Origin of the sequence: Streptomyces sp. NPDC046805 (genome assembly GCF_040645355.1) — a bacterium.
In the GTDB taxonomy this organism is placed as follows: Bacteria; Actinomycetota; Actinomycetes; order Streptomycetales; family Streptomycetaceae; genus Streptomyces.
The window spans coordinates 56,548-170,555 of record NZ_JBEYYC010000013.1; the positions used below are offsets into that span (position 1 = coordinate 56,548).

The window sequence follows — 114,008 nt, forward strand, 5'->3', positions numbered from 1 at the left end:
CCGGGCGGCACCCCCGGCGCGGCCCTGCTCCACCAGGCCTGCACGGTCGTCCGCAGGGCCGAGCGCTCCACCTGGGCGGCCCTGGAGGTCCACGGCGAGGCGATGAACCCTCTCACGGCGACCTACCTCAACCGGCTGTCGGACCTGCTCTTCATCCTGGCGCGCACGGCCAACAAGGACGTGGGCGACGTGCTGTGGGTGCCGGGCGGGGAGCGCTGAGCGCCGGCGCTCCCGCGCCGGTCCCTCAGCGGCCGGTGTCCTCGGCGGCGTCCTTGTCCGCCTGCCCGACGGCCGATTCGGCGGCCGCGACCTTCTTCTCCATCTCCGCGTAGCCGGAGGGGGTCGCCGGGGAGGCCGCGGAAGGTGTGGCCGCCGGGGAGGTCACGGAGGGCGCGGCCGCCGGACCGCGGTCCTCGGCGCAGCCCGCCGTGAACCCCGCGGCACCCAGGACGAGCGCCGCGGCCACCGCCGCGCACACGCGCTGACGCATCAACTCGCCCCTGCGCCGCGGCCGTTGTCCTCGCACCACGTCCTGACGTCGGCCAGGTCCTTCTTGCGCTGCTGCAGCGTGGGCACGAGCGACTTGCGGAACTCCAGGCGGTGCTGGAGGAACGTGGCGATCTCGTCGTGGCCGGCCTTCTTCGCGTTGTCCACGCGCCGCTCCAGCCGGGCGATCGAGCCGCGCCTGCCCGCGCCGGCGTCGAGCCGCTTCAGGGCGCGGTCGATCCGGCGGTCGATCTTCGGCGCCCGCTTGCACAGCCGCGCGGCCCCGTCCCTGGCCGGCGTCGGCGCGGAGGTGCCGTCGGCCACGGCCGCTCCGGTGGCGCCCGCCAGCAGCGCGGCGGCGGCCAGCCCGACGAGCAGGGTGCGCCGGCGTCGTCGTATGGACATCTGCGTCTCCAATTCCCGGACGGGCCCGATGTCCGTCCGACACGACGCAGGCTAGAGACGGTCCTTGGGGAAACTCTGTGACCGGTTCGCCCCGGCCGTCCCGATCAGCCAGTCCCGCCGGACGGGCAGTTCCCCGCCCGCCGACGGCAGCCGCACCTCGAAGCGGGCGCCGGTGCCGTCCGCTCCCTGCGTCACGGTGACGCTCCCCCGGTGCAGCGCCGCCTGCTGGGCCACCAGCGTCAGGCCGAGCCCGGAGCCCGTGCTGCCCGGGCCCCGGTGGAAGCGCTCGAAGACCTTCTCGCGCACCTCGGGCGGCACGCCCGGTCCGCGGTCGTCCACCGTGATCACCGCATGGCCGCCCGCGTCCCGCACCGCGACGGCCACCTCCGCCCCGCCGTGCGCGTCACGGCCGTGGGTCAGCGCGTTGCCGACGAGGTTGTCGCAGAGCAGCCGGAGGCCCGGCTCCCAGCCGTGGACGGCGAGGGCCGGGGGCGCCGCCAGGGTGATCCGGGCGTCCGGGGCGCGGCGGCGGGCCTCGGCGACGGCGGCGTCGGCGACCTCCGAGAGGTTCACGGTCCCGAGCGCCTCCGCCTCCACGAGGTCCCCGCGCCCGAGCTCGCGCAGCATCACCAGCAGACCGAGCAGCCGGGCGTGCTCGTGGCGCAGGTCGGCCATGACCTCCGCCCGGTCCTCGCCGGGCAGGTCGGGGTGTTCGGCGAGGATGTCGAGGTTGGTGCCCATGCTCATCAGCGGGGTGCGCAGTTCGTGCGCGGCCGCCGCCGAGAAGGACCGGGCGGTGTTCAGGGCCTCGGCGGCGCGGGCGGCCTGCTCGTCGTAGCGCGCGAGGACCGTGCGCACCGTGGCGGCGAGCTCGTCGACCTCTCTCACGCCGGTCGGCTCGTGGTGCGGTCGTACGGCGCTGGTGCGCGGGTCGAGGCCGGCGGTACGGCGGGTGAGGCGGCGCAGCGGCCGGGCGGCGCCGGTGGACACGCCCCAGGCGAGCAGCCCGGACAGAGGCGCGGCGAGCAGCGCGGTCAGCACCACGCGGCGCCGGACGAGCCGGAGTTGGGTGCGGTCGGCGGTGTCGGGTGCGAAGACCCACAGGGTGCCCGAGACGCGGGGTGTGCGGACCGTACGGGACAGCGCCCGCCAACTGCGGCCGCCCTCCCGGAGGGTGACCGGTCCGGTCGCGTGCGCGGGCAGGGCCACCGCGTCGCCCGGCTGCGGACCGCCGCCGAAGGTGGCACCTGGTCCGACGACGCGTACGCCGACGTCGAGCGTCGCGCTGTAGAGCAGCCGTTCCCTGGTGTCGGCCGCCCGGGGCCGGCCTGCCGCCGAGGCCCGCAGCAGGGCGCGTGCGTCGGGGACGGCGGCGGCGACCCGCTCGCGCAGATGCTCGTCCTCCGCGCGGTGCAGATCGCGGGCGACCAGGGTGAGCAGCAGCCAGCCCGAGGCCAGCACCAGGACCGGTACGGCGCAGCCCACGGCGAGGCCGATGCGGGTGGAGAGTTTCACGGCTGCTCCCTGAGGACGAATCCCACCCCGCGCACGGTGTGCACGAGCCGCCGCTCGCCGCCCGCCTCCAGCTTGCGCCGCAGATAGCTGACGAACGTGTCGACGGCGTCGGTGCGCACGTCTACGTCGTACCCCCACACCCGCTCAAGGAGCTGGTCGCGGGTGAGCACGAGCCCGGCGTTGCGGGCGAGCACCTCCAGGAGTTCGAACTCCCGTCGGGTCAACTCCAGTTCTCTGCCCTCTCGATGGGCTGTGCGGGCAGCCGGGTCGATGACCATCCCGGCCACCCGCAGCACCTCGTGGCTGGCCGGCGGACGGCGGCGCAGCAGGGCCCGCAGCCGCAGCACGAGCTCCTGGAGCGCGAACGGCTTGACCACATAGTCGTCGCCGCCCGCCTGGAGCCCGGCGATCCGGTCGGCGGTCTCGTCGAGCGCGGAGAGCATGAGCACGGGCAGGTCCCACCCCTCGCCGCGCAGCCTGCCGCACACCTCGATGCCGGTCATGCCCGGCATCGACACGTCCAGCACGAGCACGTCCGGCGCCGCCTCCCGCACGGCCGCCAGCGCCTCGGGGCCGCTACCGGCGGTGCGCACCGCGAACCCGCTGAGCCTGAGGCCGCGTTCGAGGGAGCGGCGGATGGCCGCGTCGTCGTCCACGACGAGCACCGCTCCGCCCGGACCCGTCTGCGTCATGTGCCCCTCCTCGTCGACCGGCCGGCGTACGTGGTCCAGACCCATTGACCGATGGTCCAGACCTTTCTATTCTCACGGCACGGTGGGCGTGAAGGCTCGGTCATGCCCCCTCCCCCACACTCACACTCCCCGAGGAGGCGCAGTATGCGCTTCAGACACCGCGTCGCGGCAGGGTTAGCGACCCTCATACTCCCCCTGGCCGGACTGGTCGGCCTGGCCTCCCCCGCCCAGGCCGCAACCACCGCCACCGCCACCTACACCAAGACCCAGGACTGGGGCACCGGCTTCGAGGGCAAGTGGACCGTCAAGAACACCGGTTCCACCGCGATCGGTTCATGGACCGTCGCATGGGACTTCCCCTCCGGTACATCGGTCACCTCCGCCTGGGACGCGGACGTGACGTCCTCCGGCACCCGCTGGACCGCCAGGAACAAGTCGTACAACGGCTCCCTCGCCCCCGGCGCCTCCGTCTCCTTCGGCTTCAACGGCACCGGTTCCGGCTCCCCCTCCCACTGCACGCTGAACAACGACAGTTGCGACGGGACCACGGTCCCCGGCGACGCCTCCCCGTCCGCGCCGGGCACCCCCACCGCCTCCCACATCACGGACACGTCGGTGCAGTTGTCCTGGGGCGCCGCCACCGACGACAAGGGCGTGAAGAACTACGACGTCCTGCGCGACGGCACCAAGGTCGCCACCGTGACGACGACCTCGTACACCGACACCGGCCTGACCGCCGGCACCGACTACTCCTACACCGTCCAGGCCCGCGACACCGCCGACCAGACGGGCCCGGTCAGCGGGGCGGTCGCCGTGCGCACCACCGGCGGCGGCACTCCCCCGGCGACCGGCGACAAGGTCAAGCTCGGCTACTTCACCGAGTGGGGCATCTACGGCCGTAACTACAACGTCAAGAACCTGGTGACATCCGGCTCGGCCGCGAAGATCACGCACATCAACTACGCCTTCGGCAACGTCACGAACGGCCAGTGCGCGATCGGCGACTCCTACGCCGACTACGACAAGGCGTTCACCGCCGACCAGTCGGTCAGCGGCGTCGCCGACACCTGGGACCAGCCGCTGCGCGGCAACTTCAACCAGCTGCGCGAGCTGAAGGCCAAATACCCGAACATCAAGGTGCTGTGGTCGTTCGGCGGCTGGACCTGGTCCGGCGGCTTCGGGCAGGCCGCCCAGAACCCGGCCGCCTTCGCGCAGTCCTGCTACAACCTGGTCAAGGACCCGCGCTGGGCCGACGTGTTCGACGGCATCGACATCGACTGGGAGTACCCCAACGCCTGCGGTCTGTCCTGCGACTCCAGCGGGGCGGCGGCCTTCAAGAACGTGATGGCGGCCCTGCGCGCCAAGTTCGGCTCCGGCAGCCTGGTCACCGCGGCCACGACCGCCGACGGCTCGGCGAACGGCAAGATCGACGCCACCGACTACGCGGGCGCGGCGAGTTACGTCGACTGGTACAACGTGATGACGTACGACTTCTTCGGCGCCTTCAACCCCCAGGGCCCGACGGCCCCGCACTCCCCGCTCACCTCGTACAGCGGCATCCCGACGCAGGGCTTCACCACGGCCGACGCGATCGCCAAGTACAAGGCGAAGGGCGTGCCTTCGAGCAAGCTGCTGATCGGCATCGGCTTCTACGGCCGCGGCTGGACCGGTGTCACCCAGGACGCCCCGGGCGGCACGGCCACGGGCCCGGCGGCGGGGACGTACGAACAGGGCATCGAGGACTACAAGGTGCTCAAGACGTCCTGCCCGCCCACCGGCACCATCGCCGGCACGTCGTACGCGCACTGCGGCAGCAACTGGTGGTCGTACGACACTCCGGCCACCATCGGCACGAAGATGACGTGGGCCCAGGACCAGGGCCTCGGCGGCGCGTTCTTCTGGGAGTTCAGCGGGGACACCGCGGGGGGTGAGCTGGTGAGCGCCCTCAGCGGCGGGCTGTCGTAACGGAATTACCTAAGCGACATTCACGCGCTGACCGGGCGGGGCTGCCTCCAGCCACGCGAGGAAACCGGTCAGCGCGTCTTCGCTCATGGCGAGTTCGAGGCGGGTGCCGCGGTGGGTGCAGACGAGGATCACGGCGTCGGAGAGCAGGGCCAGCTCCTCCTCGCCCTCGGGGACGCGGCGGCCGGCCACCTCGATCGCCGAACGCTCCAGGACGCGGCGCGGGCGGGGGGCGTAGGAGAAGACGCGGTACCACTCGATGCGGTCGCCGTTGTAGCGGGCGACACCGTAGCTCCAGCCCTTGCCACTGAGGTCCGGCTTCTCGGGCACGTCCCAGCGCAGGCTGCAGTCGAAGGTGCCGCCGGAGCGCTGGATGAGTCTGCGGCGCAGGCCGAACAGGAACAGTCCCACCACCACGAGCGCGATCACGATCCCGCACACAGTCAGAGCGAGGACCATCGGCACCGACCTCCCCGTCTCCTAGGTAGTAGAACCAGGTAATGGAACGTAAAAAACACCCACATCCGCCTCAGCCGCGGCTGGGACCGGAAGGTATCCGGTCCCAGCCGCGGCTGAGAGACGTCATCGCGTCGAGCGAGCTGGGTCAGCTGGCCGCCGCAGCCCGCAGTCGGACGTCGGCGCGGCGTTCGGCGGCCTCGTCGCCCTCCGCCTTCGCGCGCTCGAGCTCCCGCTCCACGCGCTGGACGTCGATCTCGTCCGACAGCTCGGCGATCTCGGCCAGCAGCGCCAGCTTGTTGTCCGCGAACGAGATGAAACCGCCGTGCACCGCGGCGACGACCGTTCCACCATCACTCGTACGGATGGTCACCGGGCCCGACTCCAGCACACCGAGCAGCGGCTGGTGACCGGGCATGACGCCGATGTCGCCGGACGTGGTGCGCGCGACGACCAGGGTGGCCTCACCGGACCAGACCTGGCGGTCGGCGGCGACCAGCTCGACGTGCAGCTCAGCAGCCAAGGGTGGCTCCTCGGGTCACCACCCGGCGGTTGTGCCGGGTGTGGGTCAATTCTAAAGGGCGTGGAGAGAGGGGCGGACACACCCCCCGCGGGGTGCTACCCGCGGGAGGCGTCCGGCCCCTCTCGACCGAGCACGGGGCTCAGTCGACGGAGACGCCCAGCTCCTTGGCGTTGCGCTTCAGGTCCTCGAGACCACCGCACATGAAGAACGCCTGCTCCGGGAAGTGGTCGAAGTCGCCGTCGCAGATCATGTTGAACGCGCGGATCGTCTCGTCCAGCGGCACGTCCGAACCGTCCACGCCGGTGAACTGCTTGGCGACGTGGGTGTTCTGGGACAGGAAGCGCTCCACACGACGGGCACGGTGGACGACGAGCTTGTCCTCCTCGCTGAGCTCGTCGATACCGAGGATCGCGATGATGTCCTGGAGGTCCTTGTACTTCTGCAGGATGTTCTTGACCCGCATCGCGCAGTCGTAGTGCTCCTGCGAGATGTAACGCGGGTCCAGGATCCGGGAGTTGGAGTCCAGGGGGTCCACCGCCGGGTAGATGCCCTTCTCGGAGATCGGACGGGAGAGCACCGTCGTCGCGTCGAGGTGGGCGAAGGTGGTGGCCGGGGCCGGGTCGGTCAGGTCGTCCGCGGGGACGTAGATCGCCTGCATCGAGGTGATCGAGTGACCACGGGTCGAGGTGATGCGCTCCTGGAGGAGACCCATCTCGTCGGCCAGGTTCGGCTGGTAGCCCACCGCGGAGGGCATACGGCCGAGCAGGGTCGACACCTCGGAACCGGCCTGCGTGAAGCGGAAGATGTTGTCCACGAAGAACAGCACGTCCTGCTTCTGGACGTCACGGAAGTACTCGGCCATGGTGAGGCCGGCCAGCGCGACGCGCAGACGGGTGCCCGGGGGCTCGTCCATCTGACCGAAGACCAGCGCGGTCTTGTCGATGACGCCCGAGTCGGTCATCTCCTCGATGAGGTCGTTGCCCTCACGGGTGCGCTCACCGACACCGGCGAACACGGAGACACCGTCGTGGTTGTTGGCGACACGGTAGATCATCTCCTGGATGAGCACCGTCTTGCCGACGCCGGCACCGCCGAACAGGCCGATCTTGCCGCCCTTGACGTACGGGGTGAGCAGGTCGATGACCTTGATGCCGGTCTCGAACATCTCGGTCTTCGACTCGAGCTCGTCGAAGTTCGGGGCCTTGCGGTGGATGGACCAGCGCTCGCCCTCGTGCTTCTCCTCGGAGTTCAGCACCTCACCGAGGGTGTTGAACACCTTGCCCTTGGTGAAGTCGCCGACCGGAACGGTGATCGCGTCGCCGGTGTCGACGACCGGGGTCTGGCGGACCAGACCGTCGGTCGGCTGCATGGCGATGGTGCGGACCATGCCGTCGCCCAGGTGCTGGGCGACCTCGAGGGTCAGCGTCTTCTTCGCGCCCTCGCGCGCCGGGTCGGCGACCTCGACGTGCAGGGCGTTGTACATGTCCGGAATCGCGTCGACGGGGAACTCCACGTCGACGACCGGGCCGATGACCCGGGCGACGCGGCCCGGGGCCGTCGTGGTCTCAACAGTGGTGGTCATTATCGGTCACTCCCCGCGGTCGCGTCGGCAAGGGCGCTCGCGCCACCGACGATCTCGCTGATTTCCTGGGTGATTTCGGCCTGGCGGGCCGCGTTGGCAAGACGGGTGAGGTTCTCGATGAGCTCACCCGCGTTGTCGGTGGCCGACTTCATCGCGCGCCGCGTGGCGGCGTGCTTCGAAGCGGACGACTGGAGGAGCGCGTTGTAGATACGGCTCTCCACGTAGCGCGGCAGCAGAGCGTCGAGGACGTCCTCCGCCGAGGGCTCGAATTCGTACAGCGGAAGGATCTCGCCCTCCTGCTTCTCGCCGACCTCGTCGAGGTTCAGCGGGAGCAGCTGCTCGACCTTCGCGGTCTGCGTCATCATCGAGACGAACTCGGTGAAGACGATGAACAGTTCGTCCACGCCGCCGTCCGCGTCGTCCTTCTCGATGGCCTCGATCAGGGGTGCCGCGACCTTCTTGGCGTCCGCGTACGTGGGCTGGTCGGTGAAGCCGGTCCACGACTCCGTGATCTTGCGCTCACGGAAGTTGTAGTGCGCCACACCGCGGCGGCCGACGATGAAGACCTCGACCTCTTTGCCCTCGCGCTCTAGGCGCGCGGTCAGCTGCTCCGCCGCCTTGATGGCGTTGGAGTTGAAGGCGCCGGCCAGACCGCGGTCGCTCGTGAGGAGCAGGACCGCGGCACGGGTCGGGTGTTCGGCCTCCGTGGTCAGCGGGTGGTCGACGTTCGAACCGGTGGCGACCGCCCTGACCGCGCGAGTGAGCTCGGCCTCGTACGGCTTGGAGGCCGCCACCTTGCGCTGCGCCTTGACGACGCGCGAGGCGGCGATCATCTCCATCGCCTTGGTGATCTTCTTGGTCGCGGTGACGGATCGGATGCGACGCTTGTAGACCCGGAGCTGGGCTCCCATGAGTCAGGTCCCTTCCTTACGTCACTTGGCGGCAGCGGCAGCCGGAACGTCCTCGCCGAGCAGCTTGCCGTCGGAGGTCTCGAACTGCTTCTTGAAGTCGCCGATCGCGTCGCCCAGAGCCGTCAGCGTGTCGTCCGACATCTTGCCGCCCTCCTTGATGGAGGTCATGAGGCCCTGGTGCTTGCGGTGCAGGAACTCCAGCATCTCCTTGTCGAAGCGCCGGACGTCCTTCACCGGGACGTCGTCCATCTTGCCGGTACCACCGGCCCAGATGGTGACGACCTGGTTCTCGGTGGCCATCGGGTCGTACTGCTTCTGCTTGAGCAGCTCGGTCATGCGGCTACCGCGGTCCAGCTGGGCCTTCGACGCGGCGTCCAGGTCGGAACCGAAGGCGGCGAAGGCCTCCAGCTCGCGGTACTGGGCCAGGTCGACACGCAGACGGCCGGAGACCTGCTTCATCGCCTTGTGCTGGGCGGCACCACCGACACGGGAGACGGAGATACCGACGTTCAGCGCGGGACGCTGACCGGCGTTGAACAGGTCCGACTCCAGGAAGCACTGGCCGTCGGTGATGGAGATGACGTTGGTCGGGATGAACGCCGAGACGTCGTTGGCCTTGGTCTCGACGATCGGCAGACCGGTCATCGAGCCGGCGCCCATGTCGTCGGAGAGCTTGGCGCAGCGCTCCAGCAGACGGGAGTGCAGGTAGAAGACGTCACCCGGGTAGGCCTCGCGGCCCGGCGGACGGCGCAGCAGCAGGGAGACGGCACGGTAGGCGTCGGCCTGCTTCGTCAGGTCGTCGAAGACGATGAGGACGTGCTTGCCCTCGTACATCCACTGCTGACCGATGGCGGAACCGGTGTACGGCGCCAGGTACTTGAAGCCGGCCGGGTCGGACGCCGGGGCGGCGACGATGGTCGTGTACTCCAGCGCGCCGTTCTCCTCCAGCGCACGGCGGACCTCAGCGATGCTGGAGCCCTTCTGGCCGACGGCGACGTAGATGCAGCGGACCTGCTTCTTCGGGTCGCCCGAGCGCCAGTTGTCGCGCTGGTTGATGATCGTGTCGACGGCCAGGGCGGTCTTGCCGGTCTGACGGTCACCGATGATCAGCTGACGCTGGCCGCGGCCGATCGGGGTCATCGCGTCGACGGCCATGTAGCCCGTCTCCATCGGCTCGTGCACCGACTTGCGCTCCATGACCGTGGGGGCCTGCAGCTCAAGGGCACGGCGACCGTGGGTGTCGATCTCGCCGAGACCGTCGATCGGGTTGCCGAGCGGGTCGACGACGCGGCCGAGGTAGCCCTCGCCGACCGGCACGGAGAGCACCTCACCGGTGCGCTGCACCGGCTGACCCTCCTCGATGCCACTGAACTCACCGAGGACGATGGCGCCGATCTCGCGCTCTTCCAGGTTGAGCGCGAGGCCGAGGGTGCCGTCCTCGAACTTCAGCAGTTCGTTGGCCATGGCCGAGGGCAGGCCCTCGACCTTCGCGATGCCGTCGCCGGCAAGGGTGACCGTACCGACCTCCTCGCGCGAGGCCGCGTCCGGCTTGTACGACTGGACGAAGTTATCCAGTGCGTCCCGGATCTCCTCCGGCCGGATCGTGAGCTCCGCCATCTGGGTTCCCTGCTCTCCTTGTTGGGCCCGAAGTTTCACTTGGGGGGATGGGGACTCCCCCCTTGAAGAGGTGAATCCTCTGCTACGGCCCAACCAGGGCCGTGTAAGTACGTACTGCTTGTTGAGTTGCTGCTATTCCGCCATGCGGCGGGCGGCGTCCTCGATACGGTCCGCGATGGAGCCGTTGATGACCTCGTCGCCGACCTGCACCCGCATCCCGCCGACGACCTCGGGGTCGACGTCGAGGTTGAGGTGCATCTTGTGGCCGTAGAGCTTCTCGAGGGCCGCGCCCAGGCGCCGCTTCTGCGCGTCGCTCAGCGGCACCGCCGAGGTGACGACCGCGACCATGCGGTCCCGGCGCTCCGCGGCGAGCTTGGACAGGGACTCCAGTCCCGCTTCCAGGCTACGTCCCCGCGGCGCGGTCACAAGGCGCGTCACCAGACGCTCGGTGGTCTTGTCCGCCTTGCCGCCGAGCAGCCGGCGCAGCAGCTCGACCTTGGCCGAGGTGTCGGCCTTGCGGTCGGTCAGCGCGGCGCGCAGCTCGGGGTTCGAGGCGATGATCCGGCCGAACCGGAACAGCTCGTCCTCGACGCTGTCGAGCCGGCCCGCCTTCTGCGCCGCGGTGAGGTCGGCGATGTCCGCCAGTTCCTCCAGCGCGTCCACCAGGTCACGCGGCTGCGACCAGCGGGATCGCACCATGCCGGCCACCAGGTCGGCGGCGGGGCCGCTGACCTGGCCGCCGAGCAGGCGCTGAACCAGCTCGGCCTTCGCGTCGGCGGGCTGCGCCGGGTCGGTGAGGACCCGACGCAGCGACCCCTCGCGGTCGAGCAGCGCGGTGACGGCCGCCAGCTCGTCGGCGAGCGCGCCCGCGTCCACGGACGTCGAGTCCGTCAGCGCGTCGAGACGCTCACGTGCGGCTGCCAGTGCCTCGCGGCTCGCTCCGTTCATCGCGCGGCCTCGGCCTTCTCCTCGAGCTCGTCGAGGAAGCGGTCGATCACACGGCTCTGGCGGGCGGTGTCCTCGAGGGACTCGCCGACCAGCTTGCCGGCCAGCTCGGTGGCCAGCTTGCCGACGTCCTGACGGAGCGTGGCAGCGGCGACCTTGCGGTCGGCGGCGATCTGAGCGTGACCGGTGGCGACGATCTCCTCGCGCTGACGCTGGCCCTCGGCCCGCATCTCCGCGATGAGCGCGGCACCCTGCTCCTGCGCCTCCTGGCGCATGCGCGCGGCCTCGTGCCGGGCCTCGGCGAGCTGGGCCCGGTACTGCTCAAGAACGCTCTGGGCCTCGGTCTGCGCGGCCTCGGCCTTCTCGATACCGCCCTCGATCGCCTCGCGGCGCTCGTCCAGAACCTTGTTGATGTTCGGGAGGAGCTTCTTGGCGAGGAAGCCGAAGACGATGACGAAGGCGATCAGGCCGATGATGAGCTCGGGGAGCGGCGGGAAGAGGGGGTTCTCCGCCTCAGCCGCCAGCTGAACCAGGGGGCTCATGTCAGTGCCTTTCGTCTAGTGGGCTGTCGTGGATCCGACGATCACGTGCCGTAGACGAACGGCATGACCAGGCCGATGAGGGCGAGCGCCTCACAGAAGGCGAAGCCGAGGATCTGGTTGGCGCGGATCAGACCGGCGGCCTCGGGCTGACGGGCCAGCGCCTGGGTGCCGTTACCGAAGATGATGCCGACGCCGACGCCGGGGCCGATGGCGGCGAGGCCGTAACCGAGCGAGCCGAGCGAACCGTGAACGCCGGCGGCGGCAGCAAGGGTCTGGAGCATGCCAGTTCTTCCTTTTCTTTACGGACCGGTGGGGGTTGGCCACCGGACGACTACGGGGTGGGTGAGGCGGGTGCTCAGTGGTGCTCGGCGAGCGCGCCCTGGATGTAGGCGCACGTCAGAAGGACGAAGACGTACGCCTGCAGGGCCTGGATGAAGAGCTCGAAGGCGGTCATCACGATGGTCATCACGAAGGACACGCCCGCGTAGGCGATGCCGATGCCGTTCAGCAGGTACCAGCTGGCGATCGTGAAGAGCAGCAGCAGCGTGTGACCGGCGAACATGTTCGCGAAGAGTCGCACCGCGTGAGTGAAGGGCCGCACGATGAGGTTCGAGAAGAACTCGATGACCATGGCCAGCGGCAGCACCGGGCCGAGCGACTTGTCGTAGCCGGTGACGTTCTTGAAGAAGCCGACGAAGCCGTGTCGCTTGAAGGTCAGCGAGACCCACAGGACGTAGACGATCAGTGCGAGCCCGATCGGGTACGCGATGATCGACGTCACCGGGAACTGGGCGACCGGGATGATCGCCCAGAGGTTCATCATCCAGACGAAGAAGAAGATGGAGACGACGAGAGGAACGTACTTCTCGCCTTCCTTCTTTCCGAGCGTCTCGTAGACGACACCGCGGCGGACGAAGTCGTACCCCGCCTCGGCGACCATCTGCAGCTTGCCCGGGACGACCTTCGGCTTACGGAAGGCGGTCCAGAAGAAACCGACGATGATGATCGAGCCGAGCAGCGCCAGCAGCATCGGCTTGTCGAAGTACACGTTGCTGTTCGCGTTGCCCCAGATCGGCTTGAACAGGAACGAGTGCAAGCCCGGAGCCGGGAAGCCGCACCCGGTGAACAGGTGGCAGCTCGCATCGGAAGCGAGCGTCTGCATCGAATCAGCACTCACCGCGGGCTCCTTCATCGTGGCGCATGGATACGGCAACCTCGTTGTGTCGGCGCGGCGTTCGGCCGCGGTTCGGCACGGGACTGGTGTTACGGATGGGGGGGCGGCTGTGGGGCATCTCGCCTCGCGATTGAGTGGGCGTCAGCTCAGATGCCCGCGCCCGCGATGCCGCAGTTGGCACCGGACGATAGCAGCATCTCTCGTGCGCCTTTATCCCGGCCCTACCTCTCACGACCCATGCCCCGTCTTTTCGGGCTTGTCGTCGTTCGAGGAGGTCGTCGAATCGGGTTCGACGTAAAGCGTCTTGGCTTTCATGTGGGCACGCGTCTGCGCGACGATCCACGTCAGGGTGGAGACGACGAGCACGATGGCGAAGACCCGGGGATTGAACAGCGTGGTGTTCTTGAAGGCGGCGACGAAGATGAACAACAGCAACAGCTGCGCCGCGTAGAGCATCAGACCCATGGCCTGGAAGAGATGCGGAAGCGACTTGGCGGTGCGCTGCAGGACGTAGAGACCGATCCCCATGAAGAGGATCACGATCAGCGTCGCGGCGACCGCCCCGATCGCGCCCTTGCCGCCGGCGACGATCCCACTGACAACGGCGGCGAGTGCGCCGACGGCGGCCGTGGGTACGGCGGCCTGGGCCAGGATCCGGGCGTCATTTGACGGCATGGCGGCAACTCCGCTTTCGCAGGGGGCAGGGGTGTCGTCATGGACGAGCGTAGTCCCGGCTTGAGGGGGTGAAGACCTCACGCCAAGGGACCGTCTCACTACGGTCCTTCGGTTCTGTCCGGGGTTCTCGTGAACCGTATCACAAACTATTTGATGAGGTCTTTACCCGTTCGTGTGCTCGGCGTCACACATGAGGGTGACGCTGCGCGTCTGGGCGAAAACGCGACCAGCTTGTCTGGTATTAGGGCGCTTCGTTCCCCCATGAAAGGGCAATGCTCTAGTCAGATTCTTACCTTACCGGAGGGCGCCGGGCCGGCGGCGTCAGCGCGACGTTCCCGCCTTGCGCCGATCCAGGAAGCGCGAACGAGCGCCGATTGCGGTGGCCCCGTTGACGCCGGGCACCCCGACGGCGACGGCAGCCTGCTGCTCGCCCTCGGCGGACAGCTCGGACTCGTCGGCCGCCGCCACGGGGCCCATGGGCGCCACGGCCGCACTGTGGCGGTAGCGCGGCGGCACGAGGATCTCCGCCCAGCGGGGCGCATGCGGGGTGAACCGGGGCAGCAGAAGCAGCGCCAGGCCGATCGCGCTGAGGAAGACGACGCCGAGCACGATCCACATGGACGCGGAGTTCACGGAGTAGGCCAGCGCCCCGAAGCCGATCAGCGCCGACCAGAAGTACATGATCAGCACCGCCCTGCTGTGCGAGTGGCCGATCTCCAGCAGCCGGTGGTGCAGATGCCCGCGGTCGGCGGCGAACGGCGACTGACCGCGCCAGGTGCGGCGCACGATGGCCAGCACCAGGTCGGCGGCCGGCACGGCGATGATCGTCAGCGGCAGCAGCAGCGGGATGTAGACCGGCACCGTCTGGTGCACCGCCGCCTTCTCGGAGCCGGCGTACAGGTTGAGCGCGTCCGGGTCCACCTGACCCGTGATCGAGATCGCGCCCGCGGCCAGCACCAGGCCGATCAGCATCGAGCCGGAGTCGCCCATGAAGATCCGCGCCGGGTGCATGTTGTGCGGCAGGAAGCCCAGGCACATGCCCATCAGGATCGCCGCGAACAGCGTCGCCGGGGCGGCGGCCTCGATGCCGTACGACGTCCAGATCCGGTACGCGTACAGGAAGAACGCGGTCGCCGCGATGCACACCATGCCCGCCGCGAGACCGTCCAGGCCGTCCACGAAGTTCACGGCGTTGATCGTGACGAGGACGAGCGCGACCGTCAGGAGCGTGCCCTGCCACTGGGTCAGCGCCACGTTGCCGACGCCGGGGACGGGCAGCCACAGGATCGTCAGACCCTGCATGACCATGACGCCGGCGGCGATCATCTGGCCGCCCAGCTTGATCAGGGCGTCGATCTCGAACTTGTCGTCCAGGACACCGATCAGCCAGATCAGCGCCGCCCCGGAGAGCAGCGCTCGCGGCTCGTTGGACCGGACGAAGAGCTCGTGGAGGTTGGTGAGGTGATCGGCGACCAGCAGGCCCGCGCACAGGCCGAAGAACATCGCGATCCCGCCGAGGCGCGGAGTGGGCTCCCGGTGCACGTCACGTGCCCGGATCTCCGGCATGGCTCCCGCCACGATCGCGAATTTCCGTACCGGCCCTGTCAGCAGATACGTCACCGCGGCCGTGATGCAGAGCGTCAGCAGGTATTCACGCACAGGCTTCCCCACAGGTCTCGCTGGTCATCACAGCCCCACACCCTAGCGACGGTCGCATATGTATGGGGACTTCCGGGCAGCGGGCGACGGTTGCACTGTGGCCGGGCACCAGGTGCATGACCGTGCGCCTACCCCCGCTCAGCCGGGATACGGCGGAAATCTACCGGTCAGCCCGCGGACCTCGTCACGCGCCCCCGTGACGTCGATCTCACCGCGCAATACCCCGGCCAGCAACACGGCGATCCGCGCCATCTCCGCCTCCCCCATTCCCTGCGTGGTCACCGCGGCCGTGCCCAGCCGCAGACCGCGTGCGTCGCCGTGCGGCAGCGCGCAGCAGTCCAGCACCAGGCCCGCGGCGGCGAGCCGGCCGCGCGCGGTGCGCCCGTCGATGCCGAGGGGCGCCGGGTCGGCGGTGATCAGGTGCGTGTCCGTGCCCCCGGTGGTGACGGCGAGCCCCTCGTCGGCCAGCTCCGCCGCCAGCACCTTCGCGTGGGCGACGACCCGCCGGGCGTACGCGGCGAAGGCCTCGGTCGCCGCCTCGCCGAAGGCGACGGCCTTGGCGGCGACGGAGTTCATCTGCGCGCCGCCCTGGGTGAAGGGGAACACGGCCCGGTCGACGCGCTCGGCGAGCTCCGCCCCGCACAGGATCATCCCGCCGCGCGGCCCGCGCAGCACCTTGTGCGTGGTCGCGCAGACGATGTCGGCGTACGGCACCGGACTCGGCGCCACTCCCCCGGCGACGAGCCCGATGGGATGCCCGGCGCCGGCGATGAGATAGGCGCCGACCTCGTCGGCCACGTCCCGGAAGAAGGCGTAGTCGATGTGCCGGGGATAGGCGATGGACCCGCACACGATCGCCTTGGGCCGGTGCGCCCGGGCCAGCGCGCGCACCTGGTCGTAGTCGATGAGCCCGCTCTCCGCGTCCACCCCGTACGCCACGAACTCGAACCAGCGGCCGGAGAAGTTGGCCGGCGAGCCGTGCGTGAGATGGCCGCCGTGGGGCAGTCCGAGGGCGAGCACGGTGTCGCCGGGCCGCAGCAGGGCGGCGTACGCGGCGAGCATGGCGGAGGAGCCGGAGTGCGGCTGGACGTTGGCGTGGGCGGCGCCGAACAGTGCCCTGGCCCGGTCGACCGCGACGCGCTCGGCGACGTCGACGATCTCGCAGCCGCCGTGGTGCCGGGCGCCGGGGTATCCCTCGGCGTACTTGTTGGCCACGGGCGAGCCCAGCGCGGCCAGCACGGCCGGGGACGTGAAGTTCTCGGCGGCGATCAGCTGCAGCGTCGTCGACTGGCGGGCCAGCTCCGCCAGCAGGATCTCGGCCAGCTCGGGGTCCTGTCGCCGCAGGACATCGGCCTCGAGGGTAGGGCTGGCCGACATGGCGGGCTCCCGGGCGGTCGTGTTGTGGGCGGTTCGCCTCCGGGGCGCCTCAGCCGGTGCTCCTCGGCTCACACGCCTCGGTGGCGTACGTCCAATGTAGGCCCGGGGCGGTCGGGGTGCCCGGCCGTCACATCCGCGCGGGTACGCCGGTGAGAGCGGTGACGGCCGGGTCCAGGGCCTCGTGTATCTCGTCGCCGATGGAGCGGAAGAACGTCAGCGGGGCGCCGTAGGGGTCGTGGACCTCGTCGGCCTCGGCGTTCGGCGCCAGGAGCCACCCGCGCAGCGCGGCGGCCGCACGGACCAGGGCACGGGCGCGCGTGACCACGCCGTCGTCCAGCGGCGGCAGGGTGGCCGGGTCGATCGCGCGGACCAGGCGGGTGAACTCCTTGAGCGTGAAGGTGCGCAGGCCCGCCGAGTGCCCCATGGAGATCACCTGGGCCCGGTGGTCGCGGGTCGCGGTCAGCACCAGGTCGGCCATGATCACGTGCTCGTCGAGCAGTTCACGGCCCATGAAGCCGGTGGCGTCCGCGCCGAACTCGGCCAGCACGGTCTCCGCGTTGGCCTCCATGGGCGCGCCCTCGTGGCCCCAGGTGCCCGCGCTCTCCACGACCAGCGGGCCGCCCAGGACGCCGAGCCGCTCCCGCACGAGGTGGCGGGTCAGCCGCTCGGTGATCGGCGAGCGGCACACGTTGCCGGTACTGACGTGGAGGATGCGGAAGGTGTCGCGCGGAAACCCGAAGGTCGTGGTCTGTTCCGCGGTGCTTTCCCCGTTGCCTATGCCACGCCCCGCGTTAGGGGCCGTCAATTCGCCACCTCGAGGTCTGGTACGACCTTGCGCAGCTCGTCCTGGGAGATCGCGCCCTCGCGCAGCAGCACGGGCACCTCACGCGTGACGTCGACGATGGACGACGCGATGTTGCCGGGGGTCGGACCGGCGTCGAGGTAGACGGACACGGCGTCGCCGAGCATCCGCTGGGCGGCGTCGCAGTCCTCGGGCGCGGGGTGGCCGGAGAGGTTCGCCGAGGACACGGCCATCGGGCCGACCTCGGTCAGCAGCTCGATGGCGACCGGGTGCAGCGGCATGCGCACGGCGACGGTGCCACGGGTGTCCCCCAGGTCCCACTGAAGCGACGGCTGGTGCCGTGCGACGAGCGTGAGACCGCCCGGCCAGAACGCGTCGACCAGCTCCCAGGCCAGCTCGGAGAAGTCCGTGACGAGACCGTGCAGCGTGTTCGGGGAGCCGATGAGGACGGGGCTCGGCATATTGCGGCCCCGGCCCTTGGCCTCCAGCAGGTCGCCTACGGCCTCCGGGGAGAACGCGTCGGCGCCGATGCCGTACAGCGTGTCGGTCGGCAGCACCACGAGCTCGCCACGACGGACGGCGGAGGCGGCCTCGCGCAGACCCGTCACGCGGTCGGTCGCGTCATTGGTGTCGTATCGCCGTGCCATCTCTAACGAGCCTCCTCGTACACGAAGTACACGTACTGCTGGGTCGAAGTCTGCGGGCCGCTCACGGCATCGCCTTGCGGGCGGTGGCGAACCGGGGGCGGTTGTTGAGGTCCGGGTGATCGGCCGCGTCGGCCCAGCCCCGCTCCTCGGTGAAGATCCACGGCACCTGGCCGCCCTGGGTGTCGGCGTGCTCGATCACGACGACGCCGCCGGGGCGCAGCAGCCGGTGTGCGGTGCGTTCCAGGCCGCGGATGAGGTCGAGGCCGTCCTCGCCGGAGAACAGGGCGAGTTCGGGGTCGTAGTCCCGCGCCTCGGGGGCGACGTACTCCCACTCGGTGAGCGGGATGTACGGCGGGTTGGAGATGACGAGGTCGACCTGGCCGTCGAGGTCCGGGAAGGCCTCCAGCGCGTTGCCCTGGCGCAGGTCGACCCGGGACCCCTCCACGTTCTTGCGGGTCCAGCGGATCGCCTCGTCGGACAGCTCCACGGCGTGCACGCGCGAGCGCGGCACCTCCTGCGCGAGCGCGAGCGCGATGGCACCCGAGCCGGTGCACAGGTCGACGATGAGCGGCTCGACCACGTCCATGGCGCGCACGGCGTCTATGGCCCAGCCGACCACCGACTCGGTCTCCGGCCGCGGCACGAACACGCCCGGCCCGACCTGGAGTTCCAGGTACCGGAAGTAGGCGCGCCCGGTGATGTGCTGCAGCGGCTCGCGCTGCTCGCGGCGGGCGACGACCTCCCAGTAGCGGGCGTCGAAGTCGGAGTCCTTCACGGAGTGGAGCTGGCCGCGCTTCACACCGTGCACGAAGGCGGCGAGCTCCTCCGCGTCGTTGCGCGGCGAGGGCACGCCGGCGTCGGCCAGCCGCTGGGTGGCCTGCGCCACCTCCGCGAGCAGCAGGTTCACGCTCGTCCTCCGTGTGTACTCGTACGTGCCTTACGCGGCCGCGAGCTTCGCCGCCGAGTCGGCGTCGACGCAGGCCTGGATCACCGCGTCGAGCTCGCCGTCCAGGACCTGGTCCAGGTTGTACGCCTTGAAGCCGACGCGGTGGTCCGAGATGCGGTTCTCCGGGAAGTTGTACGTACGGATCTTCTCGGAGCGGTCGACGGTGCGGACCTGGCTGCGGCGGGCGTCGGCGGCCTCCCGCTCCGCCTCCTCCTGCGCCGCGGCGAGCAGCCTGGAGCGCAGGATACGCAGAGCCTGCTCCTTGTTCTGCAGCTGGCTCTTCTCGTTCTGGCAGGAAGCGACGACTCCGGTGGGGATGTGCGTGATGCGCACGGCGGAGTCGGTGGTGTTGACGGACTGGCCGCCGGGACCGGAGGAGCGGTAGACGTCGATGCGGAGGTCGTTGGGGTTGATCTCCACGTCCACCTCCTCGGCCTCGGGGGTGACGAGGACACCGGCGGCGGAGGTGTGGATACGGCCCTGCGACTCGGTGGCCGGCACGCGCTGCACGCGGTGCACACCGCCCTCGTACTTCAGCCGCGCCCACACGCCCTGGCCGGGCTCCATCTGACCGCGGGTCTTCACCGCGACCTGGACGTCCTTGTAGCCGCCGAGCTCGGACTCCGTGGAGTCGATGATCTCGGTCTTCCAGCCCACGCGCTCCGCGTACCGCAGGTACATGCGCAGCAGGTCGCCGGCGAACAGGGCGGACTCGTCGCCGCCCGCGCCCGCCTTGATCTCGAGGATGACGTCCTTGTCGTCGCTGGGGTCGCGCGGGACCAGCAGCAGGCGCAGCTTCTCGGTGAGCTCCTCGCGCTGCCGCTCCAGCTCCTTGACCTCGGCGGCGAAGTCCGGGTCGTCGGCGGCGAGTTCACGCGCGGTCTCGATGTCGTCACCGGTCTGCTTCCAGGAGCGGTACGTGGCGACGATCGGGGTGAGCTCGGCGTAACGCTTGTTCAGCTTGCGCGCGTTGGCCTGGTCGGCGTGGACCGACGGATCGGCGAGCTTCGTCTCCAGGTCGGCGTGCTCACCGACCAGCTCATCGACTGCCTCGAACATGGTGGGCTCCTGAATGCGAACGGGACGGAAGGGCGGGCGACCAAAAACGCCGGTCCCGGCACGCCCTGGAGCGGGCGCGACCGTGGACCGGCGGATGGGGGCTCGCTACTTCTTGGAGCCGGCGGCCTTGCCGAAGCGGGCCTCGAAGCGGGCCACACGGCCACCGGTGTCGAGGATCTTCTGCTTGCCCGTGTAGAACGGGTGGCACTCGGAGCAGACTTCGGCACGGACGGTGCCGGAGCCGATGGTGCTACGCGTGGTGAACGACGCGCCACAGGTGCAGCTGACCTGCGTCTCGACGTACTCGGGGTGGATGTCGCGCTTCAAGGTGTCTCCTAGATTCGGGAGGGCGCCGGGTCGCCGCCGCGGAATGCGACCGCGTGAACCGGAGCCGACGTACCAGTCTGCCAGGACTGGGCGCATCCCCCAAAACCGGGTGGTGGGACGATGTATTCCCGCGGGCCGAAAGGGGGCGTACGACCGCCTGTCACACGGTGTCTACGACGAGGTCACGACGCCGGTGGCCTTGCCGGTGGCGGTGCCCTTCGCCGCGCTCTTCGGGATCGGCCGGTCGTGCTCCAGCGCGCGCCAGACCTGCTTCGCCTGGGTCTTGGCGACCAGGACCCGGTTCGGATCCGTGGGGTCGTAGCGCACCGGCATCGTGACCATCTTCATGTGCGCCGGGCTGATGCCCTTCAGGCCGTTCGCGAAGTCCACCAGGGAGTTCACCGAGCCCAGCTCGGAGTCGGTGGTGACGGTCTTGGTGGCGGCATCGGCGACGCTGTACAGCTTCTCGGGGTTGCTGAAGACGCCGATCTGCTTGGCCTGGTTGACCAGGGCCTTGATGAACGCCTGCTGGAGCTGGATACGGCCGAGGTCGGAGCCGTCGCCGACGCCGTGCCGGGTGCGGACCAGCCCGAGAGCCTGCCGGCCGGTGAGCGTGTGCCGGCCGGCCTTGAGGTCGAGGTGGCTGTTGGGGTCGTCGATGTCCTTGGTCGTGGTGACCGTGACCCCGCCGAGGTCGTCGATGAGCTTCTTGAAGCCCGTGAAGTCGACCTCGAGGTAGTGGTCCATGCGGATGCCGGTGACGGACTCGACGGTCTTCACCGCGCAGGTCGCACCACCGGTGGAGTAGGCCGAGTTGAACATCACGTCGGACGCGGCGGGGTGCAGGGTGCCACTGGTGTCCGTGCACGACGGGCGGTTGATGAGGGTGTCGCGCGGGATGGACACCACGCTCGCCTTCTTGTGCCCCTTGTAGACGTGGATGATCATCGCCGTGTCGGAGCGCGAGGAGCCGTCGTCGTCGCCGCCGCCGAGCTTGCCGTTGGCGCCGGAGCGGGTGTCCGAGCCGAGGAGCAGGATGTTCTCGGAACCGTTGTCGACCTTCGTCGGCCGGTGGGCGCCCAGGGCCTGGTTGATGTCGACGCTTCTGATGTTGCCGTTGAGCTTGAAGTACACATAGCCGGCGCCCGCGCCGCCCAGCAGGACGACGCCCGCGGCGGTCCATGCCATGACCCGCAGGGCCTTGCGCTTGCCGCGGGGCCGGGGACTGCCGTAGCCCGCGCCGTCGCGCGGTCCGTTCGTGCCGGGCTCGGGTATGCCGCTGCCCGGCATGCTCTCGGCGGACAATGTGCTCCTCGGTTCTCGTCCGGTCGGGTACCCCCGTTTCCAGGGTGAGGTCCGGTCGCCCGCACCATCGTCGCTCCACCTGGTCAGACGGCGAAGCTTCGGAAAGCGTCGCACAACGCACGGTGCCCACCGCGTGCGGCGGTGGGCACCGTGCGTAGCGCGGTGAGCGGGGGGAACCCGCTCACCTGCGGTTTCAGCCGAAGATGTCGTACTGCTGGTAACCCGTGCCGAGGGAGGCCCTTGTGGCGAAGATCTCGCTGGTCGCCTTGCCGGTGCCCTTGTACAGGTAGAGCGTGCCGCCCGGGGTGCGGGCCAGGAAGTCCGCCTTGCCGTCGCCGCTGATGTCACCGACCGCGTCGAAGGCGTTGTAGCCGGTCCACGCCGAGCGGACCTTGACCCGGCCCGAGAAGGCGCCGGTGCCGGACTTGCCGGTGCCCTTGTACAGGTAGACGTCCCCGGTGCTCTTGTTGCGGGCGATCAGGTCGGCCTTGCCGTCGCCGTTGAAGTCGCCGTGGCCGCGCACGGAGTTGTACTGGTTCCAGCCCGTGCCGACCTCCACGCGGGAGCCGAAGGTGCCGTTGCCCTTGCCCGGGTAGATCCACAGGGCGCCGGCGGAGTCGACGGACAGCAGGTCGGGCAGGTAGTCGCCGGTCACGTCACCGGGGGTGATGATGCGGGTGCGGGTCTTCCAGCCGGTGAAGATCCTCGTCTTGGCCCAGGAGCCGGAGGCCACGACGTAGTGCATCCAGTAGACGTCACCGGTGGCGCTGTCGCGGACGACGAGGTCCTGGATGCCGTCCCGGTCGAGGTCCGCCTGCAGGACGACGTTGACGCCGTTCCAGGAGCCCCAGGAGGAGCGGGTGGCCAGCGACGTGCCCTTGGAGTCCTTCTCGTAGCCGGTCTTGGTGGAGGCGTTGCGCAGCCACACGTCGGCCTTGCCGTCGGTGTAGCTGAGGTTCGCGTCGTCGACCTGCGCGTAGGCGGCGCCGGCATAGGTGCCGACCTTCGAGAAGACGCTGTACGCGCCCTTCTCGACGCAGTCCTCCACGCCCCAGGAGACGACGCCGACGATCCGGCCGCCCACCACGAGCGGGCCACCGGAGTCGCCGTTGCAGGCGGAGGTGGTGCCGGCGTCGCTGCCGGTGGCGGGGTCGCCGGCGCAGACCATGTGGCCCGCGGTGAAGTCCGTGCCGTAGTAGCCGGAGCAGGTGGCGTCCGACTGGATGGGCAGCGTGGCCGTCTTCAGCGTCTCGGAGATGTCCTGGCTGGTGGAGCTGGTGCGGCCCCAGCCGTAGAGCGTGGCGCTGGTGCCCGCCGCGTACGAGGCGGTGTCGCCGGCGGTCGTCATCCGGATCGGCGTCGCCTTGACCGGGGCGCCCAGGGTGAGCACGGCGATGTCGTTGTTGATCGTCGTCGCGCTGTACGACGGGTGGTTCCACTGCCGCAGGACACCGGTGACGGTGCCGCCGTGCAGGTCCGTGTTGCCGGAGCTGTCGGTGGTCGGCAGCTGGGACGTCCCGGTGACGATCGCGCCGTTCGCGTTCCAGTCGTAGCCCTTGACGCAGTGCGCGGCGGTGAGGATCTTCGTCGGCGAGACGACCGAGCCGCCGCAGAAGAAGCCGAGGTCGTCGCTCTCGTCGGCGGTGCCGCGGTCGTCGTAGTACCAGAGCTGTGCCATCCACGGCGCGCTCGTGATGGTGGTCTCGGTGCCGCCGATGACCTTCGGGTCGACGGTACCGGTGCCGGTGGTGCTCGCGCTCATGGACGACTTCGTGGTCGTGCGCCCCGGGGTGTCGTCACCGGCGAGGGCGCCCGCGACCCGCTTCTGCAGCGTGGCGAGCGACGGCGAGCTGATGGCGGGCTTCTCGGTCGGCGTCGGCACCGCGGTGGCCGCTCCCGCGGACGACACCATCAGCGCGGCGGTGACGGCCGCGGCGACCGAGGCCGCGGCGACGGGCAGTGCGATGCGTATCCGGCGTCTGTGCCGACCGCCTTCGGGCGTGGGTGTGCCCACAAGTCCCCCCTCGGGATCAGGAATTCGACGGCAGGAAAGCCGATCGAAGAGCGCGATCGTACCCCGGGGGAAAGCCGAAGGGCCGCCCCCGTTTACAGGGGCGGCCCTTCGTCGACGAGCGACCGTCGGCTCAACGGCGATCAGTCACCGTTGCCGGGAGCGGGCGTCGTCTTCTGGATCTGCGTGAGGAACTCGACGTTCGACTTCGTCTGCTTCATCTTGTCGAGGAGCAGCTCGATCGCCTGCTGCTGGTCGAGCGCGTGCAGCACCCGGCGCAGCTTCCAGACGATGTTGAGCTCCTCGGCGCCGAGCAGGATCTCTTCCTTACGGGTGCCGGACGCGTCGACGTCCACCGCCGGGAAGATGCGCTTGTCGGCGAGCTTCCGGTCGAGCTTGAGCTCCATGTTGCCGGTGCCCTTGAACTCCTCGAAGATCACCTCGTCCATGCGGGACCCGGTGTCCACCAGGGCGGTGGCGAGGATGGTGAGCGAGCCGCCGTCCTCGATGTTGCGGGCCGCACCGAAGAAGCGCTTCGGCGGGTACAGCGCGGTCGAGTCGACACCACCGGAGAGGATGCGGCCGGAGGCGGGGGCGGCGAGGTTGTACGCACGGCCCAGACGCGTGATCGAGTCGAGCAGCACGACGACGTCGTGACCCAGCTCCACCAGACGCTTGGCGCGCTCGATGGCGAGCTCGGCGACCGTGGTGTGGTCCTCGGCCGGACGGTCGAAGGTCGAGGAGATGACCTCGCCCTTGACCGACCGCTGCATGTCGGTGACCTCTTCCGGACGCTCGTCGACCAGGACGACCATCAGGTGGCACTCGGGGTTGTTGTGCGTGATCGCGTTGGCGATCGCCTGCATGATCATGGTCTTGCCGGTCTTCGGCGGGGCCACGATCAGACCGCGCTGGCCCTTACCGATCGGCGACACGAGGTCGATGATGCGGGTGGTCAGCACGCCCGACTCGGACTCCAGGCGCAGCCGGTCCTGCGGGTACAGCGGCGTCAGCTTGTTGAACTCCGGGCGGCCGCGGCCGTGTTCGGGCGCCATGCCGTTGACGGAGTCGAGCCGGACCAGCGCGTTGAACTTCTCGCGGCGCTCGCCCTCCTTGGGCTGACGGACCGCACCGGTGATGTGGTCACCCTTGCGCAGGCCGTTCTTGCGGACCTGGGCGAGGGAGACGTACACGTCGTTCGGGCCCGGCAGGTAGCCGGAGGTCCGGATGAACGCGTAGTTGTCGAGGATGTCGAGGATGCCCGCGACGGGGATCAGGACGTCGTCCTCGGCCAGCTGCGGCTCGGCGACGTCGTCGCGGCCACGACGGCCACGGCGGTCGCGGTAGCGGCCGCGACGGCCACGACGGCCGCCCTCGAAGTCGTCGTCGTCCTGCTGCTGCTGCTGGCCACCACGGTCCTGACGGCCGCCGCCCTGACCCTGCTGCTGACGGTCCTGACGGCCCTGGCCCTGCTGGTCGTCGCCCTTGCCGCGGCGGTCGCGGTCACGGCCGCGCTCGCCGCGGTCACGGCGGTCGCGGCGGCCACGGCCCTCGCCGGCCTCGCCCTTGGCCTCGTCCTGCGCGGGCGCCTCGGCCTTGGCCTCGCCCTTCGCCTCGGCGGCGACAGTCTCGGGGGCACCGGCCTCGGCGGTGGCACGGCGACGGCGGCGCTCGGGGGCGGCGTCATCACTGGCCGGCTGGCCGGGAATGTCGATCTGCTGCTGGGACACGGCCTTGTCGGCGGCGGCCTCGGCGGGCTTCTCCGCCTTCTTCTCCGCTGCCTCATCGCCCGTACGGGTACGGGACGTGGCCCGGCGCTTCGGCTTGGTCTCGGTGGCGTCGCCGGACTTCGCGGCCGGGGCGGCGCCTCCCCCAGAGCCCGAAAGGGCCTGGGAGGTACCCCCACCCGCCTGCGCCTCCTTGATGACCTCGATCAGCTGGCTCTTGCGCATGCGCGCGGTGCCCCTGATGCCGAGGCCGGATGCGACCTGCTGCAGCTCTGCCAGCACCATGCCCTCGAGGCCGGTACCGCGGCGCCGCCGGGAGCCCGCACCGGTGGCAGGCGCGGAGGCGTCCGTGGCGGGCGCGGCAGCGGTCTCCTCGACACGTGCGCCCATCAGATCGGTGGTGTCGCTCACGAAGGGTCCTTCCCTGGAGCGGACGTCGGCCTGTCTGGCTCGGCGACCGGTTGTGCTGTCCGGCAGTGGTCCTGTCTCTGTGAACCAAGCCGGGGCGGTGGTCCGCCAAAGCGGCGGAAGAGATATCTGGTGATGGCGCTACCTCGAGCCGTGACATCCAGTGTCACGTGGCGCGGTTGCACCGATTCCGGAGCGTGCCCTGCGCCCTGCTCAATGATCACGTACGGCGTGCTGCCCAGGTACGACGTACGGAACATGGAGTGGGTTGGGAGGCTCCCGGAAGAATGTCTGTCCCTGACGGGGACACGAAGCACCTCGCCATGGTGGAGGTCGGGTGCAGACTTGAGGTTAACACTACCGGATCCAACAAACATTCCCCCTCTCCAAATCCGGCAACCGTGTGTCAGGTCGCAAGCGGCAGCACACTCGCTCCCTGTACATCGAGGCTCAGCCGGTTGGCCGCCCAGTCCGCTCCCGCCAGGGCCTCCACCTTGTCGGCGGTGCCGGCGTCGGCCAGCGCCATGACGGTGGGTCCGGCACCCGAGATGACGGCCGGGATGCCGTCGGCACGCAACCGCTCGACCAGCGCCGCGCTGTCCGGCATGGCGGGCGCGCGGTAGTCCTGGTGGAGGCGGTCCTCGGTGGCGGGCAGCAGCAGCTCGGGGCGCCGGGTGAGCGCCTCGACGAGCAGCGCGGCACGGCCCGCGTTGGTCGCGGCGTCGACGTGCGGCACGGTGCGCGGGAGCAGGCCGCGCGCGGTCTCGGTGAGCACCGGCTTTCCGGGCACGAAAACCACCGGAACGATGGAATCGGCGGGCTCCATCCTGATCGCGCGGGCGGCGCCGCCCTCCATCCAGGACAGGGTGAACCCGCCGAGCAGGCAGGCGGCCACGTTGTCGGGGTGCCCCTCGATCTCGGTGGCGAGTTCGAGCAGCGCCGTGTCGTCGAGCCGGGTCTCGCCGCCTATCGTGACCGCCCGCGCGGCGACGATTCCGGCGCAGATGGCGGCGGAGGAGGACCCCAGGCCGCGGCCGTGCGGAATGCGGTTGGCGCAGACGATCTCCAGGCCGCGGGGCTGCCCGCCGAGCAGGTCGAACGCGGTGCGCAGGGAGCGTACGAGCAGGTGCCGCTCGTCGCGCGGGAGCGTGTCGCCGCCCTCACCCGCGATGTCGATGAGCAGCCCGGAATCGGCCACCCGGACGACCACGTCGTCGTAGAGCCCCAGCGCGAGGCCGAGGGCGTCGAAGCCCGGGCCGAGGTTGGCGCTGGTGGCGGGGACGCGCACCCGGACGGCGGCGGCGCGGAAAGCTGGACCGGCCATCGCTCGATGACTCTCCTTGAGCTGCGTGATGGTCGAATGACACTCGATAGGCGGGTGAAGACCCTCGGGCCGCGGCGACGCACGGCCCCGCGCCGTATGCGAAGGCATATGCAGCGGGCGGGTTCAGTACAGCCTATCGAAGGAAGGTTCTGTGGCGACATAGGGCGCACAGGAGGCGCACGATGCGTGTCGCAAGCCCCCTGTGCACCCCTTGTAGGGGAGTCCCCTGGCGGGGACCTCACCTCGGGCGAGCCCAGGTCACCCGGCTCAGGCGAGGCCGAGCCACTCCGCCGCGGCCGGCGCGTCGACCGGGACGGTGACCGGCTGCGGGGCGCCGGCGACGGCCCAGTCGGGATCCTTCAGGCCGTTACCGGTGACCGTACACACGATGCGCTGCCCCGGATCGACCTTGCCCTGCTCGGCCGCCTTGAGCAGACCGGCCACCGACGCGGCGGACGCGGGCTCCACGAAGACGCCCTCCTGCGCGGCCAACAGGCGGTAGGCGCGCAGGATTTCACGGTCCGTCACCTCGTCGATGAGACCGCCGGACTCGTCCCGGGCCTGAAGGGCGTAACTCCAGGAGGCGGGGTTGCCGATCCGGATCGCGGTGGCGATGGTCGACGGGTCCTTGACGACCTCGCCGCGCACGATCGGGGCGCTGCCGGACGCCTGGAAGCCCCACATGCGGGGGGTGCGCCCGGCGATGCCGTCGGCCGCGTACTCCCGATACCCCTTCCAGTACGCGGTGATGTTGCCCGCGTTGCCCACCGGCAGCACATGGATGTCGGGGGCGTCGCCCAGCATGTCGACGATCTCGAAGGCGGCCGTCTTCTGCCCCTCGATCCGTACCGGGTTGACCGAATTGACCAGCGCCACAGGGTAGTTGTCGCTGAGATTGCGGGCGAGCGTGAGGCAGTCGTCGAAGTTGCCGTCGACCTGGAGGATCTTCGCGCCGTGCACGAGGGCCTGGCCCATCTTGCCGAGCGCGATCTTGCCCTGCGGCACGAGGACGGCGGAGACCATCCCGGCACGTACGGCGTACGCCGCGGCGGAGGCGGACGTGTTGCCGGTGGAGGCGCAGATGACGGCCTTGGCCCCCTCCTCCTTGGCCTTGGAGATGGCCATGGTCATGCCCCGGTCCTTGAAGGAGCCGGTGGGGTTGGCCCCCTCCACCTTCAGGTGGACCTCGCAGCCCGTGCGCTCGGAGAGCACCTGCGCGGGCACGAGCGGCGTGCCGCCCTCGCGGAGCGTCACGACCGGCGTGGTGTCGGATACCGGCAGCCGGTCCCGGTACTCCTCGATGATTCCGCGCCACTGGTGGGTCATTGCTCGTTACTCCCCTTCAACCCGCATGATGCTGGCGACACCCCGCACGGTGTCGAGCTTGCGCAGCGCCTCGACGGTCCCGGACAGGAAGGCGTCGGAGGCTCGGTGGGTGACGACGACGAGGGACGCCTCGCCGTCCTTGCCCTGCTGCCGAACCGTATCGATCGACACCCCGTGCTCGGCGAACACGGTCGCCACCTGGGCGAGAACGCCCGGTTTGTCGGCGACGTCGAGGCTGATGTGATAGCGCGTGACGACGTCCCCCATGGGCGAGACGGGCAGCGCGGCGTACGCCGACTCACCGGGCCCGGTGGCGCCGTTGAGCCGGTTGCGGCAGACGGCGACGAGATCGCCGAGCACGGCGGAGGCGGTGGGCGCGCCGCCCGCACCGGGTCCGTAGAACATCAACTGCCCTGCGGCGTCCGACTCCACGAACACGGCGTTGTACGCACCGCGCACGGAGGCAAGCGGGTGGGTCAGCGGAATCATGGCGGGGTGCACGCGCGCGGTGACGGACCCCCCGTCCGCCGCCCGTTCGCAGATGGCGAGCAGCTTGATGGTGCAGCCCATGTTCTTCGCCGAGACGAAGTCGGCGGCGGTGACCTCGCTCATGCCCTCGCGGTAGACGTCGTCGAGACGCACGCGCGTGTGGAAGGCGATCCCGGCGAGGATGGCCGCCTTGGCGGCGGCGTCGAAGCCCTCGACGTCGGCGGTCGGATCGGCCTCCGCATACCCGAGCGCGCTGGCCTCGTCGAGGGCCTCCTGATACCCCGCCCCCGTCGAATCCATCTTGTCGAGGATGAAGTTGGTGGTGCCGTTGACGATGCCGAGCACCCGGTTGACCTTGTCACCGGCGAGGGACTCGCGCAGCGGCCGGATCAGCGGGATGGCACCGGCGACGGCGGCCTCGTAGTAGAGGTCCCCGCCGTTCTCCTCGGCCGCGGCGTGCAGGGCTGCACCGTCCTGGGCGAGGAGCGCCTTGTTCGCCGAGACGACCGAGGCGCCGTGTTCGAGGGCGGTGGTGATGAGCGTACGGGCGGGCTCGATCCCCCCGATGACCTCGACGACGACGTCGATGTCGCCACGCTTGACGAGGGCGGTGGCGTCGGTGGTGACGAGCTCGGCGGGAACGCCTTCCCGGACCTTGGAGGGCCGCCGTACGGCCACCCCCGCGAGCTCCACGGGGGCGCCGATCCTCGCGGCGAGGTCGTCGGCGTGCGTCGTCATGATGCGCGTCACCTCTGAGCCGACAACACCACAGCCCAGCAGCGCCACCTTCAGCGGACGCGTACGCATCATGCGACCTCGTTTCCTCATACCGTCACGGTTGGACCAGTCTCACTCACCGGATGGGGATTTCTGCCCTTGGTCCGGATCGTGAGACATCTATTTCATAGAACGGGGACCGAAAGACAGGAAATCCTCCGGCCCCCCGGTACTGCTGTCGCAGACGTCGTCCGACGTGGTCGTGCAACGTCGGACGACATCGTCCTTGCGACGTCATCCGGCGACCTCGTCCGACGTCATCCGACATCGAGCCGGAGCAGGTCCTCCTCGGTCTCCCGTCGGACGATGACCCGGGCCTCACCGTCGTTCACGGCGACGACGGGCGGCCGGAGCACATGGTTGTAGTTGCTGGCCATGGACCGGCAGTACGCGCCGGTGGCCGGCACCGCGATGAGGTCACCCGGTGCCAGATCGGCGGGCAGGAAGGCGTCCCGGACGACGATGTCGCCGCTCTCGCAGTGCTTGCCGACGACACGGGCGAGCATCGGCTCGGCGTCGGAGGCGCGGGAGACGAGGGCGACGCTGTACTCGGCGTCGTACAGCGCGGTGCGGATGTTGTCGGACATGCCGCCGTCGACGGAGACGTACGTCCGCAGCCCGTCGAGGGGCTTGATGGTGCCGACCTCGTAGAGCGTGAAGGCGGTGGGCCCGACGATGGCCCGGCCGGGCTCGACCGAGATACGAGGAGTCCGCAGCCTCGCCGCCTCGCACTCACGGCCGACGATCTCCGTCAGAGCCTTCGCGATCTCATGGGGCTCACGCGGATCGTCGTCACTGGTGTAGGCGATCCCGAGCCCACCCCCGAGGTCGATCTCGGGCAACTCGACCCCGTGCTCGTCACGGATGTCCTTCAGCAGCCCGACCACCCGGTGGGCGGCGACTTCGAAGCCGGACATGTCGAAGATCTGCGACCCGATGTGGGAGTGGATCCCGATCAGCTCCAGCCCGTCGAGCTGAAGGGCACGCCGCACGGCCTCGGCGGCCTGCCCCCCGGCGAGCGGAATCCCGAACTTCTGGTCCTCGTGGGCGGTGGCGATGAACTCGTGCGTGTGCGCCTCCACACCGACGGTGATACGGATCTGCACCCGCTGCCGCTTGCCGAGGGCCTGGGCGATGTGCGCGACCCGCACGATCTCCTGGAAGGAGTCGAGCACGATCCGCCCGACGCCGGCCTCGACGGCCCGGCGGATCTCCTCCTCCGACTTGTTGTTGCCGTGGAAGGCGATGCGCTCGGCGGGCATCCCGGCGGAGAGGGCGGTGACGAGCTCGCCGCCGGAGCAGACGTCGAGGTTGAGCCCCTCCTCATGCAGCCACCGCACGACCGCACGCGACAGGAAGGCCTTGCCGGCGTAGAAGACGTCGGCGTCGCTGCCGAAGGCGGTACGCCAGGCCCGCGCCCGGGCCCGGAAGTCGGCCTCGTCGAGGACATAGGCCGGCGTACCGAACTCCTCGGCGATCTGCGTGACGTCGATCCCCCCGACGGTGACGACCCCGTCGGCGTTACGACGGACGGTCTGGGCCCACACCTTGGGCTCGAGGGCGTTGAGGTCGGCGGGCGGGGCGTGGTAGTGGCCCTCGGGGAGGACGTCGGCGTAGCGGGGCCCGGCGGGATGTGCGGAACGGCTCATGACGGTGGCTCTCTGGATCTCTCAGTCTGTCTCTGGAGCTCTCGGGGGCTCTCGTTGCTCCCCACTGCTCCCCTGCTCTCGGGCCGGGGAGTCGAGATGTGAGGTGATCGAGCGGTCGGGAACTCTCTCGGGGCTCTCAGAGGTGATCGGGTGCGTCGATGCCGAGCAGGGACAGGCCGCCGGCCAGCACCGTCCCGGCGGCTTCGGCGAGGGCGAGCCGGGCACGGTGGGCGGCCGAGGGTTTCTCCTCGCCCTGCGGAAGCACGGTGAGCAGGAAGGGCAGCGCGGCATCGGCGACGGTGACGAGGTGCCGGGCGAGCCGGTCGGGGGCACGGCGGTGGGCGGCGGCGGTGAGGACACGGGGGTGATCGGTAAGTACGCCGACAAGCACCCCGTACTCCACGTCACCCACCTCACCGGGGGTGGCGGTGAAGCCGAGGCGGTCGGCGTTGCGGGTGACGGCCCGGGTACGGGCGTGGGCGTACCGGACGCGGAAGAGGGGGTTGCCCTCGCGCTGGACGAGATGATCGGCGGTGATCCGGGGCCGGTCGTGCAGGGCGGGGTGAAGCAGCGCCCAGCGCTCGGCATCGGCGCCGAGCGGAGCGGGGTCCTCCGGGGCAGGCACGGGCCGCAGATTGACGGGCTCCTCGTGCCCGACCTCGACCCTCCCGCCCTGGCTGGCGATGATCCGCCCCAGCGCATCAGCGACAACCTCGGCCCGGACGTCGTACGGCACACGCAGCACGACGACCTCGCCGGCCAACGCGTCCCCATGCCCGTACGACGCCCCCCGCTCCCGGATCTCCCGCACAAGGGCGGCAACGGGTGCGGCATCGCCGCGCAGGCTGATGTTGAGAAACCCTGGCCCGGTGACGACGACGTCACCGACTCCGTCCGCGCCGACGAGGTAGGTCCGCAGCACCTCGGCCACCCGGAGGGGCGGCTGCCCGGCCGGCCGGGCGAGCTGCAGCGCGACGTTGGTGGCGTAGTCCCCACACCCTCCGGGCCCCGGCACGGTCACCAGAACCCGCTCGGGCACGCTCACGTCCAGCTCCCCCGCATCGACAGCACGACGCACCGCGCGGAGCACGGTACGCGAGAGCTCGACGGGGGTCACGGGACAAGCGTATGGGAGGGAGGGGGAGGTAACGCGAGCAGGTTTCACAAGAGGCCCATTGATCTACTGGCGCCTACTGGTGACTTGCCGATGGTGTGCGGGCGGTCGAGTTGGCGGTGTTGCGGGCGGTCGACTTGGCAGTGTTGCGATCGGCCGACTTGGCGGTGTGCTGACGGTCCGCTGGTCGGCGCAGCTCGCTAGGCCGAGAGCTCGGCCCCACCAAGGTCACAACTGTCACCACCGAGACGCCGATCAAGGTCGTCACGCCCGTGCTCGACACGTCCGCGGTCGAGCAGGTGCCGTACGACCCGCACCAGCTCGCCCGGCTCGAACGGCTTGGCAAGAAAGGCGTCGACACCGACGTCGAGTCCGCTCTCGATCTCGTACGGCGTGCAGGCACTGACAATGGCGAGGGGAAGATCGCGAGTACGCGGGTCGCCCCGCAACGTGGCCGCGGTCCGCAACCCGTCCAACCGAGGCATGACGACATCCAGCGTCACGGCATCGGGCCGCACCTGGTGAACAACCTCAAGGCACTCGGCACCATCGGCCGCGGTCACGACCTCGAGACCCTCCAGCTCGAGGTTGACCCTGATCAGCTGCCGGATGACCTTGCTGTCGTCCACAACAAGCACCCGACCCGACGCGCCTGACACAACTCGAGAGTAGGTCCGCACCGGCCACCGCGTCCGGCTTTTCCCCACTTCCACCCGCCCGAGCGACCCACCCCCTTCCCACCCACCAAAACCCGTTCATGAACACACCGACAGAGCTGGTAGTGTTCTACCCGTCGCCGCGAGCAAGCAGCTCAGCGTCCGACCCGCCCCCGTAGCTCAGGGGATAGAGCAACGGCCTCCGGAGCCGTGTGCGCAGGTTCGAATCCTGCCGGGGGCACCCACTATGAGGTGCCCAAAGACCCCGTCACCAGCGGAAACGCTGAGGCCGGGGTCTTCGCGTATGTGCAGGCGTGTGCCGCCCGAAGCGGGCGTGTGTCGGGGCCTGTGGACTATTCGTGGACAGGATCTTGGGGCGTCTGCCCAGGTCAAAGCAGCCGCCTCGGACGCGGGCACAGCCCGGCGTGCCAGTCCCGCTCCAGATCCGCTGCGTCGAATACGCTGCGAAGACGGCCAACCTGACGTCCGTGATTGCGTAGACACAACGGACTGCCGCGCGGCGACGGCGCTTCACGTCGGCCCGGATGGTGCAGCTGTCGGATGCAGGAAGGGGTGTGGCATGAGGTCCCCAGGCGTGCACCTGCGGGAGATCACCGACGACAACCGGGATGCCGTTCGTGCCCTCCGCGTCCGACGTGACCAGAAGCAGTTCGTCGCCTCTGTGTCCAAGTCGCTCAAGGAGGCGGCAAAGAAACCGGAGGCCAATCCCTGGTACCGCGCCGTGTACCGCGGGGACGAGCCAGTCGGCTTCGTGATGCTGTCATGGAAGCCGCCGGCTGGTCCTTACAAAGGGCGGCACTTCATCTGGCGCCTCCTCGTCGACAAGCGGCACCAAAGGCGAGGGATCGGCCGAGAGACGCTCACGCAGATCACCGCCCTGGTTCGCGCGGACGGCGCTACCGAGCTGCTGACCAGCTACGATCCCGGCGACGGCGAACCGTGGCCCTTCTACCAGAAGTTCGGGTTCGAGCCCACCGGGGAGATCGACGACGGCGAGATCGTTCTGCGGCTCACCTTCCCCACCCAGTGAGCTCATACGGAAAGCGATCGTCCCTCGGTGAAACGGAACGCGACGCGGCAGGTGCGACGAGCAACCAACGGCCGATGACACGCGGCTGAGGCACGACGAAGCCCCGGCCCATTCAGGCTGGGGGCTGACGCCAGACGCGCGTGATCACTCGTATTCGCGCAGCAACTCTTCGATCTTGCGGTTGGCGATCTCTTGCCGTCCATCGAGGCACTTGGCATAGCGGCCCAGCAGCACCTCAACACTGTTGCCTGCGCGTTCGGCCACCTCGGTCGGGTCCACTCCCGAGTTGAGCCACGTCGACAGCGCCGAGTGCCGGAGGTCGTACGGACGGGCAGCGACCACAGAGGCGACCGCAGCCGGAGGAAGCGCCAGCGCACGGGCTTCCTGCCACACGCGGTAGTACGTCGAGGAGCCGACCACTCCCCCGCGCTCGTTGGTGAACAGCCGCCCGTCCTCAGCGGTGCCGAACGTATCGAGGTGCTGCCGAAGGATGGTGACGAGCTGGGGCGGGATAGGTACGAGCCGGACCTCTTCGGCCGGCCGGTTCTTGAGACCTCGGTCGTCGTGGGTCTCGCCGGAATCTGTCCACTGCTTGCCGACTGGGACGAGTCCGATTCAGTAGCGCTGTTCCCCAGCCGACCTCAGGAAGCTTCAGGTCTGCTCTGGTCAGCCCGACAACCTCAGCGGGACGAAAGGCCCCGTAGTACATGCAGGCGAACAGGCCGACGAGTCGACGGCCACGCGCCCGACCATAGCCACCGACGTACGAGACAGCAGTCAGCAGAGAGCGAGCCTGCTCAGGGTTGGCTACAACTCGGGGATCGACTTCCCCAGCCACCTTCGGTTTCTTCCAGCGGATAGCGGCGATCGGGTTCTCTTTGAACTCTCCGAGGTCGACGGCGTAGTGCATGGCGTTGACCAGCGTGCGCCGCTTGCGACGTACGGTTTCCGCGGCACAGCACCCCAGGCTGACCGATGGGTCGTGGTCGCACTCCGGACGATCAGCCCGGCGCTGGACCCGGACGCGTCCGACGAGGCGTGGGAGTGGCTCCATGAGGGGCGCGTCAGGACGCGACAAGCCCTACTGCGCGCCGAGCACTGCACGGTGACCGTAACCCAGGCCAGCACCCGCATCACATGGACGATCCGCCCGGTGCTCTTCCTCCCACTCGCACACCGTCAGGGCATCGAACTCCCAGCCTGCGCATACGACTTCAAGCCCCACGCGACCGTGTCGAGTCTCAGTTGATGGTTGACGGGTCGGCGTCGGGTGATGCTTGACGCCTGCCCCAGACGATCCTCTGCCAGGCGATCATCAAGATCGACTAGTGAGTTCCCACCCGACCTCACGCCTGGGCGCGCGATGAGTGGGAACGCGGTCAGTTCCAGAGCGGGCGGTGGTGCGGACGCCACGGACCGTGACCCGGCCCCACGGGCCGTACCGGCCATGCAGCGCTCGGGCCGCCGGCGGACGGGTTCCCCGTGCCCGGAGCCACGGACGGTGCCGACGGTGCAGCACTCGAGCCGCCAGCAGACTGGTTCCCCGTGCCCGGGGCCTGCCCGCCTCCGCTGGCCCACAGCTCGTCGACACGCGCGCGCTCGGTGGCATTCGGGTAACGGAGGGTGCAGGACGGGCCGGGGCCACCGCCCGACATCAGCTCACTGCACGGCCCGCTGTAGTCGTCCGGCAGGCCCAAGACGTGCCCGGTCTCGTGGGTGACGACGCGGATCGAGTCATTCTGCTGGATCTGGGTGTAGTCGAGGAAGATCTGGCCGCTTCCGAGGCGGTCGGTGGAGGCGTGGGACCCGCGGGGGTCGTTGCCCTCGGAGTAGGAGAAGTCGGCGCTGCTCGAACCGCTCGAAGCCTCCTTGATCTTGACGTTGGACTCGGAGCTGTTCCAGATCTCGGCCGCGCTCGATATCTGCGAACGGAAGCTCGGGGCCTTGGAGGCGTCGTAGTGGAGGGTCACCGCCTGCCCGCTGGGTTGGGCGGCGCTCTTCTCGGCGACCGACTTGAGCACAGCCTCGAAGAACGCCTTGTTGTTCGCGGCCTCCTCAGCCGACCCGTCGTACGCCGCCACGGAGGTATCGGCGGAATCGGAGGGGGTGGCGGCCGGCTGGGCGCTCGCCGGCACCGCCACGGCCAGCGCGCTGGAGGCCAGACTCAGGCCGAGAGCGAGGGCGAGGAATCTCGGGGACATTCGGGACGACTTCATGTGGTGGGGGGCTCCTGCTCACTCGGTGGCGCCGAGCGCCGCAGCGCGCGGTCGACTCGGCGTGAACACCGGTTCCGAACTGCAGCGACGTCCTGTGGGTCGACATTCTTAGAACGGCTCGACAGGGCACGCAATGGGTCCCACCACTACGTCGCTTCGTAGATCTCAGAACCTCGCCAGGGCCGTGCGCGGGCCTCCAGTCCCCACACAGCGACACGAGGAATAACTGTCGCAGCGTCAGAAGCCTTACAACGGGGGGCAATGGGTATGCCGGTCGGCCGGGCGGAATTCCGACACACACCGCAGGATTCACATTCAGGTCAATACGGACAAATGCCTAGATATACACAATGACCCGTCTACTAAGTGCACCGGTTGATTCGCGGAGCGCTGTGACTGACGTCACGAACTAATTGCCTTTTGCGCCCCACTGACCCCGAGTCGCCCTCCCCAGGGAGTCACCCTCGGCGCAGGGCAGAGCCCCTCACCACTGGGTCACCACCGCCCAGTCCTGATCAGAACGGAAGCCGGGCCCGCCGTGCGGCACGGCGACAGGCACAGGAAGAGGCGGTCGGTTCCTCGCTCGCCTCCAGCAGCGGGTCCGCCGCACCCAGTGGCGTCGGGACTATAGGGCCAGGCTGTCGCCAGCCACACGAACGAGGCGCGTGCCCGGGAGTGGGCAGGACGACCGAAGGCCGCTAACCGCCGAGCTTGATGGCGGACGCCGAAAGTTCTCCGGACGTGGGCTTAACTGCAAGGTCCGCCGACATCACGTTCAGTGGCGCCACAGAAGGAGCGAACCTCGGTTGATCAGACCCGGTTCTGGCGTACGGCAATGGTTGCGCGTTCAGCCAGTGAACGTTCAGTAACGGACTGCAGTAGGAGGTGGACTGGCCCAGGGTGCGCGAGGTGTCCACCTGGCGCAAGACGGAGAGACCGGCGCAGTCCCGATGGTGACGGCGTGGTGGCGGAGGTTCAGTCGAGGCTGTGCGCGACGGGGTGCAACGGCTGGTACAGGGGCAGTTCACTGCCGCTGGGGAGGCGTACGGCGGTGAGGCGTCCCCACCGCTCCTCGGTCACCTCGCCGGTGAGCTCCGCGCCGCGCTCTGCGAGCTGGGCGCATACGGCGTCCAGGTCGTCGCACATCAGGTAGAACTCGTGCTTCGGCGCGCCATCGGTGGGGTGCACGGCGACCTCGGCGGGCGGCAGCTTGAAGATCAGCCAGCCATGACCCGCATCAACGTGGGCGAAGCCGAGGACGTCCTTGATAAAGGCCCGGTCGGCCTCAGCATCCTGGGAGTAGAGGATCACGTGTGCGCCTGAGAGCATGCCCCGATGCTCGCATGCGCACCGTCGATGTTGATGGCACCGCGCACGGGCCTGCCAGACGCGCACAGCCAAGCCTAGGCAAGGCGCCAACCATCAGTTGCCTCTGCCCGTCGGCAGCCGTCAGGCTGGTCAGCTGAGCCGGAAGCCGCAGCTCAAGCCCATCGGCCGCAGCAGGACGGAACCGGCTCGCGGGCGCTGCCATGTCCAGCGACTGGTGCGGACGTATGGTGTTGTAGTCCTCGCGCCAGCCGTCGACGACCGCCTGCGCCGCCTCCCGGTCGGCGAACGGACCGTGGTCGCCGAGGAGTTCACGCCGCAACGACTGATGGAACCGCTCGATCTTGCCCATGGTCGTCGGCGATCTGGGCTTGGTCAGCCGGTGCTTGATGCCGTTCAGCCGGCAGATCCGGTCGAATAACACCTCAGTCGACGGACCCGGCGTCCCGAACCGGCCGGTGAACTGCTTCCCGTTGTCGGTCAGCACCTCCTCCGGGTAGCCGAAGGCCATCAACGCGGCAGCGGAGGCCGCGCATACCGCCCGACCGGTCGCCCGCTCCACCACCGAGGCGATCACACAGAACCGGGAGTGGTCGTCCACCCCGGTCACCAGCTTCAGCTCACGCCCGGCGGCCAGCCAGAACCCGCCCATCACATCCAGCTGCCACAACTGCATCGGCCCCGGCCGCTCCCACCGTAGGTAATCCTCCCGGCGTCTGCGCCGCTTGACCGGCACGATCAGCTGATGGCGCACCAGGATCCGATACACCGACGCCTCCGACGGCACCGGCTCCACCCCACGCCGCCCAAGCCCATGACGCAACCGGCGCTGACCCCACCGGGGATGCAACCTGCGCAGCTCCAGCACCACCGCCTCCCCCCGGCCGGCATCTGCCACGGATGCGATCTGGGCCGGTGCGACCGGTCCGACAGCCCCGCCAGACCGCCCTCCTCATAGCGGCGCACCCAGGAGTGCACCGACTGACGCGAGACCCCATACCGGGCCGCGACCTCCGTCTTCGATGCTCCAGCAGCCACTTCCATGACCGCGTGATACCGCTGCTCGACCACGCTCAGCTCCACTAACACCGGCCTCGCCCCGCCTCCACGACAGCAGTCGCAGACAGCAAACCGAGGACGGAACCGTCAAGCATCAAGTGACGTCAACGCGTCATGCATCAAGCGAAGTAGGACACGAGAGGTAAACAGCAGAGGGCGTAACTTTCCCTACCTGATTAAGGCAGCGTACGACCGGTTGTTCGCTGAGGGATCTACGAGCCGATTAGTATAGGCGACTTGCGACTTCGCCTGCGGATCCCCAGATCCATTCTGGCTACCTGGGGATCCTTCCGTACACGCCTTCCCGTTCCTCAGCCTAGCCAGCGCACAGCTATGGCTCGCGGCCCCTTCTGTCCTTCGTCAGGATAAAAGGCGATGGAGGCACCGGGTTCAAGGTAGGGCCACTCCACTTCATCCAACAATTCATTGACATGAAAGAAGTAGTCCCTCCCCCAGGATCGCGTAAATTCGTACAACTTCTCTTGAAGGACTCGCGTAACCATCCCCGCTCTTCACTCCATGAGCTTTGGATCAATTGATCGCAACCGGTCTTTAAGCCGAGCCGAGAAGTTTTCGAGATTTCCAGTTAGAAAGTCGTCGCCCACACGCCGGAGCAGGCGCTCGCTCACATCAATCAACTGCACCGCTCGATCTGCCGGCTCGCCGACCAACATCTCGTTCCGGCCAGAATCTGCGAGATTCGCCGCCGTCTCAATTATCTCCACGGAGGATTCGAATGGGCATTCGCAATCCTGTTCTCTGCTTCGTAGACACCCGCCCGCATGCCCATGGCCATCACCACTGCCCCCTCGTGCGAGTCTGGTTTCAGCGTAACAGCGTGTGATGCACTGGTGAGCGCTGCCTCGAAATCACCCAGCTGAATATGAGCCCATGCGATCTCATTTACCACTGCCGGTGGAACTTGAGCGAGCTTGGCTGCCTTCTGTAGGAGCTTTAGCCCCAAGTTAAGGTCCACTCCTTCGTTCACAAGGAAAGACCGTACAGATAGCACAATGTGGCCGATTCCGGGGCGAGTTTATTTGCTCGCTCGTACGCGGCACGGGCTGAACTTACATCACGTAGACCAGTCTGGATGTAGGCCTCAACGCGCCATGACTCGTGATACCCCGGCGAAAGCATCTGGGCGTCATCGTCCCTCCTCTGCGACACACCTCCGACACACCCTGCAGCACCGAGCGTTCCCGTGAGGCTCTACAGCAGGTCCGGGGTTGAGCGACGTTCAGCGCCTCGCCGAGACCAGCAGCCGGCCCTTTCGGCATCAACCGTTGACGAGAGAAGCCGCCACCTGCAGGCCGCTCGGCCAAGAAGGCCGTCGCGCCGCCCCGCTCACGCCGCGCTCAGATGCTTCAGTACCGCCTGTGCCACTCCCCTGGCGCTACCGGGGTTCTGGCCCGTGATCAGTCGGCCGTCCTCGACCACGTACGACTCGAAGGGCTCGTCGGCCGTGCTGTAGTCAGCTCCGAGTTCCTTCAGCCTCTCCTGCAGGTTGTAGGGGACGGCGTCTGCACGGTTCGCCAGTTCCTCTTCGGGCCAGGAGAAGCCCGTGACCTTCTTTCCCTTCACCAGGGGATCGCCGTTGCTCAGGACGACGTTGAGCAGACCAGTGCCTCCGTGGCAGACCGTCGACACGACGCGTCCCGATTCATAGAACCGGGCCATCAGTTCTTCCAGTTCGGGGGTCTGCGGGAAGTCGAACATCACTCCGTGGCCACCTGTGAGGTAGATCGCGTCGTAGTCGTCGAGATGCACGTTGGAAATTTTCCGGGTGTCTTCCAAGAGGTCCATGAACGCTCGGTCGCGGTACCGCTTGTCGGTGCCGAGTTCCGCCAGGACCTCATGGGAAAGACTCTCGGGATCCAGTGGGATCTTGCCGCCCTGAGGGCTGGCGATGTCCATCGTGTAGCCACCCTCCGCAGCCACATCCCAGAAGTGAGTCAGCTCCCCCAGCCACAGCCCCGTACGCATGCCGACTTTGTCGTACTCGCCGGTGTTGGTGACGATGACCAGGATCTTCTTCGTCGCTGCCATGATCTCTTCTCTCGCTCCAGTCGTTTGTTCACCTACCGAACGATGCCTTGACCTGTAGAGAGCCTTGGCATTTGAACTTCGTTCCGCGGTCAGAGCGAGGTCGCTCGCTGAACCCCGCTCCCATTTTGACCGGGGGTTGGCGTCAGGGAGATCCCGAAATCAACCGTAGACCGATCGTTTTGGCACGGCAAAGGCGAGTCCCGGCAATAGCGGAAGCCCCCAGCCTGACGGCACCGGGATCGCACGGTCAGGCAGCAAGGGCAATCTCCCGGGGCGCCGGCTGTCAGCCGGTGATCAGGCCGAAGATCACGATGAACGCCAGCCAGCAGATCGCCACCACGGCGGCACCTGCCACGTCGATGCGGAGGGATCGCGCGTGGCTGGGCACCAGCCAGAAGGCGAGGGCTCTGTTCACCAACGGCATCAGCAGCCATGTCAGGATGCTCACGCTCAGCACATTCGAGATGAACAAGGCGAGATATCCGGGCAGGCCGAGCGCATCGAGTTGGGGACCCACCACAAGGTTGAGGATCTCGACGGTGGGATAGAGGGCCAGCACCACGGACATGGCCTGCTTCCAGTTGGGCGGAGCACCCTCTTCCGTACCCTGCTCGAAGCGGAACCAACTGCCGAAAGCGGATCCGACCTTGCGCACGTCGTAGGACACGAAGGCGTCTCGCCCTTCGTCGAGGAGCTTTCGACGAGTGGCAGATTCGAGCCAACTGTCCAGGTGTTGGCGGGTGTCGAAGCGGAAGACGGTGACCCACCTGTCCTGGACCCCCTTCACGGGCCGGAACAACTCCGAGCCCATGAAGCCGGGGAACCTGCGTTGAGCTGTCAGGATCTTCTCCTGCCAGCTGACGAACGCCCGCTCCTGGTCCGGGCGCACGTCGTGCGAGATCACCGCGGTGACGGCTTCACGGACCGGAGTGCCACCCGCGAGGACTTCCTGTGTGGGGGCTTCCTCGAACAGATCGCGTCCCTGCTCCAGGAGTTCACGGCGCGTATCGGAGCCCAGCCACGCGGTCAGCTGATCCAGATGAGAGAAGCGAAAGACAACGACCCACTCGTTTCCCCCGGCGGAGGCCGGAGGGTACTGCTCCGCGCCCTCGAACCCGTCGAATTCGCCTGCGACCTCGTTGGTTCGTTCCTGCCAGCGCCGGTAGTCGCCTTCACATCCCGGACGGACCTTCTGGGAGATCACGACGGTCGCGCTGTCATCGTGGGAGCCAGGTGTTGCACGAGGACTCACGCCTCCTAGAGTAGATAAAAGGCATATATGACGCAAAAGTAACGTTCGATCGGAGGCGCCGAGATGGGACACAGGGAGCACCTGGCCGAAGCGGCGCAGCTGGCCACCGAATCGGTCGAGAACGGCTGGGGAGGCCCTTTCGGTGCGGTGATCACCTATGACGGTGAGGTCATCGCTCACGGCCAGAACCGCGTGCTGCTCACGGCGGACCCCACGGCGCATGGCGAGGTGGAAGCCATACGCAAGGCGATCCAGTACCTCAACCCGGATGCTCCGACGGTCTCGGAAGGCCACCAGAACGAGTACACACTGGAGTTGGTGCCTCGTCCCGACGGGTCCCCGGACATCTTGCCGGAGCGCGCCCGCATGCTCCAGGGATGCTCGATCTACACCAGCGGCGCGCCCTGTCCCATGTGCATGAGCGCCATCTACTGGGCGCGCATCGACGCCGTCTACTTCAGCTGTGACTGGAAGGCCACCGAGGAGATCGGGTTCAGCGACGACTTCCAGTACGAGGACTTCCAGCGGCCCCCGGACCAGCGCAACATCACCATCAAGCAGATGTACCCCGAGCTGGGCGCCCAGGCCTACCAGGCGTGGCAGGACAAGCCGAACCACCATCCGTACTGACGGCCACTCACTCGGTATGACGCGCGGACGCGCGGCACTACGGCAAGCTGTTTCGTCAATCGAGGTGCCCCTACGTGGGCACCAGGTCGGCGGAGGGGCAGACACCTGCACCGTTCTCGTGCAGGTCGGCATCGCGCGGTGGCAGTACGCTTCCGGTCGGCCCGGCCGCTCCAGCCGTGCACCCCGTCCGGCACCGGCAGCAGCGGCCGGATGACCGCCCACTCCGCATCCGTCGTGATCAGGTAGATCCCAGGCCCTGCAAGTTCGACCTGGGGGAGCACCTACTCCTTCAGGCCCACCGCCCCGGCGGCGTGGCCCTGCTCGCGAGTGATGTCCGCGGAGTCGGGGTCCGGGCGCCAGTCGGCGGACCTGACCAAGCCTGGTTCGACCAGACGCAGCCCCTGGAGAAAGCTCCCGATGCGCTCTGGCGAGCGCAGATGGTACGTATTGACGGACTGCGCGTTGTACGCGGCGACGGCCGCCTGGAGTTGTTCGCTGGTAGCCGTGCCGTCACTCAAGGCCACGTAGCTGCCCCGCGGCAAGGCATCGATCAGCTCGGCCACGATCCGCTCGGGCTCCTCCTCGTCCGAGACCTGGCCCATGATGTTGAGCAGCATCAGGCCGACGGGCTGGTCGAAGTCCAGCGTGCGAGCCGCCTGAGTGAGGATCTTCTGCGGATCGCGCACATCGGCGTCGAGGTAAGCGCACTCTCCTTCTGGCGTACTGCGCAACAACGCGTCGGCGTGGGCGAGGACGATGGGGTCGTTGTCCACGTAGACGATCTTGCTTTCGGGCGCGATGCCCTGGGCGACCTCGTGGGTGTTGTCGGTGGTGGGCAGCCCGGTTCCGATGTCGAGGAACTGGCGGATGCCGGCGTCGCGCGCCAGAAACCGCACCACTCGCACCAGGAAGCGCCTTTGCACTCGCGCGATGGCCGCGAACTCGGGGAAGGTCCGGAGGATCAGCTCGCCGGCCTCGCTGTCCACCGGGTAGTGGTTTTTCCCGCCGAGCAGGTAGTCCCACACACGCGCGGAGTGGGGTCGATCGGTCTGCAGTCTGCTGCCCCAGTCGTCTCGGTCAGTCATTGCCGAAGCATGACACACGACCGCCTTCCGAGATCCTCAACTGCCCTGTTTAGATTGATTGTTGCTCGTCAACGCAGCCTCTCGGAGGTAACGCGCACACGCACCATGGCGACGATCTTGCGCTGGTGATCGTCCGGGCGTCCCACCCGTAACGCCTCCCATGCGGCAACCTCCTACGGCTCCAGCCCCGGCGCCGGCGCCGGCCCCGTACCTCGCCCCAGCCTCCGGCCGGGAACGCCCCGGCTCGTATAGGTAACCAGCGTTCCGCCAAAGGTCGTTACCAGATGCATCCGTCATCGAAGTGAGTAGCATCGTCGGCGAAATAAATCTTGCGCTCACACAGATGTGCAAGTTGCAAAATAGGTGACCATATTCGGGATGTCCCGGGGGCGTGTAACACGGTGGCGCCTGCTTGACGCAGACTTACACGGGCCCGTGCGGCGGCCTGCACGTATGCATGCATGTGCATCACGCGGATTGGAATTCCCCTGGGCGAGACACCGGGAGGATCGCCGCCATACCTCTGCCTGCAAAGTGACCCATCAGATTGGATTCCCGTGAGCTATCACGACCCGACCCCCGGACACCACCAGCCCGCATACGACCAGGCTCCGCCGGAGCCGCGGCCGTACGAGCAGCCGCGGCCGTACCGGAACCCGGACACTGGCCGGCGCACAGGGCTGATCATTCACACGATCGCTGACGTCGCCGCCGCTTTCCTGGGGCTGTGGATCCTGCTCTACCTGTTCGACGCCAACCAGGCCAACGTCTTCGTGGAGTTCGTCCACGGAATGGCCGACTGGCTGGCCTGGTGGTCGCAGGACATCTTCACCATGGACACGGAGGGCCTGCGCGTTGTCCTCAATTACGGTCTGCCCGCCCTGATTTACCTGGCGGTCGGTCACGGGATCTCCGTGCGGCTCAGCCGCGCGTGATCGCATTCAGGCCGCAGTCCGCCGGGATCGTTCATACGGTCACGAAGGATTTCGGGGTCCGGTCAGGCGGGCCGGAAGTACGACACCAAGAAGGACCAGCCCTGTGACACCACCTGACGCAACCGGAAACGATCATCTTCCGGTCTACGAGAGCCTGGTGCGTGAACGCGGTGACGTCGTGGCGGAAGCTCGCGTGGTAGCCGAAGAGACCCTCCACCAGGCAACGCAAGCACTGAGCGGGCACGAGGGGGCCAGTCCCCATCCGGGGGCCGGTCCTCGCTGACCCCGGCCCTCACCGGCCCCGTCCGGCCGGGATCCCGGCGCGGCGGCCCCAGCACTCATCGACGTCCGTGTCTCTGAACGGCGTTGAGGGCGGCGCGGCGCACGCCTACGACGCAGCAGCACAGTGATCGGCCAGGCCGCCCAAGCGCCCCGTATCCGCGTGCCGTGCGGAATCCGCCCTGGACCGGGCTCCCTCGCCAAGGGGGCGGACCACCTGCCGTGACCGGCCGGTGGTCCGCCCCCTTCCCCATGCCGCCCCCTCACTCCTGCCTCGTACGGATCCCCGCACGCACATCCCCGCGCAGGCACCCCCGTATGCGCATCCCCGCACACGTCCCCCGTACGCTCGCGGGCATGCAAAAGCTCCTGGCGGGCATCGATCGTCTCGGTTGAGACGTCGTGCCTGCCAGGAGCTTTGGCGTTCTGCGCAGCCTATTGTCGTCGTGCCGCCCTGCCGCGCCCGTGGAGTCGGGCGGGCCTCAGCGGCCGACGGTCAGGCCGTGGCTCAGATAGCTCAGATCGAGGCGGAGACGCTCGCGTTGCTGAACTGCGACAGGGTGCCACCGACGGCGCCCGCGGCGCCCATGACCTGGCCCTTGACGGCGTCCAGCTGGCCCATGACGTCCGAGCTGCTGAGGCTCGTCGAGCCGGCGGTGAGGCCGACCTGGGGGTTCAGGCCACCCGAGACGTTGTCGAGCTCGGCGTCGGAGATCTCAGCGGTCTGAACCTGGGGAGCGGAGTTCATGAGGGACTTCCCTTCGCATCGATGTACCACAAGGGGGTGCGGTCCGCTGGGGACAGTCGCGGGCCGCAACCGCAGGCGTACGGCATCGGCTTCCGGAAACCTTCGTACGAACCTGGCGGCGCAACGGATCAAACCACGGAGCGAGCCGGGCATCCAATCAATCCGCGCTATCGCCATGGCAGTTGAACACAGCGCTTCCCATCCGTGGAGAAACGGGCACGAATCGGGGACCGTTTCTCCACATGCCGTGTGGCCTGAAGTGACTCCCGGCATTGCCATGCGGCCATCGAATGGGGCACTCCCTGCCAACAATGAAGTATCCGGCAGCCCCCTTCACGGACCTGTCTCGACCCGCGCCGCGATTGTGTAATCGGTGTGCAGATTCACTGAAGTTGGACAGTTGAGGTTCGAGCCAAAGAGGGCTATTCAGGGATATTGAGGACACGCGCAATCCGGCGGCGACCGGCTCAGGCCGTGCGCTTGCGGGCCGTTGCCTTCTTGGGCGGCGTCTTCTTTTTCGCCGCGCCTGCCGTCGACTTGGACGCCGACGCACCCGCCGACTTACCCGCCGCCTTGGTCGTCGACTTGGCTGTCGACTTGGCCGTTGCCTTCGACGTCGACTTCGCCGTCGCCGTCGACTTCTTCGCCGAGGCCGCCGTCTTCTTCGCCGCCGCCCGGCCCGCGGTGGACGTCGACTTCTTCGCGCCCGTCTCCTTCGGAGTGGCACGACTGGAGCGGCCGGCGCGGGCGGAGCGCGTGGAGCGGGCGGTGCCGCGCCCCGCGAGCTCGGTGACTTCGGCCGGCTCCGCCGGTTCGGGTGCCTCCTCGCCCCGGGACTCCTTCGCGGCACGCACGCTCTTCTCCAGCGCCGCCATCAGGTCGAGCACCTTGCCACCGGTCGCCGGTGCGGGGGCCTCGGGAGGCGCCTGGCCGGTCACCTTCGCGGCGATGACCTCCTCCAGGGCCTCGCGGTACTCGTCGTGCAGGTCCTCCAGCTCGACCTCGCCGAGGGTGTCCATCAGGGCGTCCGCGAGATCGAGTTCCTTGTCGCGGACCGTGACCTGCGCGTCCGGGGCCACGCCTTCGGGGGCGCGGACCTCGTCCGGCCACAGCAGGCCGTGCATCGCGATGGCGTCGCCGACCACGCGCAGCATGCCGAGGCGCTCGCGGCCGCGCAGCGCGTACTTGGCGATGGCGACCTTGTTGTTGCGCTTCAGGGCCTCGCGCAGCAGGGTGTACGGCTTCGCGGCCTGGGCGCCGCCCGCCGCCAGGTAGTACGCGGCGTCCATCTGCAGCGGGTCGATCCGGTCGGCCGGAACGAAGGCCACGATCTCGATCGTCCGCGCGGTGGGGATCGGCAGGTGGGCCAGGTCCTCGTCGGTGATCGGGATGATCGTGCCGTCCGCCTCCTCGTACCCCTTGCCGATCTCCGCGCCGCTGACCTCGCGGTCCTCCAGCTCGCAGACCTTGCGGTAGCGGACGCGGCCGCCGTCCTCGGTGTGGATCTGGCGGAAGGAGATCGAGTGGCTCTCGGTGGCGTTCACCAGCTTGATCGGGATGCTGACGAGGCCGAAGGAGATGGCGCCGTTCCAGATGGATCGCACGTGCCGCACCCTTCCTGCCGGTTTCCCCTGCCCAGTTCCGGAATATCTGGGATTGTCATCGTATGACGCCGATCACGGAAGTGGAGGGGCGGCGGGTCGCGCTCAGCAACCTGGAGAAGGTGCTGTATCCGGCGACCGGCTTCACCAAGGGCGAGCTGCTGCACTACTACGCCACCACGGCCGACGCCCTGCTCCCCCACCTCCATGACCGGCCGGTGTCGTTCCTGCGCTATCCGGACGGCCCCGAAGGGGAGGTGTTCTTCACCAAGAACGTGCCGCCCGGTACGCCCGACTGGGTCACGACCGCCGAGGTGCCGCGCTCGGAGGGACCGGCACGCATGGTGCTGGTGCAGGATCTGGCCTCGCTGATGTGGGCGGCGAACCTCGTCACGGAGTTCCACACGGCCCAGTGGGTGATCGAGGCGCCGGACGAGGCCGACCGGCTGGTCTTCGACCTCGACCCCGGGGCGCCGGCGACGGTCGTGGACTGCTGCGAAGTCGCCCTGTGGCTACGGGACCGGCTGGCGGCGGACGGGGTCGAGGCGTACGCGAAGACGTCCGGGGCTAAGGGGCTGCATCTGCTGGCGGCCGTGCACGGGGCCTCGTCGCAGCGGGCCTCGGAGTACGCGAAGGGGCTCGCGGTGGCGGCCGAGCGGGCGATGCCGCAGCTCGTGGTGCACCGGATGACGCGGAGCCTGCGGCCGGGGAAGGTGTTCGTGGACTGGAGTCAGAACGCCGCGCGGAAGACCACGGCGACCCCGTACACGCTGCGGGCGCGCGCCGAGCCGACGGTGTCCGCGCCGGTGACGTGGGCGGAGGTCGAGGGGTGCCGGGCGCCGGAGGAGCTGGTGTTCCGCGCGGCGGACATGGGTGCGCGGCTGCGGGACGTCGGGGACCTGATGGCTCCGCTGCTGGACGCGGAGCGTGCGGCCGCACTGCCCTGAGGCCTCACCCTCGGGCTTCGCCACCTGCGACGACCCTCGCCCCCGGCCGCCACGCACGGCAGCCCCGAGCCCCGTCCCCCACCACGACCCTCACACCCTCCCCCACGTGTTCCGGTCCCGCGCCATCGCGTACAGGCCCTCCACGTCCGCCGGCTTCAGGGTGCCGCCCAGCCGCGCCAGCTCCGCGATCTCCGAGTCGCGGACCACGTGGACGTCACGCGGCATCGCGCTGCCGGAGACATGTGCGGGGCTCACCAGGGCGAGGACCGGGTGGACCTCGGCCGTCAGCGCGTACGAGGCGCGATCGGCGTCGGCGCGGACGCGGCGCAGGAGCGGCAGCGACTCGCGGCGGCCGACGGTGACCATCGGGTCGGCCAGCTGGACGCGGTGCTTGCGGGCGTACACGGCGTGGAGGGCGAAGAGGCCGCCGGGGCCGATCAGGAGGTGGTGGATGTGGTCGCCGCCGGGCAGCGGGATCGAGTGCAGGGCGTGCCAGCCCGCGCCGGCGAGCCGGTCGAGGACCTCCCCCACCGTCTGCTCGGCGAGCAGCGCCCGGCGCCGCGGGTCCGGGCGGAGCCGGTGGGTGGGGGCGGGGTCCCGGTCGAGGGCCACCAGCAGGGCCTCGCCGGGGCGGTTCGGGGCGAGGTCGTCGTCCGGGTGCAGGTTCAGCAGTGCCAGCTCGGCCGGCGTCGGGAACGGGGGCGGGCCGACCGTCACCGGGCCCGTCAGGAAGGGGACCAGCGCGTCCAGCACGTCCTCCTTGCGGTCCTCGCTGAGCAGGTTGACCCGGGCCGCCTCACGGTCGTACCAGGCGACGTTCTGCCCGTCCGTGAGGCAGACGTACAACCGTTCCTGGCCGTTCCGCCAGGTCGGCACCACGCGCAGTCCGCTCATGCGCCATCACCCCTTGACCATGGAACAGGCCGGGCGCTCCCAGGGCAAGCACACGTCCGTACGAGACCGTCACCTGCCCGCACGAGCACCGGCACATGTCCGTACGAGCACACCGCTGGCACCCCGCCCGCACCACACAAGCAGCCCTACCAACGGCACACAATCAAGCCTATTTGGGTAGGTTCCGGACATGACGAAGGCCGGACCCACCGGGGCAGCGACGGAGACCCGCCGTCCCGTCGCGCCCCTCCCCCGGCGCCGCGGCATCGAACTCGCACTCATCCTGCTGGCCGTGCTGCTGTCCGTGTACGGCTACTGCCACGTCGGCCTGGCCAGGACCGGCACCGTCCCACCCGGCGCCGCCGGCTACGGCGCCGGGCTCGGCGTCCTCGCCCTGCTCGCACACATCGCCGTCCGGATCCGGGCCCCGTGCGCCGAGCCGCTCCTGCTGCCCATCGGGGTGCTGCTCAACGGCCTCGGCCTGGTCCTGATCTACCGGCTGGACCTGGAGACGCCGGGCGACCGGGCGGCGCCCACCCAGCTCGTGTGGTCCACGCTCGGCGTGGGCCTCTTCATCGTGGTCGTCCTGCTGCTGCGCGACCACCGCGTGCTCCAGCGCTACGCCTACGTCAGCGTGGTCGCGGCCCTGGGCCTGCTCATGCTGCCGATCCTCTTCCCGGCCGTGAACGGCGCCCGCATCTGGGTCCGCGTCGCGGGATTCTCCATCCAGCCGGGCGAGTTCGCGAAGGTGCTGCTGGCGGTGTTCTTCGCCGCGTACCTGGCGGCCAACCGGGGCGCGCTCGCGTACGCCGGCCGCCGCGTCTGGTTCGTGCAGCTGCCCACCGGCCGTGTGCTCGGCCCGATCGTCGCCATCTGGCTGATCAGCGTCGGTGTCCTGGTCCTGGAGCGCGATCTCGGCACGTCGCTGCTGTTCTTCGGCCTGTTCGTCGTCCTGCTGTACGTCGCCACCGGCCGCACCGGCTGGATCGCGGTCGGCCTGCTGCTGGCCGTGCTCGGCGCGGTCGCCGTCGGCTGGCTGGAGCCGCATGTGCACAGCAGGGTCGAGGACTGGATGGACCCGTTCGCGACGATCAGGGCGGGGCAGGGCCCCAACCAGCTCGCCCAGTCGCTGTTCGCCTTCGCGGCGGGCGGGATCCTGGGCGCCGGGCTCGGTCTCGGGCACTCCATCCTGATCGGCTTCGCGGCCAAGTCGGACTTCATCCTGGCGACCGCGGGCGAGGAGTTGGGGCTGGCCGGGCTGTCGGCGATCTTCCTGCTGTACGGCCTTCTCGTGGAGCGCGGCTACCGGGCCGGGCTCGCCCTGCGCGACCCGTTCGGGCAGTTGCTCGCGGTCGGCCTCGCCTCGATCGTCGCGCTCCAGGTGTTCGTCATCGCGGGCGGGGTGACCGGGCTGATCCCGCTGACCGGCATGGCGATGCCGTTCCTGGCGCAGGGCGGCTCCTCGGTCGTCACCAACTGGGCGATCACCGCGTTGCTGATCCGCCTGAGCGACTCGGCCCGGCGCCAGGACGAACGGCAGGAGCGCTACGAACGCTACGAGCAGTACGGCGCGCGGGTGGCCCCGTGACCAAGTACATCCGGCGCGCCGCCGTGTTCTGCGCCCTGCTGCTCGTGGCGCTCCTGGTCAACGCCACCCGCGTCCAGGTCTTCGAGGCCGGCTCCTACGACCGCAACCCCGCCAACCGCCGTGCCACGATCGCCCGTTACGGCCAGCCGCGCGGCGACATCCTGGTCGGCGGCCGGCCGGTCACCGGCTCCCGGGACAGCGGCGAGCAGCTGCGGCACGAACGGACGTACCTGGACGGCCCGATGTACGCCCCGGTCACCGGCTTCGCCTCGCAGGTGTACGGCACGACGTTCCTGGAGCACGCGGAGGACGGCATCCTGTCCGGCACCGATCCGATGCTGTCGCCGTTCCCGCTGTGGAACGACGTCGCACGGGCGCGGAACCCCGCCGGTGACGTCGTCACGACGCTCGACCGGGCCGCGCAGGAGGCGGCGTACCGGGGGCTGGGGGGACGCAAGGGCGCGGTGGCGGCCGTGGAGCCGTCGACCGGGCGGATCCTGGCGCTGGTGTCCACGCCGTCGTACGACCCGGCGCAGCTGTCCGGCAACGGTGACGCGGTGACGTCGGCCTGGGGGCGGCTGAACGCCGATCCGGAGAAGCCGATGCTCAACCGGGCGGTGCGGCAGACGTATCCGCCGGGTTCGACGTTCAAGGTGGTGACCGCGGCGGCGGCGCTGGACGCGGGCGTGGTCGAGGACCTGGACGAGCGCACGTCCTCCCCCGACCCGTTCACGCTGCCCGGCACCAGGACGCGGCTGTCGAACGAGTCCGACGACTGCGAGGACGCCTCGGTGCGGCGGGCCTTCGAGTGGTCGTGCAACACGGTGTTCGCGAAGCTGGGCGTGGACGTGGGGGCCGAGCAGATGGTGTCCACGGCGCAGGCCTTCGGCTTCAACGAAACGGAGCTGCGCATCCCCTTCTCGGTGGCGCCGAGCACCTTCGACACCACCGTGGACAAGGCGCAGTTGGCGCTGTCGTCGATCGGTCAGTACAACACCCGGGCCACGCCGCTGCAGATGGCGATGGTGGCGGCGGCGGTGGCCAACGGCGGGCAGGTGCCGTCGCCGTATCTCGTCGAGCGGACCACGAGGAAGGGTGGTGAGACGGTCGCCGGCGCCGGTGCACATCCGCTGCGGCAGGCGATGCAGCCGGGGACGGCCGTGCGCATGAAGGAGCTGATGACGGACGTGGTGCGGGAGGGCACGGGCGCCAACGCCGCCATCCCGGGCGCGACGGTCGGCGGCAAGACCGGCACCGCCCAGCACGGCGTCGGCAACTCCGGTACGCCGTATGCCTGGTTCGTGTCCTGGGCGCAGGCCGACGACGACCTGGAGCCGAAGGTCGCCGTCGCGGTGGTGGTCGAGGACGCGTCGGCTGACCGGGGCGAGATCAGCGGGGGCGGGGACGCGGCGCCGATCGCGAAGGCGGTGATGAGGGCGGTGCTGGGTCTGTGAGACAGGGGGGCGTGCCGACGGGAAGTCCCTCCGGCTACCGCCGGCGGTTGTCGGCCGTGAGGTCGATGTCGACGGCGAACGGCACGGTGACCTTCAGCCGGTCGTGATGGACGCCGCCGGCGACGTACGACTCGGTGGCCGGGTCGAGTTCGTAGACGTACACGACGGGCAGTCCGTCGACGTCCTCCACCCGCCAGTAGTGCACGATGCCGGCCTTCGCGTACTTGCGGGGCTTGACCTCGCGGTCGCGCTCCACGGAGTCCTCGGAGACGACCTCGACCGCGAGGACGACGTCCTGCGGCCGGTACCAGGTCTGCCGGGGGCCGGTGTCGGCGTCGGTACGGACCACGAGGACGTCAGGCTCGGGCCGGTTCGTGTTGCTGAGCTTGAGGCCCATCTCCCGGACGGCGTCCAGGCCGTCCGGACTCTGGTCGAGCAGGGCCTCCTCCAGCAGGCGCCCGGTGCGTGCGTGGAAGCGGGTCTCCGGGCTCGCGAACACGAGGCTCGCGTCGATCAGCTCCGTGTGCGGCGGCAGGTTCGGGAGCCGGTCCAGGTCGTCCGCCAGCCAGCCGCCCTGGGGCGGACGAGGCCACTCGCGGTCCTCGTCCAGCCCGTTGTCGCGTGCGGCGCTCATACGTACTCCCCTGTGCCGGAGCCTGACTGGCACCGTCAGCGTACCTACCGGGGCATTACGCACATATCAACTCGCCCGTCGGCCGGGCGATCAGTCGGCGAGGCCCCGCCCGGCCTCGATCGCCTCCTCCACCTCGGCCACCCGCTCGCCCTCCTCCGCGGCGAAGCGCTCCGCGTCGAGCTGCTCGGCGATCTCCTCGTCCTGGGCCATCAGCAGGTCCAGGTTGGAGTCGCCCATCTCCAGGACGCCCATGTCGACGTAGGCCTGCTGCAGACGCTTGCCCCACAGGCCGATGTCCTTGACGCACGGCACGATGCGGGAGAAGAGCAACTTGCGGAACAGCTGGAGGAATTCGGACCGTTCGCTCAGCACGTTCGCCTCGGCCTTGGGGATGCCGAAGTTCTCGAGCACCTCCTCGCCGCGCAGCCGGTCGCGCATCAGGTAGCAGCCCTCGATGACGAACTCCTCGCGCTCTCGGAGTTCGGCGTCGGTGAGCTGCTTGTAGTAGTCCCGCAGCGCCATGCGCCCGAAGGCGACGTGCCGGGCCTCGTCCTGCATGACGTACGCCAGGATCTGCTTGGGCAGCGGCTTGTCGGTGGTGTCCCGGATCATGCCGAACGCGGCCAGGGCGAGGCCCTCGATGAGGACCTGCATGCCGAGGTACGGCATGTCCCAGCGGCTGTCGCGCAGCGTGTCGCCGAGCAGGGACTGGAGCTTGTCGTTGATCGGGTAGACCAGCTCGATCTTCTCGTGCAGGAAGCGGCCGTAGATCTCGGCGTGCCGGGCCTCGTCCATGGTCTGCGTCGCGGAGTAGAACTTGGCGTCGAGGTCGGGGACGGACTCGACGATCCGCGCCGCGCAGATCATCGCGCCCTGCTCGCCGTGCAGGAACTGGCTGAACTGCCAGGAGGCGAAGTGCTGGCGCATGACGCCCTTGTCACGGTCGGTCATCTTGTCCCAGTACGGCGTCCCGTAGAGGGTCATCGCCTCGTCCGGGGTGCCGAGCGGGTCGTGCGGGTCGACGTCGAGGTCCCAGTCGATCCGCTTCTGCCCGTCCCACTGCTTGTCCTTGCCCTTCTGGTACAGGGCGAGCAGCCGTTCGCGGCCGTCGTCGTACTCCCAGCTGAACCGGGCGGCGCCGCTCGCGGGTACCTGCCAGAGGGGATCTGACGGGTTGTTGACGTACACGTCATTGGTCGGCATATCTCGCAGGCTCACACGTAGACGCCGGGTCAACAAGTCCTGTGCAGGGGATTGACGGTCTTACTGACAAGCAGTCTTATAAGGGGCAACGACGACGTACCCCCGGTAACGAGGTGAGGGAGCCATGACGACCCTGACGGAAGCCGACGCGCTGGAGGGGCTGCGCGACGCGCTCGGCCGGCTCAAGGACCGCGAACAGGTGGCCGAGCGGCTCCTCGTCTCCTCCGCCAAGCACTCCTTCGACCCGGACCGGGAGCTGGACTGGGACGCGCCCTTCGAGGAGGGCAAGTGGTTCTGGCCGCCGGAACTGGTGTCGCTGTACGGCACCCCGCTGTGGCGGCGGATGAGCGAGGAGCAGCGGATCCTGCTGTCCCAGCACGAGTCCGCGGCGTTGGCCTCGCTGGGCATCTGGTTCGAGATCATCCTGATGCAGCTGCTGGCCCGGCACATCTACGACAAGGCGGCCACGAGCGCGCACGTGCGCTACGCGCTCACCGAGATCGAGGACGAGTGCCGCCACTCCAAGATGTTCGCCCGCCTCATCTCGCACGGCGGCACGCCCTGGTACCCGGTGAGCCGGGTCCACCAGAACCTGGGCCGCCTGTTCAAGACGATCTCGACGACCCCGGGCTCCTTCACGGCGACACTGCTCGGCGAGGAGGTCCTGGACTGGATGCAGCGGCTGACCTTCCCGGACGAGCGGGTCCAGCCCCTGATCCGCGGAGTGACCCGGATCCATGTGGTCGAGGAGGCCCGGCACGTCCGTTACGCCCGCGAGGAGTTGCGCCGCCAGATGATGACGGCCCCCCGGTGGTCCCAGGAGTTCACCCGGGTCACCTCCGGCGAGTTCGCCCGCGTGTTCTCGGTGGCCTTCGTGAACCCCGACGTCTACACGAACGTGGGACTCGACAGGCGGGAGGCGATGGCCCAGGTGAAGGCGAGCGCCCACCGCCGGGAGGTCATGCAGACGGGAGCGAAACGGCTGACGGACTTCCTGGACGAGATCGGCGTCCTGCGCGGGGTGGGACGGCGGATGTGGAGGTCCTCCGGGCTGCTGGCGTAGCGAAAGCCGGGCCGACCCCCCGGCGCCCACCCCCACGCCCCGGTTACGCTGCCGGTCATGACCCCGCAGGCTCCCACCCCCGCCTACCGCCGGCTCAGCGTCGAGGAACGGCGCGGGCAGCTGCTCGCTGCCGCGCTGTCGCTCTTCGCCCACCGGGCACCCGAGGACGTGTCGCTCGACGACGTGGCGGAGGCGGCCGGTGTCTCGCGGCCGCTCGTCTACCGGTACTTCCCGGGCGGCAAGCAGCAGCTGTACGAGGCGGCCCTCGGGTCCGCCGCCGAGCAGCTGCGGCAGTGCTTCGACGAGCCCCGCCAGGGTCCGCTGCTGCCCCGCCTGGCCCGTGCCCTGGACCGCTATCTCACCTTCGTCGTCGAGCACGACGCCGGCTTCAGCGCCCTGCTCCAGGGCGGCAGCGTCGTGGAGACCAGCCGTACTACCGCCATCGTCGACGGCGTACGGCGGGACGCCGCCCGGCACATCTACAGCCACCTCGGCGTCACGGAGCCGGGCCCGCGCCTGCGGATGACCGTACGGATATGGATCACGGCCGTCGAGGCCGCCTCCCTCATCTGGCTCGACGAGGACAAGCAGCCGCCCGCCGGCGAACTGCGCGACTGGCTGGTCGAGCAGTTCACGGCCGTGCTGGCGGTGACCGCGGGACGCGACCCGGAGACGGCCGCGGTCGTCGGCTCCCTGCCGGGGGATGACTGACACTGGTGCCGTGAAGAGTCAGGACACCCCCTTCGAGGGCGGCCCCATGGACGGGCGCGTGCTCCCGGTGCTGCTGGGAGTCACCGGCCACCCCCCGAAGACGTACCGCATCCCTGTCCCGGACGCGCGGGGCGGACCGCCCACCGTCCTCGTCTACCGCCGGGTGCCCCGCGCGCACAGCCGCAGGCTCGGGCTCGTCCAGGGGTGGAAGTACGAGTTCGTGCCCGAGGGGCAGGCCGGCGGCCGCCGCCTCAGGTGGCCCTGGTCCGGGCCCGGCGCCGATCCACACGCCACGCCGTCCGGCAACGCGGATGACGCGGACGGGTGACGCGGTTGCGCCGAACCGCGTAGGTCCGGCACACGGACCACGCGTACGCGTCTACATCTCACGGTGCGGAGAAGAACGGATACAACCGACCGTCCCTCGCCGCGCTCCCGGCCGCTCTGCCCTGCCCGTTCCGCCCGCGCCGGGAGCAGCACCCCATCGCACCGGAGGTGATGACGTGTCAGGAAGGCTTCTGCGTCTGTTCTGTACGGCCACGGTGACGGCCCACGTGGCCCTCGCTCCCGTGCCGGCCGCGGCCGCGCCCGATCCCCACTGGTCCGTGTCACAGCTGCTGACGAATCTTCAGCGGCTGTACCGGGAGGCCGAGCAGGCCACCGAGACCTACAACGCCACCGAGGAGAAGCTGAAGTCGCAGCGCGCCGAGGTCCGGCGGCTGGACCGCGAGCTGACCCGCGCCCGCAGCTCCCTGCACGACAGCCGACTCGCGGCCGGGCGGCTGGCCCGGCAGCAGTACCAGGGCAGCTCGAACATCTCCGCGTACGTGCGGCTGCTGCTCGCCCACGATCCGCAGCACGCGCTCGAAGAGGGCCATGTGATCGGGCAGTTGGCCCGGGAACGGGCGAAGACCGTGCAACGGCTCACCGGCAACGAGCGGCGCGCCGACGCCCTGGCGCTGGCCGCGCGCTCGGCGCTGGACCGGCAGGCCTCGCTCGCCGGGCGTCAGCGCAAGGAGCGCGACAACGTACGCGCGCGGCTCGCCGACGTCGAGAAGATGCTCACCTCGCTCAACGCCGACCAGCTCAGCCAGCTCGCCACGTTCGAGCGCGAAGGGATCGCCGACGCACAGCGGAAGTTCATGGCGTCCGGGGCGCTCAGCAGCGCGCGGCCCCCGACGCATGCGGGCGACCGGGCGGTGCGCTACGCCGTGGACCAGCTCGGGAAGCCGTACCAGTGGGGGGCCGTGGGCCCGCGGTCGTACGACTGCTCGGGGCTGACCTCGCAGGCCTGGGACCACGCCGGGACGCGGATCCCGCGGACGAGTCAGGAGCAGTGGGCCACGCTGAAGCACGTGCCGCTCAGCGAACTGCGGCCCGGTGACCTGGTCGTGTACTTCCCCGAAGCCACGCACGTCGCCCTCTATCTCGGCGGCGGCCTGGTCGTGCAGGCACCGCGGCCCGGTGCCCGTATCAAGGTGTCGCCGATCGCGGCCAACCCGGTGCTCGGTGCCGTACGCCCCGATCCGGGCGGGGAGCCCCTGCGGCGGTACAAGCCGCCGAAGCTCCCCTCCGGTGCCCTGTCAGGACGCGACGAGGGCTACGCGCCCGCGGCCGCGCCCGCCACCTCGGCCACGTAGGCCTCGGCCTTGGCCGGCTCGTAGAAGTAGTTCTCGAAGTCGGCCGGGTCGTTGAAGCCGTTGGCGAAGCGGTCGGCGATCGGCTGCATCTGGCCCGCGGCGCCGATGAGGTTCAGGATGTGCTCCGGCGGCGGGGCGAGCATCGCGTTCGTCCACTTGGTGGTGTGCTGCATGAAGTCCCAGTAGCGGTCGAACGTGCCCTGCATCCAGGCCTCGTCGAACGGCTTGTCACCGTGCGCGAGGATCGAGTCGAGGTACGTCGCCGCGCACTTGGACGCCGAGTTGGAGCCCTGGCCGGTGATCGGGTCGTTGGCGATGACCACGTCGGCCACGCCCAGGACCGTGCCGCCGCCGGGCAGCCGGCCGATGGGGTTGCGGACGGTCGGCGCGTAGCGGCCCGCGAGGGTGCCGTGGGCGTCGGTGAGCTCGACCTTGGTGGCGCGGTCGTACTCCCAGGGCGTGAACTTCTTCATGAGCTCCAGCGTCAGGGCGAGGTGCTCGGAGGGGTCCTTGACGCCCTTGAAGACGTCGAGCGGACCGCCGGGGACGCCCTCCCAGAACAGGATGTCCGCTCGGCCGGAGTTGGTGTACGTCGGCATGATGAAGAGCTCGCCGACGCCCGGGACCAGGTTGCAGCGGACCGCGTCGAACTCCGGGTGCTCCGGGCGCGGGCCCAGGCCGTGGACGTAGGACACCGCGAGGGCGCGCTGCGGCTCGTTGTACGGGGAGCGCGAGGCGTCCCGGCCGAACATCTGGACCAGTTCGCCCTTGCCCGCCGACACCATCACGAGGTCGTAGGCACGCGAGAAGTAGTCGAGGTCGGAGACCGCCACGCCGTGGATGACCACCTGGCCGCCGCGCTGGGCGAAGGTCTCCATCCAGCCGGCCATCTTCACGCGCTGGTCGACCGACTGCGCGTAGCCGTCGAGCTTGCCGACCCAGTCGATGATGCGCTGCGACGGGCCCGGGTCGAAGGAACCGGGCGCCGCGACCGAGACGCCCAGGCCCTCGATCTTGGGGGCCTGGGTCTCCCAGAAGTTCAGCTGGAGGTCGCGCTCGTGCTGCAGCGCGGTGTGGAACATGCACTGCGTCGACATCACACGGCCGGCCCGGATCTCGTCCGCGGTCCGGTTCGACATCAGGGTGACCTCGTATCCATGTGACTGGAGTCCGAGGGCGAGCTGGAGACCGGACTGACCGGCTCCGACGACGAGTATCTTCCGCATGCGGGTGGTGCTCCTAAAGGTGTTTCACTCGGGGGTTTCGGCGAGCGCGTGGCCGACAAGGGCCAGGAGGGTCTCGATCGCCGAGATCCGACGCCGCGCATCCATGAGGATGACGGGTACGTGCGCGGGGATCGTCAGCGCTTCGCGGACGTCCTCCGGCTCGTACACATCGCTTCCGTCGAAGTGGTTGACGGCGACGACGTACGGTAGCCCGCAGCTCTCGAAGTAGTCGAGTGCCGGGAAGCAGTCCTTCAGGCGGCGGGTGTCGGCCAGGACGACGGCGCCGATCGCGCCACGTACCAGATCGTCCCACATGAACCAGAACCGCTGCTGTCCAGGCGTGCCGAACAGGTAGAGCACCAGGTCGTCGTCGAGCGTGATGCGCCCGAAGTCCATGGCGACGGTGGTGGTCTGCTTGTCCGGCGTATCGGTGAGGTCGTCGGTCTCCTCGCTCGCCTCGGTCATCTGCGCCTCGGTCTGCAGAGGCGTGATTTCCGAAACGGCAGTGACCAGCGTGGTCTTACCCACACCGAAGCCGCCCGCGACCACGATTTTCGTGGAGATGGGGGCACGGGTGCGGTCGGTCTGCCAGGACTGCAGACCCTCGTCGGTATCGACGTATCGGGAGACGCCGGCGGCGTCAGAGACGGCGGAGTCCACTCAGCACCCTTTCCAGCAGAGCGCGGTCCGGGCGACCCGCGCCGTGACCGGTTCCGGTTCCGTACACACGGATCTTTCCTTGGTCCGCGAGGTCGCTCAGGAGCACGCGGACCACACCGAGCGGCATCTGCAGCAGCGCGGCGATCTCGGCCACCGTACGCATACGGCGGCAGAGTTCGACGATGGCCCGCATCTCCGGCATGACCCGGGTGGAATGCGTACCGTTCGTCAGTTCTTTGCGCTCCTCGGCGGCCTCGAGGGCCGGGGTGCTCGCCACCATGGTTTCGACGAGCAGGACGTGACCGAACTTGGTTCGGCCGCCGGTGAGCGAATAGGGGCGGACGCGGGCGGCCTTGCGACCGCCTCCGCGTACCGGGAGGTCGTGCGGAGTACTGCTGTTCATCGGGCGCTCCCCGTCGCGTTGGACTCCAGGGATTTTCGTAGCTCAGAGCGGAGTTCGGGTGTCAGGACATGGCCGGCGCGGCCCACGAAGAGCGCCATGTGGTACGCCACCACGCTCATGTCGCAGTCGGCGGACCCGTGGACGCCGAGCAGCGAACCGTCGCTGATCGACATCACGAAGAGGCTGCCCTCGTCCATCGCGACCATCGTGTGCTTGACCCCGCCGAACTTCATCAGCCGGGCGGCACCGATGGTGAGGCTGCCGATGCCGGAGACGATGGTGGCGAGGTCGGCGGCGGAGCCGCGCGGGCCGTGGGGCCTCTCACCGTGCGCGGCCTGGGCCTCACGGGTTCGGCCCGGATCGGAGGAGAGAAGCATCAGGCCGTCGGAGGAGACCACGGCGATCGACTGGATGCCGGGCACCTCCTCGACCAGGTTGGTCAGCAGCCAGTGCAGGTTGCGGGCTTCACTGCTCAGCCCGTAAGTGCTGGGCGCGGTCAACTGCTTGCCTCCTCGACTGTGCCCCCCGAGGCTCCGGCGTCATGCGGTGCTGCGTGGGGCAACGGGTTCCGGGCCGTCTCTGCGGCGATCTCCGCCTGGACGTCGCGCTGACCGGCGGCCGCTCCGCGATGGAAGCCGCCGAGCCTGCGACGCAGGGCTTCGGCATCGACGGATCCGGTCCGCTGGCGCGGGGCCTGGGCGGGTGCGGTGATCTTGGGGGTTCGCTTCGGGAGGCCCTTGTCGGTCTGCGCGTCCTCGCCGGCCGCCGCGGGCGCCTCGGACGCCTGGGGCGTCACGGGTGCCTGGGGGGCCGGTGGGGCCACGCGCGCGTCTGGGGTCCGCTCGTGGGCGTCGGGACCGATGGCGTACGGGTCGGTGCCGGACTCCGGGAAGCGCAGCTCCATCGTGCTCTCGGCGGGCGTCTCCGGTGCGGCATGCGGCGTGGCCGGTGCGGCATGCCGCGCGGCGGGTACGGCCGGCTCGTAGGCCGGCTCGTAAGCTGGTGCGGCAGGCTGCGGGTCCCGCAGCGCGGAGTCGCCCGCCGCCTTGACGGCCTTCTCCGCGAGCGCGACCAGCAGGTCCTCGTTCCCGGCACGGCCGCTCAGGGCATTGGAGTTGGCCTCGGCGTCCGCGCCCGTCAGGGCGTAGGCGCCCCCCTCGCTCGTGGAACCGACCGCCGTCGGGGGCTGGGCGAGCAGGGACTGCGGCAGCACGACGACCGCGGCCACACCGCCCTGCTTCTGCTCGCGCAACTGGACGCGGGCACCGTGGCGGTGGGCGAGGCGGGCCACGACGTACAGACCGAGGCCGAGACCGTCGCCGCCCTCCTGGTCGTAGGTGGCCTCCGGGTCGAAGTGAGTGAGGCGATGGTTGAGGCGCCCCATCCGCTCCTGGGTCATGCCGATGCCCTCGTCCTGCACCGAGAGCATGATCTCGCCGCTCTCCAGCAGCCAGCCGGAGACCTCGACGGCCACGTCCGGCGGAGAGAACGCGGCGGCGTTCTCCATGAGTTCGGCCATCAGGTGGGAGAGGTCGTCCGCCACGAAGCCCGCCACATGGGCGTGCGGGGGCAGCGCGGAGATACGGACGCGCTCGTAGCGCTCGACCTCGCTGACCGCCGCACGGACGACGTCGATGAGCGGGACCGGACGCGGGTGCTGCTGGAGCTGCTCGGTGCCGGTGAGGACCAGGAGGTTCTCGCTGTGCCGGCGCATGACCGTCGCGAAGTGGTCGAGCTTGTAGAGGGTGGCGAGCCGCTCGGGGTCGTGCTCGCGCTCCTCCAGGCTCTCGATGACGGCCAGTTGGCGCTCCACCAGACCCAGGTTGCGCAGCGCGAGGCTGACGAACGTACCGCCGATGCTGGTGCGCATCGTCTCCAGCTGGGCCCTCGCGTCGGCGAGTTCGGCGCGCAGCTCCTCGCGGGCGTCGGCCATCTGCTGACGCTGGGCGACCATGTGCTTGCGGTCGCTCTCCAGGGTGGCGATGCGCTCGTGCAGCGGAGCGACGCGCTCGTGCAGCTCGACCGCGTACGCGTGCAGGGCGTTGACGGAGCGGACGACCTGGGCGAACTCGTCGTTGCGGCCGGTGAACCGGACCGGTTCCTCCGACAGCGGGTCCGCGGACTCGGCCAGCCGGGCCGTGCCGCGGCGCAGCACCGACAGCGGCTGGGTGAGGGTGCGGGCCATGGCGGTGCTGATGCCGACGGCGACCAGCATCAGGACGCCGAGGACGGCGATGCGTATCTCCAGCGCGGTGACGTCGTCGTCGCGCAGCCCGGCGAGCTCCTTGGTGCGGTGGTCGTAGAGGGAGATCTCCACGCCGCGCATCAGGTCGATGCGGCCCGACAGGATCGGGTCCAGCTTCCGGGCACTGACGGCGGCACCGGCCGCGGACAGCGTCGGCTGGGCGGTCAGCGCGGTGAGGTACTTCTCCGCGGAGTTGACGTCGGCACCGGTGACCGTGGAGTCGTACGACGCCACGGCGGACTTGGGCGCGGTGTCCCGGAAGTCGGCGAGCGCGGTGTCGGCGCGCAGACGGGCCTGCTGCGCGGCGGCGGTGAGCGCGTCGCGCTCCTTTGGGCCCGTCGTGGCGGGGGCGCCGGGCAGACCGGCGGCCGCCTGGCCTGTCACCGGCGTACGGAGGGCCGCGAGGAGCAGCCCGCGTGCGGCGGCCGACTGCTGGACGGCGGAGTCCAGATCGGCGAGCGCGTACGCGCCGGCGCCGGACCGCGGGGACATCTTCGCGGCCAGCTCCACGGCCAGCCCGTGCAGTCCGGTGATGATGCCGGAGTAGGCCTGGTGCGTTTGCAGGGCCGAGCTCTTGCCGGAGAGCGCGTCCCGGCGTACGGCCGCGATCCGGTCGAGGGCCTTGCGCAGCGAGGCGGGTGCGTCCGTGTTTGCGCGCAGGTCGTCGACCTGGCGGTCGACGCGGGCGCCGCGCGCCGGCGACGGCGTCATGCCCTGGGGGCGCCCGGAGGCGACGTAGGAGGTGACCTCGTCTCGTTCGTCGGCCAGCGAGTGGGCCAGCGCGAGGGCGTCCTGTGTCCGCCCCGCGAGGGTCACCAGCTCCTGGGAGTCGTTCACCTGCCCTGAGGCGGCCACCACGGACGGGGCGCCCGCCCCGGCTATGGCTGCGGCCACCACGGCCACGGCGACGATCAGTCGGTTGCGTACGTGCGTCGGACGGCCGGTCCCGACGGGGGTGCGCTCTGCGCCCCCTTCGGAGGCCGTATGCCTGCCTGTGCGCCGAGGCCGCTTTTTCTGCACCGGTGCTCGCATTCCTGAACTCGTGTACCCATGGACCCGGGTGGCACCCCGTCATATCGGTGCCGGGTGGCTCGTACACCCAGTACGGCCGGTCCCCGACCCTCCCAGTGCCGGTGGTCAGCGGTCGCGCATCACCTCACCGCCACCCGAAGGAGTGAACCTCGGAGGGGAGTTGGCGGGCAAGTTCCCCGTTCGGGGCCCCCTACACGTTCCGGCGAGCCGGTTGGACTCGGGCGGCAGGCTTTGGCAGTATTCGCCGCCACGCCTTCCCGGAGTGTGTTATTCCGCCCCAAAGCAGACCTCCGGTCCGCATGAGCGCGTCAATTCGGCGGCGGTTGGCCTCCTTTGACGGAAGTTGTGAAGGGCTCGTGCAGACTGGCGTGATGCGTACGGAAGCCATTTCGGAACCCGGCGACACCTTCCGCCCCAACGAGGACTTCGCCGGTATAGGACTACCGGCCTCCGGACAGGGCGGCTGCGTGGTCGCCCTGGACGGGGTCACCCCACCCGAGAGCGGCACAGGGTGCGTGCACTCCGTGCCGTGGTTCACGGCGAGACTCGGCGGCGCACTGACCGAACTGACCGTTTCCAGCCGAGATCTGACGCTGCCGGAGATCCTTTTTCAGGCCATCGCTCGCACAGCGGAGGCACACGCCGAAACCTGTGACCTTTCTCACCCGCGCACGCCTCAGGCGACGGTGGTACTGACCCGCTGGTCGACCGCCACCCTCGACTACCTGGTCCTGTCCGACTCCGCTCTCCTCCTGGAATCCCCCGACGGCACGGTCACCCCCGTGCTGGACGACCGGCTCTCCCGGCTGCCGCGCGCCTGCCTGGCCAGCGACGCCATCGCCGACGCCACGGTCCGCAACAAGGAGGGCGGCTTCTTCACGGCCGCCGCGGACCCCTCGGTCGCCGCCCGGGCGGTCACGGGCAGCCTCCCCCGCTCCGAGGTCCGCGCCCTGGCCGCGCTCACCGACGGGGCGACCCGGTGGGTCGAGAAGTTCCACGAGGGGAACTGGACGGACTGCTTCGCCCTCGTGCGCAAGGAGGGGGCACGGGCGCTGATCGACCGCGTACGCGCCCTGGAGGCGGCGGACCGGGAGGAGCGCGCGTTCCTGCGCCGCAGCAAGACGCACGACGACGCGACCGTGGTCTACGCCGAGCTCTGAGGCCGACCGTTGAGGGCGGGTTCCGCACAACGCCTCACGCCCGGCGGCTACTTCTCCATGCCGCCGTTCAACTGGTGCAGCAGCCGCGCCAGTTCCGCCACCTCTCCCCGGTCCCAGTGCGCAAGCTTGCTGACATAGCGGGCACGGCGGGCCTCGCGGACCATTCCGACCCGGTGGCGGCCCTCGTCCGTCAGGGTCACCAGCCACGCGCGTCCGTCCGCGGGGTCCGGTTCGCGGACGATCAGCCCGAGTTCCTCCAGGGCGCGCAACTGGCGGGACATGGTGGCCTTGCCGACGCCGATGTAGCAGGCGAGTTCGGTGGCGCGCTGGCCGCCGTGCTCGTCGAGGCGGACGAGAAGACCGTAGGCGGCGGGCTCCAGGTCGGGATGGACCTCGCGGGCCATCTCCCCCTGGCTGGCCCGCGCGCGGCGCAGCAGCACCGTCAACTCGCGCTCCAGCGCCAGGAACTCCTGGTCTGCACCACTCGGCGCCGCCGGTCCGGCGACGTGCCGGCCGCCGCCGCTTCCTTCCTCGTGCACGTCAGCACCTCTGATCGGTTTCGCGGTCCTGAAAGTTTCTGCCAAACGACGCCATTGCCGCAGCTCCGTAAGTATTTCGCAGGAGTAGACCAACGGCGGACTCCGGACCCTCTTCCCAGCCCCGGTCTACGTGCGTAGCTTCGTACGAGGCAATGAAAATGGCATGTTCACGCCAGTGCGTCGTCCGCGGTCCCCCACCAACCCCTCGGAGGCACGTCATGCCCGTGCACAGATCCGGTTCCCTCCGCCCGCGCGCCCTCACCGCCCTCGTGGCAGCCCTGTTCGCGGCGCTGTCCCTCACCCTTCCCCTCGCCACCGCCCAGGCCGCGACCACTCCGGCCCGCGGCTCCGCCTACATGGGCATGGGCGTTGCGGCCCACGACGGTGTGCACGGCACGCCCAGCACGGGTGACGTCACCCAGACCGAGGGCGTCGACGTCGCCAGCTACCAGGGCAACGTCGCCTGGCAGACCCTGTGGAACAGCGGGGTCAGGTGGGCGTACACCAAGGCGACGGAGGGGACGTACTACACGAACCCGTACTTCGCCCAGCAGTACAACGGCTCCTACGACGTCGGCATGATCCGCGGCGCGTACCACTTCGCGACCCCGGACACCACGAGCGGCGCCACCCAGGCCAACTACTTCGTGGACCACGGCGGCGGCTGGTCCGCCGACGGCAAGACCCTCCCCGGCGCCCTCGACATCGAGTGGAACCCCTACGGCGCCACCTGCTACGGCAAGACGCAGAGCGGGATGGTCAGCTGGATCGCCGACTTCCTCAACCAGTACCACGCCCGCACCGGCCGCTGGGCCGTCATCTACACGGCCACCAGCTGGTGGACCCAGTGCACGGGCAACTACGGCGGCTTCGCGGTCAACAACCCGCTGTGGATCGCGCGGTACGCGACCGACCCGGGCACGCTGCCGGCGGGCTGGGCCTACCAGACCATGTGGCAGTACACCTCGACCGGCCCGACGGTCGGTGACCACGACAAGTTCAACGGGGCCCTGGACCGGGTGCAGGCACTCGCCCTCGGCTGACACGGCGAAGGCCCGGGCCCCCCTCACGGGGCCCGGGCCTTCCTTCATCCGGTCGCGTCCGTCACGCCGCGGCCGGAACCTTCGGCTCCGCCTCGCTCGTGGCCGGCGACAGGGCCAGTTCCAGGACCTGGCGGACGTCCGTGACGGCGTGGACGTCCAGCTTGTCCAGGATCTCCGCGGGGACGTCGTCCAGGTCGGGCTCGTTGCGCTTCGGGATGACCACCGTGGTGACACCCGCGCGGTGCGCGGCGAGCAGCTTCTGCTTCACGCCGCCGATGGGCAGGACGCGGCCGGTCAGGGAGACCTCACCCGTCATCGCCACGTCCGTGCGGACCAGGCGGCCGGAGAGCAGCGAGGCCAGGGCCGTCGTCATCGTGACGCCCGCGCTCGGGCCGTCCTTCGGCACCGCGCCCGCCGGGAAGTGGATGTGCACGCCCCGGTCCTTCAGGTCGGCCACCGGCAGCTCCAGCTCCGCGCCGTGGCTGCGCAGGAAGCTCAGCGCGATCTGCGCCGACTCCTTCATCACGTCGCCGAGTTGACCGGTGAGGGTCAGGCCCGCCGCGCCCGTCTCCGGGTCGGCGAGGGACGCCTCGACGTACAGGACGTCGCCGCCCGCGCCCGTCACCGCGAGACCGGTCGCCACGCCGGGGACCGCCGTACGGCGCTCGGCCGGGTCCTGGGCGGACTCGGGCACGTGGTGCGGCCGGCCGATCAGGCCCCGCAGGTCCTCGTCGCGCACCGTGAACGGCAGCTCCCGCTCACCCAGTTCGTGCTGGGCCGCGACCTTGCGCAGCAGCCGCGCGATGGAGCGTTCGAGGGTACGGACGCCCGCCTCGCGCGTGTACTCGCCGGCCAGCTTGCGCAGCGCGCTCTCGTCGAGGGTCACCTCGTCCTGGTCCAGCCCCGCCCGCTCCAGCTGGCGCGGGAGCAGGTGGTCGCGGGCGATGACGACCTTCTCGTCCTCGGTGTAACCGTCGAGGCGGACCAGCTCCATACGGTCGAGGAGGGCCTCCGGGATGGCTTCCAGGACGTTGGCGGTGGCGAGGAAGACGACGTCCGACAGGTCCAGTTCGACCTCCAGGTAGTGGTCCCGGAAGGTGTGGTTCTGGGCCGGGTCGAGGACCTCCAGCAGGGCCGCCGCCGGGTCGCCGCGGAAGTCCGAGCCGACCTTGTCGATCTCGTCGAGCAGGACCACCGGGTTCATGGACCCGGCCTCCTTGACGGCGCGGACGATGCGGCCGGGCAGGGCGCCGACGTACGTACGGCGGTGGCCGCGGATCTCGGCCTCGTCGCGGACGCCGCCGAGGGCGACGCGGACGAACTTCCGGCCCATGGCGTGGGCCACGGACTCGCCGAGCGACGTCTTGCCGACGCCGGGAGGTCCGACGAGGGCCAGCACGGCACCGCCGCGGCGGCCCCCGATGACACCGAGTCCGCGGTCGCTGCGGCGCTTGCGCACGGCCAGGTACTCGGTGATGCGCTCCTTCACGTCCTCCAGACCGGCGTGCTCGGCGTCGAGCACGGCCTTGGCGCCCTGGATGTCGTACGCGTCCTCGGTCCGCTCGTTCCAGGGCAGTTCGAGGACGGTGTCGAGCCAGGTGCGGATCCAGGAGCCCTCGGGCGACTGGTCGCTGGCGCGCTCCAGCTTGTCGACCTCCTTGAGGGCCGCCTCGCGGACCTGCTCGGGCAGGTCGGCTGCCTCGACGCGGGCGCGGTAGTCGTCGGACTCCTCGCCGTCCTGCTCGCCGTTGAGTTCGCGCAGTTCCTTGCGGACGGCTTCGAGCTGACGCCGCAGCAGGAACTCGCGCTGCTGCTTGTCGACGCCCTCCTGGACGTCCTTGGCGATGCTCTCGGCCACGTCCTGCTCGGCGAGGTGGGCGCGCAGGTGACGGGTGGCGAGCCGCAGGCGCTCGACCGGGTCCGCGGTCTCGAGCAATTCCACCTTCTGTTCGGTGGTCAGGAAGGGCGAGTAGCCGGAGTTGTCGGCGAGCGCGGAGACGTCGTCGATGGCCTGGACGCGGTCGACGACCTGCCAGGCGCCGCGCTTCCTCAGCCAGCTGGTGGCGAGGGCCTTGTACTCCTTGACCAGCTCGGTGACCTGACCCGGCAGCGGGTCGGGCACCTGTTCGTCGAGGCGGGTGCCCTCGACCCACAGGGCCGCGCCGGGCCCCGTGGTCCCGGCACCGATCCGCACGCGTCCGCGGCCGCGGACGAGGGCGCCCGGGTCGCCGTCGGCGAGCCGGCCGACCTGTTCGACCGTGCCGAGCACGCCGGTGCTCGCGTACGTCCCGTCGATGCGCGGTACCAGAAGGACCCTGGGCTTTCCCGGTTCGGACCGCGTGGCGGCCTGGGCGGCCTCCACCGCGGCGCGTACGTCCGGGTCGTTCAGGTCCAGCGGGACCACCATCCCCGGCAGCACGACCTCGTCGTCGAGCGGCAGCACAGGGAGGGTGAGTGTGGACGCCGTGGACTCAGCAGGCATTGATCTCCCCTTGAGCAGTCAACTTGAGTTACATAGGCTCAATGCTCGTGAGTCCCTTGGTGTTCCCCGAAGGGCGTTCGCTCTGAGCGATCGGGGCGAACGGCGTGCTCAGGAGCGCCGACAGAGGCACCGGCACGAGCACGCCACCCCTTTCAGTGACCTTTCGCTCATCCGTAATTCCCGTGGCCGCAGCGCATCGTTCGGGCAGGATGGGCTCATGACTGTCGCCGCGCACGACACCCCGGAAGTTCTGGACCGTCGCGAGGGCCCCTACGGCGAGGTCGTGCTGCGCCGGCACGGCGGTCTGCTGCAGATCATCGCGAACGGGTGTTTCCTGATGGACACCTCCGACGGCCGCTCGGAGCGACTGCTCGTCGACGCCGCGCTCGGAGCCCTGGACGGGCGGCCGGAGCCGGACGTGCTGATCGGCGGCCTGGGGGTCGGGTTCTCCCTCGCACACGCGGCGGCCGATCCGCACTGGGGCCGGATCAGCGTCGTCGAGCGCGAGCCCGCCGTGATCGGCTGGCACCGCGACGGCCCCCTGGCGGACATCTCCGCCTCGGCGCTGGCCGACCCGCGCACGGAGATCATCGAGAGCGATCTGGTGGCGTACGTCAATGAGACATCCGCCACATTCGATGCGCTGTGCCTCGACATCGACAACGGGCCCGACTGGACCGTCACCGAGGACAACGACGGCCTCTACTCTCCGCCCGGACTGGCAAGCTGCGCAAGGGCTTTGAGGCCGGGAGGGGTGCTCGCCGTATGGTCGGCGCAGCCCTCCCCGGAATTTGAAGGAACCTTGCGGAATGCCGGGTTCCGGCAGGTGCGTACCGAAGAGGTCCCGGTTGCCCGGGGCGTTCCCGACGCGGTGCACCTCGCCGTACGACCTGGATAGCGACGGCACGGGCTGTCCCCGTAGGGTGCTGCCCTGACGCGGATCATTCAAGCGTCAATCGCAGACATGGGATCACCCCACGGATTCCGGAAAGCACACTTCAGGGGCGGGCGATGGAGCAGACACACACCTCGCACAGCGGCACGGCGGCGGCCACGCAGGGCGCGCAACGCCGAGTCCTGGTGGTCGAGGACGACTCGACGATCGTCGACGCCATCGCGGCCCGGCTACGCGCCGAGGGATTCCTCGTGCAAACCGCGGGCGACGGACCGGCCGCCGTCGACACCGCCGAGGCCTGGCAGCCCGACCTGCTGATCCTCGACATCATGCTGCCCGGCTTCGACGGTCTGGAGGTCTGCCGCCGTGTGCAGGCCCAGCGTCCGGTGCCGGTGCTGATGCTCACGGCGCGCGACGACGAGACCGACATGCTGGTGGGCCTCGGCGTCGGTGCCGACGACTACATGACCAAGCCGTTCTCGATGCGCGAGCTGGCCGCGCGCGTGCACGTGCTGCTGCGCCGGGTGGAGCGGGCCGCGCTGGCCGCGACGACGCCGCGCTCCGGCATCCTGCGCCTCGGCGAGCTGGAGATCGACCACGCGCAGCGCCGGGTGCGGGTGCGCAGCGAGGACGTGCACCTCACGCCGACCGAGTTCGACCTGCTGGTCTGCCTGGCGAACACCCCGCGCGCGGTGCTCTCCCGTGAGCAGCTGCTGGCCGAGGTGTGGGACTGGGCGGACGCCTCCGGCACCCGGACCGTCGACAGCCACATCAAGGCGCTGCGCCGGAAGATCGGCGCCGAGCGGATCCGCACGGTGCACGGCGTCGGATACGCGCTGGAGACCCCGACGCCATGAGCGGCGGGCGGTCGGCCCCAGGGAGGAGCCCCAGGGATCCCTGGGGCGACGTGCGCCCGTTCTCGATCAAGACCAAGCTGGGCGGGTTGGTCGTCATCTCGGTACTGATCACCACCGGTCTGTCGATGATCGCGGTGCACACCAAGACCGAGCTGCGCTTCATCACCGTCTTCTCGATGATCGCCACGCTGCTGATCACGCAGTTCGTGGCGCACTCGCTCACCGCGCCGCTGGATGACATGAACGCGGTGGCCCGGTCCATCTCGCAGGGCGACTACACGCGCCGGGTGCGCGAGAACCGCTGGGACGAGCTGGGCGCCCTGGCCCGGACGATCAACGTCATGGCCGACGAGCTGGAGGCGGCGGACCAGCAGCGCAAGGAGCTCGTGGCGAACGTCTCGCACGAGCTGCGCACCCCCATCGCGGGCCTGCGCGCGGTCCTGGAGAACGTCGTCGACGGCATCGCCGAGGCGGACCCCGAGACGATGCGTACGGCCCTGAAACAGACCGAGCGGCTCGGCCGGCTGGTGGAGACGCTGCTGGACCTGTCGCGGCTGGACAACGGCGTCGTACCGCTGAAGAGGCGGCGGTTCGAGGTGTGGCCGTACCTCTCGGGCGTGCTGAAGGAGGCCAACATGGTCGCCTCCTCGCGCGGAGGCATCGCCTCAGGATCGGGAAGCCACACGCGTACGGACGTGCATCTGCACCTCGACGTGTCCCCTCCCGAGCTGACCGCGCACGCGGACCCGGAGCGCATCCACCAGGTCGTCGCCAACCTGATCGACAACGCGGTCAAGCACAGCCCGGCGCACGGCCGGGTCACGGTGAAGGCGCGGCGCGGGCTCCAGCCGGAGTCGCTGGAGCTGGAGGTCCTGGACGAGGGGCCCGGCATCCCGAAGTCGGAGTGGCACCGCGTCTTCGAGCGGTTCAACCGGGGCGCCGTCAGCCGGCCGCACGGGCCGGGCAGCGACGGCGGCACGGGCCTCGGCCTGGCCATCGCCCGCTGGGCGGTGGATCTGCACGGCGGCCGGATCGGGGTGGCCGAATCCGAGCGGGGCTGTCGCATTCTCATCACCCTTCCGGGAGATCCCTCACTGCCGGGCTGACGTACTCATCGACGTACAGTTCGAATCCGGAGTGACAAGATCCACGAGGGTCCCCGCAGCTGGACACGTGTGATCAGCGACGGCCCTCGTCCGCGCGCGGACCTCCCGCGTTCGCCCTGCGCAGCGGCGGTGACCAGGACACCCACGCCACAGCCGAACCAGCGTTGTTTCCCGCCAAATTCACCCCTGAAACACGCTTTCCGATGTGACTTGCGCGACGAAGGACCAGCCCGACCTGACCTTCCCGGTCGGGGAGGCGTAGCCTTTATTCCCGCTGTCCATCACCTTGTGAAGCGGAAGAGGGCGGTTGCCGCCGTGTCGCCACAGTCCCCGAGTAACGCATCGAGCATCTCGACCGAGGACCAAGCCGGGAGTAACCCCGCTGCTGCCTTCGGACCCAACGAGTGGCTCGTCGACGAGATCTATCAGCAGTACCTCCAGGACCCGAATTCGGTAGACCGTGCCTGGTGGGACTTCTTCGCCGACTACAAGCCGGGGGCCCCCGCGTCCCAGGCTCCGGCGGGTACTGCGGCCGCGGGGGCCGCAGCGACCACCCCCACGGCTGCTCCGGCCCAGCCCGCGGCGCCCGCCCCGGCCCCGGCGCCCGCCGCCGCGAAGCCCGCGGCCGCGGCTCCGGCCCCCGCTCCCGCGAAGGCCGCCCCGGCGCCGGCCAGGCCCGCCCAGCCGGCGGCCCAGCCGAAGGCGCAGGCGGCCCCGGCCGCCGAGGCCCCGGAGGGCCCCGAGCTGGTCACGCTGCGCGGCCCGGCCGCCGCGGTCGTCAAGAACATGAACGCCTCCCTGGAGCTGCCGACCGCCACGTCGGTCCGCGCGGTTCCGGTGAAGCTGCTGTTCGACAACCGCATCGTCATCAACAACCACCTGAAGCGCGCCCGGGGCGGGAAGATCTCCTTCACGCACCTGATCGGCTTCGCGATGGTCCAGGCCATCAAGGCCATGCCGTCGATGAACTGGTCGTTCGGCGAGAAGGACGGCAAGCCGACCCTGGTCAAGCCGCCGCACGTCAACCTGGGCCTCGCCATCGACCTGGTGAAGCCCAACGGTGACCGCCAGCTGGTCGTCGCGGCGATCAAGAAGGCCGAGACGCTGAACTTCTTCGAGTTCTGGCAGGCCTACGAGGACATCGTCCGCCGCGCCCGCGAGGGCAAGCTGACGATGGACGACTTCACCGGTGTCACGGTCTCCCTGACCAACCCCGGCGGCCTCGGCACCGTCCACTCGGTCCCGCGCCTGATGCCCGGCCAGTCGGTCATCATGGGCGTCGGCTCCATGGACTACCCGGCGGAGTTCCAGGGCACGTCCCAGGACACCCTGAACAAGCTCGGCGTCTCGAAGGTCATGACCCTCACGTCGACCTACGACCACCGGGTCATCCAGGGCGCCGCCTCCGGCGAGTTCCTGCGCCAGGTCGCGAACCTCCTCCTCGGCGAGAACGACTTCTACGACCAGATCTTCGAGGCGCTGCGCATCCCCTACGAGCCGGTCCGCTGGCTCAAGGACATCGACGCGTCCCACGACGACGACGTCACGAAGGCCGCCCGCGTCTTCGAGCTGATCCACTCCTACCGGGTCCGCGGCCACGTCATGGCCGACACCGACCCGCTGGAGTACCAGCAGCGCAAGCACCCCGACCTGGACATCACCGAGCACGGGCTCACCCTGTGGGACCTGGAGCGCGAGTTCGCCGTCGGCGGCTTCGCCGGCAAGTCGATGATGAAGCTGCGCGACATCCTCGGCGTGCTGCGCGACTCGTACTGCCGCACCACCGGCATCGAGTTCATGCACATCCAGGACCCCAAGCAGCGCAAGTGGATCCAGGACCGCGTCGAGCGCCCGCACTCCAAGCCGGAGCGCGAGGAGCAGCTGCGCATCCTGCGCCGTCTGAACGCCGCCGAGGCCTTCGAGACCTTCCTGCAGACGAAGTACGTCGGCCAGAAGCGCTTCTCCCTGGAGGGCGGCGAGTCCGTCATCCCGCTCCTCGACGCGGTCATCGACTCCGCTGCCGAGTCGCGCCTGGACGAGGTCATCATCGGCATGGCCCACCGCGGCCGCCTGAACATCCTCGCCAACATCGTCGGCAAGTCGTACGCGCAGATCTTCCGCGAGTTCGAGGGCAACCTCGACCCGAAGTCGATGCACGGCTCCGGCGACGTGAAGTACCACCTGGGCGCCGAGGGCACCTTCACCGGCCTCGACGGCGAGCAGATCAAGGTCAGCCTGGTCGCGAACCCCTCCCACCTGGAGGCGGTCGACCCGGTCCTGGAGGGCGTCGCGCGCGCCAAGCAGGACATCATCAACAAGGGCGGTACGGACTTCACGGTCCTGCCGGTGGCGATCCACGGCGACGCGGCCTTCGCGGGCCAGGGCGTGGTGGCCGAGACCCTGAACATGTCGCAGCTGCGCGGCTACCGCACCGGCGGCACGGTCCACATCGTCATCAACAACCAGGTCGGCTTCACCGCCGCCCCGGAGTCCTCGCGTTCGTCCATGTACGCGACGGACGTGGCGAGGATGATCGAGGCACCGATCTTCCACGTGAACGGCGACGACCCCGAGGCCGTCGTGCGTGTGGCGCGGCTCGCCTTCGAGTTCCGCCAGGCGTTCAACAAGGACGTGGTGATCGACCTCATCTGCTACCGCCGCCGCGGTCACAACGAGTCGGACAACCCGGCCTTCACCCAGCCGCTGATGTACGACCTGATCGACAAGAAGCGCTCGGTGCGCAAGCTCTACACCGAGTCCCTGATCGGTCGCGGCGACATCACCCTGGAAGAGGCCGAGCAGGCCCTGCAGGACTACCAGGGCCAGCTGGAGAAGGTCTTCACCGAGGTCCGCGAGGCCACGACGCAGCCGGCCACCGGTGACGTCCAGGCGCCTCAGGACGGCTTCCCGGTCGCGGTCCCGACCGCGATCTCCTCGGAGACCGTGAAGCGGATCGCCGAGTCCCAGGTCAACATCCCCGACCACATCACCGTCCACCCGCGTCTGCTGCCGCAGCTGCAGCGCCGGGCGGCCATGGTCGAGGACGGCACGATCGACTGGGGCATGGGCGAGACCCTCGCCATCGGCTCGCTGCTCCTCGAGGGCACCCCGGTCCGCCTGGCGGGCCAGGACAGCCAGCGCGGCACGTTCGGCCAGCGCCACGCGGTCCTCATCGACCGCGCGACGGGCGAGGACTTCACCCCGCTGCTGTACCTCTCCGACGACCAGGCCCGCCTGAACGTCTACAACTCCCTCCTCTCCGAGTACGCGGCGATGGGCTTCGAGTACGGCTACTCGCTCGCCCGCCCGGACGCGCTGGTGATGTGGGAGGCGCAGTTCGGCGACTTCGTCAACGGCGCCCAGACGGTCCTGGACGAGTTCATCTCGTCCGCGGAGCAGAAGTGGGGTCAGACGAGTGGCGTAACCCTGCTCCTCCCGCACGGCTACGAGGGCCAGGGCCCCGACCACTCGTCGGCCCGCCCGGAGCGCTTCCTGCAGCTGTGCGGCCAGAACAACATGACGGTCGCGATGCCGACCCTGCCGTCGAACTACTTCCACCTCCTGCGGTGGCAGGTGCACAACCCGCACCACAAGCCGCTGGTCGTCTTCACCCCGAAGTCGATGCTGCGCCTGAAGGCGGCGGCCTCGAAGGCGGAGGAGTTCACGTCGGGCGAGTTCCGCCCGGTCATCGGCGACGCGTCGGTGGACCCGGCCGCGGTCAAGAAGGTCGTCTTCTGCGCGGGCAAGGTCTACTACGACCTGGAGGCCGAGCGTCAGAAGCGCGGCACCACGGACACGGCGATCATCCGCCTCGAGCGCCTGTACCCGCTGCCGGGTGCCGAGCTCCAGGCGGAGGTCAACAAGTTCCCGAACGCCGAGAAGTACATCTGGGCGCAGGAGGAGCCGGCGAACCAGGGTGCCTGGCCGTTCATGGCCCTCAACCTGATCGACTGCCTGGACCTGGCGGTCGGCGCCGACGTCCCGCACGGCGAGCGCCTGCGGCGCATCTCGCGCTCGCACTCCTCGTCCCCGGCGGTGGGCTCCGCGAAGCGGCACCAGGCTGAGCAGGAGCAGTTGGTTCGGGAGGTCTTCGAGGCGTGAGCCTCTGAAGCGGCCTGACGCAAAGGGGCCCGGCACCGGATTTCCGGTGCCGGGCCCTTCGGCTTGTGCGGGTGCGCGCTCAGCCCAGGAACGGTTCGAAGTCCCAGTAGGGACGCGTGCGCCGGCGGGCCGAGATGGTGTGGGGGTGCTGGGCGCCGAGGGTGCGGGTGAGGGCCAGCAGACCGTCCTCCTCCAGCTTCCCCGCCTCCTCCTGCTCCCGCGCCGCCCGCAGATCCGCGGCCAGCGCCACCTGACAGGACAGCGTGAGCGGATGTTCGTCGCCCAGTGAGCGTCGGGCCCGGCGCAGGGTGTCCCGGCTGAGCTCCACGGCGTCGGTGGTACGGCCGTTGAGGTCGCGGGCGCTGGCGGCGTTGAGGGCGCAGCCCAGCACCCAGGGGTGGTCCGCGCCGATGGTGGCGGTGAGGCCGGCCAGCGCGGCCTCGAACATCGACATCGCCTCCGCCCGCTCGCCCGCGGCCTGCATGACGAGTCCGGTGTTGGCGAGCATGCCCGTGGCGACCGGGTGCGCGGGGCCGAGCAGGGCGCGGTAACCGGCCTCCGCCTCGTCGATCAGGGCCCGGGCCTGGGTGAGGTCGCCGTGTTCGCGCAGATAGTTGCCGTAGTTGGCGATGAAGGCCAGCGTGCGGTAGTGCTCACGGCCGTGCACCTGCACCAACTGGTCCAGGAGGCCGGCCATTTCGGGGCCGACGTCCTGGGTGTGGCTGCCGTCGCGGCGCCGGCACATCACCAGCTGGCCGCGGGCGGACAGGGTCTGCGGATGCTGCGGTCCCAGCACCTGCACATGCAGCCGGACCACGGGTTCCTGGCGGGCGAGCGCGTCTCGCCAGCGGCCGAGCAGCCGCAGGTCCTGGGCGACGGCGTTGCCCGAGCTGAGCGTGCTGATGTGCCGGGCACGCAGCACGCTCTGGCGGCGGGCGAGCGTGTCCAGGTCGAGGTCGTAGGCCTCCTTGTAGCGGCCGAGGAGCCGCAGGTCGACGCCGACGTTGTGCCGGGCGACCAGGGTGACGACCTCCTCGGGGCCGAGCACGCGGCCGTAGCCGTCGAGGGCCTCCTGCTGAAGGGCGTACGACTCGTCGTAGCGGCCCAGGTGCCGCAGGCTGGCGGCCATGGCACTCTTGGTCGTCAGCTCGGCCAGGTCGTTGCGCGGCTCGGCGGTGCGCAGTTGCTCGTCGATGCCGCGGTCCAGGTCGTAGGCGGCGCGGAAGCGGCCCATGGCCCGCAGGATGTTGCCCTCCTGGGTGGCGAGGTCGCGCATCGGCTGGGCCAAGGGTTCCATGAAGCGCGACCAGTGGTCGCGTACGCGCTGGGCCAGGTCCAGGCCGGTGTTGTACTCGCCGCTGCGCAGGGAGTACCGCACGCAGTTCAGGACGGTCTCCTGGACCCGGACCTGGGTGCTGCCGAGCGCGCCCGAGGGTTCCAGGTGCGGCACCAGCTCGGCGTAGAGCGGCCAGTTCCTGCTGTCCAGGGGGTTTCCGGGGTCGGCCTGGGCGAGCAGGATGCGGACCGCACGACGGTGGATGGCGCGGCTGTCATCGCTGGTCAGCTTGGAGACGATGTCGTGAACGAGCCGGTGCATGTGCACCGACTCCTGGTGCGGGCCCATCTCGGCGCCGACCGGGCCGCGGCTCTCCCGGGTGAGCACCGAGTAGTTGACCAGGGTGTCCAGGGCGCGGGTCCAGGCCGCCAGGTCGGTCTGCATCCAGCGCAGTTCCTCGGGAAGGTCCGCCTGCGGGTAGGCGCGGATCAGGCCCAGCGGGATGCGCCCGGAGGCGAACGAACTGCACAGGCCGAGGATGTCGATGGCCTGGGGCTCGGCGTTGCGCAGCCGGTTGAGCAGTATCGCCCACGAGGTCATGGACGACTGCGGGAAGCCGTCGCCGGGGAGGGGTTCGTCGACCGTGGAGAGCCGGCGCTCCCGCACCATCCTCAGATACTCCGGCACCTCCATGCGGGACTCGCCGAGCCAGGAGGCGGCCTGGACCAGCGGCAGGGGTACGTCGCCGAACTCCGCGGCGACCTCGTCGGCCTGCGCGGCGGTGATGTGCGGGGCACGGCGCATCAGGTAGCCGGTGGACTCGGCACGCTGGAAGGCGGGAATCTCCAGCACGTCCGTGTGCTCACTCCAGCCGCGGTTGCGCGAGGTCACCAGGACATGTCCGGCTCCCTGCGGGAGCAGTGCGTCGATGCCCTCGGTGTCGTCCCAACCGTCGAAGATGACCAGCCAGTTGGAGTGTGGTTCACCCCTTCTGAGCGCTTCGCGCACGGCACGGATGCGCTCACCGGGCTCGCCACCGATGCGCAGGCCGAGCTCCACCGCCAGTTCGCCGAGACGGTCGCGCTGGATGTTGCGGTCGTCGGAGTTGACCCACCAGACCACGTCGTAGTCCGGGCTGAACCGGTGCGCGTACTCCGCGGCGAGCTGGGTCTTGCCGATGCCGGACATGCCGAGCAGCGTGCACGCGGCGGCGCCTCGATCGGCGTCGGCCAGCCGCTGGTGGAGGTCGGTCAGCAGATCGTCACGTCCGGTGAAGCGGGGGTTGCGGCGCGGGATCTCGCCCCAGACCTCGCAGCGGGTCTCGGGATAGCGGGCGGCATGGACGGCCGACGGCCGGGAGACGCGTCGGCGTTCCAGTCCGATCCGCCTGAGCAGCCGCTCCTCCGACGCCTCCTCGCTCAGGCCCCACAGGCTGGCCGGTTCGAGGACCGCGGTGGCCGGCAGCAAGGGCCGGTTGGTGAGGTTCACGGCGGCGAAGCGGTCGGCATGCGCGGCGACGAAGCCGCGCAGCACGTCGTTCCACTCACCGGCCGGACGCGGGCCCAGTTCGAAGAACCAGTCGTCCAGAACGAGGAGTACCGGGCCGGAGGACAGCAGCAGGTCGCCCAGCGAGTCCTCCAGCGGGACCTCGCGCGGCGGGTCCCAACGCTGCAGGGTGGCCTGGTGACCGTGGCTCTCCAGGCACTGGGCGATCCATGCCGCCCAGGAGCGGTGGTAGCCGGGGAAGACCACCAGGACGCGTTCTGGTGCCGAGGCGTTCTCCCCGCCCGACCGCCGCTGTACCGCCATCGCACGCTCCCTGTTCCCGCGTCACCGCACTTCCGCGGCCCACGCTAACGCAAAGCCATCTCTCGCCCACGGAGTGTCACGACACGTTGCGGCCGACCACACCGAGGCTCGCGTGGTGCCGCCCCATCTCCAGGACGAACTCCCTTCCGGCAAAGGTCAGTTCATCGGATTCCAGGAGGAGGGACAAGGCTTCGCCGACCCCCTCTCGGTAGGCCTCGAGCCGCTCCCGGGCCGAACCGCCCCAGGAGTCGGCGGCCCCGGGGCCGTCCACGGCCCGCCACCACAGGTCGGCCAGGGCCAGATGCGCGTAGACCCCCTGGACCACCGCGGGAACGGGCCGGGGGTCGGACCGCCAGGCCACCCGCAGCAGCGCTCCGCCGCCCGGACGGCACAGGGGCAGCACTTCGTCGAGGAGGGCCAGCTTGGTGTGATGGGTTTCGTGCACCAGGGAGTTCGCCAGCTGCCAGGCCCGGGCGGGCAGCTGGATCAGCGCGGCCCCCGGGGCGATCCGCAGGGTGGCGCCGACCGGGAGGCCGCCGGTCCGGAGGGGAGCCGACAGCGGTACCACCGCCCGCAGTACCGTGCCCGTCTCGGCGACGCGCCCCGGGTCCGTCGTCGCCAGCAGGTCGAGCGCCTCGCACCACCGCACGGCCCAGGTCCGATGCGCCCCGGCCGTGTGCTCGGCCGCGCGCACGGTCCGCGGCCCACTGCCGCGAGGGGGCGACCGGTACGGGTCGAGGTCGTCGAGTACGACGGCGCTGCCGGGCAGGGTGTGCAGCGCGGCCCAGCCCGGCCCGCTGCCGACGGGTCCGCTCGGCGTCCGGCGCAGCACCGCCTCGCCGTCGCCCCCGTCGTCGGTGATCCGCACCAGCCCCGCCCGCCCGCTCAGCCGGGCCAGGCCGGACGGGCAGTGAAGCATCCCCAGGCCGGGCAGGTTCAGCGCTCCTGAGGGCACACCGACCGTCCCGCCCACGTCGCACCCGGCCCGGACAGCCGCGGCGATCGCCACCCCGCCCAGGGGAGCCAGTTGCCGTGCGAAGGGCTCCCCGTCGGGCGCGGCGAGCGCCTCGGCGAGCCATGCTCCGGTCATCGGGTAGTCGACGACTTCCCGGGCCGCCGACGGGTCGGCGCGCTCCGCCCGGACCAGCAGCGCCCAGTCCCGTTCGAAACCGTGCAGGACCGCCGCGGGCAGCATGGTGCGGCGCCGTTCGACGCGGACCAGGAGGGACTTCAGGAGGAGCATGCGACGCGCGTGGAGTGCGGCACGCAGTGCCGCCGTCGTGGTGGGTGAGGGCCGGGTCCTCGCGAGCGCCGTGAGGGTCTCGGAGGGGACCGGGGGTCGGGTCATGCCCGCTCGCCCTCACCCTGCCCGCGCTCGCCGAGTCCGGCTGAAAACATACGTCCGCTCAGCCCTCCCGGGCCGGACGGGGTGGGTTCGGTGTCGCCGTACCACACCTCCCGGAACCACGCGGCATCGTGCAGGACCTGCTCGACGGCGGCCCGGAGGCCGGGATCGTCCATGGCACGCAATGTCCGCAGGTCGACGTCGGTGAGGTCGGGCAGGAGCGCGGTCGGTACGACGTACACGCCCGAGCCGGTCGCCCTGCTCCGCTGCTCCACCACGCTCGGCTCCTCCCTGCCCGCGCCCGCCCCGACCGGTCGCCGTAGCTGCCCAGTTCTTCCCGAGGGGCCGGGAGCAGAAACCCCATGCGAATCAACTCCGGTCAATCTCACGCCGGTTGCCCCAGTCCTCGGCCCACGGCCACCAGGGCGGCGCTTCCTCGCCCCACGGCCGCTCGGGCAGCCCCAGGGCGAGCCGCTCCTCCTCGTGCCGGGTCAACTCCACGTCCGCCCAGTCGACCTCCCGCAACGCCCCCACCAACCGCCGCCACTGCCCCCGAGCCGCCCCGTAAGCCTCCCGAGCCGCCCCCGGCCGCCCCATCAACGCCAGCACCGCCCCGCACCCATGCCTCGCCCGAGCCGCCGTCACCGAGCCGGGATCGGTGCCGTACGCGGCCAGCGCCTCGCGCTCGGCGTTCTCGTAGGCCTGGAGGGCTTCGACGAGGACGGGTGCCCCGGCCCGGTACCACCCCTCCAACCGCACCCGCCCCAACTGCAGCCACGCCTCGGCCCGTACAGCGGCATCCGCGGCGGCGCGGACCGCCTGGCCGAGCAGGTGCCGGCTCTCGAACAGGTCCGGCAGAAAGCCCAGATGCCGGAAGCGCTGGGCCAGGGCGCTGCCCACCAGGCCCTGGAGTCGGCCGCGTTGGGCGGAGCGGGCGGGGAGGGTCTTGAGGGCCTCGCGCAGGATGTACTCCGCGCGGTCCACCACGCGTGCGCCGTCCCGGGCCGAGGAGCGCCGCAGCAAGGACTCTCCCCACGCCGTGAGCAGTTCGCAGCGCCGGGGACTGTCGGCCGGTGCCAGCAGCGCCGCGGCCTCGTACGCCTCGTCGGCCTCCCGCGCCTCACCCGCCGCATCGTGGAAGGCGGCACGGACCGTCAGGCATCGAAGCCGCAGGCGCGGATCGTCGCCTGCCGCGCGTTCGGCCCGTACCAGGGCGTCCCGCGTCTCCGTGGCGTCGGCGCCGGCGGCCCGCAGGGCCCGGACGAGGTCAAGCAGTGCGGGGCCGCGCACCGTGTCGGCGGCTTCCTCCGCCTCCAACAGGGTGCAGCCTTCGCGGAGTTCGGTGACGGCGGCGCCCGCCCGGCCCAGGTCCAGCAGCAAGCGGCCTCGCAGCAGGAGGCGGGAGCGGTGGGCCGCTACGGGCCATGGCGCGCCGTCCGGGTCCGCCGGCGGCCGTTGCCTCGACTCGGTCCAGGTCCGTGTCCGCTCCGCTACCCCGGGCCAGGGGTCGGCTTCCGGGTCCAGGACGGCCAGCGCGGTTGTGAGCTGGTCGGGATCTCCGGTCAGGTGCCACAGTTCCCGGCGCAGTCGGGCCAGTTCCAGTACGGCCTCGGTCTGCTGTTCGCCGCCTGCCGCCGCCTCGTACGCCGCACCGAGTTCCTCCACCGCGGCGCGCAGCAGTGCCGCGCGGCGGTCGGCGGTCCGGGCCGCGGCGGTGCCCGCCTGCGCGCGCAGGATCCGGCCGAGGAGCAGCCGGGCCCGTACGACGTCGCCGGAGTCGGGGTCGGATACGGCGCCGAGGCCGCGTACCGCCGACTCCGCCTGTTCCCGCGCCCTCTCCAGCACCTCCGGGTCGCGCAGTTGCTCCCACTGCCGCAGGAGACGTTCGCCCTCGGCGCTCGCGTCCAGGGTCTTCAGGTCGGGCAGGTAGAAGCGCAGGACCCGGGCGGGGATGCTGGCGAACAGTTCGGCCTCGACGTCGCCCTCCGCCTCCCGCGGGCCGCCGCTCTCGACCGGGCGGTCGGCGTCGGCGGAGGTGTCGTGGTCGGCGAGCCTCGCCGCGGCGAGGGCGGCGAAGTTGCGGGTGCCCTTGCCGAAGTGGCGTTCCACATAGGCGGAGCAGTGCTTGAGGACGAGTCCGGCGGTGGTCTGGTCGAGGGAGGCGAGGAGCAGGTCCTGCACCCGGCCCGGATAGGCGAAGCAGGGCTGTTCGCCGGTGCCGGGGAGTTGTCTGAGCAGGCCGCCGAGCAGGACTTCGGCCAGTTCCATGGGGCCGGTGTCCGGGAGCATGGCCCGCTGGACGAGTTGCATGACCGGGAGGGTGAGGGGGGCCGCCGCGAGATAGACGGCGAGGCGGATGGCGCCGGGTGAGGCTCCGGCGCGGAAGGCGCGCACGAGTTCGCCGTCGGTGCGGGCGACGGGGGCGGTGGGCACGGGGGACGTGTCGATGCTCGTCCAGGCCGCCCAGGCGCGCTCGCTGGTGGGGCCGGTGCCCGACAGCAGCCGCGCCCAGGCCTCGAAGGCCTCCGGTGTCGGCTGGAGCACCGGTACCGGCCGGGCGTCGGCGGCCGGTTCGTCCCAGGGCTCCTCGTCGGGCAGGAAGGTGATCCGTCCGCCGAGTTCGGCCGGGCGGACGAGCAGGCCCGGTTCGGCGGGGAGTGCGGTGCGGCCCCACAGGCGCGGCGGCAGCGGCTGTACGACGGCGAGCGGGGCGGTGCGCGGCCAGTGGTGCAGCAGCCGCTGGGCGGCGCCGCTCTGCCACAGGGGGCCGACGCAGTCGCTGATCACGAGGGTGAGGAGCCGGCCGGACGGGTCGTGCAGTTCGTCGGCGGGGCGTAACCGCGCGCTGCGGCCGGGCGCCGCGGTCGTACCGACGAGGGGTGTGCCGGAGCCGTCGCCGTGCAGGTGATGGACGCGGACGGAGGCGAAGGCGCCGGACTGCTGGCAGGCCTGCCGCAGTTCCTCGACCAGTTGTCCCCACACGGCCATGGCGGGTCCGGTGTCCATGAGCAGTTGGACGTCGCAGCGGTGCCGGCGGCCGGGCCGGGTCACGGGCAGCAGCAGCCCGCTCGCGGCGGCGCGGTCGGCGGTCGCCGCCTCGTCGATCTCGGGGGTGCGCCCGGCACGCTCGCCGCGGTCGGTCGCGACCCCCGCGCGGTAGCGGCCGAGGGTGCGCAGCGCCTTCTCGAGACCGAGCAGGCCCGGCAGGGCGGTGGCGGCGGGGGCGCGGATCGGGAGGACCGCGTGGGCGCCGTCGGCGCCGTGGCGGGGGACGGCCCCGGCCGTGTGCAGGGGGACGGGGGCGGACATGGCGTCCATGACCGGCTGCCGTCCGCCGGGCGTCCGCGTGGTCTCCGGGGCCGGGGCGGGCGGGTCGTGGGGCTTGGCGAGCGGGAGGGGTTCGGACCGCCCCGGGGCGGCGCGTGGGGCGGCCGCGTCGAGCCGCCGTGCCAGCCAGACGGCGTCGGCGACGTCCTCGGCGGTGAGGTCGAGACCGCTGTGGCGCAGCCTGGAGATCAGCTCGTCCAGCCGCATGCCGCGCATCCGGTCATCACCTCGTACGGTCGAGCGGCTGCATGAGCATGTCCGCGATCCGCTCCCGGGTGAGGCGTTCCGCGCGCGGTGCGTGCTGGGTGAGGAAGAGGGCGTTGAGGAGCTGGTCCGCGGCGACGACCTCGCCGGGCTCGCGGTCCAGGAAACGGGTGATCAGACCGCGGCCCTCGGCCACGCTCTCGCTGCCCAGGTGGGCTTCGACCATGGCCGTGAGCTGCTCCTCGCCGGGCGGCTCCAGTTCGAGCTGGATGCAGCGGCGCAGCAGGGGGGCCGGGAAGTCGCGTTCGCCGTTGGACGTCAGGACGATCACCGGGAAGGCGGCGCAGGCGACGCGTCCGCCGTGCACGGACACCCGGTCGCCGTCGTGCGTGAGCACCTCGACGACGGGCTCGCGGTCCGCCAGCCGCTCCAGCTCGTGGATGGCGAACTCGCCCTCCTCCAGCGTGTTCAGGAGGTCGTTGGGTAGGTCGAGGTCGCTCTTGTCGAGTTCGTCGATGAGCAGGACGCGCGGCTGCTCGGAGGGCAGCAGCGCGGTGCCGAGCGGGCCGAGCCGGATGTACGAGCCGATGCCCGAGGCCGCGGCCGCGGCCCCTGCGACGCCCTGGGCGCGCTCCAGCTGGACGTCCTGGAGGCGGCCTATCGCGTCGTAGCGGTACAGGCCGTCCTGGAGCGTGGTGCGGCTGACGATCGGCCAGCGCAGAACCTTGCCCAGCCCGAGTTCGTGGGCGACGGCGTAGGCGAGGGTGGACTTGCCGGTACCGGGGTTGCCGGTGACGAGGAGCGGGCGGCGCAGATAGAGGGCCGCGTTGACGGCGTCGACCTCGGCGGGCCGGGGCGCGTAGTTCTCGACGAGGCGCCGGCGTACGCCGAGCCTGCGGGCGCTGCTGGGATCCTCCGGGCCTGCCGGGGCGTCGGCTTGCGCGGCCGCGAAGTCGCGCCAGGGCGGCGGCGCGGGCAACCGCCGTACGCCGTCGTGCGGCTGGCCCACTCCGCGATAGATCCGCCAGTCGTTCACCATGGACTCCTCCCGGCTCCGGTGATCCTGCAGCGGGTCCGGCCGTTAGACGTACGACGTTACCGTGCCTTGCGCGGTTCGAAACCGCCCGGCGTCGATTCCCGGTCGATGAACGGCCTTGTCCTGCCCGCGAGTTGACGGGACATCGGGTACCCCGTCAGCCGCCGGGGGCGGCCAGGGGCGGCGGTCGCACGGCCTCCGTTCCGTACGGCGGGCGGTCCGGCGGGTCGAACAGTACGGCGATCTTGCCCTGGAGACCTTGGTCGCGGGCGGCGGCGGGATCGGCGAGCCGGATGCGCAGATCGCGCACCGGGCCGTGCAGACCGCCCGCGCTGCCGGCCAGGCCGAGCAGGCGGACCGCCTGCTGATGGAAGCCCCGGCAGGCGTCGTGATCGTGGTGGTCCCGGCGCCACAGCACGAGGGGGTGGCCGGCCCTGAGCGCGTCGCGCATGGCCTGCCTGCCCTCCCCGCCGCCCACCGGGCCGCAGTAGACGGGCACGCACGCATCCGCCATGCCCGACAGCGATCCGTAGAAGGCGTATCTGCCCTGGGGGCGGGCGCCGGGCGGATGGCCGTCCGCCGGGGGCCGCCCGTGCAGGGATTCGGGGGCGAGCGGGCCGCGTGCCACGCCCTTCCACCGCCGGACCCATTCCGGGGAGGGCTCCCTGCCGTTGCGCAGGACGTCGCGGACGACGACCGTCCTGCGCAGCCCGAGCGGCATGGACCGCTCGTCCATGAAGTCGTCGTCCTCGGCGTCGCCTGGGGTGAGCTGCCAGTCGTCGACCGGCAGGTCGAACAGCTGCCGCGGCAGGAACACCTCGATCGCGGCCAGGTGTTCCCCGTGGTCGCCCTGGCTCAGGGCCTTGGCCAGCGGCTCCCGCAGGGTCTCGGACAGCTTGTCGACGCGCACCCCGTGGTCGTCGCCGTCGACCGGGGTGACGTCCCGGCCGTCGTGGAGGAGCTGCACGCTCCAGGGGTGCAGCTCGCCGTACATGGGCGCGCCCACCTTGACGAGGACGTCGGTGCGCGCCGGGGAGGCGGTCCCCGCGGCCGATGACGGCGCGGGCGCCGCGGGCGCGAGGCTCGATGAAGGCCCGTCGAGACCGTCGAGAAGGGCGCGGATCGCCTCCCCGACCGCCCAGTGCTCGTGCCGCTCGGCCTGTTCGGCGATCCACCCGGTGAACGCGCCCAGCGACTCCCGGTCCACCTCTTCGGGTTGGGCCCGCACCACGTGCCGGACCACCTTCGCCGCGTACAGCAGGACGGCGTCGAGATCGACGAGCTTTCCGCCGCCTCCCTGGTCGAGTGCGCGCAGTCCGTGCAGCAGCCCCGCGCCCTCGCGCCAGGTGCGTGCCTCCTGGAGGATCAGCGAGGGGTGCTCGTCCCCCCGTACCTGCCGCTTGACCTCCTCGACGAGGTGGACCACCTCGCCGCGCCCGGTGGGCAGCGGGAGGTGCGCGAGGTGGCCGTAGAGCCGGGCCCTCAGCTCCGGGGCGATCCCCGAGGCCGTGTAGCCGGGCAGGCCGGCCTGGGCCGTGGTCCAGTTCGGGTACGGCGACGGCGACGGCTCGTCGAGGAGGCTGAGGTGGTGCAGGTCGTGCGCGCGCAGGACCTCACGCAGGATCTTGCCGCCGTCCCGGAGTTCCAGCAGCTCATGCAGCGCGGTGATCGGGACGGCGGCCCCCTCGTCCCGGCCGCGGCCCTTGATCACGCCGATGACGGCGCCGTAGCGCTGGTCGATCACGGGTCCGCCCGAGAGCCCCTCGACCGGCAGGCCGCTGCTGAGGAGCAGGCGATTGGCGTGGGAGCCGACGGCCTCGCCGTCCCGGTTGCGTATGCCCAGTTCGCCGGCCCACTGGAACCAGCCGTGCACGCTGACCGGGGCGGGCGTGCTCGGCGTCCGGTCGCTCAGCCACAGGCACCGCACGTCCAGCGAGTCGCGCACCTTCACGAGCGCGATGTCGGGCCACGGCCAGGGGTCGCGGACCGACTCGGGGGCTTCGGGGCGGGGCTTGACCAGGACGACCGTCCCGGCGCCGGTGCGTTCCTCCCAGGCGCCGGCGGGGGTACGGCTCTCCCAGGCGACGTCCACGGCGTTCTCTCCTCGGCACACCGCGGCTCCCCCCTTCCCCACCACGTGCGCGCAGGTCAGCAGCCACCCCGGGGCGATGAAGAAGCCTGATCCCCAGTACGCGTCACGGTCCGTTGCATACCCGTCGCCCGGTACGCCGATGCGTGCCAGCGAGGGGCGCACCATCTCGTCGAAGGCGCTCATGCGGGGCCGGAGGCCGGGGATCCGGCCGACGCGTCACCGCGGGCGCCCCCAGCGGGGTCCGCCCCTCCGCCGGTCCCGGCCGGTTCCGTCCAGGTCAGGGACACCGACAGGGAGGACTTGCCGCCGCCCTGCGCGATGGCGCTCACGACCTTGCCGGACTGCGCCGTCAGTTCGATTCCGAAGCTGACGGCCACCTCGACCGGTGCCGTGGTGTCGAGAGCGGCGCGCAGGGAGCGCACGACACCGCCGACCGTGCCGGCGAGCCCCCCGGCCACATCCCTGACCCGGTCCCCGACGCCGGTGTCCCGGAATCCGTCGTCGTCCGCCGCGCCCTCGTCCGCCGCGCCGATCCTGGCCCAGACGACGGTCCCGTCGTCCAGTCGTATCCGCTCGATCCCTCCACCCACGGCGCCCCCGATCGCTTGATGGGAGGAGAAGGCTAACTCCCGATGAAGTCGAGCGGGAGGGGCCACGATTGACGAGTGGGAGCGGCGACGGCCGAGCAGGGGCCGCCGACCGCCCTGCTCGCCGCCCTACGCGTTGCGCGACTCGCCGCCCTGTACGTCCTGCTCGCCGCCCCGCACGTCCTACTCGTTCTACTCGTCGTCCTCGTCGTCGAGGCGGGCCAGCCAGGTCGCTAGGCGCTCCACCGGAACCTCGAAGTCCGGGTTGAGGTCGACGAACGTACGCAGCTGCTCGGCGAGCCACTCGAAGGTGACCTCTTCCTCGCCGCGCCGCTTCTCCAGCTCCTCGATGCCTCGGTCGGTGAAGTACATGGGGTGTCTCTCCTGCGATACGTCCGCACCCGGGCGCGCTCGGGTGCACTCGGGCTTCTGCCGACAGCCTAAGCAACGGGAGGGGGTGCGTTACCTCCGTGCGGCCGGGCGTCCACCGCGCAGCCGGTCGGCGGGTTCACGGGCCTTGACTTTCCGTGACCGCGATATATCGTGTTCCATGGAAGACGCGATATGACGTGTCGTGTTCCGTCGAGGAGGTCAGCACCATGTCCGAGTGGTCCGTCACCGAGCCCACGAAGCTCACCTTCGACGATCCCGTGCGCGACCTGCACGTACGCATCGTCAACGGAACGGTCAACGTCATGGGCACGGAGGAGGGCTCCGCGCGCCTGGAGGTCTCGCGGATCGAGGGGCCGCCGCTGATAGTCGGCCAGCAGGACGGCACGCTCACCGTGGCGTACGAGGACCTCCCCTGGAAGGGCTTCCTCAAGTGGCTGGACCGCAAGGGCTGGCGGCGCAGCGCGGTCGTCTCCCTCGCGGTTCCGGCGGACACGCACGTGGAGGTCGGCGTCGTCGGTGCCGGCGCGGTCGTCTCGGGGATCCGTGGCTCGTCGGTGGTCAAGGGCGTCAGCGGCGACACGACGCTCGTCGCCGTCTCCGGTCCCGTGCGTGCGGACACGGTGTCCGGGAACCTGGAGGCCCAGTCCGTCACCGGCGATCTGCGCTTCAACTCCGTCTCCGGGGACCTGACCGTCGTCGACGGCTCGGGCTCCGCCGTGCGCGCCGACTCCGTCAGCGGCTCCATGATCGTCGACCTGGACCCGGACGGCCCGACCGACGTCAGACTGACCAGCGTCTCCGGGGAGATCGCCATCCGCCTGCCGCACCCGGCGGACGCGGAGGTGGAGGCGAACACCGCGAGCGGCACGATCTCCAACGCCTTCGACGGCCTTCGGGTCCACGGCCCGTGGGGCGCCCACAAGATCACCGGTCGTCTCGGCGCGGGCAACGGCAAGTTGAGGGCCACGACCGTCTCCGGATCCATCGCCCTGCTGCGCCGCCCGCCGAGGGAGGACGACGAGAACGCCGCCGCCTGGGACGACACCGAGCCCGTCCAATCGGACGGCTCCGGTCCACTTGCCGGAGACACGGGGGACAATGCACTGTCCGGCCAGGGCCATGGCGCGAGCGCCACCCCGGCCGACGGCACGACCGACAAGAAGGTGCTCTGACATGCCTCCCGTCTTCGCCCACGGCCGCCTCCGCCTCTACCTGCTCAAGCTGCTCGACGAGGCCCCGCGCCACGGTTACGAGGTGATCCGCCTCCTCGAGGAGCGCTTCCAGGGGCTGTACGCCCCGTCGGCGGGCACCGTCTACCCGCGACTGGCCAAGCTGGAGGCCGAGGGCCTGGTCACCCACACCACCGAGGGCGGCCGCAAGGTGTACGCCATCACGGACGCCGGCCGCGCCGAACTGGCCGACCGCAGCGGTGAACTGGCCGACCTGGAGCTGGAGATCCGCGAGTCGGTGGCGGAGCTCGCCGCCGAGATACGGGCCGATGTGCGCGGTGCCGCGGGCGACCTGCGGCGCGAGATGCGGGCCGCCGCCACCGAGGCACGGCGCGGCGCCAAGTCGGGCGCCGGGGAGCCCGGCCCCTTCGGGGAGTACGGCGACCTCGGCGACAAGGAGGCCTGGCGCGTCGCCAAGGAGGAGATGCGCCGCGCCAAGCATGAGTGGAAGGAGCAGGCCCGGCGCGCCAAGGACGAGAGCCGCCGGGCGCGCGAGGAGGCCCAACGGGCCCGCCACCAGGCCCAGGAGGCGCAGACGCGGGCGCGGGCGCAGGCGCAGGAGGAGATGCAGCGCATCGCGCGACGGGTCCAGGAGCATGTGCAGGACCACTTCTCGCGGGGCGACTGGCAGACGGGGATGCGGGAAGGCCTCTCCGAACTGGCCAAGGGATTCGGCGAGTTCGGGAAGGATTACGGGAGGGACTTCGGAAAGGACGCCGGCTCCGGACGGGCCGGCGCCGGCACCGGCAAGTCGGCACCCGGCCCGGAATACACGCAGACCCCGGAGGACTTCCCGGCCGACTACGAACCGGCGTGGGCCCACGAGGAAGCCACCGGTGACCCGGCTCGCGACCTGGACCGCCTGCTCGACCGCTTCCGGGACGACATCCGCGACGCGGCCCACGACCACGGCGTCACGCCCGACGAGCTCCGCGACGCCCGCCGCCATCTGTCGACGGCGGCGGCCCACATCGGCGCGATGCTGCGCCGCCCGAAGGTCTGAGCTCGCGCCCGGCGGGCGCCCGGCAACCACACCGGGCGCCCGCCGGGGAAACGGGTCCCCCGGGGGAAGCCGGCACCCCCGGGGAAAGCAGGCGTCAGCCCGCCTCGGCCCACGCTGCTCAGCCGGTGATCAGACGCAGCCCACGCTGCTCAGCCGTTGGCCAGACGTGGCCCACGCTGCTCAGCCGTTGATCGGACGTGGCCGGCGGCGGTCAGCCATTGCGCGACCTGTCCGACGGTGGTCAGCCGTTCGTCAGCACGATCTTCCCGAACTGCTCGCCCGACTCCATTCGTTCGAAGCCCTCGCGGGCGCGGTCGAGCGGGAGCACCTCGTCGATGACGGGGCGTACGCCGGTGGTGTCACAGAAGGAGAGCAGGTCCTCCAGCTCCTCCTTGGTGCCCATCGTGGACCCGACGACCTTGAGCTCCAGGAAGAAGATGCGGGTCAGTTCGGCGTGGGAGGGTCGGTCGCCGCTCGTGGCACCGGAGATGACGATCGTGCCGCCCGGCCGCAGGGACTTCACCGAGTGGGACCAGGTGGCGGCGCCGACGGTCTCGATGACGGCGTCGACGCGCTGCGGCAGCCGCGCCCCCGACTCCACCGCCTCCACGGCGCCGAGTTCCAGGGCGCGCTTGCGCTTCGCCTCGTCCCGGCTGGTGGCGAAGACGCGAAGTCCCGCCGCCTTGCCGAGCGCGATCGCGGCCGTCGCGACACCGCCGCCGGCGCCCTGCACGAGGACCGAGTCACCGGGTCGTACCCCGGCGTTGGTGAAGAGCATCCGGTACGCCGTCAGCCAGGCCGTGGGCAGGCAGGCGGCCTCCTCGAAGGAGAGCCCCTTGGGCTTCGGCAGGATGTTCCAGGTGGGCACGGCGACCTGCTCGGCGAAGGTGCCCTGGTAGCGCTCGGTGAGGATGGAGCGGGGTTCCTCGGGGCCGACGCCGTAGCCGGTCTGGCCGATGACGGAGTGCAGGACGACCTCGTTGCCGTCCTCGTCGACGCCGGCGGCGTCGCAGCCGAGGATCATCGGCAGCCGTTCCTCGGGGAGGCCGACGCCGCGGAGCGACCAGAGGTCGTGATGGTTGAGGGAGGCGGCCCTGACGTTGACGGTGCTCCAGCCGGGGCGGGCCTCGGGGGCCGGGCGCTCCCCCGACTCAAGGCCGGCGAGCGGCTGGTCGCGGTCGATTCGGGCGGCGTAGACAGCGAACATGGGCCTGACGATAGGTTCTCCGCCCGGCTGACGGAACCGCATGGCCCTGTGACACACGCCCTCTTGCGTGCGGCAGGAGAAGGGCCCCGCCCAAACGGACGGGGCCCTTCATCAGGTCACCTGCTCACCGGCACGTCGTGCGGGCAGCGCTCTCACCTACGGGCGACGCCCTCGGCCCGAGCCGCCGCCGCGACCGCCGCCGTCACCGCGGGAGCGACCCGCTCGTCGAACGGCGAGGGGATCACGTAGTCGGCCGCGAGGTCGTCGCCGACCACGGACGCCAGCGCCTCGGCCGCCGCGATCTTCATGCCCTCGGTGATCCGGGAGGCCCGCACCTGCAGCGCGCCCGCGAAGATGCCGGGGAACGCCAGCACGTTGTTGATCTGGTTCGGGAAGTCCGAGCGCCCGGTCGCGACAACCGCCGCGTACTTGTGCGCCACCTCGGGGTGCACCTCGGGGTTCGGGTTGGCCATCGCGAACACGAAGGCACCCTCGGCCATGGAGGCGACCGCCGCCTCCGGGACCGTACCGCCGGAGACGCCGATGAAGACGTCGGCGCCGGCCAGCGCGTCCTCCAGCGACCCGGTGAGGCCCGCCTTGTTGGTGAAGGAGGCAAGCTCCCGCTTGACCGGCGTCAGGTCCTCCCGCTCGGCCGACACGAGGCCCTTGCGGTCGGTCACCGCGACATCCCCGATGCCGGCCTCGACCAGCATCTTGGCGATGGCGACACCGGCCGCGCCGGCACCCGAGATGACGGCCCGCAGCTGCCCGATCTCGCGCCCGCTCAGCCGCGCGGCGTTCCGCAGCGCCGCCAGCGTCACGACGGCCGTACCGTGCTGGTCGTCGTGGAAGACCGGGATGTCGAGCCGCTCCTGGAGCTTGCGCTCGATCTCGAAGCACCGCGGCGCCGAGATGTCCTCCAGGTTCACTCCGCCGAAGGACGGGGCCAGCCGGACCACCGTCTCCACGATCTCGTCGGCGTCCGTGCAGTCGAGCGCGATCGGCACCGCGTCCACGCCGCCGAACTGCTTGAACAGAATCGCCTTGCCCTCCATCACGGGGAGGGAGGCCTCGGGACCGATGTCCCCGAGGCCGAGGACGGCCGTGCCGTCGGTCACGACGGCGACGACGGACGACTTCCACGTGTAGTCGTTGACGAGCTCCGGCTGTTCCGCGATCGCGGTGCACACGCGCGCGACGCCGGGCGTGTACGCGAGGGACAGGTCGTCCGTGTCACGGACCGGCACGGTGGCCTGCACGGCCATCTTGCCGCCGCGGTGCAGCGCGAAGGCCGGATCGAAGGAGTCGAGGGGCTCGGCCCCTCCGTCCTGGTCCGTACCGCTGTCGCTGCGAGGATTGACGATCTCCGCTGCCACTTCGTTGTACCCCTTAGGTATGCATGGTTGAGGGTTGACCGCTCCTGGTGAAGAGCGGGCGGGACCGCATACGACCCGAACTGGCTGTTCAGCACGGGTACGCACGCGACGAGCGCGCCGCACACGCGCCCTGAGCCCCGGATGAGGGGAGTAAAGAACCTTCTTACCGGACGGACAGGGCCGACGACGAGTCCAATAGGCGCAAGGTCACATCTCGGACGACGCAGAGTTACATCTCGAACGCCGGAGATCACGTTCTGATGACGCCGAGGCGACGACCAGCCGATCTGAGAGGTGAACAGCGGGTCGGGCCGCGACCACATCGTGAGACGCGCCGGAGAATTTCCGGCCGGAACGCGAGATTCCCGTGGACGGTCCGGCTTGATGTACCGGCCTGAGGGGGTTCGGGGGTCACCCGTTATCCGATTTTGACATAGCGAGCCACCTGAATGGCGTGGCCCGAATGGCAAGATGCCGTCAACCCACGAGGTCGCGACACCCGAAGGTGAGTGTTCTCGTCGACCCATCGGCAACTCCACCCCCGCCGGAGGAACTCACGATGACCGCAAGCTCCACCCGCCGGCCGACCGCCGCACGCTCCCGGCTTGCAGCGGTCGGTGCGATCGCGGTCGCAGGCGCCCTGCTGCTCACCGGTTGCGGTGACCAGACCAAGGGCAAGGACAAGGAATCCGGCGGCACCTCCAAGAGCTCTGCCCCGCTGAACGCCAAGCTCCCTCAGTCGATCCGCGACAAGGGTGTCATCAAGGTCGGTTCGGACATCGCGTACGCGCCGGTGGAGTTCAAGGACTCCTCCGGCAAGGTCGCGGGCCTGGACCCGGAACTCGCGGACGCCATGGGCAAGCAGCTCGGCGTGAAGTTCGAGTTCGAGAACGGCACCTTCGACGCCCTGCTCACCGGCCTTCGCTCCAACCGGTACGACATCGCGATGTCGGCGATGACGGACAACAAGAACCGCCAGGAGGGCGTCGACCCCGACACGGGCAAGAAGGTCGGCGAGGGCGTCGACTTCGTCGACTACCTGACCGCCGGTGTCTCCATCTACACCCGCAAGGGTGACGCCAAGGGCATCTCCTCCTGGTCCGACCTGTGCGGCAAGAAGATCGCCCTCGAGCGCGGCACGGTCTCGGGCGATCTCGCCAAGGCCGAGGCCAAGAAGTGCCCCAAGAAGAAGAAGCTCACCATCGAGGCCTTCGACGACGACCAGCAGTCCCAGACGCGGCTGCGCTCGGGCGGCGCCGATGCGGCGTCCGCCGACTTCCCCGTGGCGGCGTACGCGGTGAAGACCTCGGGCGGCGGCAAGGACTTCCAGCTCGTCGGCGACCAGGTCGAGGCGGCGCCGTACGGCGTCGCCGTCGCCAAGAACAACACGCAGCTGCGGGACGCGCTGCAGGCCGCGATGAACGCGCTCATCAAGAGCGGTGAGTACCAGAAGATCCTCGAGAAGTGGGGCGCCGAGGACGGCGCCGTCAAGGAGTCCGCGATCAACGGTGGCAAGTGACCCGCGGGTCACAGCGGCCACTGAGAGGCAACACCCGTGACTGACATCGAGAAGAAGGCGCAACCGAAGGACACGCCCCCGGCCGGAGCGGAGGCCATCAAGGCCATCCCGGTCCGGCACTTCGGGCGGTATGTCTCGGCCGCCCTCGCGATCGCGGTTCTGGTCGCGATCGTCTACGCGTTCGGCCAGGGCAGGATCAACTGGCAGGCGATTCCGGACTACTTCTTCGACGACCGCATCCTGACGGGCGTCGGCAAGACGCTCCTGCTGACGGTCCTGTCGATGGTGATCGGCATCGTCGGCGGCATCGTCCTGGCGGTGATGCGCCTGTCGAGGAACCCGGTGACCTCGTCGATCGCCTGGTTCTACATCTGGTTCTTCCGCGGCACCCCGGTCCTGGTCCAGCTGTTCCTCTGGTTCAACCTGGGCCTGGTCTTCGAGTACATCAACCTCATGCCGTTCTACAAGGACTACTGGTCGAACTTCATGACGCCGCTGCTGACGGCGCTGCTCGGCCTGGGTCTGAACGAGGCGGCGTACATGGCGGAGATCTGCCGCGCCGGCCTGCTGGCGGTCGACGAGGGCCAGACCGAGGCGGCGCACGCGCTCGGCATGAGCCACGGCAAGACGCTGTGGCGGATCGTCATCCCGCAGGCGATGCGGGTGATCGTCCCGCCGACGGGCAACGAAGTGATCAACATGCTGAAGACGACCTCGCTCGTGGCGGCCGTCCAGTATCCCGAACTCTTCCGCTACGCCCAGGACATCGGCCAGAACTCCGGTGCCCCGGTGGAGATGTACTTCCTCGCCGCCGCCTGGTACCTGATCATGACGTCGATCCTCAGCGTCGGGCAGTACTACATCGAGCGGTACTACGCGCGCGGCTCCAGCCGCCAACTGCCGCCGACCCCGTGGCAGAAGGTGAAGGCCAACATGCTCTCGCTCGGTCGACCGAAGGGAGCGGTGACCTCATGACCGACAAGCCCAGCACGACGGACCCCGCCCCGAAGGACTCCGAGGTCTCGAAGGACCCGAAGGACCCGGCCGTCGCGATGGTCAAGGCCGAGGGCGTGCACAAGTCCTTCGGTGCCGTCGAGGTGCTCAAGGGCATCGACCTGGAGGTGAAACCGGGCGAGGTGTTCTGCCTCATCGGCCCCTCCGGCTCCGGCAAGTCGACCTTCCTGAGGTGCATCAACCACCTGGAGAAGATCAACGCCGGGCGGCTGTACGTCGACGGCGAGCTGGTCGGCTACCGCCAGAAGGGCGACAAGCTGTACGAGCTCAAGGACAGCGAGGTCGCCCGCAAGCGCCGGGACATCGGCATGGTCTTCCAGCGCTTCAACCTGTTCCCGCACATGACGGCCGTGGACAACGTCCTGGAGGCGCCGGTCCAGGTCAAGGGCGCGAACAAGGCCGAGGCCAAGGAGCGTGCGATGCAGCTCCTGGAGCGCGTGGGCCTGGCCGACCGGGCGGGGCACTACCCCTCGCAGCTCTCCGGCGGTCAGCAGCAGCGTGTGGCGATCGCCCGGGCCCTCGCCATGGACCCGAAGCTGATGCTGTTCGACGAGCCGACCTCGGCCCTGGACCCGGAGCTTGTCGGCGACGTCCTGGACGTCATGCGCGACCTCGCCGAGTCCGGCATGACGATGGTCGTCGTCACCCACGAGATGGGCTTCGCCCGCGAGGTCGGCGACAGCCTGGTCTTCATGGACGACGGCGTGGTGGTCGAATCCGGCCATCCGCGCGACGTCCTGACGAACCCCCAGCACGAGCGGACGCAGTCGTTCCTGTCCAAGGTGCTGTAGCCGACACGGGCAGAGACCTGCGCAAGGGGCGGTACGGGATGTTCCCGTACCGCCCCAACCGGCTTTCTCAGGCCCTCACTCGCTTCCCCAGGCCCTCACTTGAGCGCGAGGAGCAGGGTGTCCGAGGGCGAGCACCAGACCGGGCGCGCCTCCGCGAACCCCTTCTCGCGCAGCACGTGCGCGTGCCGGCCGGCGGAGGGCATGTCACCGTCGGCGTGCTCGCCGTAGATCTCGAAGCGTCGGGCCGTCGGCTCGGTCAGGGCCGGGTCCTGGGCGGCCAGCTGCCACCACTCGGCCCAGTCCAGGGCGCCCGCGCGCCTGGCCTGATCCATGCGGGCATGCCGCTGAGCACGCTCCGCCGCGTTGATCCGGGGTGTGGTCTCGTCGATCATGTGGTCCGCGTTCATGAAGACACCGCCGTCGCGCACGAGTTCCGCGACCTGTCCGTAGAGGGCGGCGAGGGGTTCGCTGTGCAGCCAGTGCAGTGCGGTGGCGGTCAGGACCGCGTCGTACGAGTCGTACGGCAGCTTCGCCGGCCAGTCCGGGTCCTTCAGGTCGGCCGATACGAGGGTGACCCGGTCGTCGCCCGCGAAGGTGCCCTCGGCGATGGCGAGGAGGGCGGGGTCGAGGTCGACGCCGGTGCTGGTGGCCGCGGGGAAGCGGGCGAGCAGCCGGGCGGTGATGCTGCCGGTGCCGCAGGCGAGGTCGAGCACACGGGGCGCGGTGCCGACGAGGGCCTCGACCATGTCGAGCATGATCCGGAAGCGCTCCTCGCGGTCCGGCATGTACCACTCCTGCTGCCGGTCCCAGCTCTGCTGCCAGGCGGGCCAGTCCGTTCCTGTACTGGTGGTCATGGAGTCCCCTTCTCCTCGCACACACGTAATACCCTGGAACCACGACCGGCTGTTACCCGACCGCACTCACGACCATAGAGCGCCTCTGTAAGGACTACAAGTGGAACTGGCCTATTACTCGGATTACGCCGTGCGCCTCGTCAACAGCGAGGAACCGGCCCGGGGCAAGGACTCCCTGACCACGGTCGAGGCCGTCCGTGACCTGTTCGGGGTCAACCAGCAGGCGGCCCGGCGCGCCACCGACGCCGACGTCACGCGCTTCCGCTCGGTACGGGCCCGGCTGCGCGCGGTCTTCGAGGCGGCCGACCAGGGCGACGAGACCCTCGCGGTGGACCTGCTGAACTCCTTGCTCCTGGAGTTCCCGGTGAGCCCGCAGATCTCCGGGCACGACGTCCGGGACGACGACGGCCGCCCCCTGTGGCACATGCACCTGGCGGACCACCCGTCGAACGCCACGGCCGGCTACGCCGCGATCGCCGCGATGGGCCTGGCGTTCCATCTCACCGAGTACGGCGTCGACCGCCTCGGCCTGTGCGAGGCAGCCCCCTGCCGCAACGCCTACCTCGACACCTCTACCAACCGCTCGCGGCGCTACTGCTCCGACCGCTGCGCGACCCGCGCCAACGTGGCCGCCTACCGGGCCCGCAAGCGCCTGGAGGCCGACCGGTCGGCGAAGACGGGCCTGGCGGCCGACAGCGCCCAGCGCACCAGCGCCAGCGGCGAGCGCTGACCGGGCTTGCGCGGCCGGTACCGCGCGAGGGCCCGCCCGAGGATCAACTCCTCCGGCACGGTCCCGTAGTCGGTGCTGTCCCCGCCCGCGTAGCGGTTGTCCCCCAGCACCCACCAGCCGCCCTCGCATCGCTCCACGGCACGCTTGACGACGAGCAGGTCCTGCTGGAACGGATGCCGCAGAACCACGACGTCACCGGCCCTGACCACCGCCCCGTACCGGAGCAGCAGCAGGTCCCCGTGATGCAGCGTGGGCACCATGGAAGGTCCGGTCACCTCGGCCAGCCCGAAGAGGGGCCCGGACCTCCCCCGCTCGGACTCCTGCGACAGCTCCGGCATCCCCGGCACCTCCCCGATCCGTTCCTCCACAGTCTCAGTCTCACCCGGGACTTTTGCCCTAAGCCCATAGGGCCACTCGCGAAAAGCCGTGCATCAGGGAGTAATGTCCCACCTGAGAAGACGATCACGAGGAAGGAATGCTCCATGCTTTCCCGGCTGTTTGCCCCCAAGGTCACGGTCAGCGCGCACTGCGACCTGCCCTGCGGCGTGTACGACCCGGCCCAGGCCCGCATCGAGGCGGAGTCGGTCAAGGCCATCCAGGAGAAGATGGCCGCCAACGACGACCCGCACTTCCAGATCCGCGCCACTGTGATCAAGGAGCAGCGCGCCGAGCTCGCCAAGCACCACCTGGACGTGCTCTGGAGCGACTACTTCAAGCCCCCGCACTTCGACAGCTACCCGGAGCTGCACACCCTCCTCAACGACGCCGTGAAGGCCCTGTCGGCCGCCAAGGCGTCCGTCGACCCCGCGACCGGCCAGAAGGCGCTGGACTACATCGCGCGAGTCGCTGAGATCTTCTGGGAGACGAAGAAGGCCTGACGGTCCTTCTCCTCGCTGGAAGGGGGCCCGGCCGGATGTCTCCGGTCGGGCCCCCTTCGCCGTACCGCGGCACGTACCGGGCGCTGTCGGAGTGAGCCGTATCGGGGTCGTCGGTGGCAACGGCCGTGTCATTCTGGTCCGGTGACGGTAAGCATCAAGGATCTGGTGCGATTGCGGCGGGCGCGGGACCGGATGGATCGTGAGTACGCCGAGCCGCTCGACATCGCCGCCCTCGCGCGTACCGCCCTGATGTCCCCGGGGCACTTCCAGCGCAGCTTCCGCAAGGCCTTCGGGGAGACGCCGTACGGCTATCTCATGACCCGCCGCGTCGAGCGCGCCAAGGCCCTGCTGCGTCGCGGTGACCTCAGTGTGACCGAGGTGTGCCTGGCCGTCGGCTGCACGTCGCTGGGCTCCTTCAGCTCCCGGTTCACGGAGCTGGTCGGCGAGACCCCGAGCGCCTACCGGGCCCGGCCGCACGAGGACGGTGCGGTGATCCCGCCCTGTGTGGCCCGTACGTTCACGCGGCCGCGTCGTCGCAACCGCTGAGCACACCCGACCCGCCGGGCAGGGCCTAGCGTGAGCCCATGGACCTCAGACTCAAGCAGTGTTTCATCGCCGTGGACGACCACGACAAGGCGCTCGCCTTCTACTGCGACGTGCTCGGCCTGGAAGTGCGCAACGACGTCGGCTTCGAGGGGATGCGCTGGGTGACCGTGGGGTCGCCGCTGCAGCCGGACGTGGAGATCGTGCTGGAGCCGCCCGCCGCGAACCCCGACACCTCCGCCGCCGACCGGCAGGCGATGGCCGAACTGCTCGCCAAGGGCGTGCTGCGCGGCGTCATCTTCACCACCGCCGACTGCGACGCGCTGTACGCACGGGTGCGGGAGTCCGGCGCCGACGTGCTCCAGGAACCGATGGACCAGCCGTACGGCGTGCGGGACTGCGCGTTCCGCGATCCCGCCGGGAACATGCTGCGGTTCATGGAGCGGGCCGAGGACTGACGGCCGCGACAGCGAGGCGCCGCGGTACCGAGCCACGCGTACTGAGGCGTTCGCGGTACCGAGACGTTCGCGGTACCGCGGCGGACTGCCGCCTACCATCCCCGTATGGGCATCCGCTGGACCTACGCCTTCGTCGACCGGCCCCTCGGCCGGCTCGACGACGCCTGCACATTCTGGACGGCCGCCACCGGGACTCGGCGCTCCGAACCCCGCGGTGAGCGCGGTGAGTTCGTGACGCTCGTGCCGGACGGCGCCGACCCGTGCGTGAAGGTCCAGGGGGTCGTCTCCGGCGACGGCGGCGCTCATCTCGATTTCTGCGTGGACGACGTGGAGGCGTTCACGGAGTCGGCCCGGGAGCGGGGCGCGGGCATGGTCGCCGCTCACGACGGGTGGGCCGTACTGCGGTCGCCCGCCGGGCAGTTGTTCTGCGTGCTGCCCTGGCACGGGGAGTCGGCGCGGCCGCCGGTGGTGGCAGGCAGTCGGCTGGACCAGGTGTGCCTCGACATCCCACCGTCCGCGTACGAGGCCGAAGTCGCCTTCTGGGCCGGGCTGACCGGCTGGGAGCTGCTCGCCAGTGCGCTCCCGGAGTTCCGGGCGCTCACGCCGCCGCCGGGACTTCCGGTACGCATCCTGCTCCAGCGGCTCGCCGAGGAGCGGCCCGGCTCCGCCCACCTCGACATCGCCTGCGCGGACATCGAGGCGAGCCGCGCCCGTCACGAGGACCTGGGCGCCGTCTACGTCACAGACGGCCCCGACTGGACGGTGATGCGCGATCCGGCGGGCGGCACGTACTGCCTGACCGGGCGTGATCCGGAGAGGGGCAGGATGCCGTCCTCCTCGGCGGTCAGGGACGACTCGTCGAGCGCAGGCAGATGACCGCCGTACGGCCGTGCCCCGACGTCGGCACGGGACAGGGGGACGGCCCGCAGGGTTCGTCGTCGTCCGACCGGGGCTCCGGTGACGGCGAGTTGACGGGCTTCTGCCGGCTGTACGGCTCCCGCGGCCCGGCCGAGTCCTGGAACCACAGCGTGAGTCCTCCCCCGACACTCGCGGCCACCGTCCACACCGCCGCCGTCCACCGTCGTATCCGGCCACGGCGGCGTCCCCCCGGCTCCGTCACCCCCAGGACTCCACGTCCACCACGGCGTCTACCGGCACGGGCCCGTACACGTGCGGGAACTCCTCGCCGCCCGGCTTCATGGCCTCGTACTTCACCGGGACCCCGAGCCGCGCCGGGTCCACGCTCAGGACCACCAGCTCCTCCGGTCCGTCGTAGGAGCCGTACAGGAAGGCCGCCACGCGCGGGAGTTGGTCGCGGGTGGAGAAGTGGATGAAGCCCTCCTCCTGGAGCGTGCGGCCGCGGGTCGACATCTCGTAGGTGCCGCGCTCGCGCGCCGCATCCCACAGGGAGCGTTCCGTGATGTGGAAGATGTACGGGAGTTTCGGCATGCAGCCACGCTACGGCCTCCCGAGCAGCGGGAAGCGCGGGATTCCCGGCCGACCTACCCTGAGGACATGGACAGCCAGGAACACGCCTGTCCGGTCTGCGGACAGCCCGTCGAAACGGTCGTCCGGCGGCACAAGACGCTGGGCGCCTGGGTCCCGGTGTGGGGGCCGGGCCCCTGCCACAACACCGACTGCGCGGCGTCCCGCGATGCAGCCGCCCCGGACGTGCCCGCCGCCCCCGTCACCCCCTCCGCCGAGCGGCAGCAACGCCACGGATCCGCCGAGAAGAAGCCCTGAGCTCCGGGCGGCCGGAGCCCCGGTGGCCGTGCGGGGTCAGGAGCGGCACGGCCACCGGAAGCTCCGGGGTTCTCGCGGCCTACGGCCTCAGGCGCTGCGCCGCGTCACGAACTCGGCCAGCGCCAGCAGGCCCTCCGCCCGCTCCGGGTGGGGGACCACGCGGGCCAGCTCCTGCATCGCCCGGGCCATGCGGTCGGCGGCCTGGGTCTGCGCCCAGTCCCTGCCGCCCGCCCGCTCCACGGCCAGTGCCGTCCGCTCCAGGTCCTCCTCCTCGTAGGGCCGTCGGTACAGCTCGGCGAGTTCCCCGGCCGCCGGGGTGCCGGAGGCCAGGGCCGCGACCACTGGCAGCGACTTCTTGCGGGCGGCCAGGTCCGCGCCGGCCGGCTTGCCCGTGCGGCTCGGGTCTCCCCATATGCCGATGATGTCGTCGATCAGCTGGAAGGCGAGGCCGGCCTGGCGGCCGAACCCGTCCAGCGCCGCCGCTTCCTTCTCCCCGGCGCCCGCGTACAGCGCGCCGAGGGCGCAGGCGCACCCGAGCAGCGCGCCGGTCTTGGCCTCGGCCATGACGAGCACCTCGTCGAGGGTGACCTCGTCCGGGGCGCGCTGTTCCATGGCCGTGTCCGTGTGCTGGCCCGCGCACAGCTCGACGACGCAGTCCGCGAGCCGCGCTGCGGCCGCCCCGGACGCGGGGTGCGGGTCCCCGGCGAGGAGCCGCAGGGCCAGCGCCTGGAGGGCGTCACCGGCGAGTATCGCGTCGGCCTCGCCGAACACGGTCCACGCCGTGGGCCGGTGCCTGCGAGAGGTGTCGCGGTCCATCACGTCGTCGTGCAACAGCGTGAAGTTGTGCACCAACTCCACGGCGGCCGCCGCCCGTACGGCCGCCGCGCGACCTTCCGGTCCGCCCAGCGCAGCGGCCGTGGCGAGGACGAGCGCGGGCCGTATCGCCTTGCCCGCGTTGTCCGCCGCCGGGGTGCCGTCCGCGTGCTCCCACCCGAAGTGGTAGAGCGCGATCCGGCGCATCGAGTCGGGCAGCGTGTCGAGGGCGGCGCGCAGCACGGGGTCGACCGACGCCCGGGCGCTGTCGAGAATCGCCGCGGCCTCCTGCCCGTCGAGCTGACCGCCGAGGTCCCCGGCGGGGTGCCCTGCCGGACCCGGTCCGGCGACTGTGTCTCCGGCTCCGGCCCCGCCCCCGTCCCCGTCCCCGGCGGGCTTTCGCCGCTCGCGTGCCTCCAGCGCCCCCATGGGACGCTGCTTCGTCTCCGTCATGAACTCGGCCATGATTCTCCCTCGCGGAGGCCGCGGGCGGTTGTGCGTCCGCCCCCGGCTGGGCGCGTACCACGAGGGTGTACCCACGCCCGCGGGCGCAGACACGGCCGCGACGTGCGGAAACGTCACCGCCAGCGGCCGGTCTCCACGTTCTCCAGGACGCCGAGCGCGTCCGGTACCAGTACGGCCGCCGAGTAGTAGGCCGTCACCAAGTACTTGATGACGGCCTGTTCGTTGATGCCCATGAAGCGGACGGACAGGCTGGGCTCGATCTCGTCCGGGATCCCGGACTGCCTGAGCCCGACGACCCCCTGGTCCTCCTCTCCCGTACGCATGGCGATGATCGACGTCGTCCGCGCGTCGCTGACCGGGATCTTGTTGCACGGGTAGATCGGCACCCCGCGCCAGGTCGGGATGCGATGGCCGCCCATGTCGACGGACTCCGGGACGAGTCCGCGCTTGTTGAGCTCGCGGCCGAACGCGGCGATCGCCTTCGGGTGGGCGAGGAACAGCTTCGTACCGCGCCGGCGGCTGAGCAGCTCGTCCATGTCGTCCGGGCCGGGCACGCCGTCGTGCGGCTGGATCCGCTGGTCGTACTCGCAGTTGTGCAGGAGTCCGAACTCCCGGTTGTTGACCAGCTCGTGTTCCTGGCGCTCCTTCAACGCCTCCACGGTGAGCCGGAGTTGCTGCTCGGTCTGGTTCATGGGCTGGTTGTAGAGGTCGGCCACGCGCGTGTGGATGCGCAGCACGGTCTGGGCGATGCTCAGCTGGTACTCGCGCGGGCTGGCCTCGTAGTCGACGAACGTGTGCGGAATGTCCGGCTCGCCGCTGTGGCCGGCCGACAGGTCGACCGCCTTCTCGCCGTACTTGTTGGTGCGCTGCTCCGGAATCGCGCGCAGCTGCTGGAGGTGCTCGCGCAGGGAGTCCGCGCGCTCCGCGACCTGCTCGAAGTCCTGGCGCGAGAGGATCAGGACGGTGCACGCCGTGTCCGCGCGCGCGGTGTACTCCCAGATGGCGTCCGGGTCGAGCAGCGCCTGCTCGCCGAAGTACGCCCCGTCGGCGAGGACACCGAGGACCGCGTCGTCGCCGTACGGCCCCGTGCCGATCTTCTCGACCCGACCGTGTGCCAGCAGGTACACCTCGTCGGTCTGGCTGCCGAACGAGGCGATCACCTCACCCGGGGCGACGTCCCGCTGGCGGCAGCGCTGGGCCAGCTCCGAGAGCACCTCCCCGTCCTCGTACGCACGCAGCGCCGGCAGCTCGGCCAGCTCGGCGGGGACGACCTCGACGCGGTCGCCGGTCTTCACGAAGGTGATACGGCCGTCGCCGACCGCGTAGGTGAGCCGCCGGTTCACCCGGTACGTGCCGCCCTGCACGTTCACCCATGGCAGTGTGCGCAGCAGCCAGCGGGAGCTGATCTCCTGCATCTGAGGCACGGACTTGGTGGTGGTGGCCAGGTTCCGCGCTGCCGCCGTGTCAAGAGACTGCTGCGGCTTGCCCTGATCCGTGCGGACCTCTTCGCCTACCGACATAGAGAATGCCCTCCCAGTCATGCGCCGGAGCCGAACTGCGCCGGTTCCTCGATCTCACGACCAGCGTTCCAGCGCGGACCTGCCCCGGCCATTCCCCGAACGAGCGGGAATGGATCATCACGCAAGTGGGCACATGGTCGGACATCGTCCAGGCGGCAGCCATGCGAAAGGTGTCCGGATCGACTCGCACATCGTGCGAACAACGTGGTCCGGGACGTCCGTTTTCGGTAGAGACAGCTGTACGAGACGGTCGCGCCCCGTGGCCGTCGGGCACGGCACGAAGGAGGCGCCCATGGCCTCGCCCATGTCCGCGAGCGCGTTTCTGGACGCTCTGAGAGCGGCGGGTGTCACGGTCGTCGAGGTCGGCGACTGGAAGCATCACAACCGCAACCAGAAGGGCCCGTGGGGACCGGTCCACGGGGTGATGATCCACCACACGGCCACCCAGGGTGGCGAGCGGACGGTGAAGCTCTGCCGGGACGGCTACGCGGAGCTGCCGGGCCCGCTGTGCCACGGCGTCATCACCAAGGACGGCAGGGTCCACCTCGTCGGCTACGGCCGCGCCAACCACGCCGGGCTCGGCGACGACGACGTGCTCCGCGCGGTGATCGCCGAGAAGACGCTGCCGCCGGACGACGAGGCCGTCACCGACGGAAACCGGCACTTCTACGGCTTCGAGTGCGAGAACCTCGGCGACGGCGAGGACCCCTGGCCCGAGGCCCAGCTGGAGGCGATCGAAAGGGTCGCCGCGGCGGTCTGCCGCCACCACGGCTGGACGCAGCGGTCGGTCATCGGACACCGCGAGTGGCAGCCGGGGAAGGTGGACCCACGGGGCTTCACGATGGCCTGGCTGCGGGACCGGATCAAGGAGCGGCTGAAGGAATGACGGCCTGATGACCGGCGGACCGGCGGCCCGATGGCCGGCGGCCTGCCGGACCGGCCGCGCGAGCGACAATGAAGCCGTGACCAGCTACGACGCCCTCGACCCCCGGCTCCCCTCGCCGTTGGAGGAGGTGGCCGACGACCGGTTCGGCCAGCACGGTGTCCGCCTCCTCCTCAAGCGCGACGACCTGATCCACCCGGAGCTGATCGGCAACAAGTGGCGCAAGCTGGTGCCGAACATCGAGGCCGCGGCGGGGCGGACGCTGGTCACGTTCGGCGGGGCCTACTCCAACCACCTGCGCGCCACCGCCGCCGCGGGCCGGCTCCTCGGGCTGACCACGATCGGCGTGGTCCGCGGCCAGGAACTGGCCGACCGCCCCCTCAACCCCTCGCTGGCCCGGTGCGCGGCCGACGGCATGCGTCTGCACTTCGTCGACAGGTCGACGTATCGACGCAAGGCCGAGCCGGAGACGCTGACCGACATCCTGCGGGCGGCCGACGCCGAGAACGCGTACGTCGTGCCGGAGGGCGGCAGCAATACGGCGGCCGTACGAGGCTGCCGCGGCCTCGGCGAGGAGCTGCGCGGGCACGCCGACGTGGTGGCGATCGCCTGCGGCACGGGAGGCACGCTGGCCGGGCTGGCGGCGGGACTGGACGCCGGGCAGCGGGGGTTGGGGGTGCCCGTGCTCAAGGGGGGCTTTCTGGAGGCCGAGATACAGAGGTTGCAGGAAGGGGCCTTCGGTGGCCAGCGCGGCGCGTGGTCGCTCGACGAGCGGTTCCACTTCGGGGGGTACGCGCGTACGACCCCCGAACTGGACGCCTTCGCCGAGGACTTCGAGGAACGGCACGGGGTGGCGGTCGAGCGGCTGTATGTCGCCAAGTTGCTCTATGGACTCGTCGCCTGCGCAGAGGAAGGGGCGTTTGCGCGGGGGACGAGCGTGGCTGCCGTGATCACGGCCTGATCAGGCCGCCTCCCGGTAGGCGGCCGCCTCCTCCAGGTCCAGTCTGCGCAGCAGCGTGCGCAGCATCTCATCGTCGATGTAGCGCAGGTCGCGCAGCCTGACGAACACCGCGCGCTCGGCGCCGATCATCTCCCGGGACAGCCGGCGGTAGGTGTCGTCGACCGTTTCGCCGGTCACCGGGTTCACCGCGCCGAGCCGCTCCCAGACGGCGTTGCGGCGGCGCTCCAGGACGGTGCGCAGGCGGTCGGCGAGCGGTGGGGGCAGCATGTTGCGCTCGTCGGCGAGGAGTTCGTCGAGGCGGGCCTCCGCGGCCCGGGATGCCTGCGCCTGGGCGTTGGCCTCGGCCAGGGTCTCGGCCTGGACGTCGCGGCCGGGGAACTTCAGCAGGCGGATCAGCGGGGGCAGCGTCAGGCCCTGGACGACCAGCGTGCCGATGACGGTCGTGAACGTCAGGAAGAGGATCAGGTTGCGCTGCGGGAAGGGGGCGCCGCTGTCCACCGTGAGCGGGATGGAGAACGCGATCGCCAGGGACACGACACCGCGCATGCCGGCCCAGGAGGTCACCATCGCACCCCTCCAGGTGGGGTTCGCCTCGCGCTCCCTGATCCGGGCCGACAGCAGGCGCGGCAGGAAGGCCGCCGGATAGACCCAGACGAACCGGGCCAGGACCACCACCAGGAAGACGGCCACCGCGTACCAGGCGGCGGCGGAGCCCTCGTACGCGCCGAGGCCCCTGAGGACGACCGGCAGTTGCAGCCCGATGAGGGCGAAGACCGCCGACTCCAGGATGAAGGCGACCATCTTCCACACCGCCTCCTCCTGGAGCCGGGTGGCGAAATCGACCTCCCACGCGCGGTGCCCCAGATACAGGGCGACGACCACGACCGCGAGGACGCCGGAGGCGTGCAGTTGCTCGGCGACGCCGTACGCCACGAAGGGGACGAGGAGCGAGAGCGTGTTCTGCAGGAGCGGTTCCTTGAGGTGGGTGCGCAGCCAGTGGAGCGGGGCCATCAGCACCAGGCCGACCGCTACGCCGCCGAACGACGCGATCAGGAACGCGACCACCGCGCCGGACCAGGTGGCCGCCGCACCGACCGCCGCCGCGACGGCCACCTTGTAGGCGGTGATCGCGGTGGCGTCGTTCAGCAGGGACTCGCCCTGGAGAATGGTCGTGATCCGGGAGGGCAGACCGACCCTCCGTGCCACCGCCGTCGCCGCGACCGCGTCCGGCGGTGCGACCACCGCCCCCAGCACCAGCGCCGCGGGCAGCGGCATCCCGGGCACGATCAGGTAGACGGCCCCGCCGACGACGAAGGTCGCGAAGAGCACGTAGCCCACCGACAGCAGCGCCACGGGCCGCAGTTGCGCGCGCAGGTCGAGGTAGGAGCTGTCGGTCGCCGAGGTGTAGAGCAGCGGGGGCAGCAGCAGCGGGAGGACGACCTCGGGGTCGAGGGGGTAGTGCGGCATGCCGGGGACGTACGACACCGCCAGTCCCACCGCGACCAGGAGCAGCGGCGCCGGCACCGGGGTGCGCCGGGCGGCCCCGGCGACCGCCGCACTGCCCGCCACCAGCAACAGCAGCGGCATCACGTTCATGGTCTCGCCGTCCCTCCGCCGTCCTCGCCGTCGTTCGCGACATGCCCGCCGTGCACGCCGTTCCCGCGCCCTCGACCGCCCCGGGCCTTGCGCGCGGCGCCCCTCGCGCCCGTCGTAATCTGGCAATCATGAAACAGTGCACGCACGTCGGCGCGCTGCCGCATCCGGAACCCGACCCGCAGGACAAGACGTGTCCCGAGTGTCTCGCGCTCGGCGAGCACCCGGTTCAGCTGCGCATGTGCCTGACATGCGGCCACGTCGCCTGCTGCGACTCCTCGCCGCACCGACATGCGACGAAGCACCACGAGACGTCCGGCCACCCCGTCATGCGGACTTTCGAACCCGGCGAGGAATGGCGCTGGTGCTTCGTCGATCATGTTCTCGTGTGACGTCGACCACTAAGTCGTGTGACACTGCATGACGACCGCCGGTTCCCGACGGTTCGACCGTCTGACGTCTGGGTACGTCAATCCGGCGCGCGCTCATCCCAATTGGGCCCGCAGACCCCTAGACACGGAGCGTATCCACAGTTTTACTGTGAGTGACGCCAGGGGGACGGGGTCCCGGGGACAGGAAAGTTCAGAGCGCGATAGCGTCACCGCTGAACCAGCAATGGCGTTACCCCGAGGGGCGACCCTCGGCCCCGAGAAGCTTGTACCACCATGGAGGTGAGGGTGTCCCAGATCGCAGGCGAGCCCGCGACCCAGGACTTCGTGGAAGTCCGGCTGCCGGCTGCGGGTGCCTACCTGTCGGTGCTGCGGACGGCCACGGCCGGCCTCGCGGCCCGTTTGGACTTCACCCTCGACGAGATCGAGGACCTGCGCATCGCGGTGGACGAGGCCTGCGCGATCCTGCTCCAGCAGGCCGTGCCCGGCTCGGTGCTCAGCTGTGTCTTCCGGCTCGTCGACGACTCGCTCGAGGTCACCGTGTCCGCCCCGACCACAGACGGTCACGCGCCCTCGCGGGACACCTTCGCCTGGACCGTGCTGTCGGCCCTGGCGGGCAAGGTCTCATCGGCCGTCGACGAGGACAAGACCGTATCCATCAGCCTCTACAAACAGCGCGGCGCGGGACCCGGGCCGGCGTGAGGAACGGGGACGGGCCGGTGCGGGACGAAGAGCGCGGCACACGGGAGCTGCCGACCGAGAACGGGAGCGCCCCCCGAAGCATGGCCGAGAGCCTGGGGGACGCCCCTGGCGCCCCTGCGGACGACTCCCGACGCATGACCGACGGCGTCGACGGCATCCCCGAGCAGGCCAGGCCGCACCCGGAGGACGACTCCGCACAGGCCGGCTCCCCGGACCCGGACGACGTGCGGCGGGATCGGGACGGTGCCATGCAGAGCGCGCCTCCGGAAAGGCGGAACGAGGGCGTGTCCCCCGGTCATGGGGGCGCCCCCGCTCGAGCCAAGCCGAGAGTGGGGGAGGAGGCGGCAGCTCGGGGAAGGGCGACGGGCGGGACGATGAGCGAGCACGAGCGATACTCCGAGGACGAGGCACTGGGCGCACGGAGCGCGCAGGGCACGCAGCACGATCCTCAGGACCGGAGCGGGGCGCGCGCGATGTTCGTCGAGCTGCGCAGGCTGCAGGAGGGCAGCGCCGAGTACGCGGAGCTGCGCAATCAGCTCGTCCGCATGCATCTGCCGCTCGTCGAGCACCTGGCGCGCCGGTTCCGCAACCGCGGCGAGCCGCTGGACGACCTCACCCAGGTCGCCACCATCGGCCTGATCAAGTCCGTGGACCGCTTCGACCCCGAGCGCGGCGTGGAGTTCTCCACGTACGCCACCCCGACCGTCGTCGGCGAGATCAAGCGCCACTTCCGCGACAAGGGCTGGGCCGTCCGCGTCCCGCGCCGCCTCCAGGAGCTGCGCCTCGCCCTCACCACGGCCACGGCCGAGCTCTCCCAGCAGCACGGCCGCTCCCCCACCGTCCATGAGCTGGCCGAGAAGCTGGCCATCTCGGAGGAGGAGGTCCTGGAGGGCCTGGAGTCGGCGAACGCCTACTCCACCCTCTCCCTGGACGTCCCCGACACCGACGACGAGTCCCCGGCGGTCGCCGACACCCTCGGCGCCGAGGACGAGGCGCTGGAGGGCGTCGAGTACCGCGAGTCCCTGAAGCCGCTCCTGGAAGACCTGCCGCCGCGGGAGAAGCGGATCCTTCTTCTGCGCTTCTTCGGCAACATGACCCAGTCGCAGATCGCGCAGGAGGTCGGCATCTCCCAGATGCACGTGTCCCGCCTGCTGGCCCGGACCCTGGCACAGCTGCGGGACAAGCTGCTGGTCGAGGAGTAGAGGACCACCGGACCGGAGAAGTACGGGAGCAGTCGTACGGCTACTGCCGCTCGGCCTCTTCCTGCGCGCGGCGGCCCGGCCCCTTGATCCCGAGGGCCTGGGTCGTCGCCGGGTTGACCAGGAGGACCAGCGAGGCCACCGCGACCACCGCGAGCGCGATGCCGGCGGGAATGGCGAGGCTGTCGGCCTGGAGCAGGTTGTAGGCCACCGGAAGAGCCATGATCTGGGTGATCACGGCGGGGCCGCGGCTCCAGCTGCGGCGCAGCAGCAGCCCGCGCGCGGCGAGCAGCGGCAGCAGCGCGAGCACGAGCACCGTCACACCGCCGGTCACGGCCTGCTGCCGGCCGTCCGGCTGACCCGTCAGGCCGAGGACGAGCATCCACGCGCCCGCGGCCACCAGCGCCAGCCCCTCGACGGCGGCCAGCGCCGCCGCGTACGTCAGTCGGCGCGGGCGGGGGCCGCCGGCACCGCCTGCTGCGTCGGACTCGGGGGAGGAGGTCTGCTCACTGCTCACCCCAGCAGGGTAGCCGCCCGCCCCGGGCGCCTCGGTGGCCAGCCTCACGCTCCTTTCTCTTACCTGATCCCTAACGAACCCTGGGCGCGGTACCACCCAGTAGGTACGCTGCAATCCATGCGTGCACTTCTCGTGGTCAATCCGGCGGCTACCACCACAAGCGCACGTACGCGCGACGTACTGATCCACGCGCTGGCGAGCGAGATGAAGCTCGAGGCCGTCACCACCGAGTACCGCGGGCACGCGCGCGACCTCGGCCGCCAGGCGGCGGAGGGCGACGACATCGACCTGGTGGTGGCCCTGGGCGGCGACGGCACGGTCAACGAGGTCGTCAACGGTCTGCTGCACGCGGGCCCCGATCCGCAGCGCCTGCCCGGCCTCGCCGTGGTCCCCGGCGGTTCCACCAACGTCTTCGCCCGCGCCCTGGGCCTGCCCAACGACCCCGTCGAGGCCACCGGAGCACTGCTGGACGCGCTGCGGGAACGGCGCGAGCGCATCATCGGCCTCGGCCTGACCTCCGGCACGCCCGGCACCGAGGACGAGTCGGTCCCGTCCCGCTGGTTCACCTTCAACTCGGGGCTCGGTTTCGACGCGGGCGTGGTCGGCCGGGTCGAGCGGCAGCGCGAGCGCGGCAAGAAGTCGACGCATGCGTTGTACGTACGTCAGGTCATGCGGCAGTTCCTCGGCGAGCCGAACCGCCGGCACGGCACGATCACGCTCGAGCGGCCGGACGCGGATCCGGTCACCGATCTGGTGGTGGCCATAACGTCGAACACGTCTCCGTGGACGTATCTCGGCAATCGCCCGATGTACACGTCGCCTAAGGCCTCGTTCGATAAAGGCATCGACGTACTCGGTCTAAGTCGCTTGTCCACAGCGGCTGTTGCCCGGTATGGCACCCAGTTGCTCACTTCGTCCCCCGGGCGCGGACCGCATGGAAGGCATGCCTTTTCCCTGCATGACCTGGACCGCTTCACCTTGCATTCGAAGGTGCCGCTCCCCCTCCAGATGGACGGCGACCACCTGGGACTGCGCACGAGCGTGACGTTCACAGGCGTGCGCCGTGCACTGCGTGTGATTGTGTGAGCGGAACGGACCAAACTCCTTTCACTCGAACGTTTAGGCCAGGATCCACCCCATGGAAGTACGGCTGTGACCTAGTCGACACCGAGGAATCAAAAAAAACTTTCCGGAAGGGGTTGTATCCGCCGCTGAGGTTTGCGAGTCTCTACGTGGCGATCGGGACGGCCCGTAACTTTGGCATCCGCTGATCTCCAGAACCCCTCTTCACACCACAGGACCACGTCAGGATGAGCCTGGCGTGCGGCCTTTCATCTGTTGAGGGATTCGTGAAAGCGTTCACATTCACAAGCAACCTGCACGTAATACCCAAGGAGAGGTAGCAGCCATGGACTGGCGTCACAACGCCGTTTGCCGCGAGGAAGACCCCGAGCTCTTCTTCCCCATCGGCAACACCGGTCCTGCGCTGCTGCAGATCGAGGAAGCCAAGGCCGTCTGCCGTCGCTGCCCCGTTATCGAGCAGTGTCTGCAGTGGGCGCTCGAGTCCGGCCAGGACTCCGGCGTCTGGGGTGGTCTCAGCGAGGACGAGCGCCGCGCCATGAAGCGCCGCGCCGCCCGCAACCGGGCCCGTCAGGCTTCCGCCTGACACCACCCACCCGATCTGACAGCCTGAGCTTGGCGGCGCGTACAGCGAGTACGCTTCTCCCGCCCCCGAGCCGCAGCGCGCAGCAGCAATGAACGAAGAGCCCCGGACCGGCACCACTGGTCCGGGGCTCTTCGCTGTCCGCGCCGCCCGACTCGCCGTACTTACTTCTGCATGCACACCGGGATGTCCAGCAGCACCCGCGTCCCCCGCTCCGGCGCCGGGACCATGTCGAACGTGCCGCCCAACTCGCCCTCGACCAGGGTCCGTACGATCTGCAGGCCCAGGTTGCCCGAACGGTGCGGGTCGAAGTCCTCGGGGAGGCCGACGCCGTCGTCCTGGACGGTGACGAGGAGGCGGGCCTCCTTGGTCGTGCCGCCGCGCACCGCCGAGACCTCGACCGTGCCGGTGTCGCCCTCACGGAAGCCGTGCTCCAGGGCGTTCTGCAGGACCTCGGTCAGGACCATCGACAGCGGGGTCGCGACCTCGGCGTCGAGGACACCGAAGCGCCCGCTGCGCCGGCCGGTGACCCGGCCGGGTGAGATCTCGGCGACCATGGCGAGCACGCGGTCGGCGATCTCGTCGAACTCCACGCGCTCGTCCAGGTTCTGGGAGAGCGTCTCGTGCACGATCGCGATCGAGCCCACGCGGCGCACCGCCTCCTCCAGCGCCTCGCGGCCGCGCGCGGACTCGATGCGGCGGGCCTGGAGACGGAGCAGGGCGGCGACCGTCTGCAGGTTGTTCTTCACCCGGTGGTGGATCTCCCGGATGGTCGCGTCCTTGGTGAGCAACTCGCGCTCACGGCGGCGCAGTTCGGTGACGTCCCGGCACAGCACCAGCGAACCGATGCGGGTGCCCTTGGGCTTGAGCGGGATCGACCGGAACTGGATCACCCCGTCATTGGCCTCGATCTCGAACTCGCGCGGCGCCCAGCCGCTCGCCACCTTGGCCAGTGCCTCGTCCACCGGCCCCCGGCTCGGGGCGAGTTCGGCGGTGAGTTCGCCCAGGTGGTGGCCGACCAGGTCGGCGGCGAGGCCGAGGCGGTGGTAGGCGGACAGTGCGTTCGGGGAGGCGTACTGGACGATGCCGTCCGCGTCGAGCCGGATCAGGCCGTCTCCGGCGCGCGGCGAGATGTCCATGTCGACCTGCTGGTCGGGGAACGGGAAGGCACCGGCCGCGATCATCTGCGCGAGGTCCGAGGCGCTCTGGAGATACGTCAGCTCCAGGCGGCTCGGGGTGCGCACGGTCAGCAGGTTGGTGTTGCGGGCGATCACGCCGAGGACGCGGCCCTCACGCCGTACGGGGATCGACTCGACCCGGACCGGGACCTCCTCGCGCCACTCCGGGTCGCCCTCGCGCACGATCCGGCCCTCGTCGAGCGCCGCGTCCAGCATGGGGCGCCGGCCGCGCGGGACGAGGTGGCCGACCATGTCGTCCTGGTAGGAGGTCGGCCCGGTGTTGGGGCGCATCTGGGCGACCGAGACGTACCGGGTGCCGTCGCTGGTCGGGACCCACAGCACCAGGTCGGCGAAGGAGAGGTCGGAGAGCAGCTGCCACTCCGAAACCAGCAGGTGGAGCCACTCGAGATCGGAGTCGTCGAGGGCTGTGTGCTGGCGTACGAGTTCGTTCATGGAGGGCACAACTGTGAGCGTACCCGGCGGTTTGTTCCGCCCCGAAAACACCCGCGGGCCGCGGCGCCTGGAAGGGACCCTCAACCCTCCCGGCACCGCAGCCCGGAGCAGCATCGGCCGCGGGGTGTGCGGTCCCGGGTCGGCCGAAGGTGAGGAGCCGGGGCAGTCAGGGCAGAGAGCTCCGGATCCTCGGTCCGCCTTCCTGTGCGGGGAAGACGGAAGCAAGCGGCTGCGTCGTACGTCTTACCGTACGAAGTCCGTTTATGCATTGTGGACTAGACCACGTGGGGTGTCCATGCGTTGGAGGATGTTCACAGTCGGCGCCTCGCAGCCTAGCCCGCCGAGGTCATGTACGGGACCGGATGGCCGAGGCAATTTGCCCGACCGGGAAAATGCCGCTCTGCTAGATTGGTCTAAACCACATAGCTCCAGCCCTCCCCCAGTCCCGTCTTCTTCAGAACGGCGGTCCCAGCGTGGAAGTCGTGATCGTTCCGGACGCCGCGGCCGGCGGCGAGCTCGTCGCCGAGGCCATGGCCCGGCTGCTGCGGCACAGGCCCGACGCCCTGCTCGGCGTGGCCACCGGCTCGACCCCGCTGCCCGTCTACCGCGCACTGACGGCCAGGGTCCGCTCCGGTGCCGTGGACGCCTCGCGGGCACGGATCGCCCAGCTCGACGAGTACGTGGGCCTGCCCGCGCAGCACCCGGAATCGTACCGTTCGGTGCTCCGGCGGGAGGTGCTGGAGCCGCTCGGGATCGGCATGGACGCGTTCATGGGGCCGGACGGCACCGCCGAGGACATTCCGGTCGCGTGCGCGGCGTACGACCGGGCGCTCGCGGAGGCCGGCGGCGTGGATCTGCAGCTGCTCGGGATCGGGACCGACGGGCACATCGGGTTCAACGAGCCCTGCTCGTCGCTCGCCTCGCGCACCCGGATCAAGACGCTGACCGAGCGGACGCGCATCGACAACGCGCGCTTCTTCGACGGCGACATCGGGCAGGTGCCGCATCACGTCATCACGCAGGGCATCGGGACCATCCTCGAGGCACGGCACCTGG

At 70.2% G+C, this 114,008-nt stretch carries 103 protein-coding genes, 1 tRNA gene and 3 pseudogenes (2 of these 107 only partly in view); 39 read left to right on the plus strand and 68 right to left on the minus strand.

The features are described 5' to 3' along the window. Positions 1-219 carry the 3' end of a cob(I)yrinic acid a,c-diamide adenosyltransferase gene (locus ABZ910_RS16085; RefSeq protein WP_361364488.1) on the plus strand. It extends 354 nt beyond the left edge of the window, so only the last 219 of its 573 coding nucleotides appear in the window; its start codon lies beyond the left edge, outside the window; the stop codon is at positions 217-219. Between the two features lie 25 nt (positions 220-244). Here ABZ910_RS16085 and ABZ910_RS16090 read toward each other — a convergent pair whose 3' ends face one another. Genes ABZ910_RS16090 through ABZ910_RS16105 form a run of 4 tightly spaced genes read right to left on the minus strand, consistent with a single transcriptional unit; the run spans position 245 to position 3,098 of the window. Beyond that, positions 245-490, minus strand: coding sequence for a hypothetical protein (locus tag ABZ910_RS16090; protein WP_361364491.1), 246 nt, complete (start codon positions 488-490; stop codon positions 245-247). Then, on the minus strand, positions 490-891 hold the full coding sequence (locus ABZ910_RS16095) for a hypothetical protein (RefSeq protein WP_361364493.1): 402 nt from the start codon (positions 889-891) through the stop codon (positions 490-492). The genes ABZ910_RS16090 and ABZ910_RS16095 overlap by 1 nt, the downstream gene beginning before the upstream one ends. Before the next feature lie 51 nt (positions 892-942). Beyond that, the gene (locus tag ABZ910_RS16100; protein ID WP_361364496.1) at positions 943-2,406 is read right to left on the minus strand and encodes a HAMP domain-containing sensor histidine kinase; all 1,464 of its coding nucleotides are present in this window, start codon (positions 2,404-2,406) and stop codon (positions 943-945) included. Next, the gene (locus ABZ910_RS16105) at positions 2,403-3,098 is read right to left on the minus strand and encodes a response regulator transcription factor (RefSeq protein WP_361364499.1); all 696 of its coding nucleotides are present in this window, start codon (positions 3,096-3,098) and stop codon (positions 2,403-2,405) included. The genes ABZ910_RS16100 and ABZ910_RS16105 overlap by 4 nt, the downstream gene beginning before the upstream one ends. Positions 3,099-3,242: 144 nt before the next feature. On the opposite strand from ABZ910_RS16105, the gene ABZ910_RS16110 reads away from it, so the two are divergent. Beyond that, on the plus strand, positions 3,243-5,063 hold the full coding sequence (locus ABZ910_RS16110) for a glycoside hydrolase family 18 chitinase (RefSeq protein WP_361364502.1): 1,821 nt from the start codon (positions 3,243-3,245) through the stop codon (positions 5,061-5,063). A gap of 9 nt (positions 5,064-5,072) precedes the next feature. Here ABZ910_RS16110 and ABZ910_RS16115 read toward each other — a convergent pair whose 3' ends face one another. The 26 genes from ABZ910_RS16115 to ABZ910_RS16240 form a co-directional block, all read right to left on the minus strand. Next, entirely contained in the window at positions 5,073-5,519 is a 447-nt protein-coding gene (locus ABZ910_RS16115; protein WP_361364504.1) for a DUF2550 domain-containing protein, read from the minus strand. 145 nt (positions 5,520-5,664) lie between these two features. Beyond that, positions 5,665-6,039 (minus strand): F0F1 ATP synthase subunit epsilon, encoded by a 375-nt coding sequence (locus tag ABZ910_RS16120; RefSeq protein WP_361364507.1) that lies wholly within the window; start codon positions 6,037-6,039, stop codon positions 5,665-5,667. A gap of 139 nt (positions 6,040-6,178) precedes the next feature. Further along, a complete protein-coding gene (atpD, locus tag ABZ910_RS16125; protein ID WP_361364510.1) occupies positions 6,179-7,621 on the minus strand; it encodes a F0F1 ATP synthase subunit beta in 1,443 nt (480 codons plus the stop codon). Beyond that, a complete protein-coding gene (locus ABZ910_RS16130) occupies positions 7,621-8,532 on the minus strand; it encodes a F0F1 ATP synthase subunit gamma (protein ID WP_361364513.1) in 912 nt (303 codons plus the stop codon). The genes atpD and ABZ910_RS16130 overlap by 1 nt, the downstream gene beginning before the upstream one ends. 21 nt (positions 8,533-8,553) lie before the next feature. Beyond that, entirely contained in the window at positions 8,554-10,149 is a 1,596-nt protein-coding gene (atpA, locus tag ABZ910_RS16135) for a F0F1 ATP synthase subunit alpha (protein ID WP_361364516.1), read from the minus strand. Between the two features lie 132 nt (positions 10,150-10,281). Beyond that, positions 10,282-11,097: a F0F1 ATP synthase subunit delta gene (locus tag ABZ910_RS16140; protein ID WP_361364519.1), complete on the minus strand. Its 816-nt coding sequence runs from the start codon at positions 11,095-11,097 to the stop codon at positions 10,282-10,284. Next, positions 11,094-11,636: a F0F1 ATP synthase subunit B gene (locus ABZ910_RS16145; protein WP_361364522.1), complete on the minus strand. Its 543-nt coding sequence runs from the start codon at positions 11,634-11,636 to the stop codon at positions 11,094-11,096. Before ABZ910_RS16145 ends, ABZ910_RS16140 begins: the two co-directional genes overlap by 4 nt. Positions 11,637-11,677: 41 nt before the next feature. Then, on the minus strand, positions 11,678-11,917 hold the full coding sequence (locus ABZ910_RS16150; RefSeq protein WP_361364525.1) for a F0F1 ATP synthase subunit C: 240 nt from the start codon (positions 11,915-11,917) through the stop codon (positions 11,678-11,680). Positions 11,918-11,991: 74 nt separating this feature from the next. Then, on the minus strand, positions 11,992-12,828 hold the full coding sequence (atpB, locus tag ABZ910_RS16155; RefSeq protein WP_361364528.1) for a F0F1 ATP synthase subunit A: 837 nt from the start codon (positions 12,826-12,828) through the stop codon (positions 11,992-11,994). A gap of 210 nt (positions 12,829-13,038) precedes the next feature. Beyond that, positions 13,039-13,485 carry a hypothetical protein gene (locus tag ABZ910_RS16160; protein ID WP_361364829.1) on the minus strand — a complete coding sequence of 149 codons (447 nt, stop codon included), beginning with the start codon at positions 13,483-13,485 and terminating at the stop codon, positions 13,039-13,041. Positions 13,486-13,806: 321 nt separating this feature from the next. Next, entirely contained in the window at positions 13,807-15,144 is a 1,338-nt protein-coding gene (locus ABZ910_RS16165) for an MraY family glycosyltransferase (protein ID WP_361364531.1), read from the minus strand. Positions 15,145-15,282: 138 nt separating this feature from the next. Then, positions 15,283-16,521, minus strand: coding sequence for a serine hydroxymethyltransferase (glyA, locus tag ABZ910_RS16170; protein ID WP_361364534.1), 1,239 nt, complete (start codon positions 16,519-16,521; stop codon positions 15,283-15,285). Positions 16,522-16,648: 127 nt separating this feature from the next. Further along, a complete protein-coding gene (locus tag ABZ910_RS16175; RefSeq protein ID WP_361364537.1) occupies positions 16,649-17,326 on the minus strand; it encodes a protein-tyrosine-phosphatase in 678 nt (225 codons plus the stop codon). Next, on the minus strand, positions 17,323-17,970 hold the full coding sequence (locus ABZ910_RS16180; RefSeq protein ID WP_361364539.1) for an L-threonylcarbamoyladenylate synthase: 648 nt from the start codon (positions 17,968-17,970) through the stop codon (positions 17,323-17,325). Before ABZ910_RS16180 ends, ABZ910_RS16175 begins: the two co-directional genes overlap by 4 nt. Before the next feature lie 61 nt (positions 17,971-18,031). Then, on the minus strand, positions 18,032-18,877 hold the full coding sequence (prmC, locus tag ABZ910_RS16185) for a peptide chain release factor N(5)-glutamine methyltransferase (RefSeq protein ID WP_361364541.1): 846 nt from the start codon (positions 18,875-18,877) through the stop codon (positions 18,032-18,034). Between the two features lie 30 nt (positions 18,878-18,907). Next, the gene (prfA, locus tag ABZ910_RS16190) at positions 18,908-19,975 is read right to left on the minus strand and encodes a peptide chain release factor 1 (protein ID WP_361364544.1); all 1,068 of its coding nucleotides are present in this window, start codon (positions 19,973-19,975) and stop codon (positions 18,908-18,910) included. Between the two features lie 105 nt (positions 19,976-20,080). Next, entirely contained in the window at positions 20,081-20,302 is a 222-nt protein-coding gene (rpmE, locus tag ABZ910_RS16195) for a 50S ribosomal protein L31 (RefSeq protein ID WP_361364546.1), read from the minus strand. A gap of 171 nt (positions 20,303-20,473) precedes the next feature. Then, positions 20,474-21,607 (minus strand): LCP family protein, encoded by a 1,134-nt coding sequence (locus ABZ910_RS16200; RefSeq protein ID WP_361364549.1) that lies wholly within the window; start codon positions 21,605-21,607, stop codon positions 20,474-20,476. Positions 21,608-21,800: 193 nt separating this feature from the next. Continuing rightward, complete coding sequence (locus tag ABZ910_RS16205) at positions 21,801-23,519, minus strand: trypsin-like serine protease (RefSeq protein WP_361364832.1); 1,719 nt, start codon at positions 23,517-23,519, stop codon at positions 21,801-21,803. A gap of 242 nt (positions 23,520-23,761) precedes the next feature. Next, positions 23,762-25,756 (minus strand): transcription termination factor Rho, encoded by a 1,995-nt coding sequence (gene rho, locus ABZ910_RS16210; protein WP_361364552.1) that lies wholly within the window; start codon positions 25,754-25,756, stop codon positions 23,762-23,764. 403 nt (positions 25,757-26,159) lie between these two features. Next, positions 26,160-27,077, minus strand: a complete 918-nt coding sequence (thrB, locus tag ABZ910_RS16215; protein WP_361364554.1) for a homoserine kinase — start codon at positions 27,075-27,077, stop codon at positions 26,160-26,162. A 267-nt stretch (positions 27,078-27,344) separates the two neighbouring features. Next, positions 27,345-28,403 (minus strand): threonine synthase, encoded by a 1,059-nt coding sequence (thrC, locus tag ABZ910_RS16220; RefSeq protein WP_361364557.1) that lies wholly within the window; start codon positions 28,401-28,403, stop codon positions 27,345-27,347. Between the two features lie 6 nt (positions 28,404-28,409). Next, positions 28,410-29,702, minus strand: coding sequence for a homoserine dehydrogenase (locus ABZ910_RS16225; RefSeq protein WP_361364559.1), 1,293 nt, complete (start codon positions 29,700-29,702; stop codon positions 28,410-28,412). Positions 29,703-29,926: 224 nt separating this feature from the next. Further along, positions 29,927-31,318 (minus strand): diaminopimelate decarboxylase, encoded by a 1,392-nt coding sequence (gene lysA, locus ABZ910_RS16230; RefSeq protein ID WP_361364562.1) that lies wholly within the window; start codon positions 31,316-31,318, stop codon positions 29,927-29,929. Positions 31,319-31,454: 136 nt separating this feature from the next. Continuing rightward, the gene (nrtL, locus tag ABZ910_RS16235) at positions 31,455-32,435 is read right to left on the minus strand and encodes an ArgS-related anticodon-binding protein NrtL (RefSeq protein WP_361364565.1); all 981 of its coding nucleotides are present in this window, start codon (positions 32,433-32,435) and stop codon (positions 31,455-31,457) included. A gap of 197 nt (positions 32,436-32,632) precedes the next feature. Then, positions 32,633-33,112, minus strand: a complete 480-nt coding sequence (locus ABZ910_RS16240) for a response regulator (protein ID WP_361364568.1) — start codon at positions 33,110-33,112, stop codon at positions 32,633-32,635. A 145-nt stretch (positions 33,113-33,257) separates the two neighbouring features. Here ABZ910_RS16240 and ABZ910_RS16245 point away from each other — a divergent pair. Both ABZ910_RS16245 and ABZ910_RS16250 read left to right on the plus strand, forming a co-directional pair. Continuing rightward, positions 33,258-33,329 (plus strand) — tRNA-Arg (locus ABZ910_RS16245). A gap of 354 nt (positions 33,330-33,683) precedes the next feature. Then, positions 33,684-34,139, plus strand: coding sequence for a GNAT family N-acetyltransferase (locus ABZ910_RS16250; RefSeq protein WP_361364571.1), 456 nt, complete (start codon positions 33,684-33,686; stop codon positions 34,137-34,139). A 144-nt stretch (positions 34,140-34,283) separates the two neighbouring features. On the opposite strand, the pseudogene ABZ910_RS16255 reads toward ABZ910_RS16250, so the two are convergent. Next, positions 34,284-35,094, minus strand: a pseudogene (locus ABZ910_RS16255) (tyrosine-type recombinase/integrase); the annotation flags it as partial. On the opposite strand from ABZ910_RS16255, the pseudogene ABZ910_RS16260 reads away from it, so the two are divergent. Beyond that, positions 35,095-35,388 (plus strand): annotated as a pseudogene (locus tag ABZ910_RS16260) (hypothetical protein); the annotation flags it as partial. A gap of 130 nt (positions 35,389-35,518) precedes the next feature. Here the strand turns inward: ABZ910_RS16260 and snpA are convergent. The 6 genes and pseudogenes from snpA to ABZ910_RS16290 form a co-directional block, all read right to left on the minus strand. Next, entirely contained in the window at positions 35,519-36,355 is an 837-nt protein-coding gene (snpA, locus tag ABZ910_RS16265) for a snapalysin (protein ID WP_361364574.1), read from the minus strand. Positions 36,356-37,330: 975 nt separating this feature from the next. Next, entirely contained in the window at positions 37,331-37,684 is a 354-nt protein-coding gene (locus ABZ910_RS16270; RefSeq protein WP_361364577.1) for a VOC family protein, read from the minus strand. A 130-nt stretch (positions 37,685-37,814) separates the two neighbouring features. Then, positions 37,815-38,758: pseudogene (locus ABZ910_RS16275) on the minus strand (IS481 family transposase); the annotation flags it as partial. 494 nt (positions 38,759-39,252) lie between these two features. Beyond that, a complete protein-coding gene (locus ABZ910_RS16280; protein WP_361364579.1) occupies positions 39,253-39,465 on the minus strand; it encodes a hypothetical protein in 213 nt (70 codons plus the stop codon). Positions 39,466-40,087: 622 nt separating this feature from the next. Then, positions 40,088-40,789: a type 1 glutamine amidotransferase domain-containing protein gene (locus ABZ910_RS16285; protein ID WP_361364582.1), complete on the minus strand. Its 702-nt coding sequence runs from the start codon at positions 40,787-40,789 to the stop codon at positions 40,088-40,090. 283 nt (positions 40,790-41,072) lie between these two features. Continuing rightward, positions 41,073-41,993: an antibiotic biosynthesis monooxygenase gene (locus ABZ910_RS16290; RefSeq protein WP_361364585.1), complete on the minus strand. Its 921-nt coding sequence runs from the start codon at positions 41,991-41,993 to the stop codon at positions 41,073-41,075. A 111-nt stretch (positions 41,994-42,104) separates the two neighbouring features. Here ABZ910_RS16290 and ABZ910_RS16295 point away from each other — a divergent pair, with 111 nt between their 5' ends. Continuing rightward, positions 42,105-42,671, plus strand: coding sequence for a nucleoside deaminase (locus tag ABZ910_RS16295; RefSeq protein WP_361364588.1), 567 nt, complete (start codon positions 42,105-42,107; stop codon positions 42,669-42,671). 281 nt (positions 42,672-42,952) lie between these two features. On the opposite strand, the gene ABZ910_RS16300 is transcribed toward ABZ910_RS16295, so the two are convergent. Continuing rightward, positions 42,953-43,756, minus strand: coding sequence for an SAM-dependent methyltransferase (locus tag ABZ910_RS16300; RefSeq protein WP_361364590.1), 804 nt, complete (start codon positions 43,754-43,756; stop codon positions 42,953-42,955). 557 nt (positions 43,757-44,313) lie between these two features. On the opposite strand from ABZ910_RS16300, the gene ABZ910_RS16305 reads away from it, so the two are divergent. Then, positions 44,314-44,691: a hypothetical protein gene (locus ABZ910_RS16305; protein WP_361364592.1), complete on the plus strand. Its 378-nt coding sequence runs from the start codon at positions 44,314-44,316 to the stop codon at positions 44,689-44,691. Between the two features lie 796 nt (positions 44,692-45,487). Here the strand turns inward: ABZ910_RS16305 and ABZ910_RS16310 are convergent. Together ABZ910_RS16310 and ABZ910_RS16315 are read right to left on the minus strand one after the other, a co-directional pair. Then, positions 45,488-45,718: a hypothetical protein gene (locus ABZ910_RS16310; protein WP_361364595.1), complete on the minus strand. Its 231-nt coding sequence runs from the start codon at positions 45,716-45,718 to the stop codon at positions 45,488-45,490. Positions 45,719-46,185: 467 nt separating this feature from the next. Further along, positions 46,186-47,331 carry a Ku protein gene (locus tag ABZ910_RS16315; protein WP_361364598.1) on the minus strand — a complete coding sequence of 382 codons (1,146 nt, stop codon included), beginning with the start codon at positions 47,329-47,331 and terminating at the stop codon, positions 46,186-46,188. Between the two features lie 53 nt (positions 47,332-47,384). Between ABZ910_RS16315 and ligD the strand changes: the two genes are divergently transcribed. Then, positions 47,385-48,266, plus strand: coding sequence for a non-homologous end-joining DNA ligase (ligD, locus tag ABZ910_RS16320; RefSeq protein WP_361364601.1), 882 nt, complete (start codon positions 47,385-47,387; stop codon positions 48,264-48,266). Between the two features lie 90 nt (positions 48,267-48,356). Here ligD and ABZ910_RS16325 read toward each other — a convergent pair whose 3' ends face one another. Next, complete coding sequence (locus ABZ910_RS16325) at positions 48,357-49,160, minus strand: nuclease-related domain-containing protein (protein WP_361364604.1); 804 nt, start codon at positions 49,158-49,160, stop codon at positions 48,357-48,359. A gap of 190 nt (positions 49,161-49,350) precedes the next feature. Here ABZ910_RS16325 and ABZ910_RS16330 point away from each other — a divergent pair, with 190 nt between their 5' ends. Beyond that, the gene (locus ABZ910_RS16330; RefSeq protein ID WP_361364607.1) at positions 49,351-50,748 is read left to right on the plus strand and encodes an FtsW/RodA/SpoVE family cell cycle protein; all 1,398 of its coding nucleotides are present in this window, start codon (positions 49,351-49,353) and stop codon (positions 50,746-50,748) included. Beyond that, positions 50,745-52,202 carry a penicillin-binding transpeptidase domain-containing protein gene (locus tag ABZ910_RS16335; protein ID WP_361364609.1) on the plus strand — a complete coding sequence of 486 codons (1,458 nt, stop codon included), beginning with the start codon at positions 50,745-50,747 and terminating at the stop codon, positions 52,200-52,202. Before ABZ910_RS16330 ends, ABZ910_RS16335 begins: the two co-directional genes overlap by 4 nt. A gap of 34 nt (positions 52,203-52,236) precedes the next feature. On the opposite strand, the gene ABZ910_RS16340 is transcribed toward ABZ910_RS16335, so the two are convergent. After that, positions 52,237-52,836 carry a Uma2 family endonuclease gene (locus tag ABZ910_RS16340; protein WP_361364612.1) on the minus strand — a complete coding sequence of 200 codons (600 nt, stop codon included), beginning with the start codon at positions 52,834-52,836 and terminating at the stop codon, positions 52,237-52,239. Between the two features lie 90 nt (positions 52,837-52,926). Further along, positions 52,927-54,039 carry a ferritin-like domain-containing protein gene (locus ABZ910_RS16345; RefSeq protein WP_361364615.1) on the minus strand — a complete coding sequence of 371 codons (1,113 nt, stop codon included), beginning with the start codon at positions 54,037-54,039 and terminating at the stop codon, positions 52,927-52,929. Between the two features lie 124 nt (positions 54,040-54,163). Between ABZ910_RS16345 and ABZ910_RS16350 the strand changes: the two genes are divergently transcribed. The 4 genes from ABZ910_RS16350 (at position 54,164) to ABZ910_RS16365 (ending at position 57,453) form a co-directional block, all read left to right on the plus strand. Further along, a complete protein-coding gene (locus tag ABZ910_RS16350) occupies positions 54,164-55,102 on the plus strand; it encodes a diiron oxygenase (RefSeq protein WP_361364617.1) in 939 nt (312 codons plus the stop codon). Positions 55,103-55,159: 57 nt separating this feature from the next. Beyond that, positions 55,160-55,813, plus strand: a complete 654-nt coding sequence (locus ABZ910_RS16355; RefSeq protein WP_361364620.1) for a TetR/AcrR family transcriptional regulator — start codon at positions 55,160-55,162, stop codon at positions 55,811-55,813. Beyond that, on the plus strand, positions 55,806-56,141 hold the full coding sequence (locus tag ABZ910_RS16360; RefSeq protein ID WP_361364623.1) for a hypothetical protein: 336 nt from the start codon (positions 55,806-55,808) through the stop codon (positions 56,139-56,141). Before ABZ910_RS16355 ends, ABZ910_RS16360 begins: the two co-directional genes overlap by 8 nt. Positions 56,142-56,316: 175 nt before the next feature. Next, the gene (locus ABZ910_RS16365; RefSeq protein ID WP_361364626.1) at positions 56,317-57,453 is read left to right on the plus strand and encodes a C40 family peptidase; all 1,137 of its coding nucleotides are present in this window, start codon (positions 56,317-56,319) and stop codon (positions 57,451-57,453) included. Here the strand turns inward: ABZ910_RS16365 and ABZ910_RS16370 are convergent. Genes ABZ910_RS16370 through ABZ910_RS16390 form a run of 5 tightly spaced genes read right to left on the minus strand, consistent with a single transcriptional unit; the run spans position 57,414 to position 63,019 of the window. After that, positions 57,414-58,679: a styrene monooxygenase/indole monooxygenase family protein gene (locus ABZ910_RS16370; RefSeq protein WP_361364629.1), complete on the minus strand. Its 1,266-nt coding sequence runs from the start codon at positions 58,677-58,679 to the stop codon at positions 57,414-57,416. The genes ABZ910_RS16365 and ABZ910_RS16370 overlap by 40 nt on opposite strands. A gap of 24 nt (positions 58,680-58,703) precedes the next feature. Further along, on the minus strand, positions 58,704-59,339 hold the full coding sequence (locus ABZ910_RS16375; RefSeq protein ID WP_361364632.1) for an ATP/GTP-binding protein: 636 nt from the start codon (positions 59,337-59,339) through the stop codon (positions 58,704-58,706). Then, positions 59,320-59,742: a DUF742 domain-containing protein gene (locus ABZ910_RS16380; protein ID WP_361364635.1), complete on the minus strand. Its 423-nt coding sequence runs from the start codon at positions 59,740-59,742 to the stop codon at positions 59,320-59,322. The genes ABZ910_RS16375 and ABZ910_RS16380 overlap by 20 nt, the downstream gene beginning before the upstream one ends. Continuing rightward, a complete protein-coding gene (locus ABZ910_RS16385) occupies positions 59,739-60,242 on the minus strand; it encodes a roadblock/LC7 domain-containing protein (RefSeq protein ID WP_361364638.1) in 504 nt (167 codons plus the stop codon). Before ABZ910_RS16385 ends, ABZ910_RS16380 begins: the two co-directional genes overlap by 4 nt. Continuing rightward, a complete protein-coding gene (locus tag ABZ910_RS16390; RefSeq protein WP_361364640.1) occupies positions 60,239-63,019 on the minus strand; it encodes a nitrate- and nitrite sensing domain-containing protein in 2,781 nt (926 codons plus the stop codon). The genes ABZ910_RS16385 and ABZ910_RS16390 overlap by 4 nt, the downstream gene beginning before the upstream one ends. 371 nt (positions 63,020-63,390) lie before the next feature. Here ABZ910_RS16390 and ABZ910_RS16395 point away from each other — a divergent pair, with 371 nt between their 5' ends. After that, positions 63,391-64,179 carry a protein phosphatase 2C domain-containing protein gene (locus ABZ910_RS16395; protein WP_361364642.1) on the plus strand — a complete coding sequence of 263 codons (789 nt, stop codon included), beginning with the start codon at positions 63,391-63,393 and terminating at the stop codon, positions 64,177-64,179. Between the two features lie 47 nt (positions 64,180-64,226). On the opposite strand, the gene ABZ910_RS16400 is transcribed toward ABZ910_RS16395, so the two are convergent. After that, positions 64,227-64,718: a MarR family transcriptional regulator gene (locus ABZ910_RS16400; RefSeq protein WP_361364645.1), complete on the minus strand. Its 492-nt coding sequence runs from the start codon at positions 64,716-64,718 to the stop codon at positions 64,227-64,229. Positions 64,719-64,936: 218 nt separating this feature from the next. Between ABZ910_RS16400 and ABZ910_RS16405 the strand changes: the two genes are divergently transcribed. After that, positions 64,937-65,761: a lysozyme gene (locus tag ABZ910_RS16405; protein ID WP_361364647.1), complete on the plus strand. Its 825-nt coding sequence runs from the start codon at positions 64,937-64,939 to the stop codon at positions 65,759-65,761. Positions 65,762-65,822: 61 nt separating this feature from the next. On the opposite strand, the gene lon is transcribed toward ABZ910_RS16405, so the two are convergent. After that, positions 65,823-68,243, minus strand: a complete 2,421-nt coding sequence (lon, locus tag ABZ910_RS16410) for an endopeptidase La (protein WP_361364650.1) — start codon at positions 68,241-68,243, stop codon at positions 65,823-65,825. Between the two features lie 217 nt (positions 68,244-68,460). On the opposite strand from lon, the gene ABZ910_RS16415 reads away from it, so the two are divergent. The 4 genes from ABZ910_RS16415 to ABZ910_RS16430 all read left to right on the plus strand — a co-directional run bounded on the left by ABZ910_RS16415 (position 68,461) and on the right by ABZ910_RS16430 (position 75,202). Further along, complete coding sequence (locus ABZ910_RS16415; RefSeq protein ID WP_361364653.1) at positions 68,461-69,141, plus strand: spermidine synthase; 681 nt, start codon at positions 68,461-68,463, stop codon at positions 69,139-69,141. A gap of 113 nt (positions 69,142-69,254) precedes the next feature. Next, positions 69,255-69,995, plus strand: a complete 741-nt coding sequence (locus ABZ910_RS16420; protein ID WP_361364656.1) for a response regulator transcription factor — start codon at positions 69,255-69,257, stop codon at positions 69,993-69,995. Further along, positions 69,992-71,101, plus strand: a complete 1,110-nt coding sequence (locus ABZ910_RS16425; RefSeq protein ID WP_361364658.1) for an ATP-binding protein — start codon at positions 69,992-69,994, stop codon at positions 71,099-71,101. Before ABZ910_RS16420 ends, ABZ910_RS16425 begins: the two co-directional genes overlap by 4 nt. Positions 71,102-71,416: 315 nt before the next feature. After that, positions 71,417-75,202, plus strand: a complete 3,786-nt coding sequence (locus ABZ910_RS16430; protein ID WP_361364661.1) for a multifunctional oxoglutarate decarboxylase/oxoglutarate dehydrogenase thiamine pyrophosphate-binding subunit/dihydrolipoyllysine-residue succinyltransferase subunit — start codon at positions 71,417-71,419, stop codon at positions 75,200-75,202. A 79-nt stretch (positions 75,203-75,281) separates the two neighbouring features. On the opposite strand, the gene fxsT is transcribed toward ABZ910_RS16430, so the two are convergent. The 8 genes from fxsT to ABZ910_RS16470 all read right to left on the minus strand — a co-directional run bounded on the left by fxsT (position 75,282) and on the right by ABZ910_RS16470 (position 87,250). Further along, positions 75,282-78,287 (minus strand): FxSxx-COOH system tetratricopeptide repeat protein, encoded by a 3,006-nt coding sequence (gene fxsT / locus ABZ910_RS16435; RefSeq protein ID WP_361364664.1) that lies wholly within the window; start codon positions 78,285-78,287, stop codon positions 75,282-75,284. Positions 78,288-78,363: 76 nt separating this feature from the next. Next, the gene (locus ABZ910_RS16440; RefSeq protein WP_361364667.1) at positions 78,364-79,635 is read right to left on the minus strand and encodes an HEXXH motif-containing putative peptide modification protein; all 1,272 of its coding nucleotides are present in this window, start codon (positions 79,633-79,635) and stop codon (positions 78,364-78,366) included. Beyond that, positions 79,632-79,910: a hypothetical protein gene (locus tag ABZ910_RS16445; RefSeq protein WP_361364670.1), complete on the minus strand. Its 279-nt coding sequence runs from the start codon at positions 79,908-79,910 to the stop codon at positions 79,632-79,634. Before ABZ910_RS16445 ends, ABZ910_RS16440 begins: the two co-directional genes overlap by 4 nt. Positions 79,911-80,001: 91 nt before the next feature. Further along, the gene (locus ABZ910_RS16450; protein ID WP_361364672.1) at positions 80,002-83,175 is read right to left on the minus strand and encodes an SAV_2336 N-terminal domain-related protein; all 3,174 of its coding nucleotides are present in this window, start codon (positions 83,173-83,175) and stop codon (positions 80,002-80,004) included. Between the two features lie 7 nt (positions 83,176-83,182). Then, a complete protein-coding gene (locus ABZ910_RS16455) occupies positions 83,183-84,199 on the minus strand; it encodes a MoxR family ATPase (RefSeq protein WP_361364834.1) in 1,017 nt (338 codons plus the stop codon). Positions 84,200-84,356: 157 nt separating this feature from the next. Continuing rightward, on the minus strand, positions 84,357-86,474 hold the full coding sequence (locus ABZ910_RS16460) for a trypsin-like peptidase domain-containing protein (protein ID WP_361364675.1): 2,118 nt from the start codon (positions 86,472-86,474) through the stop codon (positions 84,357-84,359). Further along, positions 86,471-86,881, minus strand: a complete 411-nt coding sequence (locus ABZ910_RS16465) for a CU044_2847 family protein (RefSeq protein WP_361364678.1) — start codon at positions 86,879-86,881, stop codon at positions 86,471-86,473. Before ABZ910_RS16465 ends, ABZ910_RS16460 begins: the two co-directional genes overlap by 4 nt. A 189-nt stretch (positions 86,882-87,070) precedes the next feature. Continuing rightward, the gene (locus ABZ910_RS16470) at positions 87,071-87,250 is read right to left on the minus strand and encodes a DUF6104 family protein (protein ID WP_003992906.1); all 180 of its coding nucleotides are present in this window, start codon (positions 87,248-87,250) and stop codon (positions 87,071-87,073) included. A 227-nt stretch (positions 87,251-87,477) separates the two neighbouring features. On the opposite strand from ABZ910_RS16470, the gene ABZ910_RS16475 reads away from it, so the two are divergent. Together ABZ910_RS16475 and ABZ910_RS16480 are read left to right on the plus strand one after the other, a co-directional pair. Then, positions 87,478-88,443 (plus strand): DUF4097 family beta strand repeat-containing protein, encoded by a 966-nt coding sequence (locus tag ABZ910_RS16475; RefSeq protein ID WP_361364680.1) that lies wholly within the window; start codon positions 87,478-87,480, stop codon positions 88,441-88,443. Position 88,444: 1 nt separating this feature from the next. Further along, positions 88,445-89,503, plus strand: a complete 1,059-nt coding sequence (locus ABZ910_RS16480; RefSeq protein ID WP_361364682.1) for a helix-turn-helix transcriptional regulator — start codon at positions 88,445-88,447, stop codon at positions 89,501-89,503. Between the two features lie 241 nt (positions 89,504-89,744). Here ABZ910_RS16480 and ABZ910_RS16485 read toward each other — a convergent pair whose 3' ends face one another. Both ABZ910_RS16485 and ABZ910_RS16490 read right to left on the minus strand, forming a co-directional pair. Next, positions 89,745-90,710 carry a zinc-binding dehydrogenase gene (locus ABZ910_RS16485; protein WP_361364685.1) on the minus strand — a complete coding sequence of 322 codons (966 nt, stop codon included), beginning with the start codon at positions 90,708-90,710 and terminating at the stop codon, positions 89,745-89,747. 152 nt (positions 90,711-90,862) lie between these two features. Continuing rightward, the gene (locus ABZ910_RS16490) at positions 90,863-92,086 is read right to left on the minus strand and encodes an NADP-dependent malic enzyme (protein ID WP_361364688.1); all 1,224 of its coding nucleotides are present in this window, start codon (positions 92,084-92,086) and stop codon (positions 90,863-90,865) included. Between the two features lie 559 nt (positions 92,087-92,645). Between ABZ910_RS16490 and ABZ910_RS16495 the strand changes: the two genes are divergently transcribed. The 3 genes from ABZ910_RS16495 to ABZ910_RS16505 all read left to right on the plus strand — a co-directional run bounded on the left by ABZ910_RS16495 (position 92,646) and on the right by ABZ910_RS16505 (position 95,410). Further along, positions 92,646-93,605 (plus strand): ABC transporter substrate-binding protein, encoded by a 960-nt coding sequence (locus tag ABZ910_RS16495; protein ID WP_361364691.1) that lies wholly within the window; start codon positions 92,646-92,648, stop codon positions 93,603-93,605. Positions 93,606-93,641: 36 nt separating this feature from the next. After that, complete coding sequence (locus tag ABZ910_RS16500; RefSeq protein WP_361364694.1) at positions 93,642-94,580, plus strand: amino acid ABC transporter permease; 939 nt, start codon at positions 93,642-93,644, stop codon at positions 94,578-94,580. 77 nt (positions 94,581-94,657) lie between these two features. Continuing rightward, positions 94,658-95,410, plus strand: coding sequence for an amino acid ABC transporter ATP-binding protein (locus tag ABZ910_RS16505; protein WP_361364837.1), 753 nt, complete (start codon positions 94,658-94,660; stop codon positions 95,408-95,410). 95 nt (positions 95,411-95,505) lie between these two features. On the opposite strand, the gene ABZ910_RS16510 is transcribed toward ABZ910_RS16505, so the two are convergent. Then, positions 95,506-96,264 carry a class I SAM-dependent methyltransferase gene (locus ABZ910_RS16510; protein WP_361364696.1) on the minus strand — a complete coding sequence of 253 codons (759 nt, stop codon included), beginning with the start codon at positions 96,262-96,264 and terminating at the stop codon, positions 95,506-95,508. A 100-nt stretch (positions 96,265-96,364) separates the two neighbouring features. Between ABZ910_RS16510 and ABZ910_RS16515 the strand changes: the two genes are divergently transcribed. Continuing rightward, a complete protein-coding gene (locus tag ABZ910_RS16515; RefSeq protein WP_361364699.1) occupies positions 96,365-96,994 on the plus strand; it encodes a CGNR zinc finger domain-containing protein in 630 nt (209 codons plus the stop codon). Here ABZ910_RS16515 and sodX read toward each other — a convergent pair. Then, positions 96,898-97,332, minus strand: coding sequence for a nickel-type superoxide dismutase maturation protease (gene sodX, locus ABZ910_RS16520; RefSeq protein WP_361364840.1), 435 nt, complete (start codon positions 97,330-97,332; stop codon positions 96,898-96,900). The genes ABZ910_RS16515 and sodX overlap by 97 nt on opposite strands. A gap of 144 nt (positions 97,333-97,476) precedes the next feature. Here sodX and sodN point away from each other — a divergent pair, with 144 nt between their 5' ends. The 4 genes from sodN (at position 97,477) to ABZ910_RS16540 (ending at position 99,749) form a co-directional block, all read left to right on the plus strand. Continuing rightward, positions 97,477-97,872 (plus strand): superoxide dismutase, Ni, encoded by a 396-nt coding sequence (sodN, locus tag ABZ910_RS16525; protein ID WP_361364701.1) that lies wholly within the window; start codon positions 97,477-97,479, stop codon positions 97,870-97,872. Positions 97,873-98,064: 192 nt separating this feature from the next. Next, positions 98,065-98,418, plus strand: coding sequence for a helix-turn-helix transcriptional regulator (locus ABZ910_RS16530; protein ID WP_361364843.1), 354 nt, complete (start codon positions 98,065-98,067; stop codon positions 98,416-98,418). A 38-nt stretch (positions 98,419-98,456) separates the two neighbouring features. Beyond that, positions 98,457-98,873, plus strand: coding sequence for a VOC family protein (locus tag ABZ910_RS16535; protein WP_361364704.1), 417 nt, complete (start codon positions 98,457-98,459; stop codon positions 98,871-98,873). A gap of 105 nt (positions 98,874-98,978) precedes the next feature. Beyond that, entirely contained in the window at positions 98,979-99,749 is a 771-nt protein-coding gene (locus ABZ910_RS16540) for a VOC family protein (RefSeq protein WP_361364707.1), read from the plus strand. 240 nt (positions 99,750-99,989) lie between these two features. Here the strand turns inward: ABZ910_RS16540 and ABZ910_RS16545 are convergent, their stop codons facing one another. Next, positions 99,990-100,322, minus strand: a complete 333-nt coding sequence (locus ABZ910_RS16545) for a DUF952 domain-containing protein (RefSeq protein WP_361364710.1) — start codon at positions 100,320-100,322, stop codon at positions 99,990-99,992. A gap of 66 nt (positions 100,323-100,388) precedes the next feature. Here ABZ910_RS16545 and ABZ910_RS16550 point away from each other — a divergent pair, with 66 nt between their 5' ends. Beyond that, complete coding sequence (locus tag ABZ910_RS16550; RefSeq protein WP_361364712.1) at positions 100,389-100,616, plus strand: hypothetical protein; 228 nt, start codon at positions 100,389-100,391, stop codon at positions 100,614-100,616. Positions 100,617-100,703: 87 nt separating this feature from the next. On the opposite strand, the gene ABZ910_RS16555 is transcribed toward ABZ910_RS16550, so the two are convergent. Both ABZ910_RS16555 and ABZ910_RS16560 read right to left on the minus strand, forming a co-directional pair. After that, on the minus strand, positions 100,704-101,894 hold the full coding sequence (locus ABZ910_RS16555) for a family 2 encapsulin nanocompartment cargo protein polyprenyl transferase (protein WP_361364715.1): 1,191 nt from the start codon (positions 101,892-101,894) through the stop codon (positions 100,704-100,706). Between the two features lie 113 nt (positions 101,895-102,007). Further along, complete coding sequence (locus tag ABZ910_RS16560; RefSeq protein ID WP_361364718.1) at positions 102,008-103,414, minus strand: family 2B encapsulin nanocompartment shell protein; 1,407 nt, start codon at positions 103,412-103,414, stop codon at positions 102,008-102,010. A 292-nt stretch (positions 103,415-103,706) separates the two neighbouring features. On the opposite strand from ABZ910_RS16560, the gene ABZ910_RS16565 reads away from it, so the two are divergent. Both ABZ910_RS16565 and ABZ910_RS16570 read left to right on the plus strand, forming a co-directional pair. Then, positions 103,707-104,300 carry an N-acetylmuramoyl-L-alanine amidase gene (locus tag ABZ910_RS16565; protein WP_361364721.1) on the plus strand — a complete coding sequence of 198 codons (594 nt, stop codon included), beginning with the start codon at positions 103,707-103,709 and terminating at the stop codon, positions 104,298-104,300. Between the two features lie 76 nt (positions 104,301-104,376). Next, complete coding sequence (locus ABZ910_RS16570; protein ID WP_361364723.1) at positions 104,377-105,258, plus strand: pyridoxal-phosphate dependent enzyme; 882 nt, start codon at positions 104,377-104,379, stop codon at positions 105,256-105,258. On the opposite strand, the gene ABZ910_RS16575 is transcribed toward ABZ910_RS16570, so the two are convergent. After that, positions 105,259-106,854 (minus strand): Na+/H+ antiporter, encoded by a 1,596-nt coding sequence (locus tag ABZ910_RS16575; RefSeq protein WP_361364725.1) that lies wholly within the window; start codon positions 106,852-106,854, stop codon positions 105,259-105,261. Positions 106,855-106,982: 128 nt separating this feature from the next. Between ABZ910_RS16575 and ABZ910_RS16580 the strand changes: the two genes are divergently transcribed. The 3 genes from ABZ910_RS16580 (at position 106,983) to ABZ910_RS16590 (ending at position 109,144) form a co-directional block, all read left to right on the plus strand. Then, entirely contained in the window at positions 106,983-107,243 is a 261-nt protein-coding gene (locus ABZ910_RS16580; RefSeq protein ID WP_361364846.1) for a UBP-type zinc finger domain-containing protein, read from the plus strand. Positions 107,244-107,528: 285 nt separating this feature from the next. Then, a complete protein-coding gene (locus ABZ910_RS16585; RefSeq protein WP_004925829.1) occupies positions 107,529-107,942 on the plus strand; it encodes an anti-sigma regulatory factor in 414 nt (137 codons plus the stop codon). A 17-nt stretch (positions 107,943-107,959) separates the two neighbouring features. Further along, positions 107,960-109,144, plus strand: a complete 1,185-nt coding sequence (locus tag ABZ910_RS16590; protein ID WP_361364728.1) for an RNA polymerase sigma factor SigF — start codon at positions 107,960-107,962, stop codon at positions 109,142-109,144. 40 nt (positions 109,145-109,184) lie between these two features. Here ABZ910_RS16590 and ABZ910_RS16595 read toward each other — a convergent pair whose 3' ends face one another. Next, complete coding sequence (locus tag ABZ910_RS16595) at positions 109,185-109,658, minus strand: hypothetical protein (RefSeq protein WP_361364731.1); 474 nt, start codon at positions 109,656-109,658, stop codon at positions 109,185-109,187. Between the two features lie 117 nt (positions 109,659-109,775). Between ABZ910_RS16595 and ABZ910_RS16600 the strand changes: the two genes are divergently transcribed. Next, a complete protein-coding gene (locus ABZ910_RS16600) occupies positions 109,776-110,744 on the plus strand; it encodes a diacylglycerol kinase family protein (RefSeq protein ID WP_361364734.1) in 969 nt (322 codons plus the stop codon). A gap of 322 nt (positions 110,745-111,066) precedes the next feature. Beyond that, entirely contained in the window at positions 111,067-111,324 is a 258-nt protein-coding gene (locus tag ABZ910_RS16605; protein WP_003992873.1) for a WhiB family transcriptional regulator, read from the plus strand. Between the two features lie 161 nt (positions 111,325-111,485). Here the strand turns inward: ABZ910_RS16605 and ABZ910_RS16610 are convergent, their stop codons facing one another. After that, positions 111,486-112,952 carry a PAS domain-containing sensor histidine kinase gene (locus tag ABZ910_RS16610; protein ID WP_361364849.1) on the minus strand — a complete coding sequence of 489 codons (1,467 nt, stop codon included), beginning with the start codon at positions 112,950-112,952 and terminating at the stop codon, positions 111,486-111,488. A gap of 473 nt (positions 112,953-113,425) precedes the next feature. Here ABZ910_RS16610 and nagB point away from each other — a divergent pair, with 473 nt between their 5' ends. Further along, positions 113,426-114,008, plus strand: the 5' portion of a protein-coding gene (nagB, locus tag ABZ910_RS16615; RefSeq protein WP_361364736.1) for a glucosamine-6-phosphate deaminase. 203 nt of this gene lie beyond the right edge of the window; only the first 583 of its 786 coding nucleotides appear in the window; its start codon is at positions 113,426-113,428; the stop codon falls past the right edge of the window.

Excerpts from the sequence above, each read along its gene's own strand:
- ABZ910_RS16090 (WP_361364491.1), bottom strand. The coding sequence starts at position 490 with ATGCGTCAGCGCGTGTGCGCGGCGGTGGCCGCGGCGCTCGTCCTGGGT.
- ABZ910_RS16095 (WP_361364493.1), bottom strand. The coding sequence starts at position 891 with ATGTCCATACGACGACGCCGGCGCACCCTGCTCGTCGGGCTGGCCGCC.
- ABZ910_RS16105 (WP_361364499.1), bottom strand. The coding sequence starts at position 3,098 with ATGACGCAGACGGGTCCGGGCGGAGCGGTGCTCGTCGTGGACGACGAC.
- ABZ910_RS16110 (WP_361364502.1), top strand. The coding sequence starts at position 3,243 with ATGCGCTTCAGACACCGCGTCGCGGCAGGGTTAGCGACCCTCATACTC.
- ABZ910_RS16115 (WP_361364504.1), bottom strand. The coding sequence starts at position 5,519 with ATGGTCCTCGCTCTGACTGTGTGCGGGATCGTGATCGCGCTCGTGGTG.
- atpD (WP_361364510.1), bottom strand. The coding sequence starts at position 7,621 with ATGACCACCACTGTTGAGACCACGACGGCCCCGGGCCGCGTCGCCCGG.
- ABZ910_RS16130 (WP_361364513.1), bottom strand. The coding sequence starts at position 8,532 with ATGGGAGCCCAGCTCCGGGTCTACAAGCGTCGCATCCGATCCGTCACC.
- atpA (WP_361364516.1), bottom strand. The coding sequence starts at position 10,149 with ATGGCGGAGCTCACGATCCGGCCGGAGGAGATCCGGGACGCACTGGAT.
- ABZ910_RS16140 (WP_361364519.1), bottom strand. The coding sequence starts at position 11,097 with ATGAACGGAGCGAGCCGCGAGGCACTGGCAGCCGCACGTGAGCGTCTC.
- ABZ910_RS16145 (WP_361364522.1), bottom strand. The coding sequence starts at position 11,636 with ATGAGCCCCCTGGTTCAGCTGGCGGCTGAGGCGGAGAACCCCCTCTTC.
- ABZ910_RS16150 (WP_361364525.1), bottom strand. The coding sequence starts at position 11,917 with ATGCTCCAGACCCTTGCTGCCGCCGCCGGCGTTCACGGTTCGCTCGGC.
- atpB (WP_361364528.1), bottom strand. The coding sequence starts at position 12,828 with ATGAAGGAGCCCGCGGTGAGTGCTGATTCGATGCAGACGCTCGCTTCC.
- ABZ910_RS16160 (WP_361364829.1), bottom strand. The coding sequence starts at position 13,485 with ATGCCGTCAAATGACGCCCGGATCCTGGCCCAGGCCGCCGTACCCACG.
- glyA (WP_361364534.1), bottom strand. The coding sequence starts at position 16,521 with ATGTCGGCCAGCCCTACCCTCGAGGCCGATGTCCTGCGGCGACAGGAC.
- ABZ910_RS16180 (WP_361364539.1), bottom strand. The coding sequence starts at position 17,970 with ATGGCACGGCGATACGACACCAATGACGCGACCGACCGCGTGACGGGT.
- prfA (WP_361364544.1), bottom strand. The coding sequence starts at position 19,975 with ATGTTCGAGGCAGTCGATGAGCTGGTCGGTGAGCACGCCGACCTGGAG.
- ABZ910_RS16205 (WP_361364832.1), bottom strand. The coding sequence starts at position 23,519 with ATGGTGTCGTCCGCGGGAGCGGCCACCGCGGTGCCGACGCCGACCGAG.
- thrB (WP_361364554.1), bottom strand. The coding sequence starts at position 27,077 with ATGGCCGGTCCAGCTTTCCGCGCCGCCGCCGTCCGGGTGCGCGTCCCC.
- thrC (WP_361364557.1), bottom strand. The coding sequence starts at position 28,403 with ATGACCCACCAGTGGCGCGGAATCATCGAGGAGTACCGGGACCGGCTG.
- ABZ910_RS16225 (WP_361364559.1), bottom strand. The coding sequence starts at position 29,702 with ATGATGCGTACGCGTCCGCTGAAGGTGGCGCTGCTGGGCTGTGGTGTT.
- lysA (WP_361364562.1), bottom strand. The coding sequence starts at position 31,318 with ATGAGCCGTTCCGCACATCCCGCCGGGCCCCGCTACGCCGACGTCCTC.
- snpA (WP_361364574.1), bottom strand. The coding sequence starts at position 36,355 with ATGAAGTCGTCCCGAATGTCCCCGAGATTCCTCGCCCTCGCTCTCGGC.
- ABZ910_RS16270 (WP_361364577.1), bottom strand. The coding sequence starts at position 37,684 with ATGCTCTCAGGCGCACACGTGATCCTCTACTCCCAGGATGCTGAGGCC.
- ABZ910_RS16285 (WP_361364582.1), bottom strand. The coding sequence starts at position 40,789 with ATGGCAGCGACGAAGAAGATCCTGGTCATCGTCACCAACACCGGCGAG.
- ABZ910_RS16295 (WP_361364588.1), top strand. The coding sequence starts at position 42,105 with ATGGGACACAGGGAGCACCTGGCCGAAGCGGCGCAGCTGGCCACCGAA.
- ABZ910_RS16300 (WP_361364590.1), bottom strand. The coding sequence starts at position 43,756 with ATGACTGACCGAGACGACTGGGGCAGCAGACTGCAGACCGATCGACCC.
- ABZ910_RS16310 (WP_361364595.1), bottom strand. The coding sequence starts at position 45,718 with ATGAACTCCGCTCCCCAGGTTCAGACCGCTGAGATCTCCGACGCCGAG.
- ligD (WP_361364601.1), top strand. The coding sequence starts at position 47,385 with ATGACGCCGATCACGGAAGTGGAGGGGCGGCGGGTCGCGCTCAGCAAC.
- ABZ910_RS16325 (WP_361364604.1), bottom strand. The coding sequence starts at position 49,160 with ATGAGCGGACTGCGCGTGGTGCCGACCTGGCGGAACGGCCAGGAACGG.
- ABZ910_RS16330 (WP_361364607.1), top strand. The coding sequence starts at position 49,351 with ATGACGAAGGCCGGACCCACCGGGGCAGCGACGGAGACCCGCCGTCCC.
- ABZ910_RS16340 (WP_361364612.1), bottom strand. The coding sequence starts at position 52,836 with ATGAGCGCCGCACGCGACAACGGGCTGGACGAGGACCGCGAGTGGCCT.
- ABZ910_RS16345 (WP_361364615.1), bottom strand. The coding sequence starts at position 54,039 with ATGCCGACCAATGACGTGTACGTCAACAACCCGTCAGATCCCCTCTGG.
- ABZ910_RS16350 (WP_361364617.1), top strand. The coding sequence starts at position 54,164 with ATGACGACCCTGACGGAAGCCGACGCGCTGGAGGGGCTGCGCGACGCG.
- ABZ910_RS16355 (WP_361364620.1), top strand. The coding sequence starts at position 55,160 with ATGACCCCGCAGGCTCCCACCCCCGCCTACCGCCGGCTCAGCGTCGAG.
- ABZ910_RS16360 (WP_361364623.1), top strand. The coding sequence starts at position 55,806 with ATGACTGACACTGGTGCCGTGAAGAGTCAGGACACCCCCTTCGAGGGC.
- ABZ910_RS16370 (WP_361364629.1), bottom strand. The coding sequence starts at position 58,679 with ATGCGGAAGATACTCGTCGTCGGAGCCGGTCAGTCCGGTCTCCAGCTC.
- ABZ910_RS16380 (WP_361364635.1), bottom strand. The coding sequence starts at position 59,742 with ATGAACAGCAGTACTCCGCACGACCTCCCGGTACGCGGAGGCGGTCGC.
- ABZ910_RS16390 (WP_361364640.1), bottom strand. The coding sequence starts at position 63,019 with ATGCGAGCACCGGTGCAGAAAAAGCGGCCTCGGCGCACAGGCAGGCAT.
- ABZ910_RS16395 (WP_361364642.1), top strand. The coding sequence starts at position 63,391 with ATGCGTACGGAAGCCATTTCGGAACCCGGCGACACCTTCCGCCCCAAC.
- ABZ910_RS16405 (WP_361364647.1), top strand. The coding sequence starts at position 64,937 with ATGCCCGTGCACAGATCCGGTTCCCTCCGCCCGCGCGCCCTCACCGCC.
- lon (WP_361364650.1), bottom strand. The coding sequence starts at position 68,243 with ATGCCTGCTGAGTCCACGGCGTCCACACTCACCCTCCCTGTGCTGCCG.
- ABZ910_RS16415 (WP_361364653.1), top strand. The coding sequence starts at position 68,461 with ATGACTGTCGCCGCGCACGACACCCCGGAAGTTCTGGACCGTCGCGAG.
- ABZ910_RS16420 (WP_361364656.1), top strand. The coding sequence starts at position 69,255 with ATGGAGCAGACACACACCTCGCACAGCGGCACGGCGGCGGCCACGCAG.
- ABZ910_RS16425 (WP_361364658.1), top strand. The coding sequence starts at position 69,992 with ATGAGCGGCGGGCGGTCGGCCCCAGGGAGGAGCCCCAGGGATCCCTGG.
- fxsT (WP_361364664.1), bottom strand. The coding sequence starts at position 78,287 with ATGGCGGTACAGCGGCGGTCGGGCGGGGAGAACGCCTCGGCACCAGAA.
- ABZ910_RS16440 (WP_361364667.1), bottom strand. The coding sequence starts at position 79,635 with ATGACCCGACCCCCGGTCCCCTCCGAGACCCTCACGGCGCTCGCGAGG.
- ABZ910_RS16450 (WP_361364672.1), bottom strand. The coding sequence starts at position 83,175 with ATGCGCGGCATGCGGCTGGACGAGCTGATCTCCAGGCTGCGCCACAGC.
- ABZ910_RS16460 (WP_361364675.1), bottom strand. The coding sequence starts at position 86,474 with ATGAGCGCCTTCGACGAGATGGTGCGCCCCTCGCTGGCACGCATCGGC.
- ABZ910_RS16470 (WP_003992906.1), bottom strand. The coding sequence starts at position 87,250 with ATGTACTTCACCGACCGAGGCATCGAGGAGCTGGAGAAGCGGCGCGGC.
- ABZ910_RS16475 (WP_361364680.1), top strand. The coding sequence starts at position 87,478 with ATGTCCGAGTGGTCCGTCACCGAGCCCACGAAGCTCACCTTCGACGAT.
- ABZ910_RS16480 (WP_361364682.1), top strand. The coding sequence starts at position 88,445 with ATGCCTCCCGTCTTCGCCCACGGCCGCCTCCGCCTCTACCTGCTCAAG.
- ABZ910_RS16485 (WP_361364685.1), bottom strand. The coding sequence starts at position 90,710 with ATGTTCGCTGTCTACGCCGCCCGAATCGACCGCGACCAGCCGCTCGCC.
- ABZ910_RS16495 (WP_361364691.1), top strand. The coding sequence starts at position 92,646 with ATGACCGCAAGCTCCACCCGCCGGCCGACCGCCGCACGCTCCCGGCTT.
- ABZ910_RS16505 (WP_361364837.1), top strand. The coding sequence starts at position 94,658 with ATGGTCAAGGCCGAGGGCGTGCACAAGTCCTTCGGTGCCGTCGAGGTG.
- ABZ910_RS16510 (WP_361364696.1), bottom strand. The coding sequence starts at position 96,264 with ATGACCACCAGTACAGGAACGGACTGGCCCGCCTGGCAGCAGAGCTGG.
- sodX (WP_361364840.1), bottom strand. The coding sequence starts at position 97,332 with ATGCCGGAGCTGTCGCAGGAGTCCGAGCGGGGGAGGTCCGGGCCCCTC.
- sodN (WP_361364701.1), top strand. The coding sequence starts at position 97,477 with ATGCTTTCCCGGCTGTTTGCCCCCAAGGTCACGGTCAGCGCGCACTGC.
- ABZ910_RS16530 (WP_361364843.1), top strand. The coding sequence starts at position 98,065 with ATGGATCGTGAGTACGCCGAGCCGCTCGACATCGCCGCCCTCGCGCGT.
- ABZ910_RS16535 (WP_361364704.1), top strand. The coding sequence starts at position 98,457 with ATGGACCTCAGACTCAAGCAGTGTTTCATCGCCGTGGACGACCACGAC.
- ABZ910_RS16540 (WP_361364707.1), top strand. The coding sequence starts at position 98,979 with ATGGGCATCCGCTGGACCTACGCCTTCGTCGACCGGCCCCTCGGCCGG.
- ABZ910_RS16545 (WP_361364710.1), bottom strand. The coding sequence starts at position 100,322 with ATGCCGAAACTCCCGTACATCTTCCACATCACGGAACGCTCCCTGTGG.
- ABZ910_RS16550 (WP_361364712.1), top strand. The coding sequence starts at position 100,389 with ATGGACAGCCAGGAACACGCCTGTCCGGTCTGCGGACAGCCCGTCGAA.
- ABZ910_RS16555 (WP_361364715.1), bottom strand. The coding sequence starts at position 101,894 with ATGGCCGAGTTCATGACGGAGACGAAGCAGCGTCCCATGGGGGCGCTG.
- ABZ910_RS16560 (WP_361364718.1), bottom strand. The coding sequence starts at position 103,414 with ATGTCGGTAGGCGAAGAGGTCCGCACGGATCAGGGCAAGCCGCAGCAG.
- ABZ910_RS16565 (WP_361364721.1), top strand. The coding sequence starts at position 103,707 with ATGGCCTCGCCCATGTCCGCGAGCGCGTTTCTGGACGCTCTGAGAGCG.
- ABZ910_RS16575 (WP_361364725.1), bottom strand. The coding sequence starts at position 106,854 with ATGAACGTGATGCCGCTGCTGTTGCTGGTGGCGGGCAGTGCGGCGGTC.
- ABZ910_RS16580 (WP_361364846.1), top strand. The coding sequence starts at position 106,983 with ATGAAACAGTGCACGCACGTCGGCGCGCTGCCGCATCCGGAACCCGAC.
- ABZ910_RS16600 (WP_361364734.1), top strand. The coding sequence starts at position 109,776 with ATGCGTGCACTTCTCGTGGTCAATCCGGCGGCTACCACCACAAGCGCA.
- ABZ910_RS16605 (WP_003992873.1), top strand. The coding sequence starts at position 111,067 with ATGGACTGGCGTCACAACGCCGTTTGCCGCGAGGAAGACCCCGAGCTC.
- ABZ910_RS16610 (WP_361364849.1), bottom strand. The coding sequence starts at position 112,952 with ATGAACGAACTCGTACGCCAGCACACAGCCCTCGACGACTCCGATCTC.